The sequence below is a fragment of the Acinetobacter lwoffii genome, from assembly GCF_024129355.1.
GTDB classification, from domain to species: domain Bacteria; phylum Pseudomonadota; class Gammaproteobacteria; order Pseudomonadales; family Moraxellaceae; genus Acinetobacter; species Acinetobacter lwoffii_I.
The window spans coordinates 57,672-141,258 of the sequence record NZ_JAMXXP010000005.1 but is presented as its reverse complement, the minus strand read 5'-3'; the positions used below and the strand labels follow the sequence as shown (position 1 = coordinate 141,258).

General features: G+C 38.7%; 62 protein-coding genes, 1 tRNA gene and 2 pseudogenes (1 of these 65 running past the window's edge). 45 read left to right on the top strand and 20 right to left on the bottom strand.

The genetic code is table 11. The features are described from left to right. Window positions 1–465: 465 nt before the first annotated feature. The 5 genes from NI468_RS04990 to NI468_RS04970 form a co-directional block, all read right to left on the bottom strand. Window positions 466–630 (bottom strand): hypothetical protein, encoded by a 165-nt coding sequence (locus tag NI468_RS04990; protein WP_247144156.1) that lies wholly within the window; start codon window positions 628–630, stop codon window positions 466–468. Window positions 631–709: 79 nt separating this feature from the next. After that, window positions 710–1,243: a gamma carbonic anhydrase family protein gene (locus NI468_RS04985; protein ID WP_253100375.1), complete on the bottom strand. Its 534-nt coding sequence runs from the start codon at window positions 1,241–1,243 to the stop codon at window positions 710–712. Window positions 1,244–1,354: 111 nt separating this feature from the next. Continuing rightward, window positions 1,355–2,503: a D-alanyl-D-alanine carboxypeptidase PBP5/6 gene (gene dacC / locus NI468_RS04980; RefSeq protein ID WP_004279731.1), complete on the bottom strand. Its 1,149-nt coding sequence runs from the start codon at window positions 2,501–2,503 to the stop codon at window positions 1,355–1,357. Window positions 2,504–2,631: 128 nt separating this feature from the next. Further along, window positions 2,632–3,012: an MCR_0457 family protein gene (locus NI468_RS04975; RefSeq protein ID WP_005104587.1), complete on the bottom strand. Its 381-nt coding sequence runs from the start codon at window positions 3,010–3,012 to the stop codon at window positions 2,632–2,634. 161 nt (window positions 3,013–3,173) lie between these two features. Next, on the bottom strand, window positions 3,174–3,545 hold the full coding sequence (locus tag NI468_RS04970; RefSeq protein WP_004279733.1) for an MCR_0457 family protein: 372 nt from the start codon (window positions 3,543–3,545) through the stop codon (window positions 3,174–3,176). A 111-nt stretch (window positions 3,546–3,656) separates the two neighbouring features. Here NI468_RS04970 and surE point away from each other — a divergent pair, with 111 nt between their 5' ends. The 3 genes from surE to NI468_RS04955 all read left to right on the top strand — a co-directional run bounded on the left by surE (window position 3,657) and on the right by NI468_RS04955 (window position 6,391). After that, window positions 3,657–4,445, top strand: coding sequence for a 5'/3'-nucleotidase SurE (surE, locus tag NI468_RS04965; protein ID WP_004279734.1), 789 nt, complete (start codon window positions 3,657–3,659; stop codon window positions 4,443–4,445). A 94-nt stretch (window positions 4,446–4,539) separates the two neighbouring features. Continuing rightward, complete coding sequence (locus tag NI468_RS04960) at window positions 4,540–5,370, top strand: peptidoglycan DD-metalloendopeptidase family protein (RefSeq protein WP_253100371.1); 831 nt, start codon at window positions 4,540–4,542, stop codon at window positions 5,368–5,370. 91 nt (window positions 5,371–5,461) lie between these two features. Further along, on the top strand, window positions 5,462–6,391 hold the full coding sequence (locus tag NI468_RS04955; protein WP_044112899.1) for a LysR family transcriptional regulator: 930 nt from the start codon (window positions 5,462–5,464) through the stop codon (window positions 6,389–6,391). A 59-nt stretch (window positions 6,392–6,450) separates the two neighbouring features. On the opposite strand, the gene NI468_RS04950 is transcribed toward NI468_RS04955, so the two are convergent. Beyond that, window positions 6,451–7,662, bottom strand: coding sequence for an aspartate aminotransferase family protein (locus tag NI468_RS04950; RefSeq protein WP_005104581.1), 1,212 nt, complete (start codon window positions 7,660–7,662; stop codon window positions 6,451–6,453). Window positions 7,663–7,822: 160 nt separating this feature from the next. Between NI468_RS04950 and grxD the strand changes: the two genes are divergently transcribed. Then, a complete protein-coding gene (gene grxD / locus NI468_RS04945) occupies window positions 7,823–8,164 on the top strand; it encodes a Grx4 family monothiol glutaredoxin (protein WP_004279738.1) in 342 nt (113 codons plus the stop codon). Between the two features lie 88 nt (window positions 8,165–8,252). On the opposite strand, the gene NI468_RS04940 is transcribed toward grxD, so the two are convergent. Then, window positions 8,253–10,880, bottom strand: coding sequence for a Lon protease family protein (locus NI468_RS04940; protein ID WP_418655172.1), 2,628 nt, complete (start codon window positions 10,878–10,880; stop codon window positions 8,253–8,255). A gap of 197 nt (window positions 10,881–11,077) precedes the next feature. On the opposite strand from NI468_RS04940, the gene NI468_RS04935 reads away from it, so the two are divergent. The 4 genes from NI468_RS04935 (at window position 11,078) to rpmE (ending at window position 15,194) form a co-directional block, all read left to right on the top strand. Next, on the top strand, window positions 11,078–13,246 hold the full coding sequence (locus NI468_RS04935; RefSeq protein ID WP_253100368.1) for an AmpG family muropeptide MFS transporter: 2,169 nt from the start codon (window positions 11,078–11,080) through the stop codon (window positions 13,244–13,246). A gap of 1 nt (window position 13,247) precedes the next feature. Next, on the top strand, window positions 13,248–13,649 hold the full coding sequence (gene gloA / locus NI468_RS04930; protein ID WP_004279741.1) for a lactoylglutathione lyase: 402 nt from the start codon (window positions 13,248–13,250) through the stop codon (window positions 13,647–13,649). A gap of 144 nt (window positions 13,650–13,793) precedes the next feature. Continuing rightward, entirely contained in the window at window positions 13,794–14,774 is a 981-nt protein-coding gene (locus tag NI468_RS04925) for a bile acid:sodium symporter family protein (protein WP_005107352.1), read from the top strand. Between the two features lie 195 nt (window positions 14,775–14,969). Next, on the top strand, window positions 14,970–15,194 hold the full coding sequence (gene rpmE / locus NI468_RS04920) for a 50S ribosomal protein L31 (protein ID WP_004279743.1): 225 nt from the start codon (window positions 14,970–14,972) through the stop codon (window positions 15,192–15,194). 100 nt (window positions 15,195–15,294) lie between these two features. Here the strand turns inward: rpmE and NI468_RS04915 are convergent, their stop codons facing one another. The 3 genes from NI468_RS04915 to epmB are packed head-to-tail and all read right to left on the bottom strand — an operon-like array spanning window position 15,295 to window position 20,219. Further along, on the bottom strand, window positions 15,295–17,460 hold the full coding sequence (locus tag NI468_RS04915; RefSeq protein ID WP_222112003.1) for an EAL domain-containing protein: 2,166 nt from the start codon (window positions 17,458–17,460) through the stop codon (window positions 15,295–15,297). Next, complete coding sequence (locus NI468_RS04910; RefSeq protein WP_253100365.1) at window positions 17,442–19,187, bottom strand: GTPase; 1,746 nt, start codon at window positions 19,185–19,187, stop codon at window positions 17,442–17,444. Before NI468_RS04910 ends, NI468_RS04915 begins: the two co-directional genes overlap by 19 nt. 9 nt (window positions 19,188–19,196) lie before the next feature. Continuing rightward, window positions 19,197–20,219 carry an EF-P beta-lysylation protein EpmB gene (epmB, locus tag NI468_RS04905; protein ID WP_253100362.1) on the bottom strand — a complete coding sequence of 341 codons (1,023 nt, stop codon included), beginning with the start codon at window positions 20,217–20,219 and terminating at the stop codon, window positions 19,197–19,199. A 382-nt stretch (window positions 20,220–20,601) separates the two neighbouring features. Between epmB and efp the strand changes: the two genes are divergently transcribed. From efp to NI468_RS04860, 9 genes are all read left to right on the top strand, one after another. Then, window positions 20,602–21,171: an elongation factor P gene (gene efp / locus NI468_RS04900; RefSeq protein ID WP_004279747.1), complete on the top strand. Its 570-nt coding sequence runs from the start codon at window positions 20,602–20,604 to the stop codon at window positions 21,169–21,171. A gap of 171 nt (window positions 21,172–21,342) precedes the next feature. Further along, window positions 21,343–23,442 carry a carbon starvation CstA family protein gene (locus NI468_RS04895; protein ID WP_004279748.1) on the top strand — a complete coding sequence of 700 codons (2,100 nt, stop codon included), beginning with the start codon at window positions 21,343–21,345 and terminating at the stop codon, window positions 23,440–23,442. 7 nt (window positions 23,443–23,449) lie between these two features. Beyond that, window positions 23,450–23,755 carry a YbdD/YjiX family protein gene (locus NI468_RS04890; protein ID WP_253100381.1) on the top strand — a complete coding sequence of 102 codons (306 nt, stop codon included), beginning with the start codon at window positions 23,450–23,452 and terminating at the stop codon, window positions 23,753–23,755. Between the two features lie 434 nt (window positions 23,756–24,189). Next, window positions 24,190–25,152 carry an AAA family ATPase gene (locus tag NI468_RS04885; RefSeq protein ID WP_418655171.1) on the top strand — a complete coding sequence of 321 codons (963 nt, stop codon included), beginning with the start codon at window positions 24,190–24,192 and terminating at the stop codon, window positions 25,150–25,152. A gap of 12 nt (window positions 25,153–25,164) precedes the next feature. Then, the gene (locus NI468_RS04880; protein ID WP_253100355.1) at window positions 25,165–26,070 is read left to right on the top strand and encodes a DUF58 domain-containing protein; all 906 of its coding nucleotides are present in this window, start codon (window positions 25,165–25,167) and stop codon (window positions 26,068–26,070) included. Between the two features lie 13 nt (window positions 26,071–26,083). After that, window positions 26,084–28,078, top strand: a complete 1,995-nt coding sequence (locus NI468_RS04875; RefSeq protein ID WP_253100352.1) for a transglutaminase TgpA family protein — start codon at window positions 26,084–26,086, stop codon at window positions 28,076–28,078. A 47-nt stretch (window positions 28,079–28,125) separates the two neighbouring features. After that, a tRNA-Val gene (locus tag NI468_RS04870) sits at window positions 28,126–28,202 on the top strand. Between the two features lie 181 nt (window positions 28,203–28,383). Continuing rightward, window positions 28,384–29,583 carry a tyrosine-type recombinase/integrase gene (locus NI468_RS04865; protein WP_253100349.1) on the top strand — a complete coding sequence of 400 codons (1,200 nt, stop codon included), beginning with the start codon at window positions 28,384–28,386 and terminating at the stop codon, window positions 29,581–29,583. Window positions 29,584–29,685: 102 nt separating this feature from the next. After that, entirely contained in the window at window positions 29,686–30,939 is a 1,254-nt protein-coding gene (locus NI468_RS04860; RefSeq protein ID WP_253100346.1) for a tyrosine-type recombinase/integrase, read from the top strand. Between the two features lie 32 nt (window positions 30,940–30,971). Here the strand turns inward: NI468_RS04860 and NI468_RS04855 are convergent, their stop codons facing one another. Then, the gene (locus tag NI468_RS04855) at window positions 30,972–31,196 is read right to left on the bottom strand and encodes a hypothetical protein (RefSeq protein WP_253100343.1); all 225 of its coding nucleotides are present in this window, start codon (window positions 31,194–31,196) and stop codon (window positions 30,972–30,974) included. 91 nt (window positions 31,197–31,287) lie between these two features. Next, the gene (locus NI468_RS04850; RefSeq protein WP_253100340.1) at window positions 31,288–34,392 is read right to left on the bottom strand and encodes a tyrosine-type recombinase/integrase; all 3,105 of its coding nucleotides are present in this window, start codon (window positions 34,390–34,392) and stop codon (window positions 31,288–31,290) included. A 390-nt stretch (window positions 34,393–34,782) separates the two neighbouring features. Here NI468_RS04850 and NI468_RS04845 point away from each other — a divergent pair, with 390 nt between their 5' ends. Both NI468_RS04845 and NI468_RS04840 read left to right on the top strand, forming a co-directional pair. Beyond that, window positions 34,783–35,766: a tetratricopeptide repeat protein gene (locus NI468_RS04845; protein WP_253100337.1), complete on the top strand. Its 984-nt coding sequence runs from the start codon at window positions 34,783–34,785 to the stop codon at window positions 35,764–35,766. An 83-nt stretch (window positions 35,767–35,849) separates the two neighbouring features. Further along, complete coding sequence (locus NI468_RS04840; RefSeq protein WP_180000524.1) at window positions 35,850–36,359, top strand: hypothetical protein; 510 nt, start codon at window positions 35,850–35,852, stop codon at window positions 36,357–36,359. A gap of 249 nt (window positions 36,360–36,608) precedes the next feature. Here the strand turns inward: NI468_RS04840 and NI468_RS04835 are convergent, their stop codons facing one another. The 5 genes and pseudogenes from NI468_RS04835 to NI468_RS04815 form a co-directional block, all read right to left on the bottom strand. Beyond that, complete coding sequence (locus tag NI468_RS04835; RefSeq protein ID WP_253100334.1) at window positions 36,609–38,819, bottom strand: hypothetical protein; 2,211 nt, start codon at window positions 38,817–38,819, stop codon at window positions 36,609–36,611. After that, window positions 38,812–39,366, bottom strand: coding sequence for a hypothetical protein (locus NI468_RS04830; protein WP_253100331.1), 555 nt, complete (start codon window positions 39,364–39,366; stop codon window positions 38,812–38,814). The genes NI468_RS04835 and NI468_RS04830 overlap by 8 nt, the downstream gene beginning before the upstream one ends. A gap of 222 nt (window positions 39,367–39,588) precedes the next feature. Next, window positions 39,589–39,816 (bottom strand): annotated as a pseudogene (locus NI468_RS04825) (transposase); the annotation flags it as partial. A gap of 62 nt (window positions 39,817–39,878) precedes the next feature. Continuing rightward, window positions 39,879–41,017: pseudogene (locus NI468_RS04820) on the bottom strand (IS3 family transposase). A gap of 294 nt (window positions 41,018–41,311) precedes the next feature. After that, window positions 41,312–41,608, bottom strand: a complete 297-nt coding sequence (locus NI468_RS04815; RefSeq protein WP_253100328.1) for a DUF4258 domain-containing protein — start codon at window positions 41,606–41,608, stop codon at window positions 41,312–41,314. A gap of 250 nt (window positions 41,609–41,858) precedes the next feature. Here NI468_RS04815 and NI468_RS04810 point away from each other — a divergent pair, with 250 nt between their 5' ends. Together NI468_RS04810 and csm6 are read left to right on the top strand one after the other, a co-directional pair. Then, a complete protein-coding gene (locus tag NI468_RS04810) occupies window positions 41,859–42,410 on the top strand; it encodes a hypothetical protein (protein WP_253100325.1) in 552 nt (183 codons plus the stop codon). An 11-nt stretch (window positions 42,411–42,421) separates the two neighbouring features. Then, window positions 42,422–43,558 (top strand): CRISPR-associated ring nuclease Csm6, encoded by a 1,137-nt coding sequence (gene csm6 / locus NI468_RS04805; protein ID WP_253100322.1) that lies wholly within the window; start codon window positions 42,422–42,424, stop codon window positions 43,556–43,558. Window positions 43,559–43,608: 50 nt separating this feature from the next. Here the strand turns inward: csm6 and NI468_RS04800 are convergent, their stop codons facing one another. Together NI468_RS04800 and NI468_RS04795 are read right to left on the bottom strand one after the other, a co-directional pair. Next, window positions 43,609–44,910 (bottom strand): coiled-coil domain-containing protein, encoded by a 1,302-nt coding sequence (locus NI468_RS04800; protein ID WP_253100319.1) that lies wholly within the window; start codon window positions 44,908–44,910, stop codon window positions 43,609–43,611. Between the two features lie 90 nt (window positions 44,911–45,000). Next, window positions 45,001–45,546, bottom strand: coding sequence for a thermonuclease family protein (locus NI468_RS04795; RefSeq protein WP_253100317.1), 546 nt, complete (start codon window positions 45,544–45,546; stop codon window positions 45,001–45,003). Window positions 45,547–45,784: 238 nt separating this feature from the next. Between NI468_RS04795 and NI468_RS04790 the strand changes: the two genes are divergently transcribed. From NI468_RS04790 to NI468_RS04675, 24 genes are all read left to right on the top strand, one after another. After that, window positions 45,785–46,594, top strand: coding sequence for a hypothetical protein (locus NI468_RS04790; RefSeq protein WP_253100315.1), 810 nt, complete (start codon window positions 45,785–45,787; stop codon window positions 46,592–46,594). Continuing rightward, complete coding sequence (locus NI468_RS04785) at window positions 46,587–47,348, top strand: alpha-ketoglutarate-dependent dioxygenase AlkB family protein (RefSeq protein WP_253100314.1); 762 nt, start codon at window positions 46,587–46,589, stop codon at window positions 47,346–47,348. The genes NI468_RS04790 and NI468_RS04785 overlap by 8 nt, the downstream gene beginning before the upstream one ends. A gap of 137 nt (window positions 47,349–47,485) precedes the next feature. Further along, a complete protein-coding gene (locus NI468_RS04780) occupies window positions 47,486–48,166 on the top strand; it encodes a vWA domain-containing protein (RefSeq protein WP_253100312.1) in 681 nt (226 codons plus the stop codon). A gap of 29 nt (window positions 48,167–48,195) precedes the next feature. Beyond that, a complete protein-coding gene (locus tag NI468_RS04775; RefSeq protein WP_253100310.1) occupies window positions 48,196–48,870 on the top strand; it encodes a PP2C family serine/threonine-protein phosphatase in 675 nt (224 codons plus the stop codon). A 2-nt stretch (window positions 48,871–48,872) separates the two neighbouring features. Beyond that, the gene (locus NI468_RS04770) at window positions 48,873–50,285 is read left to right on the top strand and encodes a protein kinase domain-containing protein (protein WP_253100308.1); all 1,413 of its coding nucleotides are present in this window, start codon (window positions 48,873–48,875) and stop codon (window positions 50,283–50,285) included. Window positions 50,286–50,289: 4 nt separating this feature from the next. Next, on the top strand, window positions 50,290–53,628 hold the full coding sequence (locus NI468_RS04765) for a DEAD/DEAH box helicase (RefSeq protein ID WP_253100307.1): 3,339 nt from the start codon (window positions 50,290–50,292) through the stop codon (window positions 53,626–53,628). Next, window positions 53,612–55,129, top strand: a complete 1,518-nt coding sequence (locus NI468_RS04760) for a hypothetical protein (protein ID WP_253100306.1) — start codon at window positions 53,612–53,614, stop codon at window positions 55,127–55,129. Before NI468_RS04765 ends, NI468_RS04760 begins: the two co-directional genes overlap by 17 nt. Window positions 55,130–55,136: 7 nt before the next feature. Then, window positions 55,137–57,629 (top strand): AAA family ATPase, encoded by a 2,493-nt coding sequence (locus tag NI468_RS04755; RefSeq protein WP_253100305.1) that lies wholly within the window; start codon window positions 55,137–55,139, stop codon window positions 57,627–57,629. Continuing rightward, the gene (locus NI468_RS04750; protein WP_253100303.1) at window positions 57,626–59,464 is read left to right on the top strand and encodes a hypothetical protein; all 1,839 of its coding nucleotides are present in this window, start codon (window positions 57,626–57,628) and stop codon (window positions 59,462–59,464) included. The genes NI468_RS04755 and NI468_RS04750 overlap by 4 nt, the downstream gene beginning before the upstream one ends. Before the next feature lie 132 nt (window positions 59,465–59,596). Next, window positions 59,597–62,938 carry a type I restriction endonuclease subunit R gene (locus NI468_RS04745; RefSeq protein ID WP_253100301.1) on the top strand — a complete coding sequence of 1,114 codons (3,342 nt, stop codon included), beginning with the start codon at window positions 59,597–59,599 and terminating at the stop codon, window positions 62,936–62,938. Window positions 62,939–62,993: 55 nt separating this feature from the next. Continuing rightward, window positions 62,994–64,577: a type I restriction-modification system subunit M gene (locus NI468_RS04740; RefSeq protein WP_253100300.1), complete on the top strand. Its 1,584-nt coding sequence runs from the start codon at window positions 62,994–62,996 to the stop codon at window positions 64,575–64,577. Then, on the top strand, window positions 64,574–65,737 hold the full coding sequence (locus NI468_RS04735) for a restriction endonuclease subunit S (RefSeq protein ID WP_253100298.1): 1,164 nt from the start codon (window positions 64,574–64,576) through the stop codon (window positions 65,735–65,737). Before NI468_RS04740 ends, NI468_RS04735 begins: the two co-directional genes overlap by 4 nt. Window positions 65,738–65,758: 21 nt before the next feature. Beyond that, on the top strand, window positions 65,759–67,939 hold the full coding sequence (locus tag NI468_RS04730) for an AAA family ATPase (protein WP_253100296.1): 2,181 nt from the start codon (window positions 65,759–65,761) through the stop codon (window positions 67,937–67,939). Further along, window positions 67,939–68,838, top strand: a complete 900-nt coding sequence (locus NI468_RS04725) for a hypothetical protein (RefSeq protein ID WP_253100294.1) — start codon at window positions 67,939–67,941, stop codon at window positions 68,836–68,838. The genes NI468_RS04730 and NI468_RS04725 overlap by 1 nt, the downstream gene beginning before the upstream one ends. A gap of 301 nt (window positions 68,839–69,139) precedes the next feature. Continuing rightward, window positions 69,140–69,751, top strand: coding sequence for a hypothetical protein (locus NI468_RS04720; RefSeq protein WP_253100292.1), 612 nt, complete (start codon window positions 69,140–69,142; stop codon window positions 69,749–69,751). Window positions 69,752–69,771: 20 nt separating this feature from the next. After that, entirely contained in the window at window positions 69,772–71,415 is a 1,644-nt protein-coding gene (locus tag NI468_RS04715; protein WP_253100290.1) for a dynamin family protein, read from the top strand. A gap of 9 nt (window positions 71,416–71,424) precedes the next feature. After that, a complete protein-coding gene (locus NI468_RS04710; protein ID WP_253100288.1) occupies window positions 71,425–73,074 on the top strand; it encodes a dynamin family protein in 1,650 nt (549 codons plus the stop codon). 2 nt (window positions 73,075–73,076) lie between these two features. Further along, window positions 73,077–74,492: a dynamin family protein gene (locus NI468_RS04705; protein ID WP_253100285.1), complete on the top strand. Its 1,416-nt coding sequence runs from the start codon at window positions 73,077–73,079 to the stop codon at window positions 74,490–74,492. Between the two features lie 11 nt (window positions 74,493–74,503). Then, the gene (locus tag NI468_RS04700; protein ID WP_253100282.1) at window positions 74,504–76,030 is read left to right on the top strand and encodes a hypothetical protein; all 1,527 of its coding nucleotides are present in this window, start codon (window positions 74,504–74,506) and stop codon (window positions 76,028–76,030) included. A 109-nt stretch (window positions 76,031–76,139) separates the two neighbouring features. Next, window positions 76,140–78,272 carry a dynamin family protein gene (locus NI468_RS04695; protein WP_253100279.1) on the top strand — a complete coding sequence of 711 codons (2,133 nt, stop codon included), beginning with the start codon at window positions 76,140–76,142 and terminating at the stop codon, window positions 78,270–78,272. Between the two features lie 63 nt (window positions 78,273–78,335). Further along, window positions 78,336–79,556: an AAA family ATPase gene (locus tag NI468_RS04690; RefSeq protein ID WP_253100277.1), complete on the top strand. Its 1,221-nt coding sequence runs from the start codon at window positions 78,336–78,338 to the stop codon at window positions 79,554–79,556. Between the two features lie 59 nt (window positions 79,557–79,615). Next, a complete protein-coding gene (locus NI468_RS04685) occupies window positions 79,616–80,218 on the top strand; it encodes a hypothetical protein (RefSeq protein WP_253100274.1) in 603 nt (200 codons plus the stop codon). Between the two features lie 3 nt (window positions 80,219–80,221). Continuing rightward, window positions 80,222–81,655, top strand: coding sequence for a VWA domain-containing protein (locus NI468_RS04680; RefSeq protein ID WP_253100271.1), 1,434 nt, complete (start codon window positions 80,222–80,224; stop codon window positions 81,653–81,655). Between the two features lie 500 nt (window positions 81,656–82,155). Further along, window positions 82,156–83,193: a metallophosphoesterase gene (locus NI468_RS04675; protein ID WP_253100268.1), complete on the top strand. Its 1,038-nt coding sequence runs from the start codon at window positions 82,156–82,158 to the stop codon at window positions 83,191–83,193. A 66-nt stretch (window positions 83,194–83,259) separates the two neighbouring features. Here the strand turns inward: NI468_RS04675 and NI468_RS04670 are convergent, their stop codons facing one another. Beyond that, window positions 83,260–83,587, bottom strand: the 3' portion of a protein-coding gene (locus NI468_RS04670; protein ID WP_004280142.1) for an OsmC family protein. 95 nt of this gene lie beyond the right edge of the window; 328 of the gene's 423 nt are visible here — the last part of the coding sequence; its start codon lies off the right edge, out of view — the gene reads right to left on this strand; it ends in the stop codon at window positions 83,260–83,262.

The window sequence follows — 83,587 nt, the reverse complement described above, 5'->3', positions numbered from 1 at the left end:
GAAATTATCAAAGTTCTGTTGCTTTAGCCTGTATATTTTTATGGCTACCTTTATAGGGTTAATTATGAACAGTAAATGTCAACAGACCCTAATAATTTTTTAAATGTTTATATTAACTCAATTATCACAGACATAAATGCAGGAACAAATAGCCTCAACATATTACGTATTGATCCATTTGATTTTTTTAAATCCGTCATATTAAATAATATAAGCAGTAAACACTTTAGAAATATTTTTTATCATGTTCATGTCTGATAAGTAGAATTAAAATATGCCTCTCTTTAAAAATTATTCAAAAAGAAACGTTCTTGATTGTAAATAATCTGCTTCGACATCTAATTCCAAAATAGTATCGCTTGAAATAATAGTCTTACACATCACTTCACCTGCTTTTTTATACTTTAAATATTCTTCTGAATTGAGGTGGTTAAAGTCGGCATTTTCTCAATGTGTTTTGTTTGGTCATTGAGCATAACCAATATAATCACCAGTCTTTTCTTCTTTATGCAGGCGAGAGCCGAGAGAACCTAAAACCAGATAAATGCCCTCCATATGCGTTTTCCATGCCTGAATGAAAGCTTCCTTTGTCGCTGGTTTAATTTTGAAACGGTAAACCGCAATAAACATTTTAATCCTTCGAGTTATGCTTGTTTTAAAGCAAGAATTAAACCAAAGGATTAAAATAAAGAGATCTGTTTATTTTGATTTACCCAAGATAATTTCGAGAGACTTTTACATAATTCTGTGCAGAATAAGGCAAGAATGCCATTTCTTTTTCAGTGAGCGGACGTGCTTTTTTTGCCGGGCTACCAACATAGAGCCAACCACTTTCCAAAACTTTTCCAGGTGGAACTAGCGTACCTGCACCAATCATCACATCATTCGGAATGATGACATCATCCAGAATAATGCTGTTAATCCCAATTAGTACACGATTACCAATCGTACAACCATGCAATGTCACATGATGGCCAATCGTGACATCTTCACCAATGATCAAAGGCGAACCATTCGGTTTATCGGCTTTTTTATGACTGACATGCAACATGGCATGATCCTGAACATTCGAATTTTTACCAATCCGGATTGAATTAACATCACCACGAATCACGGCAAAAGGCCAGACAGAAACATTTTCAGCCAAGACCACATCGCCGACCACGATTCCCATCGGATCGATATAACACGATTTATCAATTTCTGGAGTCGTGTCTAAATAAGAACGAATGTTTTGGCTCATGGTGATCTGCTCATTAAAAGTTTAAGGATCATGTGCATAGTATAAAATAAAAAGCACCCATCTGAATGAGTGCTTTGGTCTTAGTCCGGGACTAAAACAGTTTATTTAAACTTAGAACAAGTTTGAGAAGAACTGTTTAATGTGGTCGAGCATACGTGCGAAGAAACCAGCTTCTTCAACCGCGTTTAAAGCCACCAATGGTTTTTCTGAAATTACTTTACCATCCAGAGTCGCTACGTATTTACCTACGACCTGACCAGGCTGTAAAGGTGCAGTCAGTTTAGGTTGAACCACCAGCTGGGTTTTAATCGCATTAGCCTGACCTTTTGGCATGGTCACGTTAAAGTTTTCCGCAAGACCGATCTGAACTTCATCTTCCTTACCAAACCAAACTTTGGCTTTGGCAAGTACCTGTTTGGCAGGTTGAACATTTTTGGTTTCAAAGTTTGCATAACCCCAAGCCAGCAATTCACGTGTTTGTGTCGCACGTTCCTGCATGGTTGGTGCACCAAAAATCACTGAAATCAAACGTGTAGGTCCACGTTTTGAAGAGGTGGTCAAACAATAACCAGCTTCATCAGTATGGCCAGTTTTTAAACCATCTACACTCGGGTCAGTATATAGCAGGGCATTACGGTTACCTTGCTTGATGCCATTAAAGGTAAATTCTTTTTCCGCATAAATCGGATAATATTTAGAACTGTCTTTAATGATGTGTTGTGCCAGCGTTGCCATATCTTTGGCAGTTGAATAATGACCTTCAGCCGGCATACCGGTTGAGTTCACGAAGCTGGTATTGGTCATGCCAATACGTTTAGCTTCCTGGTTCATCATATGTGCAAAGGTACCCTCGTTCCCTGCAATATGTTCAGCCATGGCTTTCGATGCATCATTCCCTGATTGAATAATAATCCCGCGAAGCATTTCAAGTGCAGTTGCCGTACCATTTAAAGGTACATACATACATGATTCCGCGCTACTGCCGCGACACCATGCTGACTCGTTCATGCGCACTTGTTCATCTTCAGTGAGTTCACCGCTCAATAGTTTTTGTTCGATGATGTAACTGGTCATCATCTTGGTCATTGAAGCAGGGGCTAATTTTTCATTTTCATTTTTTGAAGCGAGAAGTTGCCCTGTCTCGTAGTCCATTAGCACGTAGGATTTATTATTCAATTCTGGTGGTGCAGATAGGACAGTTGCTGCAAAGCTAAAACTAGGAACTAATAATAATGCAGCAAGGGCAGTTTTTTGGGTCATTTCTAGTGGGTTCCTATATCTTGATGTAAGCACGAAGAGCCTAGCATTTTAGGACAAAGCTAGGCTGACTTCTATGGGAAACCCGGTCTTATTTCAAAAGTATTGTAAGTTATCGGCAGAAAAGCAGCTTAATTGTTATAGGTGGTTAATTCATTACAAATCACCTGATTTTTTTTCTTGCCGGCTTTCTTGGCATCCGATTGTGCTTCGGCCAGAATATTGCGGAAATCGTTCTGTTTAGCCATCTGGTTTAAGCTTTCAACCGGATTACGCTGGCCCGGCATATACTCAGTCACCAGCTTGGTATAACCCTGATTAAACTGTGACTTGTCTTTGACCATGCTTGGACAGATTTCTGAAAGAACATAAATGGCTGCCAGTTCCTGTTTGGTCACTTGCTGAGTTGGGGTAACATTAATGTTTTCATCGGCTGCAAATGCAGAAGTTCCCAAAAGAGTGGCGGCAGAAATTGCGCAGAATGTTAAAGCTTGGAATATTGGATTTTTCATTGAAAACTCAAAAAATGGATTTAGAACAATAATTTGCTTAGCTTAAACTTATTTTTGAAATTGAAAAGTGGGAAAATGTAGCGAAGCTGTAGAATTATGAATAAATCTGTAAGAGAAAATAAGACGATGTTTACACCGTCTTATTTGAAAATTTAGCTGGCTTAGCCTTGGTAGTTCAGCATTTCTTCACAGACAGTTTTCTGCTCGTCTGAGCTGGTTTGCTTTGCACCCTGACGTGCTTCTTCAAGTAAAGATTTATATTCACTGTCTGCCTGTAGCTTTTGATAGCTCATGCCTTTATCTGAGTAGTCTGCAAGATAAGACTGGATCAATTGTTCAACGGTGCTGTTAAATTTTGGATTTTGACCAATGATTGCCGGGCAAACTTCAGCCATAACCTGTGCTGATGCAATATCTTCTTTTACAATGGTATTGTTTTCTTCAACAGTCAGATCGTTTGCCATGACTGAAGGGGAAATAAATGCTGCCAAGCTTAAAGTGAGAGCGCTAAATAAAGAGAATTTTTTAATCATCTTGAGCCACATATTATAAAGATGGATGTCGAGCAATAAATATATATAATTCCTGCACTAATACAATGAAATGTCCTAGTCAGTCATTTTTTAGCGTAACGAGATTTTTTAGTGAATATTTTAGTTTCAAATGATGATGGGGTGTTTGCACCCGGTATTCAGGCTTTGGCGCAAGCGCTAAAGCCTTTGGGGCGAGTGGTGATTGTGGCACCGGAAAGTGAACGCAGTGGCTTTTCTAGTGCCTTAACTTTGGACCGCCCTTTACGCCCAATCCAGATTTCTCCTGATGTCTGGGCGGTTAATGGGACGCCGGCAGATTGCGTTTACTTGGCTATGAACGGGCTATTTGATTTTGAATTTGACCTGGTGGTTAGCGGGATAAATAGCGGCGCAAATCTGGGAGATGATATCTTGTATTCCGGTACAGTCGGGGCGGCCTTTGAAGGTCGTTTAACTAAACATCCTGCGATTGCCGTATCACTGAGTGGGCCGAATGTACGTGGCTATCAGCAGCCTCAGGATTATCAGTTGGCCGCCGAATGGGTGCATGATTTTATTGCTCGTGGTTTGCCTGTTCTGCCTGAGCGACATATTTTTAATATCAATATTCCAGATGTAACTGAATTGCAGGGTGAAAAAGTGACATATCAAAGTCGCCGCCGTCAGTCTAAACCGGTGACGAGTCATATAGATCCGCGTGGTCGTCAGGTATTCTGGATTGGACTCTCAGGAGAAGCAGTCGCAGACCCTAAGCCAGGATTTAACGAAATTGATTCGGACTTCTCTGCGGTCGCCAATGGCTATGTCAGTATTACCCCGATTCAGATGGATGCTACCAATTATGAGAGTCTGCGGAATTTACAAACACAATTGGCAGAAAATGCGTCCTTAGTGTTATAACTTTGTGAAAAACTCGCGATTGCAAGTATATTGCCGTAAAACTTTGCTAATCTTAACGGAATTTTGCAACCGTATAGCATTAGAGAGGAAGATAATGTTCTTGGTGTTACCGAAATGTGTCGTAGCTTCGCCTGCAACCCTGATTAAAACCCTCGTTTTATCGACCGTTGTTATTTCTACAGGAGTAATTACCGGTTGTGCCACCAAACCCCAGGTGAATAATGCAACGCGTTATGCAACAGCTCCTGATTTCTATACGGTGCGTTCAGGAGATACATTGAGTGGGATTGCAGCACGTTATGGACTGAACTATATCAGTGTCGCAGAGATGAATGATATCAGTGCGCCGTACCGGATTTATGTCGGACAATCGATCCGCCTGAAAACCCATACTACGCGCCGTAGCACCAGCACCCAAGCAGTGACTCAGGCAGCGCCAATCCAGCGTCAAATAATTGCAGTGCCTACACCGGCACCGGTGACACCAGCAACGACAGTACAAACCACACCACGCGTCAGTACATCTGCACCTGTAACACCAGTATCTACTGCAGCAGGTCTACGTTGGGTAAAACCATCGAATGGCGCGATTCTTCAGCAATACAATTTAGCTTCTAATATCAAGGGAACCCGCTATAGTGGCAATGTCGGTGATCCGGTATTTGCAGCAGCAGACGGGCAGGTAGTGTATGCCGCTGATGGCCTGAAAGAATATGGCAATCTGGTGTTGGTAAAGCATATCAATGGCTATATCACCGCTTATGCACATAACAGTAAATTGAATGTGAAAAGTGGCCAAAATGTAACGGCTGGTCAAAAAATTGCAGAAATGGGATCGACTGGTACAAACCGTACCATGCTTGAGTTTCAGGTGCGCTTAGACGGCAAACCTATTAATCCTACTGCAGTTTTACCAAACAATTAAATAAATAATGCAAAGTGTAAATTTCGCCGTATAATACAATAAGTTGCTTTTATCAAATGATGAAGCACCTCATAAGTTTAGAGGGAAATTTATGTTAGATCAACTTCGAGCAATGGGTGTCTTTGCTTGCGTTGTGGAGAAGAACTCGTTTAGCGGTGCTGCCCGTGAATTAGGGATTACGACCAGCGCCGTCAGTCAACAAATTCGCTCGTTAGAACACGATATGGAAGTCGTACTTCTAAATCGTTCGACGAGAAAATTAAGTCTGACCGAAGCGGGACAAGCTTTTTTCCATAGCTGTCAAGAAATGTTATCTGCTGCTGAACGCGGTAAAGTCCGGATCAATGAATTACGTGATGATCTCGTGGGCGAGCTGCGTATCGTTTCTTTGCCAGAATTATGCGCGAATCATGTGATTCCTGCACTTTCTCATTGGATGGCTGCACATCGCGGCTTGGCAGTACATTTAGAAACAAACAATCATGAGGTTGATTTGTTGGATGGGCGGGTTGATATCGCCCTAAGATTTGAACAGAAAAATGATGAGCATAATCTTCAGGTTGTGCCATTGATGCAGATTGAGCAAATTCTGGTGGCGACACCGAGTTATATTAATCAAAGCACCATTATTTCGAGACCTGATGATCTTAAAAATCATGAGGTCTTACCTTTAACACATCTTAAAAACCATCAGTATTATCATTTTCAACATGTGAATACTGCAGAAAAAGCCGAGTTTGAACTGAAATCCCGTTTCAGTACCAATAACGGTTTGGTTGCAAAATCGATGTGCTTGCAGGGCAATGGGATTGCCAAGGTTTTATATCTTGATGCTAAAAAGGATTTGCTTAACGGTACTTTAGTTGAAGTTCTGCCTGAATGGAGACTGCCACCGATTACACTGTATGCGGTTATTCCGAAACGTGAACAACAACCGACAAAAATTCTTCGTTGTCTTGATACCTTGAAACAATATTTTAGCCAGATCTCTGGCGGACGTATGTTACAAAACGCATCATAGAATGCAGAATAATAAAAAAGCCGCTTTAGAGCGGCTTTTTTAATTTTTAAGCTAGGGCTTTATGCTAAATAAGCTTTGATCATTTTTACTAGACGTTCGATCAACTGGTCTGCCTGCTCCTGGGTAATATTCAGGGTAGGCAACAGACGAACGACATTGCCTGCGGTGACATTGATAATCATCTTGTATTCATCGCGTGCAATCGCAACCAGATCACCGCATTCTTTTGGTAATTCAATCCCGATCATCAGACCAAAACCACGTACGATGACATTTTGATCTGCCAGTTTGTTGCGTAGCTGGTCAACGATATAAGCACCTTTTTCAGCAGCATTCGCGACGATATTTTCTTTTTGCATAATATCGAGAATAGTATAGACCACACGCGAACCCAGTGCTGTACCGCTATAGGTAGAACCGTGATTTCCAGCAGTTAATACGCCGACACCACGACCTTGAGTCATCACTGCACCAATCGGGAAACCGTTTCCTAAGCCTTTGGCTGTGGTCAGTACATCCGGAATAATATTGGTGTGCTGGTAAGCAAAATATTTACCGGTACGGCCATTACCAGTTTGTACTTCGTCCAGCATCATCAGCCAGTTGTGCTGGTTACAGATTTGACGGATTTCTTCTAAATAGCTGAAACCTTGAGGTGCGGTATTCACACCGCCTTCACCCTGAATAGGCTCAATCAAAATCGCTACGATATCCGGATGATTGATTGCCGCTTCTTCAATTGCTTCGATATCACCAAAAGGTACACGAATAAAACCTTCAACCAGCGGGCCAAAACCTTCTTGCACTTTTTTATTGCCTGTAGCAGACAGGGTGGCCATGGTACGACCATGGAAAGACTGGTCAGCAACAATAATTTTTGGTGAAGCAATGCCTTGCATATGACCGAATTTACGTGCAATTTTGATTGCACCTTCATTGGATTCTGCACCACTGTTTGAGAAGAATACTTCTTCCATGCCTGCAACTTCAGCCAGTTTCTGTGCGGCAGCGGTTTGCCAAGGCACTTCAAACAGGTTGCTGGTATGAATCAGGGTCGCTGCCTGTTCAGCAATCGCTTCGGCAATAACTGGATGCGCGTGTCCCAAACCACATACGGCAATGCCGGTTAATGCATCTAAATACTCTGTACCATCTTCGGTATAAAGATATGCACCTCGTCCTCGGACAAAGCTGATCGGTTGACGGCCAAAAACAGGCATCAAATGAGACGGTTGATCAGTTTGTACCGGTGCGAGGGTAATATTATTCATGACTAACTCTTAACTGTTAGGTGGAAAGAAAAACTTATATAAGCAAAAACCCGCTCAGATTTAAAGGGTAATTGTAAATAAAATTGGAATTATTGCTTTAGACATACTGTTTTGCCTGGATTTGGGTATAATGCGAGACAGATGAGTTGAGGATTTATCAATGACTGAACAAGCACGCGATACCGAAGCGTTAATTCGTGACCAAATTGCAAAACACGCAGTACTTCTTTACATGAAAGGCACACCGCAATTTCCACAATGTGGTTTTTCTGCACGTGCAGTAGAAGCACTCAGTCAAATTGGTCGTCCGTTTGCTTATGTAAACATTCTGGAAAACCAGGACATTCGCGCGATGTTACCACAAATCGCCAACTGGCCGACATTTCCACAGCTTTGGATCAATGGTGAGTTGATCGGTGGTAGTGATATCATGCTCGACATGTTCCAAAAAGGTGAATTAAAGCCTTTAGTTGAACAGTACAGCCCGGCAGCTGATGCTTAATTTTGTATTAAATTAAGTTCAGATGTGAAAAAGCGCTTCATTGAGAAGCGCTTTTTTTATCTCTATTTTATCTGGAGCAAGGTCAGAGTTAATCCTCTGTCGCTGCATCCGGCTTTTCAACTGTCGAAGCATCAGCTTCAACTTCAGTTTGTGGCTCGACGATTTGCTTCTTGTCTTTTTTTTTCTTCTTCTTTTTCTTTTTCTTCGGCACTTCGACCAGTTCGGCACCATCTTCAATCGCTTGCCAATAATCCAGCTGTGCCATTACTGCGGCATAGATTGAATTTTTGCTATAGCGACCTTTTTTATCCAAGGTGCCGACAGGACGTGCCATCAGGATTTCCAGCGCCTGATCAATGGTATCAATCGCGTGAATATGGAACTGACCTTCTTCCACAGCAATGGTGACATCTTTACGCAGCATCAGATGCTGCATATTTTGACGCGGGATAATCACACCTTGTTTTCCGGTCAGACCTTGTAACTTGCAAGCATCAAAGAAACCTTCAATTTTGGCATTCACACCACCTACCGGCTGTACTTGTCCCAGCTGGTTCATGGAACCGGTAATGGCCCAGGACTGATCAATCGGTAACTGGCTGATGGCCGACAGTAAGGCAGAAAGTTCCGCAACAGTGGCACTGTCACCATCGACCTGACCATAACTTTGTTCAAAGGCCAGTGCAGCAGAGAAGTGTAAGGTCTGTTCACGACCAAAATGCGCTTTCAGGAAGGATGACATCAGTAACACGCCTTTGGCATGCAAAGAGCCACCAAGTTCCACACTGCGTTCGATATCCAGAATATCACCGCCACCTTGATACACCGAAGCAGTCAGTCGTGAAGGCAGACCAAATTCGACATCAGCATAATGAATGACGGACAGGGCATTGATTTGGCCCAGACGATGGCCGCGGGTTTCGATCAGTTGAGTACCACGAGTCAGATCTTGCCAATACAGTTCACGTAAATAGCCGAGACGATATTTACGGTGATCCAGTGCGGTGTTGATATGTTTTTCTGAAACCATCTTGTCACCGGCCTGGAAGGCATGATGATGTGCTTCACGGATCAGATCGCCCAGCGTCAGAGCATGTAATGACAATGAACTTTGATCTTCGGCTTGACGGCTGGAATCTGTGAGCAAGGCGGCTAAAGCAGAACGGTCAAAAGGCAATAATTTATCCGATTGCACATAGTCGGCAATCAGCTGCATATAAGCCTGCTCGTTGTCGTCATTACGTTGTAATGTATCGGTAAAATCAGCACGGATTTTAAAGATGCTGCCCAGCTCCGGTTCAAGCTCTAGAATTTCATAATAAATTTCAGGCTCGGCCAGCAAGATCACTTTAATGTTCAATGGAATCGATGCCGGTTCAATTGAAATACTGCCGGTCAGCGTGATCATATGCTCAAGCGAAGACAGTTTTAAATGCCCGGATTTAAGCGCACGCTTCAAACCTTGCCATGCATAAGGCTGTTCCAGCAATTGTTCCGCTTCCAGCATCAGAAAGCCGCCATTGGCTTTATGCAACGTTCCCGGACGAATCAGGGTGAAGTCCGTGGTGATCGTGCCATTTTGGGTTAGCTGTTCCACATGACCGAGTAAATTGTAATGTGTTGGAAAATCTTCAAAGATGACTGGCGCACCGCTATTCGGCTTGTGGGTAATAATCACGTTGGCCTGATAACGTGCCGGTACGCGGCTGAATAGTGCCGGGGTGAAATCATCCTCTTCCTGTTCCAGCACGATTTCGACATTATTGATAATATCTTCGGCATAATATTTTAGATAATGTTCCAAGCCTTGCACATGTTTGAACTTGGAGAGAATCTGTTCTACACGTGGCACCACCACCTGTTTGGCAATATCACGATTCAGAATCTGAACACGGTCGCGTGCATCATCTTCCAGATCACCCAGATGCAAACCCAGGCGCTCCAGTTTTTTGTCCATATAGCGCATATTGGTTGCCAATTCGGCCCGATCCTGATTGCTCAGCGCATTCAGATCTTCCTGAGTCATTTCCTGTAATTTGTCATCAATCAGATGTACGGGAACAAAGCAGTGTTCATCGTGTCGCGAGATCAGTTTCAGATCGAGTTCTGCACCTTCTTTGGTGAGTTCGATCAGCGCCTGTTGCTGTTCATCGCCAGTTTCCTGGCGAATCATTTCAATGCGGTTGTGATAGGTTTCCGCAGTAAAACGGCGTTCGAGCTGTTTCAGAATGGTTTGCCAGCTTTGATTTAGCATGGCCTGAAATTTTGGACCCTGACCGGCAGGCAGCTCCAAAGCTATTGGCTGGCGCTGGTTTTGAAAGTTGTTGACATAAACCCAATCATTGGGTGTTTCCATGGTTTTGGCATGCTGTTGCAGCAGGCGCTTCACCATAGTGCGTTTGCCCAGGCCAGCCGTACCCACGGCAAAAATATTATAGCCTGAATAAGGTAAGGCAATCCCGGCCTCGACCGAAGCCCGTGCGCGGTCTTGCCCCAAGAAATTATTCAGGGGCTTGATCCGTTTGGTCGACGCCGGAATTTTTTCTAGGTTTGGAATGTGCGTCAGTTGGGTGGATTTTAAGCGGGTATGCTCAAGGGTGTTGTGAATTTCGCTTTGTTCAAATGCCGAGATAAGTAAATCTGAGCGGATATTTTCTGGTGTTGTCGTATTGTTGCTGGCGATAGAAGAATTAATTTGATCGAGTCTCTGGGTCACTGTTGAAATCCAAAACGAAATATTACGTTGATAAGCGTTAAGGTATACAGATTTGCTTGGAAAATTCAAGCGAACATGTGGCTTTTGCCAGAAAATAAAAAACCGGAAATGTGATAAATATATAAATCTTGTTGAAAGATGCGCTATTACAGGATTGAATAGCAGCAATTGGTTTTTCCGCGGAAAATAATAAAGCAATGACAACACAAACGACGGGTTGGAAATCCGCATTTACAGCATTTTTAGATCGACGTGCCTTGATCATGCTGTTCTTGGGGTTTTCGGCCGGTGTCCCGATTCTTCTGATTTTTTCCAGTCTGTCTTTATGGTTAGGTGAGGCCGGAATCAGCAAAAGTGCAGTCACTTTTTTTAGCTGGGCAGCATTGGGCTACTCGTTTAAATTCGTCTGGGCGCCGCTCATTGACGAACTGCCAGTCCCATTTCTGACCAAGGCTCTGGGACGCCGTCGAGCCTGGTTGCTGATTGCACAGATTCTGATTGTCTGCGCCATTTCCATTATGGCTTTTTCTGATCCGGCTTTGGGCGTAACTCATTTACAGCAAATGGCGCTGGGTGCAGTCCTGTTAGGCTTTTCTGCTGCAACGCAGGATATTGTGATTGATGCTTACCGGATTGAACTGGCGGAAACCCAGATGCAGACCGTCTTGGCCGCGACCTATAATGCCGGTTATCGGATCGGGATGATCGTGGCGGGTGCTGGCGCCTTGTTTCTGGCCGCTTATTTGGGCACAGCCAAAGGCAACTATATCTACGATGCCTGGAAATGGACCTATCTGGCCATGGCCGGGGTAATGCTGGTCGGAATTGTCACCACGCTTTGCATTCGGGAACCGCAGGTTGACCGTGTGCCTAAACATTATCTGCGCAGTGATTATTTCCGTTTAGTCGCAGTGTTTTTTGTCGCAGTGATCAGCTTTGTACTGAGCTATATCTATTCAGGCAATCTGGTCGCCAGTATTACCGAACAGTTCACCATTCAAGATACTTTTGCCTTGTTCTGCTTTGAAGCCTTACGCTTTATTGGTTCTGGTGCGATTGCCTTTGCCATTGGTGCAAGCTTGGTGAAAATGGGTGCAGTCAACAAGCAGATGGCCTATGAAACCTGGGTTAATCCGGTTGCAGACTTCTTTAGGCGCTATGGCTTAAAACTGGCATTGGTGCTGTTGTTATTGATCGGTTTTTATCGGGTTTCCGATATCATCGCCGGGGTCATTTCCAACGTCTTCTATCAAGACCTGAATTTCAGTAAAGAGCAGATTGCCGAAGCGGTCAAAGTCTATGGGGTGATTTTCTCTTTAGTCGGTGGTTTCCTTGGCGGGCTCTTGGCCCAGAAGATGAACATCATGAAACTGATGTTTGTCGGTGCCGTACTGGCCTGTTCTACCAACCTGATTTTTATCGGCCTGGTCAAGTCTGGTGAAAAACTGGCAGCTGTGGAAGTTAAAGCCGGTAATCAGGTTTATCAGGCAGAGACCGATGAAGTGGGTTACTGGAAGCTAGATGTACCGAGTGCAGTGCTGGCGCAGAGCAAACAGCTACAAGTGTCAGCCGCTTATCTTAATGCAGATAATACCAATCAAGCGCCAGTGCAGGTTAATATGCCATATTTGACCGCACAACAGGACAGCACCCAGTTACAGATCCTGCCGATCACCAGTGACAATACCCTCACTGTAGCTGAACAGGACAAGACCATTGTAGTGCGCGGCCAGTATGTCGGTAAAGCACTGCAAGAGAATCAAAAGATTGTGTTGCAAATCAACGATCAGAATATTGATGCAAAACTGGAAAGCGAAGGCGTATTTACTGCCGCGATTCCTGCACAACAACTGATTCAGTCACCTGCACATATTATCAGTGCCGTCCTGATGCAAGATGGTCAAGCACTACAGCAAACCATACATGTTTATCAGGTCAATGATCACTTGGCCAGTACCCAGAATCTAGATCTCGATATTCAGCCTTTAGCGGTCGTAGATGGCAGCAGTTCAGATACAGTCGAAGTCAGTGGTAAGGTAATTAAACCTTATAGCGACAAGTGGCTTTATTTTGCTATTATTGTCGACAATCTGGCTGCTGGGCTGGCTGGTGCTGCGTTTATTGCATTCTTGTCGAGCTTGACCAGTGTGTCTTTTACCGCTGTTCAATATGCGATTTTTAGCTCACTCATGACTTTGACCCCTAAGATTTTAGGCGGATATTCGGGTACTATAGTCACCAATATCGGTTATCCGAATTTCTTCCTGATGACTACTCTAATCGGGATTCCGATCCTGATTCTGGTGGTTTGGGTCGCAAAACTGCTCGGTGAACACCAACAACAATCTGTACAGAAGGATGATTAATATGCGCATGCTGCATACCATGTTACGTGTAGGCAATTTAGAACAATCTCTCAAGTTCTATACTGAAGTACTTGGCATGACTTTGCTTCGTAAGCGTGATTACGAAGAGGGCCGTTTTACCTTGGCTTTTGTCGGTTATGGCGATGAAGAAAATCACACCGTACTGGAATTGACGCATAACTGGGATACAGACAGCTATGAACTGGGCAATGCTTATGGTCATATCGCGATTGCAGTTGATGATGCTTACAAGGCTTGCGAAGAGATTAAAGCGCGTGGCGGTAATGTGGTGCGTGAAGCCGGTCCGATGAAAGGTGGCGTGACTGTAATTGCATTTGTAGAAGATCCAGATGGCTACAAGATCGAGCTGATCCAGCAAGACAACAATGCACGTAATAACTAAGTGTGATGTAGCGAGATATATGAAATGCATTCATGTATAGATGAAAATATTACATCAATCTGAGTGCATAGCATGGGCCCGGCATCTGTTAAGATAGCCGGGCATTTTTATATCAAACAATAAAATCTGAGGGATTATAGGGATATGCTTAAGTTCTTGGCATTGGATCGGTTTACGATACTGTTGTTTGTGATGGTTTTGCTGGCCAGTGTGTTGCCAGTTTCGGGGAAGGCGGCTGAAGTCTTTGGCTGGGTGACGACAGGAGCGATCGCCATCCTGTTTTTCCTGCACGGCGCCAAACTGTCTCGTGAAGCTGTGCTGCAAGGCATTATGCACTGGAAATTGCATACTTTGGTTTTTGCGCTAACTTTTGCTTTGTTTCCAATTCTCGGACTTTTGGCCAAGCCGATTTTATTACCGATGCTCGGACAGGAACTATATTGGGGTTTCCTGTTTATGTGTTTCCTGCCATCCACTGTGCAGTCCTCGATCGCATTTACTTCGGTGGCTCATGGCAATGTCGCCGGGGCGGTATGTAGCGCCTCTTTTTCCAATTTGATCGGTATGTTTATTACCCCATTATTGGTGGCATTTTTTATTCTCGGTCAATCTGATCATGGTTTTGATCCGACTTCATCGATTATCCAGATTACACTGCTGCTCTTGGTGCCGTTTATTTTAGGACAGATTCTGCGTCCATGGATCTATCCACAAATGATGAAAATGCCAAAAATCGTCAAGGTTTTCGATCAAGGTTCGATTTTACTGGTGGTGTATGGCGCTTTTAGTAGCGCCGTAGTGGCTGGTCTGTGGAATGAAGTGAGCCTGAGTACCTTGTTGCTGCTATTGCTGGCTTGCTCGGTGTTACTCACCATTGTGATGTTATTATCACTTTATATTCCACGCTGGCTGGGCTTCAGCCGCGCTGACCAGAAAACGGCATTCTTTTGTGGTTCTAAAAAAACCCTGGCCAGTGGAGTACCGATGGCGCAAATTTTATTTATTGGCCAGCCGCTGGGCATGATTGTCCTGCCGATCATGATTTTCCATCAGATTCAGTTGATGGTCTGCGGGATTATTGCCAATCTGTGGGCCAAAGAGGCTGGATCAGAAGCTGAAGAATAATTCGCATATTGAATTCGTTTCACGTATAATGACGCCCACTTGTTGTGCTTAGCTCTGACGGTATCCGTCTCGGTGGGCCAAAAGAATGGTCTGTTGTGGTGTTGATCTGCATGAACGATGTTCCTGCTTCCTCATTTGAGAGTGATCAATAGCGATGACAGCTAAACCTTCTTGAATCTAATGGAGTAATCGACGATGCGCGCCGATATTCACCCAAAATATGAAACTTTAGTTGCTACTTGTTCATGTGGTAACGTAATCGAAACTCGTTCAGCTCTTGGTAAAGAAACTCTTTATCTAGACGTATGTTCAGCTTGCCACCCATTCTACACTGGTAAGCAAAAGAACGTTGATACTGGCGGTCGTATCGACAAGTTCAAACAACGTTTTGCTGGTATGTCACGTTCTGTTAAACGTTAATACCCAAAATGAAAAAACGGGCTTTAAGCCCGTTTTTTTTGTGCCTGCAATTTAAAAAATTATCATTCGATTTCCTAAATGCGCAGGCTTGTACAAGATCTTAGTGATCTTGTACATCAATCAAATGATCGAGTTTTTTCTGGAAATAATTCCCCTGAATAAAGCGGGCATCCACGTTCCAGGCATTCGCGAAAAGTGTCATATCATTTAATTCACGAATCAGGATATTGAGTGGCTTAATTTCGTTGTAACTGGTGATTTTTTCCTGTAACTGCTCAATCTCGGTGTCTTTATTAAGCATATTGGTTAAGCTCGAATGTAAGCTAACACCATCCAGTTCCAGTTCGCGCAGTAAATTTGGACTGTACATTGATTGACCAAAATCACGAAGTGCAATCAGCGCACCATGTTCATACAGCACTCGTAGATATTTTTGTGCATCTTGCTGATTCAGTAAAATATCTTCTTCTGAGAATTGCAAGATTAGCGGGTGCTTCACTTTGCTGCGAATAATCGTAATCAGCTTGGAAATAAATTCCGGGAAGGTGCGGTCTTTAAATAGCACGGCACGGTTCAAATTGACAATTAAGCTTGCATCAGGATACTGGGTAATAAAGTTGTGTAGCTGTTTACTGGCCTCAACCAGAATCCAGCGATCCAGTTTAATGGACAGTTCATCATCTTCATGAAGTTCTAAAAGGCTAGAGATATCCTGCCATTTATTCTCAAAAATAAAGCCACTGGTCACTTCATAGGTATATAAACGCGTATCTTCTTTATCATAGAGTTGCTGATACTTTAAATGGATCTCGCCACGTTCTAGACATTCACTTAAGGCTTTCAAAATAGAAGGTGTAGCGTTAGGAATAGAGGTGACTGCTGGACTGACAGCTGCAACTGTTGAGCTGGTAACTGGTGTTTCAGCAACACTGAAGTCTATACTCGGCATATCTAAAGAGCTTGGACTGCTCAGTGAGGCTGGAATGTCGAGTTTAAATTCAGGTACAGCTTCTGCTTGAGGTAAAGATGTCGAGAATGCTTGTCCAATCAGCGTATTACAATGCATTTCATCTTGCAAACCCTGTTCAAGCGTGACATAGCCTAAGCGCAAATTTAGAGGGAATGACTTTTGTCCCACTGTAATGAGTTGCGGTTTGCTTAAGGCATTTAAACTGATCAGTTTGGATTCAAGAATTGCTTTAGAGTCTGCCTGGAACAGACCGACAACGACATCATATTCCAGTTTAAACAGGGGAATATGGGTCTGTTCCTTGAGGAATTCTTTGACTGCATCAAAGTACCCATTAAAAGTGGTCCAGTCAGACTGTAGAACTTCCGGATCATATGCACTTAAAGAGAAAGTGACCAAGGCATTCACTGGTGCAGACTGCTTGTTCAGTTCACGTTTAAGTGACTGAAAAACGCTTGGTTTTCCAGGAGTCTTCTCAGAAGAAACTGTTTTAGATTGGGTATCAATGCTAATTTGCACTGCATCTTCTTCAGCAGTTGAAGGCAAGAATTCCAATTTTAATGGGTTAGATGCGGACACATGCGGATTCAGAGACTGAATCTCGACTCGACCTAAATCAAATTGACCCTGAGAAATCTTTTTGAAACGGGTTTTAAAATCATTCAAATCTGAAGGCTGGAGCAGATCCAGAAGCGGTAGGCCAATAATCTCATCTTCATTTTGCAAGCCAAACAGTTTCAGGTAGTCCGCATTGGCCTGAATATGAATCCCTTCCTGAATGGTGGCAACAGCACGGTTGCTGTCGTCTACTAAAGATTGTGCCTGAATTTGTGCTGTTTCCAGCTCAGTCATTAAATGTTGCTGAGACTGTGACAAACGGCTAAATGACAATGCTCGGACCAGTCCCACATAAAAGCGTTCCAGGTAGTCAAAATTGAGAATGTCATATACCCCTTTACGGATATATTGCGCATATTGTTCAGCCTGGTAATCATCCGGTTTAAGCAAAATCATCGGCAGATTAGGTTGCTGCGAAAGGCGCACCAAACTTAAGGCCTGTTCATATTTCAGGTCGTAGGCACGTCCAAAAATAATCAGATCCCAGTTGAAATTTAATTGTTTTTCAAAAGATTGCAGATCATCCAGCAGGACAGCATCCACCTGATAATCATTACTGGTCAGCAGATCACGGATTTGGTTATATCTAATTTGATTATCATCAATAATCAGTAAACGTGTTTCAGTACGTTTTAACTTTTTAGACAATAATGGATTTCTCACTTCAATGCTTCCCATAAATCATGATTTCTGCTTTCATTCATGTGCTGATCGATAAAGTTTTCGATCATCTCTTCTTCCTGATCATTCAATAATTCATAATCAAAACGGATGAAACTCTGCGTAATCAGTTGTGCTTTGGTCAGATAGATTTTGAGTTCTTCCTGACCGAGACGTAAATGAATGGTTTGTTTTTCCCTAAACATCTGTGAACCAGAGACAATCAGGCTGGTCGAGACCTGATCCAGTTGCGTCATTTTCACCAACAGGGCAGGCTGATAGTTGACATGATGACGTTCGGTACGGGTATAAGCTGCACAAGGAAAGAGCTCTTGTGCCAAAATTTCCAGCCCGATTTCTAGGCTCTTATCCGTTGACTGCTTGATCCAGCGAATCACACCGCCACGCCACTGGCTCTGGGTTTTTTCCTGAACCAGAATAAATTCACCAGTTTTTAAATTGGCAGGTGTAATACCAGTCCATTTAATCCGGTAACCATTGACACTAATATCCAGAACTTCAGCGCTATGAATCTGTTTCGTTTCGCGATCGAGCGCCTTGATACTGCTAAAGGCACTTGGAATCGTATTTTCCATCGAGCTGACAAAACTGCTTTCGCTCTGGAAATTATAATTGGCATCGAGTTCCAGGGTTTCATTGAAGTTTTTACCTTTAGACAGGTAAAAATGCGCCACGCTCAAGCCAAAGCAGATATTGATCTGTGCTGAATATTCATAACGTTCATGACGACGCTCGACATTGTTCGAGAGCAGATTGTAGATATGAAAATGCAGTGCAGGGGTCAGGAACAGCTTTTCATTCCGCGACAGATACTGCGCATTTTTGCTTTGAGTACCCGTTAAATGATCCATCAGGTTCTGGGTGGAAATATAGAAGCTCGGCTGAAACTGTGGCTCTTGATGGGTATTAAAGATCGGTGGATGATCTTTGCTGGCATCGACCACATAACGGGACAGCGTGGTTTCCTTCGGCAAGATCTGCACCAGTTTGGCCCAGTCAAAACTGCATAGATACAGGCCCTGAATTTCTGCAGGCCGGATCTGATGAGTATTGAAGATATCCAGTAAAATCAGCTGTGCATAGGCATGTGCAATATTTTGGATTTCATGCTGGGTGCCTAATACCTGATTGATATTACTTTGATAGAAATTGTTGTCTATGGCACATTCAAGCAGTTGATGGGCAGCCAGCCATTGTCCCAGACCTGGCGTGCTATACAGCATATGCTGTTGATATAACAGAAGGGTGAGTTGTTGCAGGGCATAATAAATCGACACCATTCGGGCAGTTTGAATGCTTTTCTTTTTGCCCAGAGAGAATAGCGAAAACTTCTGATGCGTCAGCTGATGATTACAGCGTTTGACGATATCAATATAAATTTTGGCAAAATGACTGCGCAGCAGCATGGCCAGTTCAATGATCTGGTCATTCCGGTCGGAAGTGATCAGGCCCTGATTGACGAAATGCTTTTCCAGACTGGTTAGGACATTTTCAAGGGTGGGATGCAAGACCTGAATCAGGTCAAAGCGCAGGGTTTCTGTACATTTCAGCTCAGAAACTTCCAATAAGGCATTAAACAGGGATTTGGATGAATTCCCCAGCTGTAGAATCGAAATCCCCGCAACCCATTCCTGCAAAGCCTTGGCAGTGGTTGGGCAAAAGCTCAACTGCTCTCGTTTAAGTTCCGTCGGTGTCTGAAAAATGTCTGAAGTATGCGTGCTCATCTTTATTATTTAACTCAAAAATGTTGAAACCCCAAAAAGCGGTGTCTTATTCTTCTCGCCCGCTATTTCTCGAACCAGTTTAGGAACCAAATACCCCGGAAGGTTCGCTAAAACTTCTGTATAAATCTCATTAATATGGTCAGGCACCAAATCAAAATGATGCGCACCTTTTACTTTATCAAGTACATGTAAATAATAAGGCATGACCCCGGCATCAAACAAGCGATAGCTTAAATCCACTAAAACCTGAGCAGAATCATTCACCCCGTTTAATAAGACCGCCTGATTCAGAACGGTGATCTGCTGTTGAACCAGTTGGTTTAAACGCTTGCAAGTGAAGTCATCCAGCTCCGATGCATGGTTTGAGTGTACCACCAGAATAATACGTAGCCTACTGTTTTTTAACATGCTAAGTAGCTCTTCGTCGACTCGGTTGGGGATCACAATAGGAACTCGTGAATGTATTCTTAAGAATTTGAGATGTGGTACTGATTCTAATCGTTCAATCCAGGTTTTTAATTTCCGGTTCGATAAGGTTAGTGGATCACCGCCACTCAGAATCACTTCATTAATATCAGGCTGGCTTTCCAGATATTGCTTGATATTTATCCAGTCTTCATTTTTAGGCAGATTTTCCTGATAGGGGAAATGCCGGCGGAAACAATAACGGCAATGTACAGCACAGGCACCAGTCAGTGTCAGCAAGAAACGGGATTTATATTTGTGCAGTACGCCGGGTTGCTGATTGGCCTGTTCTTCGCCCAAGGGGTCGGTAACAAATCCTAGATGTTCTTCCAGTTCCAGATGATGGGGCAGCACTTGTAAAAGCAATGGGTCTAAAGGGTTTCCGGTCTGCATTTTGCCCACAAAAGCACGTGGTACGCGCAGTTTAAACTGTTCAGAAGCTAAAATGGCGCCTGAGAGAAGCTGTTCAGGTGCGAGTTGTAGCACTTCAAGCAGTTCGCGTGGATCAGTGATCAGGTCGCTGAGCTGTGATTGCCAGTTTTGTTCTTGATATAAATAGTTCGTCATGCCGGAAGATTAACAATAATAAGTGAGAGGACAAAGCCTGATGGGCACAGTTTAACAGTTTGTGCGGAAGCGCAATAATCCACTGCGCTATAAAATAAAGAGTGATTAAGCTATGCTGATCTTCGTGCTCGCCTGATGGTATTTTAACGTTGAGCAAGACATGAATAAACAAAGGATTTTCATGTCTGATTGTAACTTAAACAGCCTGAGTGGGTGAAAGCGGATTTTTTCATTGCGGCAAAGTGTATTGCTCATTTAGAATACGCAACATCAAATGAATGTGCATGTGGCAACTCAATGTTCGTGTCAGACTTGCTAAATGACATCGCAACAGCCCATAGCATCAATAGATTAAAGTTAGTAAGTTTGGAGTGCGCCAGTCATGGCCTATTATTCTACGAATGATTTCAAGTCAGGCCTTAAGGTTATGCTTGATGGCAACCCATGTTCAATCATGGAAAACGAATACGTAAAACCAGGTAAAGGCCAAGCTTTTAACCGCGTAAAATTACGTAACCTTAAATCAGGTAAAGTTCTGGAAAAAACTTTCAAATCAGGCGAGAACCTAGAAGCGGCTGATATCGTTGAAGTAGAAATGGAATACTTGTACAACGATGGCGAAATGTGGAACTTCATGGATCCTGTTACCTTTGAACAGATCGCAGCTGATAAAACAGCAATGAGCGATGCTGCAAAATGGTTAAAAGACGATTCAAATGAAAAATGTACCATCATGTTGTTCAATGGCGTGCCTTTAAACGTGACTCCACCGAACTTCGTCGTACTTAAAATCGTTGAAACTGATCCAGGTGTTCGTGGTGATACTTCTGGCGGTGGCGGTAAGCCAGCGAAACTTGAAACAGGTGCTGTAGTACGTGTTCCATTATTCGTACAGCAAGAAGAAAGCGTTCGTGTAGATACCCGTACTGGTGACTATTTAGAACGTGCATAATGGTTTGAAAATAGACTATTATCGAGAGGGATGATTTAAATCATCCCTTTTTTTATGCCAAAGTCTTAGAGGAAAAGCAAAAGAACAGGCGTAAAGTCGCAAGGGAAAACAGCAGTACCTCGAACAACAACAATCACGCTGATTTGTATGCATCACAATATGAGGGATTGAATGGAAACTTTACAAAAGAAGTCGACGCTGACTTCGAAAATGATTTGGCTTTTGGTAGCCATTGTGGGTGCAGTCTCTTTTGGAGTTCTAGCACTGAGTCGGGGTGAGCATGTCAATGCAGTCTGGCTGGTACTTGCCGCCGCCTGTGTCTATAGCATTGCTTACCGTTTCTACAGTTTGTTTATCGCCACCAAAGTATTTGAGCTGAATGAACGCCGTTTAACGCCTGCGCATCGTCTGGCCGATGGTCTGGACTATGTGCCGACCAACAAAAGCGTTCTGTTTGGCCATCACTTTGCAGCGATTGCCGGTGCAGGTCCTTTAGTCGGTCCGATCTTGGCAGCACAAATGGGCTATTTACCCGGTACGATCTGGCTGTTAGTCGGTGTGGTGCTTGCCGGTGCGGTACAAGACTTCCTGGTGCTGTTTATTTCCACCCGTCGTGACGGTCGTTCACTGGGGGAAATGGCAAAACAGGAACTGGGTACTTTTGCCGGTATTATCGTGATGCTCGGTGCCTTGGGCGTGATGATCATCATTCTGGCGGTATTGGCACTGGTGGTGGTGAAGGCCCTGACCAACAGTCCATGGGGTGTATTCAGTATTGCAGCCACCATTCCGATTGCGATCTTTATGGGCATCTATATGCGTTTTATCCGTCCGGGTAAAATTGCTGAGGTCTCGATTATCGGTTTTGTGTTGATGATGCTGGGCATTATCTACGGTGAAAACATCGCACAACATCCATATTGGGGTCCGTTCTTTACGCTTTCTGGCACTGAGCTGACTTGGGCACTGATCATTTATGGTTTCATTGCATCGGTACTGCCAGTCTGGCTATTGCTTGCTCCACGTGATTATCTGTCGACCTTCCTGAAAATTGGCGTGATTGCAGGTTTGGCCGTGGGTATCCTGTTTGCCATGCCTGAAATGAAACTGCCAGCGATTACCAAATTCATTGATGGGACTGGTCCTGTATTCGCAGGTTCTATGTTCCCATTCCTGTTCATTACTATTGCGTGTGGTGCGATTTCCGGTTTCCATGCCTTGGTTTCTTCAGGGACGACACCGAAACTGGTCAACAACGAACGCGATATCCGTATGATCGGTTATGGCGGTATGTTGATGGAATCTTTTGTAGCGATCATGGCTTTGATCTGTGCTGCAATTCTGGATCCAGGAATTTATTTTGCGATTAACTCACCAGCAGCCTTGCTCGGTACTACCGCAGAAAGCGCAGCAGAAGCAGTGCGAACCCTTGGTTTTGTGGTAACCCCTGAAGCCTTGAATTTACTGGCACAGGAAGTGGGTGAGAACTCGATTCTGTCGCGTACTGGTGGTGCGCCAACTTTTGCAATTGGTATGGCGCATATCATCACCGAAATTTTCAACAGTCGTGAAATGATGGCGTTCTGGTATCACTTTGCGATTTTGTTTGAAGCACTATTCATCCTGACTGCTGTTGATGCTGGTACGCGTGCCTGTCGTTTCATGGTGCAGGATACTGTCGGTATTGTGATTCCAGCAGTAAAACAATCACATAATTTCTTCGGAAACCTGTTGGGTACTGCGGTTGCAGTGGCAGGCTGGGGCTTCTTCGTCTATCAGGGCGTAGTCGATCCACTCGGCGGGATTAACAGTTTATGGCCGCTGTTTGGTATTGGTAACCAGATTTTGGCTGCGATGGCGCTCATTCTTGGTACTGTCATTCTGTTCAAGATGAAAAAACAGAAATATGTCTGGGTGACAATTATCCCGACAGTGTTCCTGTTCATTACTTCCATGACAGCAGGCTGGCAGAAGATTTTCCACGAAAATCCAAAGATTGGTTTCCTTGCGCAGGCTGATCGTTTCAACACGGCGATTGCCAATAATGAAATCCTGGCACCAGCGAAAACTGTGGCAGAAATGCAGACGGTAGCGATGTCGAACCAGATTAATGCTGCGCTCTGTGCTTTCTTTATGATTGTAGCCTTTGTCATGTTGTTTGCTGCAATTCGCGTGATTCGTCGTGCATTGGCAAATCCTGAGCCATCTGTACATGAAGCAGAAGCGATTTATCGCGATCCTGAAGAGATTCAGCCAGCGAAAGGTCATTAAGGGGAATATTATGAATCTGAAGTTTGCCAAAAGCGGGAAAACGATGATTTATAAGATCATCAAGATGACCGTAATGTCACAAAAGGATTTAATACTGAATCCGAAAAACTGGTCGCGGATTGCGACCTTGTGGCAACGTTTGCAGCAAAGTTTCCGTCTAATGGTCGGTGTACCTGATTACCAGACCTATGTGGAGCATATGCGCAAGCATCATCCCGATCTGGAAGCCATGGACCCGAAAACATTTTATCGTCACTGTGTGGATTCCCGGTATCCATCTACGGGCGGTGATATGAAGAAGTGTCCGTGTTAATTGTTAAGTCATAATAAGCGCCTTTCGGGGCGCTTTTTTATTGTTTAAAACTGCTAGGGAAATAGACGATTCGGTTAAATCTGATGTCATTGATTGAGCTAACCGAGAAAATTTTTATAAAAACCCAGTAAATCACTTAAGTCTCTATACCTTTTAAGTATGATTCTTTTCAAATAGAGGAATGAGCATATGTCGATATTTTGAAATTGGAGCGAAAAGAAAAATGATCGCTATTTGTGCTGATCATTTTATTTGTTGTCTGCGCTTCTTACTTCTTTTCAACCTGATCATTTTGACTCTTCTATTATTTGAATCCTCGTCATTTTCTAATAACTATTTTTCACTTAGTTACACAGACAGATAATTGATCTTTTGGGAAAATTTAAATTTCAGTGTATGTTAATCTTAGGCCATGTTTTATTAAGGAATTTATTGTGATCTGGGGCATGAAACAAAAGGAAAATAACGACATTGCACACATCGATACAGTGCTTGAACAAAAGATTGCAAGTTATGCACCCAAGATCCAGCGTTTTTTTGAAGAAGTTAATGCCATTGTGTTGGACAAACAGGCCCAGACCAAACTGGCACTTTGTTGTCTGATTGCAGGCGGACATGTCTTATTTGAGGATTTACCCGGGTTGGGTAAAACCACATTAGCCAGCAGTCTGGCACATCTAGCAGGATTGAAGTTCCAGCGCATCCAATTTACCAATGACATGCTGGCCAGTGATGTCATCGGCATTAATATGTTTAACCAGAAAGAACATCAGTTCGAGTTTAAACAAGGCCCAATTTTTACCCAGATTTTACTGGCAGATGAAATCAACCGTTGTAGTCCCAAAACCCAGAGCGCCTTACTCGAGGCCATGGAAGAGGGCTATGCCACCATTGATGGGGTGCGTTATGCCTTACCGAAACCTTTCTGGGTGATTGCCACACAAAACCCACTGTTTCAAAGTGGAACCTATGCTTTGCCGGAATCCCAACTGGACCGTTTCCTGATGCGTTTGTCTTTAGGTTATCCATCGCGCCATGCAGAAAAACTGTTATTACAGCAGGAATCTCGTTTTGCCCTGATTGCCAGTCTGGCACATATTTTTACTGAAGATGAAATTCTGGATCTGCAAAATCTGACTCATCAGATATTTATCAGTGAAGCGATTCAGGAATATTTGCTTGATCTGGCAGAAGAAACCCGTAAAAGCCGTCATGGACTTTCTACGCGTGGCCTTCTGGCCTTGAAGCGCGCAGCACAAGCGTATGCTTTGATTCAGCAACGTGCTTTTGTCACACCAGATGATGTGCAGGCTGTATTTGTCGCGGTGACTTCGCATCGTCTGGGGTTAAGTGAAGCTGAAACGTTTAATGTGATGCAACAGGTTGCGGTCAGCTAAAGGAGTCCTCTCTTGGATAAAACCTGGCAAAAATGGCTGGCCAAGCGCTTTCAATTCTCACAGCAGAAACAGCTCTCGCAGAAAGATGTCTTGGTATTTATTTATCAGCAGGGCTATCTGTATCTGGTGTTGATCTTCATCACCTTTGTGGCCGGGGTGAACTATGCCAATAACCTGATTTTAGGTTTCTGCTTTTTAATCAGTGCGGTGCTGTGTATCAGTTTTTATCTGACTTTTAAGCAATTGCATGACCTGAAAATTGAATTGATCGCAGATGATGTGGGGCAGGTCGGTCATAGCGTGAATCTGCATCTTTATTTTCAACAGCAGCAGCTTCGCCCCCGTTATTTGTATATCAAAGCAGGAAATCAGCTAGCGAAAGTTTATCTGAATGCAGCAAAGCAGCAATTTATTCTGCCATTTTATGCAGAGCAACGTGGCAAGTTTGATTATCCGGTGATTCAGATTTATTCGGTTTATCCCTTTGGGTTAGTTCGAGCCTGGAGCTATCTTTATCATCAGCATTCGGCCTGGGTCGCGCCTAAAGCTGAAGTTTTTAGCACAGAAAATAAATATCACTTTAACCGTTTTGAACCGGATATGGATGAGTTTCGTGAATTGCGCAATTACCAGTCAGGCGATTCCTTGCAGGCGGTGTCCTGGAAGCAGTTTGCGCGTGGACAAGGCTTGTATGTCAAAGTCTTTGAGCAATATCAGGACGAACACAGTATCGAGATTCATTATGCACATATGCCGAGTCAGTCACATGAAGAAAAACTTGAATTTGTGATGGGTCTGGTCGAGCAATGCGAGCAGCAGCAATGTGCGTATAGTCTGCATTTGCCACAGGCCGAATTGCCTCAGGGCGCAGGTGAAGAACAACTGCGGAAAGCCAAACAATTGTTGGCGCAGGCCTAAGGCGGGTAAATTCATGATCAATGCAAAAATCCGTACCTCGATTGTGCTGACTTTGGGCCTGATTCTCATCGCCCAGATGGCATTTATTCCGGTTCTACTCAGTATTATTTTTGCGATTAGTATTGTATGTATCTGGATTTTCCTGAAACGTCAGCAGCCATTTCCCAAAACGGGCACTTTTCTACTGACGGCGTTGGCACTCGGCAGTATTTATTTGAGCCATCATAGTTTTATTGGTGTTGAGGCTGGGGTAGCAGTTTTATCTACTTTTTTATTTGCTAAATCACTGGAAAGTAAAAATAAACGTGACCTGATTATTCTGTTTAATTTTGCCCTGTTTGTTGCTGCCAGCTCATTCCTATATAGCCAATCTTTTGGGATGGCGATTGTGATCGTGCTGTGTTTAATCAGCTGTCTGATTGGTTTGTACCGGATTCAGACTAGCGATTTTGAGCAGGAGCAGATCACTCAGCGCGCAGCATTGCAACAGGATGCCAAACATGTGGGCAAGTTTATCTTGTACGCTGTTCCATTTTTTATCTTGCTGTTTATTTTCTTTCCGCGCTTGCCACCACTTTGGCATATTCCCATTCCTGAAAATAAGGGTGTGACCGGCATTGGCGATAGTATGTCACCTGGGGATATTGCTGAATTATCCCAATCCAGTGCCCTTGCTTTCCGGATTATTGGTGATATCAGCAAGCTTCCGCCACGCTCAGAACTCTATTGGCGAGCCTTGGTGCTAGATGAATATGATGGGCAACGCTGGACCAGCAGTTTCGTCAATCAGCAGCCTTTAATGCGACAACCGATGGATACTTCACCCGTACCTACAGGCTGGAACTACCAATATCTGGCTGCGGATCCTTCGGTGTTCTGGATCATGGGGTTGGAAAAATCGATACCTGTGGAACGCCGTTATTATAACCGTCAGGATTGGAGCATTGTGCCGAGACGGCTCACGCAACGTGTTGAACCGATTTCGTTACAATGGATCGGAACGGGATATGACCCTCAGGCTTTGCCAACGCAATATATCGAGCGAACGAATACTCAGGTGCAGCGCCGACTTGACCCGCGAGCGCAACAATTAGCACAACGTCTCTATACGCAAAGTGCGGAAGATCCTCGGCGTTATGTACAGAAAGTCTTGAACTGGTATCAGCAGAATAATTTTGTTTATACCTTAAAGCCGGGCCAATTAGGACAAAACCGGATTGATGAGTTCCTGTTTAATTCCCGGCAAGGCTTTTGTGAACACTATGCCTCGAGTTTCGTGATGTTGATGCGTTATGTCGGGATTCCTGCACGGGTGGTCACCGGCTATCAGGGGGGGGAGTTGGCACCAGATCGCATGAGCTGGGAAGTCCGGCAGCTCGATGCGCATGCCTGGACAGAGGTCTGGATTGATCAGAAATGGCAGCGCTTTGATCCAACCGCTATGATTGCTCCACAGCGCATAGATGATGGCATGCAAAATCTGCTTTCGCAGGATGCATGGGGATCGGCAAATCAGTCGACCTGGAACTCGCAACATAATCTATGGATCACCAAACTACGTGTTTGGAGCGATTATGCCAGCTACCAATGGCAAAGTAAGGTGGTGGGTTATAATGCAGAATCACAACAGAGCTGGTTATCAAAATTAGGACTCGGTTCAGTTTATTCGAGTGTCATAATTTTACTGGGCAGTATTGCACTATTGATTTTGGCCTATGTGTTCAGAATTTATCTGAAAGCCCGACAGGCTCAATCTCCATTTGATCGTGCGATTCAACAACTGAATCAATCTTTAGCTGACGATCTCAAAAAACAGCCCGCTGAAACTTTTCATCACTGGATGCAGCGTTTATCCCAACAGACTCAGGTTGAAAACCAGACAGCATTTATTCAAGCTATCCAAATCTTTGAAAAAAATCTGTACTCGGGAATCTCAACAACTGAGCAAGAAGTGAAAAAATTCAAGGATTTGCTTAAAACTTGCGCGGACGTTTTAAAAACTAAATGAAAAGGCTTGTTTTCGGTCGGAAAAATTTATAATATGCCAAGCATTCTAGGTGTATAGCTCAGTTGGTTAGAGCGCTACGTTGACATCGTAGAGGTCAGCAGTTCGAGTCTGCTTATACCTACCAAGATTATTTTTTATACAGCTTTCTATAGGGTTGTATAGAGCAGAAAACCTTCTAAATTCAACGATTTAGGAGGTTTTTTTGTTTTTGGTAGTTTGGTATGTTTCTCCAAAACTGACGCTAGCTTGTATCACTACGTGTATCACTGTCTAATAATCTAACTCGGTGATACACGGTAATAGATATGTTCCGCAAAGATATAAAGAAACGACCACTCAGCGAGAAAGTTCTCGCTACTTTAATACCTGAGGACAGAGACTACCGTGAACTCGACGGCGCGGGTTTATATTTTCTAGTGAAGAGGTCTGGTGTAAAAAACTGGCAATTTCGCTATAAAAATGCTGAAGGGAAATGGGCATGGATCGGCGTTGGCGCATACCCTAAAGTCAGTGCAAAACTCGCTCGTCAAAAAGCACAGGAATATAATGTAGCTTTGTCAAAAGGCGAAGAATTAAAACCAAAGAAAATATTGCTGAATGAGAAAAGAGAACTAGAGAGTTTGTATTTTCAGAATCTCATGCGGGATTGGCTAGATACAAAGTCAACGAAATGGGGAGAAGCAACATATACGAAAGCAGAGAAATCGATCTATAAACATATCATCCCAAGCTTTGGAAAGCGTAGTTATACCGATATTAGTGCGAAAGAGTGGTTTGATTTCTTTCAGGGCTTACAGCGTAATTTAGGCATTCATACACAAATTGAGAAACTGGTGTCCTATGTTCGAGGCTGTTATGACTGGGCAAAATTTCAAGGAAAAATTAGTTCTAACCCGCTGGAAGGTATCACTAAGCATTTAGATACATATCAATCAGGAAATATGAATTTTATTAGTATTGAAGATCTTCCAGTTTTATTGCAAAGAATCCGCGACAATAAAAAACGTGCTATTGGAATTGGTTTAGAGTTAATGATTCTGCTTTTTCCACGCCCTGGTGAATTAAGGTGTGCTAAGTGGGAACAGTTCGATCTTAAGAACGCATTGTGGAGCAAACCCGCTGCAACGACTAAAACTCGTCTGGAGCATCAAGTACCTTTGCCTGCTCAAGCGATCACACTTCTAAAAGAACTCAAGGAGATTCAGCCCGAATCTGAGTTTTTGTTTCCAAGCCGCCTATCAGTACACAAAACTATTAGTGATATGACCTTTAACTTAGCTTTAAACCGTCTAGGTTATGAAGGAAAGCAGAATCCCCATGGGTTCCGACATTTGGCAAGTACCACGATGAATGATCGATTCAGTGATAAGGAACAGGTCATTGAAGTTTGTCTGGCTCATAAGAAAAAGGGCGTGAAGGGTGTCTATGATAAATCACAGCATTTAGATGAGCGCCGTGTGCTAATGCAGTGGTGGGCAGACTATTTGAACCAGTTAAGGGCCTAATGAAAAAAATTTAGCATTTTTTTCTTCGTTTTATATGTTTGGAGATGACATTTTTTTTCTTGTGATATTTCTCGGGGTAATTTAAAGCACGTGAGTAATCACATGAAAAGGCAAAACTTTAACAAAATAAGAAATATAAATGACAAAGTACTAATGTCTCTTGAATCTGAGGCTAAAGATTATCGGGTGACTGTTGAGGAGCGACTTTACTTTTTAGTTAAAAGCAACGGAAACAAATATTGGCAAGTCAGATATAAGAACATAAAAGGAAAATGGAGTTTAAAAAGTATTGGAACATTTCCCATGGTTAATCTTAGCCAAGCGATTGAAAAACTAGAAAATTTTCTATCAAATCTTAAAAAATCCGATGCTTCCAATAAGAAAGATGTTAAAGACAAAAAATATATGCTTATTTCGCTGATGGAAAATTGGCTTCCAAACAAGAAAAGGCTATGGACTGAAAAGACGTATGATAAAGCGACCAAATCGATTCAGAAGCATATTTATTCAACATTTGGTCAACGTGATTTTAGAGATATTACGAGTAAAGAATGGTGTGAATATTTCCAATCCTTGGTAAATGAATTAAAAATTCCGACACAAATGCGTAAACTTTTTTCTTATGTTTCTGAAGCTTATGATTGGGCTTCAATATATTGTGATTACAATGAAAATCCTGTTAAAAATATTAAACGCTTTTTAGGTAAGCATAAAAATGAAAGTTACAAGCACATCAAATTGAGCGAAGTTAAGGTCTTTTTAGATGATATACGTGCTTATCCAATTAAAAATATTAGTATTGGCTTGGAATTGATGTTGCTACAGTTTCCACGTCATGGAGAACTTAGACAAGCAAAATGGGAGGAGTTTGATTTAGAAAAAAGGATTTGGATTAAGCCAGCTTCAAAGATGAAAAATCGTAAAGAGCATCGAGTATATTTATCAAAACAAGCAATAGAGTTATTACAAAAGTTAAAAGAAGTTCAAAAGCCGTCACCATATTTATTCCCATCACGTGATGGAATCGATCGTTATATGAGTGATGGCCCTTTCACTGAAGCATTAAAAAAAATGGGGTATAAAGGTCGAATGACTGTGCATGGTGTGAGATATCTTGCGAGTACAGCACTCAATGAAGCATTTAGTGGAAAATCACAGGTCATCGAAGCAGCTTTATCCCATCGTAAACTAGGAGTGAAGGGAAGGTATGATAAAGCGATACACTTTGAAGAATCGGCTGAGCTTATTCAGTGGTGGGCTGATTATGTCAATAATCCTAATAAATACCAAAGAACTAAAAAACCTAAGAAATTGAAAAAGTATAGAAAACAAATTTCTTTCGTATCTCATATATAAATAAAAAAGCCTCTGTTTACAGAGGCTTTTCATTAATTAAATAAGTATTCAGGTAAACACGCTCTAAACGTACGGTTTACCTCTTCAAAATCAATATTCGGGTCTTTCTCTAATAATTTTTCTAACCATAAATAGATCGCTCTATGATTACTATGCGTACCATCATCACCAAGGTGAATCCCAATATTATAATCATTAGGGATTTGATGTATATGAAGAAGCATGCTTAAAAACTTCAGAATTAACATATGGTACATATTGGGCACCTTTTTTGTTATTGGGTAACTATGTTTGTAGTCTATAGAAAATGCTGTTTCAAGCTATATATGTAACTGAAGTTTAAAGAGATTATAGTACATTAAGCACTTTGGGATTAAATATGATTAATATAATAATGATGTACTTAAGAAAACTGAGTGATTTATTGGTTTTTTGAGATTTTAAATATATACGGAAAGATTTTTTAAATTTTCCGGGTGTTTTATTGCATGGATTTATTTTATTTAACCACTGAAAGTTTTCTAAATACTGTACGCTGACTGTATTTGGTAGATCACATGCCCAATATTGAGCCGGAAAGAGTGGGTAAAATACCTCTAAAAAGGCTTCGAGTTTATCAATGTCCTTAAGAAAAAATATTAATCCTGATTCAGTCCTATTATTTTTCTGAATAAATATTTTTAACGCATAGAGGAGCCTCGGATCATCTTTGGAATAATCTGAAAGTCGTTTACAAAAATCATATATAAGCGACTTTTCTTCAGCTGTTTCTAAGCAAGGTAAAACACGCAGGCCTTTGTGAGGATCACGTATGAAGCGTGGTTTCCCTTTTTGATTCTGAATTGTCTGTAATTTACAGAGATTGGCTTTGCATTGTTGTATGAACGGGACAGGCAGGTTGAGCTTCTTGGCAATGTAGTCAAGATCATGAAAACGTTCACAATGACGAATAACTTGCACAGCCATTTGGATTGAGATACTCGATTGTGCAGTCCCCGGGTAATAGTGCTCGTGACACAGATCATTTGTTTGCTGATTTGCCATCGTGGCTGCTTTTTGGCGATGTCGTACCGTGTTATTTTTTCTCAAAGCTTGCGTGGTTAATTTTAGCCTAAGTTGTGCGCTGAGCTGACTTAAATGGATGTCTTTGGATGTGGCTTGCAGCACGAGATCAGGGCAGATGGTTTTGATGGTGCTATATGGGATGGGTGGATCATATTGAGCGAGACGATAACCCGCCATCATAAAAGTTAAATGCAGATAACTTTTAAAGGTCTCTTTCGGGGTGATATGCCCCAGCACATGCGCGAGGACGTACCAAATATCTTGCGCTGTACTGGAACGTAAGAGATGACCACAAATACGCAAGCAATCTGCTTCGGTGTAATCAGTAAACACCTTGACCATGTTATAGGGCATGGTTAAGACCAAGGCGAGATGATTGGCTGCAGTATGGCGCAGCGTGTGAAAAGAATAGTCCCCATGTGGCAAGACGGTCTTGATCAGATGGGAGAAGACCTGACTGACGACATGGGCAGGGATACGTTCGGAGCGATTCCATAAGCTAAAGAGAAAGTCATCTTTAGCTGCACTGATGCGTTTGGATGAGCAATAGCTGCTAAATGCAGCATGTTCATTGGGCATGAGTAGGATGTGGAGTGGAAGATTACGTTCAGCACTCTCTGTTTTTAGAGTGTGCTCATGTTGCTTGCTACGGTAAGGCCTGATCCAAATTGAGGTACAGGCAGGTCCTTCAATATCTTTGACCCGAAGTCCTAAAATCTCATTGATGCGCATGCCGGTACGAAAGGCCAAGATAAAAATGAGCTTGAGCATCTCGGCATCATGCGGATTGAGTTGACTACTCATGGCATAGCGAGGCAGCAGATCAAGTACAGCGTAAAGGCTGTGAGAAGAGAGAATTCTAGTACGTGGATGAGCGGCTGCCTGTAGATCCATGTACACAGGAAAATCATCTGCTTGAAATAACATTTTTTGAAAATAATGAAATCTTTTTAAAATTGCGAGTTTTTGATCTGAAGACTTTTGTTCCTCTGCCAAGATTTTGCTGTATACATCCTCCAGATGAATGTTGAAATCAGGGTCTTCAGTATAAGGATAACTGTGAAATAACCACGCTTCTGCAAATTTGGCATAGTAACTATAGACCGAGCTTTTCTTTAAGTGCTGTTGATAGCTGAGATATTTCAGCCAGGCTGCAGTGTCTAGACCGAACAATCCACTCAACTGTTGAACTTGCGCGGTATTCGGTTGCAACAGACTGATCAGCCATAAGCAAATGCGTTTCGCAGGCTCAAGGAATTGTAAGTGCTGGTGTTGGATATCGTCGATGAGTGCGGTCAGCGCATCTTTATTGAAACGTAGAGTTTTCAGCAAATGTTTATGCAGTTGCTTGAGACTTGCTATGGACTCTTGATTGAGGGGAGTCGGTGTTGAAGCAGATATCACAGAACCATTTGTGCTGATCGTTTCAGGGAATCGAGCAAGCGCCAGTTTATCCAGTGCTACATGTTGAGATGACTGTACTGGATTCAGATATTGTTGAAAAGATTCAAAACTCAAGCCACAGGTGTTTGTCTTTTCTTCCAGACAGCAACTTAAAGCAGGATCTAATCCGACTGAATCAAGCTGCATCCAATGGCAACTGGCACAGGCCAATAATTTGGCGATGTCCGCAGCTCGCCCTGTAAATCCCATCCTGACCAAAATTAAACTCAAATATGCTGTGACGTTCATGGTCACAGGTGGCGCTTGTTGTAAAAACCGTGTAAGCCATAGTTGCGTGATGCGATCCAAGACCAAGGTGCGAGATTTGCGAAGTGGTGTATCAGGCTGGTAAATGTCGCCATAGTGTGGGGAAAGTGGCTCAAGAAAGAGCACCTGTAAATCTAGAGCAGGGAGGTGGTGAATCGTGGGACCTTGCCTCAAATGCGCCAATATGTCATCTAAGCTATTTGGTGCGGACACACCCGCAAAGAGAATGCTTGAGATCAGGACATTACCAATAATTTCATCTTCTGAGAATTGGCGAGCTGTATGCCAATAACGCCAGAGTTTGTGTTGCACAAGATGTGCATGTTTACTGCGTTGTAACCAGTCTCGATCATATTCCAGATGATCACGCTCAATCGTCACCAACTGTTTAGACGGGAGATCCAGTTCGAGCGCATAGCTATGGTTGAACAACGTGATCTGCTTTCTATAGCAGTGATACAGCATTTTTTTATAACGCACAGATTTAGCTTCATCTTCGATCAATGCTTCAAGTTTTTGCAACATGGTATGCTGTTGTTGAGATTGATAGGCTTCATAGAGTGCATCTAAGGGCAGATGTCGTAGGATAAAATGTTGCGCTTGACGCATCTCTTTTTCACGTGCTTTTTTACGTTCAGCATTGCGACGTTCACTGGCAACAGGAGCGATTTTTGGCATGGTGTTTTATTATTATAAGGGCTAGTCTTTATGATATATCTGATGAGGTGGCTATGACCGTTTGATCAAAAACTTGGGAATAAAGTGGCGGGTTTTTGTTGGAAAATATATCGTTTTATAGGTAGATGATACTGATAATAATAGCTATTTTTGAATTAAGTTTTTGATAAAAAATAAGTTGTGTTACGAAGAATCTGTTTGGTTTCAAGTTGGATTGTATTTTTTTGAGGTATCTCGACGAGCAGTGTTGTAATCAAGCTAGTTAGATAGTTATTCTCTATATGTTGATAAAAAAATAAGAATAAAAAAGGTGTACTAATGAGAAAAATAATACTAGCTATGATGATAGGGAATAGTTTATTTAGCACATCGAACATTCAAGCAAAAACGATGAATGAGCAGATCATTCCTGCGATTGCGGGAGTACAAAGTAAAGCGTTGTTATTAGGCTTTGCGAAAAATCAATATGATTTAGGAATGGCATATTACGATGGTCAAAAAATACCAAGAAATACATCTAAAGCCATCGAATGGTTAAACCTTGCTAGTGAAAAAAATTATGCTCCTGCTAAAGTGGTTTTAGCGAAGATGCTCTTAAGTGGTGATGGTGTAAACCCTAATCCAGTATTAGCGACCCGATTACTTCAGCAGGCTGCTTCGAATGGCAATCAGCAAGCTAAACAAATGTTAGAGCAGACATCAAATACACCATCTGCCTCACAAATAGCACAACAGTATTCAGCTATTGATCAAGCGCTATTATGTCAGGGTTGGTATACTAAAAATATGACACAACCTTCATTTTTAGAGCAAATGGCTAGAGATGAAATAGAGGGGAAAGCCCATAAAAATATAGAAATAGGACTGAAACAAACTTATCAGATACAAGATACTTATCGATATTATCCAGAATATAAAGATGCATACGCTGATACCCCTTACGTTCAGATCTTTTTACCGCGCAACGCAAAGAATGCTTTGTTTAAAAAATTGGAATTCACAAATCATTATGGCTATGGCTTCAATTTTGAAGGGGTTATTCAATCCAACGCGGATATTGCACAACTGAAAAATTTGATCGAGAACCGTGACAAAATTCAATTACGTCAATTTGATGCAGAGCAGTTTAATCGTGATTTAAAAGCTATTAGTTCTCTTCAATTACGTCAAAATTATGATGCTTCTTCGAAAATAACAGAGAAATTATTTACTCAATTTAAGAACTCATATCTTGTACATGATGATAACTTGCAATCACTTTACTTTGCTTCAAAGCCTCGAGGGAGTGATGATTACGGTGGGTTTGCAGAGTACATTTATTTGACCAAATCAAAAAATGGCGAAATCAAAGTGATATGTGGTGTTGGTCAATAAAACATATGATTCTATGCTGTGATGTTACATTGCTAGAGATCAGCTCTTTTATAACAAAAATATTAACTCTTAAGGATACCATGATGAAAACAATATTAATTTTGGCACTGACGTTGGTTTCTACCGCTGTAAATGCTCAATATGTTGCAACCAATGATCTAAAAAAAGATTTCCCTGCTGAGTCATATAAAACGACTAAACCTATTTTGGTTGATTTTGAAGTTACCTACAGTAATGATTTCGAGCCTGATGAAAACACTGAATTTTTTCCTGAGCCAGATCAAAATGGTTTGTATGCTGATACAATCATTCGTCTAAAGACTTTACCCTCCAAAACATTCCCTAAAAACACATTGGTTGTTCATGATGATTTGTTCAGAATTCTAAAAATCAGTGAAAAGGACATTGTGCAAAAATTTAAAGCTATTTCCAAAAAACAATTCTATATGTGTACGGTTACAGGAAAAATGAATGCGCAATTAGAAGTGCATTATGATGGACGTGATGATGTTAGATTTAGGGATTCTGTGAATGCTGAAGTCAGATCAGGGACATTGGTGGGTAAACCGAAAACAACTTGCCAAAAGGGATAAGTCAATTACTGCTAATAAGATGAACATCATTAGGGGGTTCATCTTTTTACAGTCATTTTTGAAATGTAGTAGGGATATTTAAAAAAATGATTCATTTTTGATTACATCACAAAGTTTTCCTAAGTACATGGTTGTATAAAAAATATACGTTTCACGTGAAACTTAAACTTTGTAAGTACAGCGCAAAATGGTGTGAATGGAATAGATATTTTTTAGTAGACTGTACACAAGAAAACCTTCTGATTTAATTCAAATTCGCTCCAAATTTTCATTCATCCCATCAATTTGAAAAAATGCCTGCATCTCATCTAAGCTTTTTTCCAGTGTTTTATAGCTATTCAGTGCAAGACTCGAATACTCATTGCCTATTTCCTGTTGATGCTTTTCATGACCAAATAGCGCCAGAATCAACGTTTCATCGACTCGATCGGTGAGAAAAGCACGCGTGGTATGCCTGAGCCAATTGGCCTGTTCAAGCTGCATGCCTTCAGTAAACTGCGCAACCAGTGCTGGGCTAAGCGCTTGCCATTGCTGTTCTATGAATACCCCAAGTAACGGTTTCCGACTTTCTAAGATATCTCCAATATGCAGTGCTGCATCGTCGATTTCTAATGCTAAGCCCGCCCTATGATTGTTTAAGTCGTTGAGATAATACTTCAATTGCTGTTGTAGAAAACTGCATAGGGGGAGTAGGCGTCCATCCTCATGCCGCCCATGAATTTCTTTATCAGATACCCACAGCCAACCCTGATCTAAATCAAAATCCTTGAGTAAGCCTGGAAACTCTTTCACAGGCCGTGCTCCTGTGAACAGTAATAGAATATGCCATAGCCAAATATTGTAATGGTTATAATAAGCAACTAAATCAAATTGCTTATTGGCTTGAATAACTTGCGTATACAAGTACGCAAAGATACTACGTACAGTGGGCGGTGCTGGTGCTTTGAGGCTACCCATATAGAGTGTTTGATCTTCGATGTGCATCATCTTGGCAAGATCGGCAGATAAGCACTGTACCGTATTCAAATACTCACGTTGTAAGCGATACACTGGATAAGAACAATATGAAATCGAACTTGAGCGATTGGCATCGATACCAGTGAGTATATCTGCAAGTTGGGCATTGCCCGTCATGTGATAAATCGTGGCGTGTAATAAAGTCGTGAGCTTCTTACTGGTCAGCGATGGAATATGCAGTTCCTCACGACACTGTTGTAGAGCCTGACGGATCTGTTCTTGTTCAAGAATGGGTTTGGTTTTCAATCCATCAATCAGCACATTGGCAAGGGGTAAATCAAAATGGGTGATTTGATTTTGCAAAGCCTGCTTATGCGCAAAATGCACTGGATCAAACAAAGTGAATTTTGAGCGCAGCACATAATGACCATTGATCTGAATTAAACGCTGGCGTTGATTTAACCGCGAGATTTTACCGTGCTGAAGCTTGAGCCATTCCTCTGTGGCATTCCCCGTTAAAAAACTCAGCAAGATAATCAAATAGGCTTTGTCTTTTGATTGCGCTGTACTGTATTTCTGCCAGCAATGCGTGATTAATAAACGAATTGAGTCAAGATCAGGATAATGATTACTGCTGCTAAATCGGTGTTGTAGCCGAACAATATGCTGCTGCATCAACCGGACCGATTGCTGCTGGACCGGTCTGGAGCTTTTGCACAGTGGTGAGACCTCAGCAGTATCTATCTGAAAGGTTTGTACCTGCTGATGATCAGTTAACTGTTCATACTGCAAGGAGCGGATTTGTTCCGAGGTGGGCAATTCCTGAATGACGAATAACCCGTCTGATTCATTCAGGGCATATTGTTCAAGGCGTCGCTGGCTTGAGTTGTGGTGTCCTGATTTTTTCGGGGCCAGATTGAGGACATAGCTATAGGCCCTTCGGATATCCTGAATGAGATTAAACTGGAATGTATCCAGAGTACTAGACTGTTCCAGTTCACATAGCTGCTGGAAAAAAGCCTCAAGTGAAGTAGATGTTTGCGGAAGTTGCTCCCATACCCATAAATAGAGTTTGTCATATTTAAACAGTTTCCCGTTTTGCTCTGCCTTATGTAGGGCCTGAGAGGCCAGACGGAAGCGGTTGACTAATGTGGTGATGGTGGCTTGATGTTCAGCAGCCGCAGAAGGATTGATGCGGATTAAAATGCAGCATGCAGCGAGTATATTTACGCCCCACTGATAGACCTGAGTTTCTGGACTGAACTGTTTCAAGTAATACAGATAGCTACTGATTGGCTGTCTGACTACATGCGGCTTTTGATCCGGGAAAATAATCTCTGCTAGTTCTAAGGCAGAAACAGCATCTGGGCCCGGCAAGAGTGACTGAAGTCCTTCAAGCGATGGTGTCTGGCCCAATAGATAACAGCCAAAATCATGAAAAGCTGGGGAGGTGTCTTCAAGCGCTAAGAGTTTAGTCATAGTGGATGAAGGATAATCATGCATGCTCTGTCCTCCAGAACATTGAAGGATTAATATACGGATAATTTAAGGCTTCACATTTAGCTTTCAGTACAGAAAGTTTGAGCCGATAGGCATCATCGATTTGCTGCTGGCGATAGTTGAGCTGATTGCGTGAACAGCCCAGGATCTTTGCCAACAGTTCCATGGACAGGGTGGTACGGGGCTTGTCGTATATACGACAGTTCATATCATAAATATGGGTTCTGCTCAGATGCCGGTTAAACAGCATCAGCAACCGGTTGGGATAGATCTGATCGATATTGATTTTGGATTGATGTAATAAAGACACAAATGCTTGCGTTAGTTTTAGGTGCATTTCTTCGGATGCAAGTTTGTGAGATTGGCTGAGAATTTTTTTCACCAAATTTTCGAAAGATTGGATGACTGGATGCTCGGGAAAGAGAGAAGTCATGGCAGGGCGGACTTCATGTAGGCAAAGCTGGATTCCTTTGATCAATATGGCGACATCAGCAGGATCTTTGTGAGCTAAATGTGCCCGTTTCTTTAAAGGAGGGATTTTTGTTTTCATCGTTGTTTTATGATTTATATACTATCCCTCTATGATAAAAGTAAAAGCAGTGCTCTGACTGTTTGATCAAAAACTTGGGAATAAAGTGATGGGTTTTTGTTGAAAAATGGGCGAGTGGTAGCGGTAGTAACAGCAGTTAAAGAAGAATAAATTTCTATAAAAATTTGATAAATAAGAAGTTAATTTGGAGTGAATCTTTGAGGTTTGGGAGTGTTTGGGATTTTCTTCAGTTACTCTTTGCAGTTCTTTTCTGAGCTTTGCTAGCTCTGCAGTTGGATCTGCTGATTGAGTAACTTTGGGTTGTCGAGGATCATAGCGTTTAATCCAGGCATATAAACTATGTGTAGTTGTACCTAAACGCGCAGCAACCTCGGCCACACTATAACCTTTCTCGGTAACTTGCTTTACTGCTTCAATTTTGAATTCTTCAGGATATCGTTTACTGCTCATAAGCACCTCGTTAATTAGCCATTTTATTGGACTGCTCCCAGTATCCTAGACACGAGACGGCCTCATTTTGAAGCTGCCTCAAAGGCTTCTGGACTCATCCCATCGAGATGCGAATGACGCCTGATTCGATTGTAAAACATCTCGATATAATCAAATACATCTGCACGCGCCATTTCTCGTGTTTTATAGATCCTCTTTTTAATTCTTTCCTTCTTTAAGCTGCTAAAAAAGGATTCAGCAACAGCATTGTCCCAACAGTTTCCACGACGACTCATACTCGGAACTAAATTATGCTTCTGACAGAATTTCTGCCAGTCTCCGCTACTGTATTGTGAGCCTTGGTCTGAGTGTATGATCACAGGTTCATTGGGTCTGCGTCGCCATACCGCCATTAAAAGGGCATCCAAAACGATATCCTTGGCAAGCGTAGGTTTCATTGACCAACCGATGACTTTCCTTGAATATAAATCGAGAACCACAGCCAGATATAACCAGCCTTGCCAAGTGCGGATGTAGGTAATATCAGTCACCCACGAGGTATCAGGTGTGTTTACAACAAATTCTCGATTTAAATGGTTAGGTGGCACAATCTGAGGACGACCACGACCATAGCTTTTATGCTTCTTATATCCTCGAACAGCGGCAATGCCATTGTTCTTCATGATCTACAGCACACGATTCGGTCCACAGCTTTCACCTAGCTCTTTAAGATCCAGCGTGATGCGACGATAACCATAGATACCATAACTGGCATCATAAGAAGAACGGATCAGTTGTAATAACCGTTTGTCTTCAATTGTTCTGCCTGATTCGGGTTCATGTAGCCAGGCATAATAGCCAGCACGAGCAATCTTAAGAACCCGACACATCGTCTTAATCTTAAATTGATGGCTGTACTCAAGGATAAACTGATACTTTACTCGGGCAGGCTTGCAAAGTACCTTGCGGCCTTTTTTAAGATATCCCGCTCTTCTTCAGTTTGCTTAAGCTGACTTTTAAGACGAAGGATCTCTTTCTTTGCTTCGAGTAGTTCATGTTCATCAGGGTTGTTGCGTAAAGGCTGTACGGCCTTTAGCCATTTATAAATGCTGTGCTGTGATACACCTAAACGTTCTGCCACATCAGTGACAGAATATCCACGTTCAGTAATCAATTTAACAGCTTCTTCTTTAAATTCTGAGGTGTATCGTTGTCCACTCATAATGTTCTCTCCTATGCAAAAAGAATAGACGAAATTTGTCTAGGAGAGTGGTGGCAGTCCATATCTAACTAAAAGGTGTCTACAAAATCGGTGGCTATTCAAATATTATTTTTCAATCTATGAAATCTCTATGGTTTCTAGTCTTGTTGTATTTCTTGTCTATATAAACTGAATAAGCGGTTTAAATGTGAAAATACTTGATGGGCAATATTAAAGTTAAATAAATAGAGTTTTTTTGAAATATGGGTATGAGTAAAAGAAGCTCTTCTGTGGAAGAGCTTCTTTTTTTTTAAATTAACGGTGTTTAATCAAGCTAAAATCTTTATTCCGAAATAATGTAATCACACAACCATTTACTGCTGTGACAAGATGCATTCCATTCATCTCTTTCAGTCCTGGGCAAACATTCTTGTATTTAGAAATTTCTTTCTTGCCAATGCTGTAATATATTGCCCCATTTTGATAGTTCTTACGACCAAATTTTAATAGATTAGCAATATGTTTAGTCTTCATGCCACGCTGGGATGCTCGTTGAGCAGCATGGCTAGTTAAACCAAGAAAGAATTGCTCTGGGTTCATGAAGATGGTCATTACTTTCATCCTTTGTTTGTATTTTGTTCTAGTAAATATAGTAAAATCATAAGAAAGGTAATTCATTTCGCAAGCTTACACAGAGGCAAGTGATCTTTCCTTATATAAAAATAAAATCAAAAAAATATTTGTATCGAAAAGAAATCATTCTTTGGAAGCTTACACTTTTACATACCTCGTAGGTATCTTCGCTAAAATCCTTGAAGATTACTTTTTGTTCGTACAGATATAACAACAAAAGGCCACTTTTATGTATATTGCATTTGAAGGCACTAATGAGTTGCTTAAAAGAAAATTATTCACTCAGTGCTTGGAATTTTATAAAAATAGAAATGAATCTGTTGATGTGTTTCATCCTTTAGCCCCAATGCCATCTTACGTTTGGTGGGAGCAAGTTTTTCTTAAATTTTCAAATAATAAAGTTTTTACATCAGACTTGTTGGTCTCCCGAGCAAAATATCATTTAAAACATATAAAATTTAATAGTGGTGTAATTATTGGAATAGGTAGTATTTTCACAAACTTAATCGAAAACTGGCCTAGTAAAGACTATTTAGCAAAAGCACATATTAGAAATTTATTAACAGAACTGCATCCCGTACCAGTTCCTAACAAAGTTATTTATATAGGAAATAGTATAGATGTTAATGAGAAACATCAGAAATATATGCATATCTTTAAAAATATCCAGAAATATGAGTTTGAAAATCTGAAGATATATTATCTTGAAGAAAACGTTATAGAATCAAACCCTGTTAAAGGCTGTGATCAATTGTTCGAAATATTACTGAGTACAAAGTAAGGAAAAGGCACATGCAAAAGAATATTTTATTTTTAGTTACAGGAATGACACCACAAATCATCACGGAAACCCTGTATGCATTGGCTGCTGATCCTGAAAATAGTGACAGATGGATTCCAACTGAAATACATGTGTTGACTACGGCGAAAGGAAGAATCCAAATTCGATCTCGTTTGTTTAATGATGGTATTTTTGAGCAATTTCTTAAAGATTATCAATTATCAAACATCAGATTTGATGATTCCACTGTCCATGTCATCAGTTATCAAGGAAAAGAGTTAGAGGATCTTAAGACTTTAGATGATAATGAGTTGGCTGCTAATGAAACATGTCGTTTGATTAAGTTATTTACTGAAGATGATAATTCTAAGTTACATGTGTCTATCGCAGGTGGTCGTAAAACGATGGGGTTTTATGCAGGCTACGCACTTTCGTTGTATGGTAGAGCTCAAGATAGTATGTCACATGTTCTAGTATCAGAAGAGTTCGAATTTGCAGATGGCTTTTACTATCCAACGCCATATGAGCATTATGTTGGCAAAAATATGTCACAAGAACGATTAAATGCACAGCAGGCTAAAGTCTTTTTGGCGAACATCCCTTTTGTACGCTTAAGAAATGCATTGCCAGAAACCCATCCGCTTAAAATGGACACCTACCAATTTTCAGATGTCGTAGAACAAATTAACCAATCTCATCAAAATCTTTCATTAGAGATTGATGTCACGTATCAATATATTAGGGTTAATGGTGGAGAACAGGTTGATATTCCGGCTAGAGAAATGGCCATGCTAATGTGGTTTGCTGACAATAAACTTAAAGGCCAAGCTGGTATTAAAGCACCAACAGGTAAGGCAAAGGGGAATAATTCTGCTGCAGAGATTCAAATTGTAGAAGAGCTAACTGACGAATATTTAAAACATTATGATGAGCTTAAAGGCGGTGATACTTCTATAGTTGTGAATAAAGAGTTTTTTGAGTCAACAAAGTCTAAGCTAAAAAAACATCTAGAAAAAAAATTAGGTGTAGAGTTGGCAGCTAGAATCGTACCAAAGCAAAATGGCAGAAGTATGCCTTTTTATCTCCCGATTGAGAGAGAGGACATTACTATAAAAGATAATTTTAAGGATCGCATTATATTTTTCTAATGTTAAAAAGGCAGCTGTAAGCAGCTGCCTTTTTAATCATTAACGTTAGTTTAATAAAGATCCTGTTTTTGTAATCTATTGATGGCTTGTTCAAGGATTTTAATATTACTTTTTAAATCATGGATAATATGTTGATAATCACTTTCATCATCAACATTAGATGTATGCATAACGCTATTACGGAATTTACGGACTAGGTGTAAGTCATCACGCAAGCTTTGATTAATGATTGCCTGATTATATAGGTCATCAATCATTGATGAAGCAGATACTGCTTTTCCTTTAGAGTTATTTCGTTGTTGTTGAAGTTCTCTAGAGCATAAACGTTGAAGTTGTTTTTCGAAATAAGTCCAATATCGCACAAATTCCCCAACTAAAGTAAAACCGTGCTTAATTTCATATTCCTCAATACGATTTTGTAATTCCTGTTGAGCATGATCCTTTTGACCAAGTACTGCTAAAAGTTTAGATTTTTCATTTTCATTATTTAGAAGTTCATTTTCAAGTTCTTGTTTTTCAGCTAATAAAGCATCGATTTCTTTACGATCAACCGAATTTTCAATTTTTACATTAAGATTTTGGATACTTGAGTTAAGTAAAAACGCCTCGTGATCTTTTTCTTCCAAGTCTGCATTCAATTTTTGAACAGATTTTTCTAGTTCAAATTTTTCCTGATTTAAACGCTGTTGCTGTTTAATTAACTTGATATTTATTTTTTCAATTTGATATCTGCGCCAGCCACCGTACAGAGCAACACCTAAAAGAATAAAAACGAAAGGTAGAGAAGGATAGAAACGTTCCCATGCTACTTTTTGAGCGAACTCATACCAAGACATTCCTTCAATTACAGGTCCATTACCTGTAACTCTGCTTGTAAAATCTTGGATATAGTTCCAAGATGAAAAGGTCATGGTGTTTAAAGAGTTTAACCAAAGATTTGAGTAGCCAGTAAGTTTTGAAATTTCCAATCTTGGCCGAAGAGTTTTAAATTCTGAAAAGGTATGGGTTACTGTTACTGGTGTGCGATGATCATAAATTGACTCATCTTTTTTCTCTAGAATCAGCTTATTATTGCGGTCATGTAAAGAAATTGTGCCCCGGTTACTATAAGTGTTTAACGCATTAAAAAATTGATCGAAACAAAGTTGTTCTGATTTGTTCTTGAGGCATTCTTTATTCATTGCTTCGAATACGAATATTACATCACGATAATGATATTTTCTGGACTCTTCTAATTGTTTGTAATATTTGTTTTGATTCAAAAATGTTGAAATAAACAGAGTAAATAGTACAAAAAGAAAAATTTTTAGATAAAGAAATTTATCAGAGTTAATATGTTTGATCTTCACCATGAATTGCCCTACAATTTATAAATTATTAATATATCTAACTATTCTAATAATTATATGTAGGAAAAATAAAGTGAAATTTGATTAATTTCTTTATTTGCTACAATCGATAATTCTCTTGCGTCGCCAATCCCATGGCGGTGTTGGGCATTCAGATTTCCATAAACCTACTTTTTTTGTTCGTGCACTTGATTCAGCTTTCGAATAGTTCATACGATCTATCGAAGGCTGATCATTTTCAAAATACTTATAATGCCATGCGTAACCATTTTGAATTTGGACTAAATTACAATCTTGCTTTTCTGCTATAACTTTAGCAAGCAAACGGTCGTATTTATCAATAGTACTCCAATTAATTATCAGAGGTTTTCCTGCTAAACATTGTTCTAAACTTTTATGGCTCTCTTTCCCCATAGGTTGATCATTCTCTGGGGCATCAATCCCAGTCAAACGAATACGTATCACTTTCCCTTCTGGGTTCACACCTGAAATGGTATCTCCATCTAAGACCTGATAATGATGAATAACCATTTTATTGTTGTATCCCCAAGGTAATAGCTGTTCATCAGCTGTCTGACAGGATGAAAGAAAGAACAAGGAACTGCAAAATAGCCAGGAATTTAGAATTGTTTTGAACATTTAATTACCAATGATGGGCTAATTGTTTGTGTGTTTTTAAGCTTACTTCGTAAGCTTACATAAGTATAAGGAGATATCTGTTTAAAAATCATCCGTGATGAGCAAAAAACTGTGATTTTTTAAACTATTTTCATTTTATTAACTTCTAATTAATCGCAAGCTTCCAATATCAAATTTTATTTTATAAATATAAATATGATTTACCCATGACAACGAATATATAAATTAAGGGTAAGTTATGAATAATTTAGTAATCCATGCAGTCCACCATGATCTAGTAATCAATGCAATTCAGAAAAAAACCTTAAATACATCTAATTTAAACTTCAGAACCTTACGCAATTTTGCGGGTATTGATAGTAATAAGCGTGACGAGCTAGACCGAGGCCGCTTAACGATTCATCGTCAAGATTTATTGAATCAATATCTTTACTCATATGGATTAATGGTTCAACGTCAATGGGAGCAGACCTTGCCTAAGACAGTGGAGATGTTGAGTGATAATAAAGATGAAAATGTCCATATATTTGATTACGGTTGTGGACAGGGCTTAGCAACCTTACTTCTATTGGAAAACATCACTGGCTTAGAAGGCATTGTTGATGATGTAACATTAATTGAACCTTCCAAAATTGCGCTTCAACGTGCGAGCCACATTATTGGGTGTGCCTTACCTCAAACGCAAGTTCACTCGATTAACAAAGAACTCGATGATTTAGAAACTGAAGAGCTCAGCATCAATCCTGAAAAGATGAATATACATTTATTTTCAAATGTACTAGATATAGATAGCTTTGATCAATTTGAAGTCTTTAATAAGATTTTAAAAGACGGTGGTACGCATTATGTGATTGCTATCAGTAGTGATCGTAATTTCAAAGGTGGTTCTCCACGAATTAAAGCGCTTTATAATGCTATTCATACCTATCAACCAGATGAGAATGAAGAGTTTAAATTGAGTCATGCTCACTTGGGGCGTTTTACTGATAGTCACAACATGAATCATATCTATTTCTTCATTAAAATTGAGAATAATTATTATGCTTGATTTATTTGAAAGCTCGATTGAAGCATCACCAAATCAATTGCCATTTGTTTTGCCGGATGTTAATGGATTTTCTAGTCAATGGGATGAGTCACGCCAAGGCTTTATCATTCAGATTCCGAATGGTGTGCTCTTTTACGCATCTCAGTTTTTTGCTCAGAAAATCAGTGATCGATCGGTAGAATATTTTTTAGAAAATGATACTTATGAGACGCAGCAGGTTGATTGGAGCAAAATTCAACCCGATGATCTTAAACAGGTAAAATTTAAAAATATTTTATGGAAGCAGGATTTTATTAATCTTTATGGTAAAAAAATTCCGTTACCAAGATTAACCAGTTGGTATGGAGATGAGGGTAAAGCCTATAAGTATTCAGGCATTCTGTCACAGCCGAATCCGTGGAATAGAGGTTTACTGTATATCAAAGAACAAATCGAAAAGGTCGCCGGTACACAATTTAATAGTGTCTTAATGAATTGGTATCGTAGTGGTGAAGACTATTTAAATTGGCATACAGATGATGAACCAGAGTTAGGTAAAAATCCGACGATTGCATCTGTGAACTTTGGTGAAACCCGTGATTTTCAAGTACGTCATAAAGACGACCACCAGCTTAAATTTACTGTGCCATTACAACATGGCAGTTTGCTGATCATGTCCGGTGAAATGCAACACTTTTGGGAACATGCGGTACCGAAACGGAAGAAAGTACAGCATTCTAGATTTAATCTTACTTTTAGAATGATTCGGGATTAAATAATCTTCTTCGTATATTAGACTAAATGGTCAATTAAATTCATAAATATTATGTGATTAAGATCATATAATATTGTTATAAATAATAAATAAGTTCTTGTAAAACGAATATTAAATTATTCAGAGGGGGAGAAAGAATGGCAATGCAACAATTTGCGGTGGCAACAGCACGACCTTTACCAGTTATTATTTTGGCTGATGTCAGCGGAAGTATGACACAAGATAATAATATTGGAGCACTTAATGCTGCTTTAAAAGATTTTCTTAATACATTATCTCAAGAAAGTCGTTTAAATGCTGAAATCCAAGTCTCTATTATCACTTTTGGCGGTTTAAAAGCTGAAGTACATGTCCCTTTGACTCCTGCATGGCAAATTAATCAAACAAATGATTTAGTTGCTTCAGGTGGAACCCCAATGGGAGGGGCATTTGAGTTGGCTGTAGAGATGATTGAGAATAAAGATATTATTCCTAGTCGTGCATATAAACCAACAATTGTTCTTATTTCTGATGGTATTCCTACAGACAATTGGGAAGCTTCTTTTGATAAATTGAAAAATTCTGATAGAGCACAGAAAGCATCACGTATGGCTATGGCTATAGGAACAGGTGCTGATAAAAATATGTTAAAAGCATTTGTAAATGATTTAGAAGCATCAGAAGTATTTGAAGCACACAATGCAAAAGAAATACATCGTTTCTTTAGAGCGGTCAGCATGAGCGTTAGTAGTCGTTCACAAAGTAACACCCCTAATCAACTTCCAACGGTGGATTTTTCAAAATTACCTGATGATGAATTAGATCTAAGTGATTTTTAATCGTGTATTTATCACTATGTTCAGTTTCAGTGATTGGTCCACGCAATTTACGCGAAAAAAACTCTAATCAAGATGCTGTGATGCACCGGTTTTGGAACAAGAATTGGTGTATTGCAGTGTGTGATGGAATGGGATCTAAGCCCTTATCCCACATTGGATCAACCTTAGCTTGTCAATCAGTATGTAATGTTTTAAAGCATTGCGATTTTTCTTTAGCTGAAAAAGACGTAGCAAAGAAAATATATTTACATTGGTTAAAACTTTTGAAAGAAAAAAACATCTTACCAACTGATGCAGCGACAACTTGTCTCTTTGCATGGGGTAGTGGAGAGGGTGAGGTAAGACTATTTCAGTTGGGCGATGGTGCTATTTATTATCAAACAGAAAGTTTTGGTCGCGTTAGTTTGAAATCCGATGATTTATTTAGCAATCAGACCAATGCATTGGGCTATTCAAAAAAATGGGATGATTGGGCTTATAAAAAAATTTATTTAACCAGCCAAAAACACGGCATCGTGTTACTTACAGACGGGATAAGTGATGATTTGTTCAATGAACAGTTATTTACATCGACGTTGATCCAAAAAGCGACATTGCAAAGTGTAAGGCGAATAAAAAAGTATATACAACACGAGCTGCACCATTGGCCTACACCCCAACACAGTGATGATAAAAGTATTGGCATAGTTTTTTGGAAAAAATAAAGATGACGAATGAAAAGCAAAAAAGAATCGTAAATGACCTCCAGGGAGGTACTTATGAACTTCTAGGAATGATTGGAGAAGGTGGCCAAGGTACAGTTTTAAAAACAGACCAAGTTAACTTAGTAGTAAAAATTACAAATGTACTGCCAGAAGTTCAATTAAGAGAAGTACGTAAGCAATTTCAAAATGTTATGCGTTTACCACTTCGAGATTTAAAAATTGCTTTGCCACTAAGTTTATTAACATTAAAGAATCGTGCTGGTTACGTGATGGAGCTTATGGATGGCTTAGAACCGCTTTCTGCACAAATAGAACGTATATACACCTTAGAAGGGCAGCTTGATCTTATTAAGTATAGAGATACAGGTAGCTTCGCACGTCGCTTACTGATTTTAAAAGAACTTGCTGAAACCTTAGCTAAGTTGCATGGCAAAGGTTTGGCGTTTGGGGATTTATCACCTAATAATATTTTTGTATCAACTTCAATTGAGCATCATCAAGTGTGGCTAATCGATGCAGATAATATTCATTATGCGGAGCAATCTCATCAGCATCATTTCTATACCAAAGGTTATGCAGCCCCCGAACTGATTCGCAATGAAACGGGAACAAATGTACAAACAGATGCATGGTCATTTGCTGTCATCGCACTTCAGTTATTAACACATACTCATCCATTCAATCATGGAATTGCTGTTGAGGATGAAGATCCAGATATTGCTGAGGAAAAAGCTGCACGGGGAGAATTTCCTTGGGTTTTTGATGTTAAAGATGCTTCAAATGAAATAGCAGTACAAGGTTTTCCAGTATTTGAAATGCTAAATAAACGTTTATTTAGCCTATTTCAGCGTTGCTTTGGATCAAGTCGTTTAGCAGAAAAGTTAAATGAACGCCCTACGATGGTAGAGTGGCATTACGAGTTAAATAGAACTCTCTCTTTACTTCTAACATGTCAGCAAGAAGATTGTCGTAGTAGTTTTATAGTCAATCAGCGTGTGACTTGCCCATTTTGTAATACCTTTCACGAAAAAAATGAATATATACGCTTAAGATACTGGGGCTATGATCAAGATGCTTTAATGGCTGAACAGCCTTGGTTCGCTAGTTCTGAACAAATGTTTTTAAGTTTAGGGCAAGAGAAAGCAATTTATCATGATCCTCATAGCTATTTTGATAATGAAATGCTTAAACCTTGGTTTAGGATTGCCTTAACGGAAGATGGATTAAAAATTACGCCTGAAACAGATGATCATGTCATATTGCAAAATGTGGATGGAACAAAATCTTATACTTTACATAAGACGCAGATATTAAAAAATCATCAAAAAGGCAATAAAGATCTTCTGATCACGCATTCTTCTTTACAAATGAATAGTGAAAAAATGCATTCATTCTTTTGGCGTTTCACTTGGTAGTGTTATGAAATTACATGAGTTTAAACTTGCTCAGCTACAAGTGATTCAAGCTGAGTGTTTGGAAAAATTAGATATTTCTGAAAATCATCAAGTTCACCTGTTTTTAGAAGATGAACAGTGTTATTTAGAATTTGAAAATCACATTAATCCTATAGAATTGAACTCAACCAATTCTATTACAGCATCATCGGCAAAAGAATTAATTAAACAAAGTGGGTTGTGGTTTTTTACTAAAAAACAAGATACAACGCTATTTTTATCTGGTTTCATACCAGATGCACATACTTTTTTAGATCTAGATATTGCCATTGATGAAGCAATTACCCATGTACTCGCAGATGATGGGAAAATTGCGCAAAATGATGTTCAGTTTGCAATAGATTGGCTTAAAGAAGAGTTTTTAGTTGCTCTTGATGACTCCAAATTTATGGCGTTCTCCATTTTTTATACCAATCAAAATGAGCGTCAAATTTTATTAATCGGTCAAAATCATCAATTAGAAATTAATGAAATCCAAGGTTATTGGCAAGTAGATAAGATTAGTAAAAAACGACCTAGAGGCAATTATCGTTTAGTAGTTTTACAGGGTGAATTACAATTCAAAGATCGTTCAATCGCAAAAAGAATGGATAATTTGGCTCATGAAATTGCATTAAAAGAACATACAGCTCAACATGGGGACTATATTGAAGTTTGGAAGCAATATAGTAATGCTCAATGGGAAGACGCGGTACGTCGTGGCAATCAAGTTAATTACTTGAAATATTGTTCTTATGAAGAGGCACATAAAACTGGTTATTGGTATATTTATGTTGATGATCGTGAAAAATTATTAGATTTTGAAAAAAAATGGGATCGCTTAGATCGAAAAAAAGATGAGCAAGTACAATTAAGTTTGAATATTGCTGATTGGTTAGATAATCAATTGGATGTAAAAGAAACAGGCTTGGAAATTGAAAAAAAAGCTTGGTGCGCTGAAATCATCCATATTGAGCCACAGAATAACCGCATTTTGTTGAAATTCGCAGAAAAAAGAGATAGACGTCCACCGTTAGATCAGGATACTAAGCAAGGCTTTCTATACTTATCTATATTTGCGGTCAAAATTCAGCGTCAGCGACAACAAGAAGCGCTTAATTTAATTATCAGTCGCCGTAATCCTATGCCAAGCTTACATGGTCTCTTACAAGGGATAGAAGTTGAACAACCAGCTAGAAATTGGCGAAAAGAAAAATGGAAGAGCCCTAAAACCAAAGCGCTTTTTAAAGGTGGACGTCCGACCATTAAACAAAAAGAAGCCATAGAGTTAACCTTAAATAGCTCTGATTTGACAATTATCATTGGTCCACCTGGAACTGGTAAAACTCAGGTGATCACTGCATTACAGCAACGTATTAGTGAGTTATCTCATGAATCGATTCAACGTAGTATTTTACTCACGAGTTATCAGCATGATGCCGTTGATAATGTCGTAGATCGCAGTAATGTGATGGGGATCGCGGGCTTGCGAGTAGGTGGGAAAATTAGAAATGATGACGATGATCCTACTGGAGTAGATACAATTGAAAAATGGGCTACACCAATTCAGAAAGAGCTAAATCAGTTAATTCGGAACAATGACTTCATAAGTTTATACCGTAATCTAGAAGAACATTTACTTAAACTGCGTTTTGGTTCTACAGAGCAAAAACAAAAAAGTATCTTTGAAATACAAAATATCTTAGATCAACTTGCTGATAAATATAAAATTTATCTATCTCATGATTTAAAGCAATGGTGGGAGGAGTTTAAACAACCAAAACAATCATTGTCTATTGCAACAAAAATGATAGAGCTTTATCCGCTCATTTATTCATTGCGTACAAAAAATTCTAGTTTTATTGATGATGGTGTTCAACGCTGTCGCTTATTACTAGCATCCTTAAAGCTATTACAACAGCAAGATCAGAAACAAACAATTTTGTTAGCTGAAGAACAAAAGGTTTTAGAACAATTTATACATTCAAATATGAATGAGGAAATTGATTTTAGCCCATTAATAAAATTAAAAAATACACTTATTGATCGATGTTTGCCTGATTTTAGACCAACACATTTACAACGTTTATTAGATGAAAGCGACTGTCTAAAACTAGATTACATACTCAAAGACATTAATGATCAGGCTAAAAAGTTAAAAACCTTGGCACATTTGATGATTTTGGATAAATATCGTTATCGCTTAATGACCTCTACAGGTGATATTAAGGAAACGATAGCTCATTATACCGCTGTTCTTGCAGCAACTTGTCAGCAAGCTGCTGGTAATGCGATGCAAGATTTAAAAGCTATTGATAAGAACATTGTTTTTGAAAATGTGATTGTCGATGAGGCGGCAAGAGCAACGCCTTTAGACTTAATGATTCCGATGGCAATGGCTAAACGACGTTTAATTTTAGTAGGGGATCATCGCCAATTACCACATATGTTGGATGATAAAATTGAAAAAGAATTATCACAACAAGAAGACTGGAAAACGGTACAAAGTGAAATGCTAGAGCAGAGCTTGTTTCAGCGCTTAGTTGAAAATATGCAACGTTTAGAAGAAGAAAAACAACAACCTCAGCGGGTGATCATGCTAGATACCCAATTCCGTATGCATCCTATTCTAGGCGATTTTATTAGTAAAAACTTTTACGAAAATCATAAATTACCGCCGATTAAGTCTGGCAGACCAGAGACAGATTTTGTCCATGCAATTAGTGGCTATGAAGATCTCGTTTGTGGCTTCAAATGCATTCAGGATCAAAAGCAACAACGCTTAGGCACCAGTTGGCATCGGTCAACTGAAGCAGAATGGATTGCTCAAGAAGCAAAAAGAATTTTGGATGAAAAACCTGAATTAAGTGTCGGTGTAATTAGCTTTTATAGTGGACAGATTCAATCTATTTTTAAAGCAATGGAAGATCCTCAAGTCAGATTGACAGTTGGAAATAAAATTGCTGAAAACTATCGAATCATTTCGACTGGTAAAAATATAGGAGACGAACGCTTACGGATTGGAACGGTAGATGCCTTCCAAGGGAAAGAGTTTGATGTCGTTTTTGTTTCATTGGTACGTACTTTACCAAAAGATTTTAATGTCGAAGGTTTAGATGATCGTGAGAAAGATGAAGCACTGACACGTGCATACGGATTTTTGCGCGTAGATAACCGCTTAAACGTTGCGCTCAGTCGTCAACGTTCTTTATTAATTGTTACAGGGGACAAGGAACTCGTTGCACATCCAGCAACTCAGGAAGCAGTGCCTGCATTACCTGCCTTTTTAAAATTATGTGGAGGTCAGCATGGCAAAGTTTTCTAATCAATTTTTATCTTATTATGATGCTTTTCCAAAAGGTAATGCCGAAAAAAATATGGTTTTTTTGCCAATCTGGATTTGGAGAATTTGGGCACCTGTTGCCGGCAAAACAACGGATATTAATGTCTTTCAAAAGACTCTTTTAGAATTTTTGCATATTGGTCGGCAGGATCGTCAAGAGCTAGCAAATTGGATTGGTGTAGACGTAGAACTTGTTAACCTTATTATAGATACAGAATTAGAACCTCGTGGCTTGATTCAGCTTGATGCAAAAGATCAAAAAATTACGCTGACTTCTAAGGGCGTGCAGACATTAGATGATGAAATTGAGCGTACTGAAGATTTACAAGCCTACTATTTGGTACAGGATGCAATTACAGGGGAATTGTGGCATCGCTTAATTCCCAATGAGCTTGCATTGTTAGATGTACAAGAGAACAACTCAAATATTTATATCCAAGGAAGCCGAGATTCAGGTAAATCCATTAATGTTTTTCTAGTTGAGCCTAGAGAAATCAAGGAACCCCAAGCGCCGACACCTTATAAAATTAATCAAACGATTAAAAATCATAATATGGCTTTGCGGGGAACTTTAATACGTGATGATGATCCTAAAGGCAGATATTTAGATGGACAGAATCTTAAAAACTTCGAGTTTTACCCTCAAAAACCTGAAGCATTTTTCATTTTATCGCATTTAGATGAAAGTTTAGATTCCTCGCATGTTTGCAAGCTTGAAGATCCATGTCACGTATCTAAATATGATGAATGGATACAAAGTTTGCATTTCGATTTAGCAACTAAACATCAGGGTTTTGCTAAAAAAATTAAAAAATATTTAAAACAGGATATCGATAGTGAAGAGACAATAGAGGAGTTTGAAACTCGCTTATTGGAAGAAATCTCTTTTGAGCTGTCTGTGGATTTCCCATTTTCTGAACGTATTGAAAATCTAACCCAACATTTAAAAAGACTTTTAACGCGAAAGAAAAAATTGGAACAAACGGGTAATTACTACGATATCGATGACTTATTAAGCCAATGCCAAAAGGCGTTAGAAGCCTGTTTTAAACACATGCTATGTTTTTGGAAGCATAAACATGCAAACACAACACCTCTAAAGTTAACTTATGATCAATTGAAGACCATTTTAATATTACAAGTAGGGGAGCTTTTTCCTGGAGAAAGTTTGGAGAAGCTAAAAAAAGTTAATTCTGCACAGGTATATAGTGCGAATGGATATTCAGCAGGAAAATTTCCTGAAGTGAGAGTCTCTCTAAAACCTCTTATTTTTTCAAATCTATTATGTATATCAGAGTATCCACAACATCCCTTAATACGTCGTGATCTTTATCAAACTGATTTAGCAAAACTCATAGAAATTTGTGAGCGAAGAAATGAGGGTAACCATGATTCAGGCGAAGAAGTCGATATAACAACAGCATTAAATCTATCTGAATTTACTTTAGATTGGATTTCATTTTATACAGCAATTGAGGCGTAATATTTAAATGGCAAAAGCATCAAAAAAAGCGAATCGTTTTCAAAATAACGGCATACCATCGAGTCAAGTTGAGACGAAAGAAAAAGTTACTATTTCGCCTTTATTTCAGCAAATCACAGGTGTAATTGTTGATAAAGAAAAAGAGGATCTCTTGTTACGTGATGAAGTATTACGTCAGGAAGTGAATAATGCATTGCAAAAATTAGAATCCGCTCTAGAAGAATCACGCCTAATAAAAATCGATTATGAGGAAAAAGTAAAACTGCTTGCAGATGAAGATGAACGATTAATGACACAAGAAAATCGTTTACAAAAGCAAGAACAAGAACTCAAAATTTTAGAGCAAGATATCAATCTTAAAAAAGCTGAATTGATAGAAGAAAATAAAAAAGTTGCTTTAGATAAATTAAATCTAAAATCTGGTCAATTGAAATTACAACAACAATTAGTTGAGTTAGCTGAGGTTAAAGCTAATGCTGAGTTAGGTTTTGCGATTGAAAAACAAAAAGCGTTAGAAGAGAAGCGTGAGGAATTAGATCGACTTCAAGCTGAAGCATTAGATAAATTATCGGTCAATGCACAGCGCTTAGCAGAAAAAGAAAAAATGTTACTTGAATGCGAAGAGAATCTTCGTATAAAAGAAGCTGAAGCACTTGCTGGTTTTGTGAATCAGAGACGAGAAATAATTGAACAACAACAAAGTGAAATTGAAACCTTAAAAAATGAATGGCTTCAAGAGAAAGAGCAACAAAAACAAGAATTAGGACAAGTACAGCATCAGCTGGTTGTTAAACAGATTGAAATTGAACAAGAGCAACAAAAACTGCAAAATGATCAAGATCAGTTTGATGCGACTATTGAAGCTTTAAAAAATAGTATCCAGCGCGAATTTAGTGTGCAGGTCACCAAATTAAAGTCATCTAATGAAAGTTTAGAGCACAGTCATAATCAGGCCTTAGATGAAATTGATACTTTAACCGAAAAATTACAACAATATGCCGATTTAGAAAGACAGCTTGAAGGTTTAGGTGTACTTGAAATTCAAGAAGAATTGACTGCTTTACGAGAAAAAAATCGTGAATTAAGAATCAAGTTAAGTGAGCGTACAGAAGAAGGCTTAGAAGAAGAAAACGAACGACTAGAAGAGTTGTGTGATGATCTTGAATCACAAGTTTTTGATTTACGTCAAAAAAATAATGAATTGGAAGGTGAGCTGAATAACTCACGTTTAAGTGTCATGGCTAAACATCATTTACAACAAGAAAAACGAGTTCTAGAAGAACATAAGCGAGTTCTAGATACGAGTATTAGTCAGTTGCGAACACAGATTGATGATTTAGTAGAGAAACAGCAAGGCGAATTACCTTTTAAAAGCCTTAGTGAAATGGATCAGATTTTCCGAAGTGAAGCGAGAGGACTGCAAGTTGTACCAGAGCTTCAACGATTTGTATCAATCATGCAGTCAAATATTGCTAAACAAAAGTTTTACTACAGCCTAAAAGACATTCGTTTATTTATTGCTGGTTTAGCGATGAGTAAGCTTCATTTGCTCCAAGGTATATCAGGAACAGGTAAAACCAGCTTGGCCCGTGCATTTGCGAAAGCGATTAACAATGCAATGGGGGAAGATCAAGAAAAATTATACTGTGAGATTGTCCGAGTACAAGCAGGATGGCGTGACCGTGAAGATTTATTAGGTCACTTTAATGCATTTGAAAAACGTTTTTATACCAAGGAGGCTTTGCAAGCATTATACCGTGCTCAACAGCCAAAATTTAAAGATACTTTACAGATCATTCTGTTAGATGAGATGAATTTATCTCAGCCTGAACAGTATTTTGCTGATTTCTTATCGTTGATGGAAACCCCAGATCGTGCAGAAATTAATTTGTTAGATAGTGCGAATGACAAAGCACCAGAACTCTTTGTCAATAAACGCGCTATTAAAATTCCACAAAATGTATGGTTTATTGGCACAGCCAATCATGATGAAACGACAAAAGAATTTGCAGATAAAACTTACGATCGTGCTCATGTCATGGAAGTTAAACGTAGTGAAGAAGAAATTGATATCACGAATGCCAACACAGAACAGTATTCATTTACCTCATTAATTAAAAGTTTCGAACAGGCTCAAAACAAGCATAAAGCTGTGGTGAAAAATATCTTTGTACAATTACAAAATAGTTTGCTTGAAGATGCTTTGAAGGTGGTCAATGTAAGTTGGGGAAATCGTTTAGAACGCCAAGCATATAGCTTTATTCCTGTATATATCGAGATGGGTGGCTCAGTGTCAGAAGCACTTGATCACCTATTTGCAACTAAACTGTTCCGTAAAGGGAAGGTCACCGGTCGATATGATACTCGAGCAGAGAAAATTGAAGACATTATCTCGTGTTTACAAGAAGTTTGGTCAGATCTAGGGTTTACGGGCGAAAAGCCTATGATGAGCTTAGAGTTACTGAATCAAGATGTTGAGCGTTTAAAAGGTAATCTATGAAACTTATAGATCGACTTACGCAACAATCTTTACAAGCAGAGGAACTATTGCATCTTGATGCAATAGTTCCTGAACGGTATGTTCTAGAGCAGGATGTGCAAATTCAATCTGTGATTTTACCAAAATTCAGTTTCTTATTCGCTGATGGTGGTACAGTTCGATTGAATTCAAATAAAACGCTACATACGTATATACCTGATATCACACTGACCATTACTGAATCGATCAAATATATTAGTGAACTTGTTGAAACATGCTGCATTAATGAGTCTTTTCAGAACTTACCAAATCCGCTTGTACCAAACAGTGTTTTTGATTCTGAAACTCAATTAAAGCCTTTAGAAAAAATGCTCCAAGATGTGATTGAAAAAGGTCACTTGCATCATATTGCTTACAATCCTCGTATGGACATGCGTTATGACGAAGAGCTTGTTGATGTCAGCCGTGCGAAAAAAATCTCAAATAATGCACATCGTTATTTGGCAGGGCATTCAGAAACTTGGCAACAACGTAGCCTGGTAGGGATTCGGCCGAAAAAAGTGTTGGCCAAAGTGAGTGATGATGAACTGCTGATTTATGAAAATAAGGTATTTGCGCAGTTACTCGATAAATTAAGATTTTATGTGGCTTCACGTTTAAATGATTTGGTCGAGCAACAAGTTAACCTTCAAGCAGCTTTAAGCTTAGGGGATGCTTCAGATACCTATTATAAACTGAGTCATGAGTTGTGTGAGCTTTGGGCAGAAAATCTGACAGCAGATGAAACTGAAAATATTTTGTCTCAACTCGAAGAAACGATTCTTTATAATCAGCAGCTACTATCAACGATTAAAAAACTTCAATCTTCAGGGTTATATGTACAGATTCCACCACCGCATCGTAAAGTGGCTGATCAACTGCATAAAACCAATATCTTGAATTATGATCAACATTATCGGCACTTAAATCGTTTATGGTCAATGCTGTATGAACAAAAAAATAAAACACCAAGTTTTAAGGAAAAAAAAGAAAGCTATTGGAAATTTCAGCATGATTATGTTGAAAAGTACAGCTTACTCATTATTCTAAAAGCGTTCTCTAGCTTAGATTTTCAGATTCATAAAATGCGAGATCAAAGTTCTACCTATTCACTTCAAAGAGGCGGTTTAGATTTTACTTTGAAATTGGATGAAGAGCTGAAAATTTGGAAAATGAGTTCACAAAGAGATGTCTTAAACATTGTCCCAATAGCCAATAATATTGATGAACGTAGCTTAGAAGAATTAGTGCATGATTCAAATCTCGTCATTTTTGCATTAGGTACTGAAGAAGCATCTAATCAATTCAATCGATTAGTTTGGGTGAATCCGTTTAATTTTGAAGCTGTAGAAAAATTGATCGTTATTGTGTTGGAGTGGATGCATAAACCGATATTGCAATCTTATTCAAAAGCTTTGCCACTTGGTAGAGTTCCTCAGTCTGTTAGAAATGAACTTAGTTTACACGCTTATATTGTGCATCAAGATGATCAAATACAATTGATCAATATGCTCAGTTCACAGCAGTTAAGTACTTTAGAATCCGTATGTATATCAGCAAATACGGCGAATATTTATCAAGTGATTCGAAAGCAACATGATGATTACCTCAATATTACGAATTGCCCGATTTGCTTATCTAAGGCAAATTTTGAACCACGATCATCAAATCAAACTTTTATTGCTGAATGTACAAATCCGGAATGTGAGGTGAATTACAAACTGGTCAGTGATGCCAATCAAAATAAAGAGTTTTATTTACAGGCTCCTGGAGAATGGAGAGATGGTGGAAGATGGAAATTAACTTTCAAAGTGTAATGGTGTTAGAAGTATATGCACGTAAAATCAAGTTTTGACTTGGTAGAAAGTGGTTTACCTATCTATATATCCGTAGATTCATGTTATTTTTAACATAATGATTTTATAAATAAATTAAAAATGAGGGCTGTAATGCAATCTCAGAATTTTGAGTTTTTAAGAGAAAAATTCCCACTTTTAGCAGACTTAGGTGCACTTGCTGAAGCAGTGATTTACACAGATCCGGGGAGTGCCACGACACGTTTGCGATCTTTTGCAGAAGAAGTAGTTAAGTCTATTTATGAGTTTGAATCACTGCCTCGCATTGCTAAAGCGAACTTTGCAGATTTGTTGTTTGCATCTGATTTTCAAAATAGTATTACGCCATCGCTCTTGTATAAATTGGATTACTTAAGACAACAAGGTAATTTGACAGCGCATGGTGCCTTGGGTAACCAAAAAACTGCTTTTGCCTGTTTAGGTACAGCCTTTGGCATTGGGCAGTATCTGATGGTGAACTATAAGAAAGTATCTCTTGAATCTTTACCAGAATTTAAAAATATCGAAAAGATCTCTGCGACTGAAAAAGAACTAAATTTACAATATGAAGAGAATCAAAAGTTAAGGGAAGAACTAGATCGAGAGCGGTTAAAGAATCTGAAAGCAGAAACGATCACGACTGAACTCGCTCAACAAAAGCGTGCACGAAGCACGGATGTTGCTCAGAGTTTAGAGTGGAATGAAGAAAAAACCCGTAAATTTATTATCGACAATATGGTTTTAACTGCGGGTTGGGATATTACGGATACCGCACAGGTTCAACTTGAATTCCCTGTTACGATGAAAGATGGTAAACAAGGTTATGTTGACTATGTGTTTTTCGATTTAGAAGGCCAGCCGATTGCTGTTCTCGAAGCAAAGAAAACCAGTGTCAGTGTGCATCAAGGTCGTGAGCAAGCACGTCATTATGCTGATGCTTTAGTGGAAATGGGCTATAAACGTCCCGTGATTTTTTATAGCAATGGTTACGAAACTTATATTTGGGACGATGCACGTTATAACAGTTACCGCCAAATTTATGGTTTTTATAGCCGTGATAGTTTGGCAAATTTACGTTTCAAACATCAATTTGCCAACAAAGAGTTAGAGAGAAATAACCCTGATTTATCGATTGTTGAACGCTCGTATCAGATTGAAGCGATTAAAACATTAAGTCGTAAATTTCAGGATCAAGGTCGTAAGGCTTTAATTATTCAAGCCACAGGTACGGGTAAAACCCGTGTCGCGATTGCATTAGCAGAGTTGCTGATTCGAGAACATTGGGCACAGCGTATTTTATTTTTATGCGACCGACGAGAATTGCGTAAGCAAGCTGATGATGCTTTTAAAGACTTCTTGGGGAGCGAACCACGTTGTGTAATTGGCGATACCAATAAAGTACCAACAGATTCACGTATTTATATTGCCACATATCCGGGAATGATGAATCGCTTTGCACAGTTTGATGTAGGGTTCTTTGATTTGATCATTGCCGATGAAAGCCATCGCAGTATCTATAATCGTTATAAAGATTTGTTTGATTACTTCGATGCCTTACAAGTAGGTTTAACTGCGACACCTGTGAAATTTATCAGTCGAAATACCTTCCAAATGTTTGACTGTGCCAATACACAACCGACATTTGAGTTTGGATTAGACAAAGCGATTGAAAATGATCCTGCTTACTTAGTGCCTTTCAAAGTCAAAGATGTCACTACCGAGTTCTTACGTGAAGGGATTCATTACAATCAACTGTCTGAAGAGCAAAAACAACAGCTCGAAGATGACCTTGGGGTGGAGATTGCTCAACAAACCACGATCAAGGGAAGTCAGATTGGTAAGAAGATTTTTAGTGAATCAACAGATACGCTTATTTTAGAAAACTTGATGGAAAATGGCATCAAAGATGCCAATGGCAGTTTGATTGGTAAAACCATTATCTTTGCACAACGTCAGGATCATGCTGAGCATTTAGAAAAACTATTTTGTAAGCTTTATCCGCAGCATGGCGCGCGTGTATGTAAGGTGATTCACAATAAGATTCATCAAGTCGATCGACTCATCACGGAGTTCAAAGAACCAAATAATGATTTCCGTATCGCAATATCTGTAGATATGTTGGATACAGGAATTGATGTGCCTCAAGTGGTGAATTTGGTCTTTGCTAAACCTATCATGTCATGGGTGAAGTTCTGGCAGATGATTGGTCGTGGTACACGACTTTGTCCAAATCTATTTGGTGAGGGTAAAGATAAGAAAGAGTTTTATATTTTCGATCATTACAGCAACTTTAAATATTTTGAAGAAGAATATGAAGAGCCGATCGATGTGAAGTCGATTTCTTTATTACAAGCGATGTTCCTTGCACGTTTAGATTTTGCTAAAGCGGCTTTAACTCATAGCAATATTGACGGTTTTGAGATTTCAACCAACTTACTCATGGCGGATATTAATGATTTGCCAAATGACAGCATTACCGTCAAGAAAAACTTACGTGTCGTGCATCAATTACAACAAACCCAGTTGGTCAAAGAATTTAGTGCAGCGACACAGCATATTCTATTGGATCAAATTGCGCCGTTGATGGATGCACGTGTATTGAAAGAGAAAGAAGCGATTGCTTTCGATAAGCTAATTGCACTTACACAAGAAGCGTTGATCCGTAAATCGAGTGCTTATGAAACCTGTAAGGCTCAAGTGCTTGCGGAAGTCTCGTCTCTTGCAGTTAATATTCAGGCGGTGCGACAAAAAGCAGAATTGATTAAAGCAGTACAAACACAATTGTATTGGTCTGAAATTACAGTCAGTCAGCTTGAGCACTTACGCCTAGAGTTAAGACTACTCATGCAGTTTAAACAAGCTGGAAATACCATAGGGGGGATGTGGGCAACACCAACCACAACAACCTCAGATGGTGAAGTGCAAACTGTCGAAAAACAGGTGAAACTCAGCAATAACGAAGCAATGCTTTACCGTAAGAAACTTAAAGAAATTTTAGATCAAATGATTGAAAGCAATACGGTATTACAGAAAATCCGTCAGCAACAACCTGTTGAGGAAGGTGAGTTACAGATGTTGACCTCGACAGTCTTATCTGCGCATCCAAATATTGAAATTGATGTACTGAATAAGTTTTATGGGCGTACAGCGGCTGAATTACATCTGACCATACAAGACATTGTCGGATTAGATCCTTTAGCTGTTGAAAAACACTTTAGAGAATTCTTGCACAAGCATCCGCAACTCACAGCTCAACAAGTGCGGTTTTTAATTTTATTGCAAGATCAAATCGCTAAAAATGGCGGGATCCTGATTGATAAATTATATGAGGCGCCATTTACAGGGGTTCATCCACTAAGTCTTGATGGTCTGTTTACACCAGATGATGTGACAGATTTGATTCATGTGATGAAGCCTTTTGTTAAAAAACAACCACCTGAGCAACGCATTGCTTAATTAAACTGCCTTGATCAATTAAACTGATAAAAACTCTGCTGTTATTGGAAATACTATGCTGACTGGATCTATTCGCAACGATATCGATAAACTTTGGGAAAAATTTTGGACCGGAGGCATTACCAATCCATTAACAGTAATTGAGCAGATCAGTTATTTGATGTTTGCTCGTATGCTCGACATGCATGAAGACATTGCAGACAACAAGGCAGCAAAAGGTATAACGGTAACGGGGCGTTTGTTCCCACAAACGCCAGAAGGTCAGATGCTCCGTTGGAAAAATTTTAAAAACTTGAGTGGTTCAGAGTTACATCAGCATCTCAAAAGCAAAGTTTTTCCATTTTTTGCAGAGTTAGGTTCAAAAGCATCTGAGCAAAATGCGCTAGGTGTCAGCAGTATCGGTGACTACATGCAGGATGCCGATTTAGAAATTAAAAATGAATCGGTATTGGTCTCTGCGGTGAACATGGTCGATGCCTTGCCATTAATTCAAAGTGATGTGAAAGGGGATATTTACGAATATCTACTCAGTAAACTCACTACAGCAGGGATTAACGGTCAATTCCGTACACCACGCCATATCATTGATGCCATGATTGAGATCGCAGATGTTCAACCGACGGAAAACGTGTGTGACCCTGCTTGTGGTACAGCCGGATTTTTAGCACGTACCCGTGAATATTTAAACCGTCAGCATTCAAGTGAATTTGGTGTTGTTGTCGATGAAGATGGCAATAAAAACTATCTTGGTGATTTGCTCACGCCATATATGGATCATATTAACCATGATATGTTCTGGGGCTTCGATTTTGACAGCACAATGCTTCGTGTTTCGAGTATGAACATGGCATTACATGGCGTGACTAATGCCAATATTTTGTACCAAGACAGCTTAAATAAGTCGATTAAAGCCAATTACCCACAACAAGAAGAAAACTTCTTTGATGTGATTTTGGCAAATCCACCATTTAAAGGCAGTTTGGATGAATCCAACATCAATCCACCTTTATTGAAAATGGTGAAAACCAAGAAAACTGAATTGTTATTTGTGGCACATATTTTACGTGCCTTAAAACTTGGTGGCCGTGCGGCGGTGATTGTGCCAGATGGTGTTTTATTTGGTTCTTCAACGGCGCACCAACAACTGCGTAAAACCTTAATTGAAAATAACCAGCTTGAAGGCATCATTAGCTTACCAAGTGGTGTGTTTAAGCCTTATGCAGGGGTAAGTACTGCTATTCTGCTATTCACTAAAGGTGGCTCAACTGAACGTGTGTGGTTCTACGATGTTCAAGCGGATGGTTATTCTTTAGATGATAAGCGTACGCCATTAAAAGGTGAGGGGGCAAACGACTTACCTGATGTGATTGCGCAGTGGAAAGCGTATCGTAAGCTTGTGTTGGCGAATGCCACAGCAGAGGAAATTACAGCGCAATTTGGCGATAAATCGAAAAAAGCCTTTGTGGTCGATGCTCAAGAGATTATTTCAAATAAGTTTGATTTTTCGATTAACCGCTATAAAGAAGTCGTCTATGAAACGGTTGAGTATGCTGACCCGAAAGTAATTTTGGCTGAACTCAAACAGTTAGAAAATGAAATTCTTCAAGGGATGAATGAGCTTGAGGAGTTACTTAAATGACCTATGATGTGATTGAGATTGGCAATTTAATGCTGAGAAAAGGTGGCTCAGTAAATCCCCTTAAATTTCAAGATGAAACTTTTGAGTTATATAGTATTCCCTCATACGATAAACAAGAAACTGAGATTATCAAAGGAAAGGATATAGGCTCCACCAAACAAATTGTACAGTGCAATGATGTAATGATATCGAAGATTGTTCCACATATACGTAGAGCGTGGGTGGTTAATGAGTCAAAAGGATATCGACAAATTGCATCTGGTGAATGGATTGTATTTCGTAGCGAGAAAATTTATCCGAATTATTTAAGACATTTATTGATATCAGATTTCTTTAATAAAAAATTTATGGAAACTGTCTCAGGAGTGGGTGGATCTTTATTGAGAGCTAGGCCTGCTTTTGTTGGTAAGATTCTAATACCATTACCACCATTAGAAGAACAACGCCGAATTGCTTCAATTCTGGATAAAGCCGATGCCATTCGCCAAAAACGTCAGCAAGCCATTGCAAAGTTGGATGAGCTATTGCAAGCCACGTTTATTGATATGTTTGGTGATGAATCTAATGACTACAAAGGGATTGATAAAGTTAATCTCCTTGACAAAGTTGATTTCTTAACAGGTTTTGCTTTTAAAAGTAATGATTTTAAGTCTTCTGGAATTAAGCTCTGTCGAGGTATTAACGTTTTAACTGGATATCTTGATTGGAACTCAACTGCTTATTGGGATTCATCTGAGCACGATAAATTTAAGAAATTTGAGTTAAAAAAGGATGACATTGTGATCGCAATGGATCGTCCATGGATTTCATCTGGTTTTAAAATTTCTATGATTGGCGAAGAAGACAAAGATATTTTGTTAGTTCAGCGTGTAGCAAGATTAAGGTCTAAAGAATCTAGTTACTCAAACTTTATATATCATTTACTTGATAGCCATAATTTCAAAAATCATTGTAATGTGACGGAAACAACGATTCCGCATATTTCACCCACAGATTTCAAAACTTTTTTAATTCCTGATGCATCACAATCGCAAATTTTAAAGTTTGATAAATTTGCTAAGGCTGTAAGAGCTCAAAAGCAAGCGATGAGAATTTCTTTAGAAAAGAGTAATGATTTTTTTAATTCATTACAGCAAAAAGCATTTAATGGAACACTGTAAAAATATTTAAACGGTAGAGCAATGAAAATAACCAAAATCTCGCTAACAAACTTTCGTGCATTTAAGCAGACTCAAACCATTGAGTTTGCACCTGTGACCTTACTTTTTGGTCCAAACAGTGTGGGAAAAAGTACCGTACTCAAAGCATTGTTCTATGTACAGCAAATCCTGTCTAAAGGACAGTGCAACCCAATGTACTTGGATGCTTTGAACAAAAAGTACATTGGTGGCTTTGAAAACCTGGTGCATAAGCGAGATCTGGATACCAACATTACTCTTAAGATTGAATATGAGAAGGGTGATGCGATTGGGAGTAGCTACGTTCACTTAGCTGACATTTTGGGGGATGTAATTGATCTGCAAATGGGTAGCCCAATTATTGATGCGAATAAGGTTGCAATTGAATTTGAAATCAGCTGGTCAAAATTTGAAATAACAGCCTATATCAAAACCTATAAAATCTGGTTCGATGAGAGTCTGATCGCGGAAGTCAGCAGTACATCAGGTTCTAAACAAGCCTTTATTACGGCTTTAAATTATGCTCATAAGTTACTGCAACCACTTAATCAAGCTGAATGGATTGAAGCCGTAAAAGAAGCAGGAGGAGAGATACATCCATTTTTAGAGGGTGTTAATGCTGAACAGTACTATAAAAAAATTGAAGACAGCATGCATAAAGAGCCAGATATTGATTTTGATGAGATAGATTTTGATGAGTCGGAATTATTGTATTCAACATCTGACTCTGCTTTCCTGAGCCAATTTCATGAGATTCTAAATGAAGATGCTGATGATTCTCTGTCAGATAACATGTTTATGTTAGACAGTGGCTTTGTCGGTATCCATCAGCCTATTGGGATTGATGTTTTACAAGGTGCTTTACCTAAGCTAGGTCAAAAACTCAAGACATCATTGGATTTAGATGATTCTAAATTAACCGAAGTTGTTAATGAAATTTTGTCAGATGTCGTCGTAGCACCATTAGATAATTTACTTTCAATATTGAATCAGAGTCTTTGTATTGGCCCAATCCGAAAAATCATTGATGCGAACTATCAGCCTTTACCGTATGTAGAACAGTCAGATTGGTATGATGGCAGTGCTGCATGGAGTAATCTTCTGAAGACTGATTTCGCTGACCTTAGACGAATTAATAGTTGGATGGTGGATGAGGATAAACTTAATTTAGGTTATGGCATTAATATTAAGGTTGAAAGTATCTTTAGTCAGTTTAAAAATGTAGATAACTTTAGTAATGTTCGTGAAATGTTTAAAGAACTAACTAACAGTATTGATACAAATGAGACTGATGTAAATTTAGTTTTCGATATGATGACTAAAATTTTAAAAGGTAATGCGAAAGCAAAAAATCAATTGAATCAGATGATAAAGTTGGTAAAACATGATACGAATACTCTTAATGAGAATTTGAAAACGATTCATTCTAACGGACCTGAGTTTATTGACGCATTTTTAAAATTATTAAAACTGGTAAAAGACTATGTAAATATAGGTCATGTATCTTTGACAGCACGAAAAGCGGTTCTAATGGATTTATTATCGCGTACTGAATGGATGATGAGAGAAGAGATTTACAAGGAAGAATTATCAACTTTAAAGAAACTTAAAAAATATTTAGAAGCTCATTTAGAGTATCCAGATCGAGATTTGGAAGGACATGAATTTGAAGCCAAATCTTTAATGTTAGATCTTGGCTTAATAAAATCTGAAAGTAGAAGAATAGATAATCTAAGCTATACGATTTGGGATTATAAAAATGATATATCAGTTCTTCCAAATGAAATTGGTACTGGCGTATCTCAGTTAATGCCTCTAATCGTTGCTGCTATTAATCAAAAGGGTGGTTTAGTGGCATGTGAACAGCCAGAGCTTCATTTGCATCCACGAGTACAGGTTGCCATTGGTGATTTGTTAATTCAAAACACTGAACATGTAAATTACCTGATTGAAACGCATAGTGAACATTTGATCTTGCGTCTGCTTAAACGTATTCGTCAAAATACCGATAATGAATTACCTGAGGGTTTCAAGGCATTTACTAAGGAAGAAATTGCAATTAACTATCTAGAACCTTCCAAAGAAGGAGTAAAAGTTAAAAAAATCCGTATAGATGATGATGGTGAATTTAAAGATCGTTGGCCACAAGGCTTCTTTAGTGAGCGAAAAGACGAGCTGATGTGATGATTAAAGAATTTGCATTAGATCCTACTCTATTACTGCATTGGGCAAAAAGTGCTCGTGATTATCATGAGTTCCTTAGAGAGTATGGACGCGGAACTCCACGCCTTATCAGTTCATTTCCAAAAAAGAAATTCTCTAAGCTAAGGTCATATTTGATTGAAAAATCTGATTGTCTAGAAAATGAAACTGCAAAGTTACGTTATGTTGAAATGGTACAGGCATTAGCTGAAGGATTAGTTTGTAGAAGTAGTGAAGTATCTTCAACTAGTGATTGGTATGATCTGGTGCAGGTAGAAAACCAATTGAATCCATTTGATACTATTTTATCGTCCAAAAAAATTAATATCGACTCTGCAATAAGTCTAGAAGACATGTATGATTCCACACTCTGGAATCTACCTTCTCAGTTAAATATCAAGAGAACGCAAGAAGAATTCTTAAATAATTTAGATAGCTTTGTAAAAACAACAACGGAACATTTAGTATTTATCGATGCCTTTTGTTATCAAAACAGGGCAATTGATATTATTGCTAAATTAGTTAATAAACTTGAACAAAGGAAGTCAAAAGAGCTTATACCCAAAGTTCTGGTATTTTATAGATCGAATCAAAACTCCAGAAATGTACATTTCGTTAAAGAAAAGATTCTGGAAAAAATTAACCCTGAGCTTGAAATCGATTTAAAAGTGAGTGAACTTCAGCCATTAGCTGGGCAAGATGCATTTCATAATCGTTATCTTTTAAATGATTGTGGAGGAGTTCTATTGCCTTATGGTTTTGATTTGTCTGATGAAGATTGTGAAACCGATGAAGCTATTATACTGTCGAGAGAAAACTATAATAAAAGATGGGAACAATTTGTAGAAAATCTGAGTTTTAACTTGGTGAATCAGGCTTAGTTTAGTAAATGAGATAATAGTTATTGAATGAAAGCTCATTATCTAGAAAATCTTACTTTAGGGGTATTTCCACAAAACTTTATATGTTTTCTAAATTCCTTATAAAGAAAATAGGATAGGGGGCCACACTTTACTGTCCGCTCCCTTATATTATAGATGTAGAAATAACTACAAAAGAGGCTTTTTATATAATTATTCATTAATTAGATAGTCAAACTGTGACGCACTCGATCAAAGTATGAATTAAAAAATCAAATAAAAAATATATACTTAAAATATAAATTTAAGTTCTGAGATCAGAATGAGTCAAGAGTCATCAAAGGTCATCACTCGTCAATGGATGATTATTCAGTTTTTATTAAATAGTAAATATGTGAGTACAACTGAGATCGAAAAACATCTACTCAGTAAAGGTATAGTGACGACTCAGCGAACTATTCAAAGGGATTTAAATTTATTGGAAACATTATTTCCTTTGGAGTGTCGCCGTGATTGTATGCCTTATAGTTGGCGATGGAAAAAAGTAGAACAGTCGGTCAAGGGGTTGAGCTTGTCGCAGGCCTTAATCTTAAGGCTTGTAGACGATCAGTTGAGTGATATTTTACCTGAGCATACACAGCAAGAATTATTACCATTATTCCAAAAAGCACGATTGATTACATCAAATGCTGTTTATGAAGAGGATGAAGCAAGCCTTCTTGATATTTTGACTAAAGATCGAAAGCGAACAGTTGGATTAGTGCAGTCTTCGATTACTCAGGAATTGGCTTTAGGGGTTACTCATAAAGTCACAAAAATTTATAAAGATATTTTTAATACTGAAGATCGTGAAATCAAGAAGTACTTAAAAACATTAAGTACATTACTTGAATCACATGAAATGCCAGAATTGGCAAATGCTTTAAAAAATTAATTTTACGAGAGTTAAAAAAGATGTTTAAAACACAGCAAAATATACAAGCACATATTCCAGAACTTGAAACGTTACTTCAAAAATATGATTTATCTGTTGAGCCACTTATTCAGCTAAAATCAAATGTTGAAAATTTTAAAGTTCGTGTTCCTTTGATTGGGGCATTTAGTGCTGGTAAATCATCTTTGATCAATGCTTTGATTCAGAGGAAATTACTTTGTGTAGAAATCGACCCTGCTAGTAATTTGGCGACTGAAATTAGTTTTTCAGAAGATGAAACCATTAAAGGCTTTAAAGCGAATAACTTTGTTAAAAATTTGACAGCACAAGAATTAAAAGACCAAGAGTTCTTAGATCTGATGCCTGATGGGCATATTGAAGTACAGCTCAACCAAGCATTTTTGCAATCTCTTCCTCATTTATGTTTAGCAGATTTACCGGGCTTAGACTCAAAATCCGATGCCCATATGCAAGCAATCCATCATTATTTAGGGCGTAGTCTGGCATATGTAATTACCGTAAGTAGTGAAGAAGGAACATTAAAAGACAGTATTAAAAAGTTTCTAAAAGAATTAGCACTGCATAAAGCACCTGTTGTAGTGATTATTACCAAAAATGATAAAAAAACACATGAAGAAATAGTCGCGATTAAATCGCAAATTAGTGAACAAGTACGATCATTATTACCTGAAGGTAATTATCTAGATGTTGTATCTGTGTCTTCCAAAAAGAAAGATATAGCTGAAGCCGTTGAAGCATTTCAAAAATTAGAAAACTTGAGTGAAATGCGATTTAAAGAGACGGTTGTACCCCAATTCAATCGAATCATTGATGATATTACATCACATTTAAACATTCTCTTGAACCAAGAAGATTTAGATGCAGATGAATTGAAAGAAAAACGACAACAACTGATTGATGAGACAGAAAGTTTTAAGCAGAAACTTTCTATTGAATATCAAAAGATGAAAGAGCAGGTTCCTTCAGTTTTAAATAATGTGGTCGATCATATTCGAAATCGCCTGTTAGGTGAGACGGATCAATACGCAACGGCTTTAATAGGGCAGAATAATATTGAGAGTGATTTAAGTTACAGTGTAAGAATGGCTTTAACTGAAGGTATGGATCGCTACTTCAAACCTCTGGTTGATAAATATGTCCATCGTATAGAAACAGATTTACCTAGTCTTATCGTTAACCAAAATTTTCATTTTGAACAAGAAAAAACTGGCAGTGCCGTGTTTGATCTTGGTTTGACTGGAATCACAGGAATTTTAGCCTTTGTATTAAAGAGGTTCCCGTTAGCAGCTATGATCTTGCCTATGGTTACATCTATATTTAAAGCATTTATGTCAGACCATAATCGTGACCAACAAAGAGCAGAACAGAAAGAAGCTGCACGTGATCACGTTCGAGGAAAAATTATTCCGCAAGTGGTTGAGCAAGTGCAAATCAATTTAGGTGCTATTTTGCAAGAGCAGCTTCATACCGTTAATCAGCAGGTAGAAGATCAAATCAATAATAAAGTCACACAAGCTCAACACTCAATTTCTATGTTAGAAGAACAACTTAAGCAAAATGCTGAAGAAAGAGCGGTGCTACATGCAGCATATCAAAGTGATTTAACAATCATTCAAAATATGCAGAAACAATTAGAATCTTAAGGAATAGACATGAATAAGCATGTAGAAATCACTCAAATGTATGAAGATTTGAAGCAATATTTTAATAATAACCTAGAGCTTTTGAAAAAAGGGAGTGTTTTAGCTCATGACCAAATAGGTTTAGATTTTATCCATGAAATGGAGAATTTTTATAAGTTTTGTATGTTACCTGAACTTGCAGATAAGGTGATTGTTGGCGTTGGTGGTGCATTTAGTGCAGGAAAATCTAGTTTCTTAAATGGTATCTTAGGTCGCAAAGTTTTGAGCGTAGCGATTGATCCAACGACATCTATTCCAACTTATTTGATACATGGTGAGCAACAAAAAATTGAGGCTGTGCTTAAAAACTCGCAGCAATTAAATTTGAGTTTGGAACAATTCAAACACTTAACGCACCATGCTGAACAAGAGTTACATGAATTAGCAGCAAATATTGATTTAATTTTGTTAACTCAACCTGAGCAGAGATGGCCAAATTTAGCGTTTTTAGATACCCCTGGCTACAGTAATCATGAAAATATTGAGCAAGGCCTGTGTGATGCACATATTGCTAAAGTTCAACTTAATGATGCACAGTGTTTAATTTGGTTGGTCTCAGCCGATCAAGGTGTTATTTCTCAAAGTGATATCGATTTTTTAACAACAATTCGCTCAGATATTCCTAAATTAATTGTGATAAGTCGGGCTGATAAGAAATCACCTGAGGATTTAACAGAAATTAAAAAACTTACTCAATATACTTTAGCTCAGCATCAGATCGAGGTAGTTGATGTATTGGTACTTTCTGCAAGGCAACCTGAAAAATTTGATCGCCAGTTATTGGATGGTTATCTCACTCAATGGAGCTTAAATAGCCAAGAATCTCGTATTATCGAAAACTTTAGTGCGTATTTCGATGCAATGAAGAAACATCTTGCAAATAAGGAGGGAGAAGTAGAGATAGAGCGATTTCAAAGAAAATTATTTGAAAAAATTTATCAATTGGCGGTTTATGCAAATATCGATATTGAAACGCAATGGCAAAACTATTTAGCTGTACAAGCCAAAATTGAGCAAGAAAGGCAAGATAAGTTAATCGCATATCAGGCTGAACTGGAACGTGAAGCGTTAAAAATAGAAGAAGAGAAGCGTCTGCAACGAGCTAAGCATGAACATGAAAGGGAAATGCTAAAAGCCCAAGACTTGATGGCCAAAGCAGAGCAACTTAAACAGCAAGTACAAAAAACCGAGCGCCGTAGTTTGGAGCATATTTTAGAAGATGCTCAGGATGATATTAGTCGGCCGAGTGCTGGTATTTATGTCATTGATGATATTTACAGTATCCGTAAAAAAACGGAAAAAGCCATTAAGTCTTATGCTTATGAAGGCGATGGTGAGTATGGGAAATATAATGATGATCCTCTCGTACTTGTTGACACGACAACCTTATTTAAAAATGCAGAGAATGGTCTGTATCTGACATATTCAGAGTTGTACTGTAAAGACATGCTATCAAAACGCTTTGTTATTCGTTTAAGTGACATTCGAAGTATTCGTTTCGATCAGAATGATTCTAAGCTCAATATCAATGGTACGGAAGTATTGTATGTGCCTCAGGATAATTTAAAAGCACCTATGGTGAATCTAGTCAACGCATTGAAAAATTATATTGAGCAGTAAGCATGACATTACAAAATTACAATTTCGATTTAGCTCAAAGATATCAATTGTTGGCTCAAGCATCTTATACAAAGACAAGTGATGCAGAGCATGTGCAATGGGTGTCAGAGTTAAAAAACTTGATTGAACGAGATCTGGTGCAATTGGCATTAGAGGGCTGTCCACCGAACTTCCCTGAAATCTTAAAAATGTTCCAACTTGAATTGGATCGTTTTGAAGCATTTTGTGCTTTTCCCTATTTAGCACAGAAGAATATAGTCGGCATTGGTGGTGCATTTAGTGCAGGAAAGTCTAGTTTCCTTAATACATTGCTAGGGCGTAAAAAGTTGGTCGTACAGGTTGATCCGACAACATCTGTCCCAACTTATTTAATATTAGGCGATCAAGATAAAAGTACAGCAATAAATATTTTCAATAGAGAAATTCATTTAAAAGAAGAAGATTTTCTTTCGTTTACGCATGAGGAATATGAGCAGTTTGGAAGTGAGGTATCAGGGCTTCTCAAATCTTTGGTTATTCAGGATACTTCATTTAAATGGGGGGATTTAGCATTATTAGATACGCCTGGATATAGTAATACCAATGCAGCATTTAATTCCGAAAGGACAGATACAAAAGTAGCATTTAGTCAATTAAATACTGCACATTTTATTATTTGGGTGGTTTCTGCAGCTAATGGAACAATCAGTGATGAAGATCTAAATTTTCTAGGTGAACTTAATCCCTCAATACCAAAATTGATTGTTCTTAGCCGAGCAGATTTAAAGACAAAAGAGGATTTATACTCAATTAAAAGTTTAATTTTAGATCTTACGCAAAAACGAGGAATTGAAATTATCGATGTGGTCTTCAGTTCTGCTCGTAAAAAAAGGGAATATCCTTTGGAGCGGGTTGAGTATCTGTTATTTGAGTGGAATAAAGTAAAACGTCCAATATTGTTTGCTCAAAACTTTAAAAAACTGTTTCTACAATATGAGCGTTTCTTAGATGAACAAATACGTATTGCACAGATGCAAATAAATAGAATTAATCGAATAGAAATGCTCTCTGATCTTCCTGAAATACTCAATGATGTTGATTCACTTAAAATTATGATTCAGGAAAAATTCAAACAAATTTTATCGTCAAAGGAAACTTTAAGTGCTTTGCAAAAATATTTTTTTGATCAACTTAACCGTGTTGGTCAAAAAGTTGGTATACCTTTATTAGAGCCAGATGAGCTTGAATTAATTGAAGTCAGACAAGTGGATTTAGTACCTATACTAAAAGAAATTTTAGCTGAGAAGGATATTGACCTTGCTCTATGGCAGTCAAAGTGGGAATTACTTTCTATTGATATGTCTATCCCAAATGTTAAGAAAATATTACGTCAAACACCAAAGAATACAAAACCAATTTGGTCTAATTTAATGGCTTAAGGAAATATGAAATGAACTTGAATACGTATTTGCAACAGTTGGACTTAGCCAAATTAGATTTACAACCATTGAATGATCACTTCATTGCAAAGCAATTAAACGAGCAAGAAAAAGAACTTTATCTAACAATGATTAGCTCGTTTATACTTTTGGATGAGCTAACAGAATCTAGAACACGCTTATTTCAACTATATTTACATGCCTGTAAGACAGAACATCAACAAGGTAAGATTTTCAATCTGGCACAAAATATCTCTAAAGACCAAATTAAAGAGTTCATACAGTTATGTTCTGCTAAAGATTTAGTTAAATCCTTTATGATTGATGCTTTTATTTTTTTGAGGTTAGATACACCACTTAATGATCAAAAAAATATTTTACTGAATGAATGGATCGGTTTATTTCAATTAAAAGAAAATGATTTGATTCAGATCCTTTATGTAGTTTGCCAAGTATTAGGAATTCAACATAGCTATGAAATTCAGTCTACATTTAACTTAAACTATGCCAATTTATGGAAGGAATATTTACTCCAAGAGCTTACAAAAGATAAGCTAAAACAAGGGATTTTACAAGGATTCTGGATTGTAAGGAAGAATATTGATATTAATTTTAATTGTCAGATTAGTAATGCAAATTTATATTTTGAAAATGATTCGGTATTAAAATTTAATGAAGGTATTAAAGTTGAATTCATGCAATCAAGATTTGAAAATCCAATATTTAGTTTTTATAAAGTAGATCACTTAAAAATCCAGGGATGTAAAATTTCTGGTCAATATGATACTGAGAAAAAATTAACGACATTAAAAATTAATCAATTTGAAGATGAAAACTCATATTGTGAAATAAAGAACACTTATTTTGAAACAAAAGATGCTCAATCTATATCTATAATAAACCACTATGATTATAATTTTTATGGAAATAGAGCGAAAGATAAAAAAATAAGATTTCAAAATGTAAGCTTTGAAAATTGTGGTAATGAAAAAATAATTGGTGGTGCTTTATTCTTTAAAAATATTAACTTTAATATTAAAGATACTAAAATATTTAATTGTAAAGCATTAGTTTCGGGCGGAATTTACACTTCTGATTTATATCAAAATTCTTTGGAAAATGTTCATTTTAAAGATTGTTTATCTAGTCTTTACCAAGATTCGAAATCTTTAAAGAAATTAAATGAAGTCGGTTTTAATGGTAGTGGTATTTTAATTGAAAATAGAGAAAGTTATGGATCGGGCGAATTTATACGGCTAATGAAGGGCTGTACATTTGAGAAATCAAACTTATTTATAGCATGTTATTCTTCTGGTAGAACATTTGAAAGATGTAATTTTATTGATAGCATTTTGGGGCTTAAAGATTATTATGATCAAGATCATGAAACGAAGCCATGTGAATTTATATTTAGAAATAAAGAAATCGAGAGTGGATTTAAATACTTACCTAACTTTAAATTTGATCCATTACACCTTAGTACACTAGAGTCGCAGTTAGCTGATTTAAACAGTGAAAATATGCAGTTCGGTAACTAGTTAATTACTACGTCAATCTATGACCTAGTCACCTTTTGTCTAGGTCTTTTTTTCATTAAATTAAGCTAAAATTTCTTTATAAATACTTGATATTAAAAAAGAGCAGGGTATGTCAATTCATCAGCATTTAGAACAGCTTTCTAGCTTGTGTCAGAGCTTACAGATCTGGGGAAAAAGATTTGATAACAATGAAATTTCAAATATTTTTCGTTTAAAAGAGACCTTACAACAAGATATCCAACGCTTTGAACAAGAGCAACAGACTTTAAATATTGCGATTATGGGGCAAGTAAAGGCTGGTAAAAGCAGTTTTTTAAATGCACTATTATTTGATGGTAAGCCAGTTTTACCAACAGCTGCTACGCCTAAAACAGCCAATCTCACTCGTATCAGCTATGGTGCTACGCCTTCTTTAGAAATTGAATACTATTCGAAAGAAGAGTGGGCTGATTTAGAACAACTGGCACAAGAAAACTATGAATCTGAGTCTGTCAAAGTAGCCAAAGAATTGGTTGAAATGGTTGAAAAAGCCGGGCTTGATGTGAGTGTCGCTTTAGAACAACAGCATCAGCGCATTGAAACAACTTCACTCGATGAATTAATGCATATATTGAATAAGTACGCAGGTAATGATGGTCAATACACAGCATTAGTAAAAATGACTCGTCTGTATTTGCCAAATGAAGAGTTGAAAGGTTTCGATGTTATCGATACCCCAGGAATGAATGACCCTGTCATTAGCCGAACGCAAAAGACCAAAGAAGAAATGGCACGTTGTGATGTCGTATTCTTTTTATCACGAGCAAGTCAGTTCTTAGATCAGTCAGATATTGATTTATTGACTGAACAATTACCTCAGGGTGGTGTTGAACGCCTTTACTTAATTGCAGGGCAATATGACTCAGCGATTCTAGATGATGGTTTTAATCAAGATAGCTTGTTAGATTGTGAAAACAATTTGCAACGGCGTTTAAATAAACGCGCAGTAAAAGAATTAGGTGAGTTAGCCGAGAAAAAGCGAAAAGCAGGTCATGAACATTTAGCAAATTTGCTAGAGAACCTTGTTAATCCAATTGTTTCCAGTACCTTTGCTCATGGGTTTGCGACATGGGATCCATCGACATGGGATGCTTCAATGAAACATGTATATCAGGAACTGAAAGAAACAGCAGATAATGATTGGGACGGATATCAACTTACACAGCAGGATTGGCAACGTATTGCTAACTTTGATGCTTTGAAAGAAAAGTACCAAATAGCACGTATTGAAAAAAATCAGATTTTGGAATCGAAGAAACAAAGTTTGTTACCTAAAGCGCAAGAAAAGCTTGATGAAACCTTAACTGATCTAAGAGAAACTGTTGAAGGTCGTATCATCCGTTTAAATACTCAAGATATTTCTCAACTGACTGAATCAGAGAAGCAGTTAGAACAACGTATACGAGTGATTTCAGCTAAGTTAGAGCAACATATTAGTACTGAACTAACATCAATTCAAAAAGCGAGTAATAGCATTTCTCAGGAATTGCAAAAATCAATTCAGCAATATACTCAACTCACCACACGTACTGGTTCTGAAACACATGAAGAGGCTTATGAAGTCAGTACATCAAAATGGTATAACCCATTTAGTTGGGGTAGTTCAGAAACTCGCTATCGTACATACACAACAAATTATGAATATTTATCTGCATCAGATGCGGTAGAGCAAATTGCACAGTACGCTAGAAATTGTAAGGTTGATATCCAATATCACTTCAATGATTTAATTCGTCCTAGCCAATTAAAGCTAAATTTACGCCGAGCTTTGGTCAATGAATTAAATACAGCTCAAGCAGATTTTGATGCAAACCAATTTAAAAATGTGTTGGATGCAGTCATTCGTCAGTTAGATTTACCTGAGTTAAAGCTAGAAATTGGCGATCCGACGCGCAAAATTAGCCAAAACTTTAGCGGTCAAATCAGATCCAGTAATGATATGCAGAAATTGAAGCAAGCCTTACATCAATCTTTGCAGGAAGTTTTTAAATTATTGAATGAACAATTTAAAGCATCAACAAAACAAATTGAGCTCAATTTGATTGATACACAAAATCAACTTGCTCACAAAATGACGCAAGGCTTAGAAAAAGAACTTGAACAAATAAAGCAAGACTTCGCAGAAAAGCAAAAAGCTGTGCAGGAATATGAAGCATTAAAAGCGCTAATCACTGATGAAGCTTTAACAAAAAAGATTGCCTAATTTGACTAGGGAGAGCCGTTATATGCTCTTCCTGTTTTTACTGTATGTTGGACACTATATTGAATGAATACATCTGAATTATTTAAAAAAATTAAGCGCATTCAAAGTCAACTAACACAGGGTTTAGTTGAACGAGAACAGACGATTAAGTTGACTTTACTTGCTGCTTTGGCAGGTGAGCATATTTTATTAATCGGCCCACCTGGTACAGGGAAAAGTTTAGTTTCACGTAGATTACATCTCGTTTTTCAAGAAACTCCCTATTTTGAACGGCTCTTGACTAAATTTTCTGTACCTGAAGAACTGTTTGGTCCTCTGTCGATTCAAGCTTTAGAAAAAGACCAATATACACGTCTAACTCAAGGCTATTTACCTCAAGCATCCATCGCATTTTTAGACGAAATTTTTAAAGCCAATAGTGCCATTTTGAATGCATTGTTAACGTTGTTAAATGAACGTGAGTTTGATAATGGTGTGCTCAGACAAAAGGTACCTTTGATTTCAGTTATTGGTGCAAGTAATGAATTACCTGAAGATGGTAATCTCAGTGCCCTATATGACCGTTTCCTATTTCGACAATATGTTGAACCTGTCAGTAAGTCGGGGTTTAGGCAGTTATTGACGGTGAAAGCGAGTGAGGAAGCGTTATCTGTTGAGCAACTGTCGTATGACGAACTCAAATATATTCAAGAGCATGCTAAAAAGGTGGAGTTATCTGCTGAAGCATTACAGTTTTTAATAGAACTACGAAAATGGTGTGCTGAAAACCAGATTCAGGTATCAGATCGTCGTTGGCGTAAAATTGTTGGAATGTTACAAGTCTCAGCATATACCAATGGGCAAAGTCAGGTCACAATTTGGGATTGTTGGTTGGTTCAACATTGTATTTGGGAAAAGCCTGAACAGATTGAATTGGTCGCAGGCATGTATGAACAATATTGTGGTAAATCAGTTGTAAACCTACAAAATTTACTTACGGTTGTTGATGTATTAGAGAAAGAAATTTCAAATATTCCTGCTACTAAAACAGCAATGTATCAGAACAAATCTACAGATATCTGTATTCCTGAAAGTATCGTAAAAGGTGTGATAAATCGTTGGCTAGTGAAAGAAAATGAGTTTTGTTCAAAAGACAAACCTATATGTGAAGTACGAATAGGATTACAAACTACAGGTTTTCATACTCGATTAATCAAAGCTCCATTTGATGGGATTCTAGTTAAGAAAAGTAAATTGGAAGCTCAGATAGTAAAAGGTAATGATGTTATCGGAAGTTTTCAGTAATAGAAAATTAGTAAATTTATTGAATTTAATTGGTTAATTAAAAGATCTGGAATATTAATATGGTCAAAAGTTTTTGGGATTCAGTAGGAAAAACTAGTTTTATTTCATCAGTAGTTAATAGTTCTAGTTTAGATGATACTGTTTGGATGAAATTTAGTGGTAAAACAGAAAGCTTAGCAAAAAAATTGGCTGCATATTATAAAACAGATAATCATATAGAGCATGTCTTACAACAGCTTCAAGATTTTATTAATGCAATGAATAAAAATCTGAAACCGAGTGATGACGAAATCTTTAATGCAATAGTCCATGCATATATTACAAAAAATAGCCAGTATCCTGAAAGATTTGATACATATATTGCAAAGCAATATTTTAATCAGGCAGATCAAAAGAAAGAGGATTTGAATGGAAAAAGTTCAGAATGGTTTAACCAAAAAATCAGTGAAGTTGATAAACATTTGGAGCGTATTAGTCTAGTCAAACTTCAACTCACAAAAAATCTAAAGGAACTCGAAAGTCAAGGCGAAGGACATTTATGGATTGATCATGAATTTATTGATCCTGCTTTAGATACCTTAAAAGGTAGCCTTGCTCAGGTGCAAGACATTAAAAATCGTATGTTGGTTTTAAAAGCGACGTATCAAGACCATCAGGGTTAATCTATGATAAATACTGTTGCTGCTGATTATTTAGAAGATCAATATGCCTTTTTGGATGATTGTCCTTCTGAGCTTTTAGAAGAAGTGATTTGTTCAACTGTGGGCACGCTTGAACAGCGTAGCGAAACTATGAAGCGATGGTATAAATACTTCATGATGGGGGAAATTCCTCCAAATCCTGAGTGGTTACCAAAGCATATTGCTGATGTTGTTCAACAGCAAATTGAGCAGTCAGGCATCGCACCTTTTTTAAAAGATCAGCACGAGTTAACGATTGAATTTTTAAAACATGTCATCTTGCAATGGCAAGTCATTCAATCAGAATATCAAGAAAAACTGCAACAATGGTTGCAGGATAAAATGGCGAATGCAAAACAAAGCAATGAGCTTTTTGATCCATCAACATTAGAGCAAAACTTTGATTTTGATTACTCAGGCGATTTTGTTATTCATCAACAATGGAATGAACGAATAGAGGCATGGAAGCAGCTAAACAGTGTATTTGGTGATTTAAGCCAAATGCTTGGTCGTGACGTAGATATCACTAAAGGTATTCTTAAACATCAAAATTGGAAACATATTGAAAGACTCCAAGAACTTTTACAGCGTATCTCTGAATTTAAAGAGATTGTAAACGCTTTAGGACGACTGCAAGAAAGTTTAGATAATGAAGATGAGCTAGAAAGTTTTTTTGAAAGCATTTCTCGTGCTGTAGAAGAGATTCAAGAGAAAATCGTTGATTATATTCCTGAAGAAATGTCTGGCATTGAGCGTAGTGGTAGCATTAATCGTATGTTACCTCAGGAAGCCTTATTTTTAGGTCATCCAAAACTGAAAATGTTATGGCATGCCAAAAGATATGAACAAGCATTGTTAAGCTATCGAGTTCAAGGTATCGAGATTGACAAAACTTGGGCGGATATCAGTGAACAAGTGGAAGTGCAAAAACCAAGACCTCGGTTTGATCGTGGACCTATTCTAGTGGTTATTGATACATCGGGATCCATGAGTGGAACGCCTGAAATTATTGCAAAAGCATTAACTTTACAGGCTGCTAAAATTGCACATGCAGAAAAAAGACCTTGTTATTTATATGCCTTTGGTGGGCAGGGGCAAAGACTCGAACATGATTTAAAGTTCACACAAGATGGTATTGAAAAATTACTCGAGTTTTTGGGCTATTCTTTTGGTGGTGGTAACGATATTGAAACCATTGAATACGCTGTGAAACGGCTTGAGCAAGAACAATGGAGAAAAGCCGATGTGATGATCGTGAGTGATGGAGAATGGTCAGTATCCTCTCATATTGAAGAAGTTGTGAAATCATCTACTGTGAAAGGAACACGATTTCATGGGGTGCAAGTTGGTGGTTATGGCCGAGGCCTAAAGCAGTTATGTGCAAACGTACACGATTTTAAAAATTGGAGTATGATCTGAGAAAAGAAGGGGGAAAATAGCCTTATTTTTTACAAAAAATTACAATGAAATTCCTCTTTTATTTTGTATCACTACATGTATCACCATATTTTTTTAATTAAAAAAATCTATAAAAATCATTATATTAAAAGTGTGTTCGGTAGAGGATATACCTACCAAGATTCTAAAAGCTCATTCTAAGAATGGGCTTTTTTTATTACGCTATTGAAATGTAATTTTTTTTATTTCATAAGTATTTCAGCCTCCACTGAACTAAATATCAAATATAAAAATATCAGATCAAGCTCTTAAATATTCAAGCAGCATAGTCGGCATTTGCCAATACTTTTAAGAACAAGATAAGCGTCTTCATAAAAATTAAGCTCATGATTTCACTTAAACTTACAATACTGAACATTGATTTATTTAAATGATGATTCATTCTGTATTCAGATCTTCATAAATTTAAAGGATACTTATTAGGGATATATTCTGTTTTAGACTTAATTCAGGATGCATAAATGAAGTACTCATTTATACAGCAGGCTTTCACTGGTCCCGTGGATATCGTAGGGGATATTCATGGTGAGATTGCCGCGCTGGAACAACTGATCCAGGTATTAGGTTATGACCGGAATGGTCATCATCCAGAACAGCGCAAACTAATTTTTGTCGGTGATCTATGTGACCGGGGGCAAGACAGTATTGCGGTGATCAAACGCGTCAAACAGCTGGTAGATGAAGGCTATGCACAATGTGTGATGGGTAATCATGAATTGAACCTGTTGACCGATACTTTGCGGGAAGGCAATGGCTGGTTTTTTGGTTCACCGCATCAGGATGATCTGAAACCTTTTGATTCGATCCAAGCCTCAGTCAAAGATCGACAATGGATTCTGGGTTTTTTAAATAGCTTACCGTTGGCCTTGGAGTCGGAGCAGCTGCGTGTTGTGCATGCCTGTTGGCATCAAGGATCAATTGATCAATTACGCAATTCTGGTTTTACTTCACTTGGTGAAGCCTATGCTAATTTTGCTCAGCATACAGCGCTGGATCTGCAAGCCTTAGGTATTAATGAATTAATACAGAATGAACAGCAACAATACCAACACCAGTTCAAAGACCCAGCTGTAACTTTACCTTTATTGCAACATCTCGCAGAAAAAGAGCTACGTGAGCAAATGCACAATCCGATTCGGGTCATTACTTCTGGTGCGGAAAAAATCGCCTTAGAACCGATTTATGCCCGTGGAAGGTGGCGGATGATCGACCGCGTGCCATGGTGGGACAGCTATACCGACCAAATTCCAGTCATTACTGGACATTATTGGCGGAACTTTAAATCTACTGAAGAAAAAACCGGTTTACTCAAATCGATCGATGCACTGCAATGGTATGGACAGCAACAAAACGTATTTTGTGTGGATTATTCAGTGGGTAAACGCTATCTCGATCGTCAACAGGGTGTCGCGTTCAGACATCGACTCGGCGCCTTAAGATTTCCAGAAAATATCTTGAGCTTTGAAGATGGCAATCAGTATTCAGTTCAGCGGTTCTGAGAAAAGGCAATTTTCTGATACAAAAAAAGCAGCTTTTCCAGCCGCTTTTTTTACAGAATCTAGATTTTATTCTGCTTCGATTATTTCATAATCATGGGTGATTTCAACACCGCCATCAGACAGCATTTTGCTGGCAGAGCAATATTTTTCAGCAGAAAGTTCTACGGCTTTTGCGACCTGTTTCTCTTTAATCGCTTTGCCGGTCACTACAAAATGCAAGTGAATTTTCGTGAATACTGCCGGAATTGTATCTGCACGTTCAGCCTTTAATTCGCAGCGTACATCGGTAATATCCTGACGAGCCTTCTTTAAAATGGTAACAATATCAAAAGACGCACAACCGCCCAGACCCGTTAAAAGCAGTTCCATAGGACGGGGACCACGGTTTTCACCA

Bases quoted from the DNA above. Each gene is read 5' to 3' on its own strand.
- NI468_RS04955 (WP_044112899.1), top strand. From the start codon at position 5,462: ATGTTAGATCAACTTCGAGCAATGGGTGTCTTTGCTTGCGTTGTGGAG.
- csm6 (WP_253100322.1), top strand. From the start codon at position 42,422: ATGCAAAAGAATATTTTATTTTTAGTTACAGGAATGACACCACAAATC.
- NI468_RS04910 (WP_253100365.1), bottom strand. From the start codon at position 19,187: ATGAGCACGCATACTTCAGACATTTTTCAGACACCGACGGAACTTAAA.
- efp (WP_004279747.1), top strand. From the start codon at position 20,602: ATGGCCTATTATTCTACGAATGATTTCAAGTCAGGCCTTAAGGTTATG.
- epmB (WP_253100362.1), bottom strand. From the start codon at position 20,219: ATGACGAACTATTTATATCAAGAACAAAACTGGCAATCACAGCTCAGC.
- NI468_RS04830 (WP_253100331.1), bottom strand. From the start codon at position 39,366: ATGAAAACAAAAATCCCTCCTTTAAAGAAACGGGCACATTTAGCTCAC.
- NI468_RS04695 (WP_253100279.1), top strand. From the start codon at position 76,140: ATGTCAATTCATCAGCATTTAGAACAGCTTTCTAGCTTGTGTCAGAGC.
- NI468_RS04675 (WP_253100268.1), top strand. From the start codon at position 82,156: ATGAAGTACTCATTTATACAGCAGGCTTTCACTGGTCCCGTGGATATC.
- NI468_RS04810 (WP_253100325.1), top strand. From the start codon at position 41,859: ATGTATATTGCATTTGAAGGCACTAATGAGTTGCTTAAAAGAAAATTA.
- NI468_RS04740 (WP_253100300.1), top strand. From the start codon at position 62,994: ATGCTGACTGGATCTATTCGCAACGATATCGATAAACTTTGGGAAAAA.
- NI468_RS04730 (WP_253100296.1), top strand. From the start codon at position 65,759: ATGAAAATAACCAAAATCTCGCTAACAAACTTTCGTGCATTTAAGCAG.
- NI468_RS04725 (WP_253100294.1), top strand. From the start codon at position 67,939: ATGATTAAAGAATTTGCATTAGATCCTACTCTATTACTGCATTGGGCA.
- NI468_RS04715 (WP_253100290.1), top strand. From the start codon at position 69,772: ATGTTTAAAACACAGCAAAATATACAAGCACATATTCCAGAACTTGAA.
- NI468_RS04970 (WP_004279733.1), bottom strand. From the start codon at position 3,545: ATGATTAAAAAATTCTCTTTATTTAGCGCTCTCACTTTAAGCTTGGCA.
- NI468_RS04750 (WP_253100303.1), top strand. From the start codon at position 57,626: ATGAAACTTATAGATCGACTTACGCAACAATCTTTACAAGCAGAGGAA.
- NI468_RS04790 (WP_253100315.1), top strand. From the start codon at position 45,785: ATGAATAATTTAGTAATCCATGCAGTCCACCATGATCTAGTAATCAAT.
- NI468_RS04735 (WP_253100298.1), top strand. From the start codon at position 64,574: ATGACCTATGATGTGATTGAGATTGGCAATTTAATGCTGAGAAAAGGT.
- NI468_RS04680 (WP_253100271.1), top strand. From the start codon at position 80,222: ATGATAAATACTGTTGCTGCTGATTATTTAGAAGATCAATATGCCTTT.
- NI468_RS04755 (WP_253100305.1), top strand. From the start codon at position 55,137: ATGGCAAAAGCATCAAAAAAAGCGAATCGTTTTCAAAATAACGGCATA.
- NI468_RS04855 (WP_253100343.1), bottom strand. From the start codon at position 31,196: ATGTACCATATGTTAATTCTGAAGTTTTTAAGCATGCTTCTTCATATA.
- gloA (WP_004279741.1), top strand. From the start codon at position 13,248: ATGCGCATGCTGCATACCATGTTACGTGTAGGCAATTTAGAACAATCT.
- NI468_RS04700 (WP_253100282.1), top strand. From the start codon at position 74,504: ATGAACTTGAATACGTATTTGCAACAGTTGGACTTAGCCAAATTAGAT.
- NI468_RS04795 (WP_253100317.1), bottom strand. From the start codon at position 45,546: ATGTTCAAAACAATTCTAAATTCCTGGCTATTTTGCAGTTCCTTGTTC.
- NI468_RS04915 (WP_222112003.1), bottom strand. From the start codon at position 17,460: ATGGGAAGCATTGAAGTGAGAAATCCATTATTGTCTAAAAAGTTAAAA.
- NI468_RS04840 (WP_180000524.1), top strand. From the start codon at position 35,850: ATGAAAACAATATTAATTTTGGCACTGACGTTGGTTTCTACCGCTGTA.
- NI468_RS04895 (WP_004279748.1), top strand. From the start codon at position 21,343: ATGGAAACTTTACAAAAGAAGTCGACGCTGACTTCGAAAATGATTTGG.
- NI468_RS04975 (WP_005104587.1), bottom strand. From the start codon at position 3,012: ATGAAAAATCCAATATTCCAAGCTTTAACATTCTGCGCAATTTCTGCC.
- NI468_RS04845 (WP_253100337.1), top strand. From the start codon at position 34,783: ATGAATGAGCAGATCATTCCTGCGATTGCGGGAGTACAAAGTAAAGCG.
- NI468_RS04760 (WP_253100306.1), top strand. From the start codon at position 53,612: ATGGCAAAGTTTTCTAATCAATTTTTATCTTATTATGATGCTTTTCCA.
- NI468_RS04935 (WP_253100368.1), top strand. From the start codon at position 11,078: ATGACAACACAAACGACGGGTTGGAAATCCGCATTTACAGCATTTTTA.
- NI468_RS04865 (WP_253100349.1), top strand. From the start codon at position 28,384: ATGTTCCGCAAAGATATAAAGAAACGACCACTCAGCGAGAAAGTTCTC.
- NI468_RS04720 (WP_253100292.1), top strand. From the start codon at position 69,140: ATGAGTCAAGAGTCATCAAAGGTCATCACTCGTCAATGGATGATTATT.
- rpmE (WP_004279743.1), top strand. From the start codon at position 14,970: ATGCGCGCCGATATTCACCCAAAATATGAAACTTTAGTTGCTACTTGT.
- NI468_RS04815 (WP_253100328.1), bottom strand. From the start codon at position 41,608: ATGACCATCTTCATGAACCCAGAGCAATTCTTTCTTGGTTTAACTAGC.
- NI468_RS04875 (WP_253100352.1), top strand. From the start codon at position 26,084: ATGATCAATGCAAAAATCCGTACCTCGATTGTGCTGACTTTGGGCCTG.
- NI468_RS04925 (WP_005107352.1), top strand. From the start codon at position 13,794: ATGCTTAAGTTCTTGGCATTGGATCGGTTTACGATACTGTTGTTTGTG.
- NI468_RS04685 (WP_253100274.1), top strand. From the start codon at position 79,616: ATGGTCAAAAGTTTTTGGGATTCAGTAGGAAAAACTAGTTTTATTTCA.
- dacC (WP_004279731.1), bottom strand. From the start codon at position 2,503: ATGACCCAAAAAACTGCCCTTGCTGCATTATTATTAGTTCCTAGTTTT.
- NI468_RS04860 (WP_253100346.1), top strand. From the start codon at position 29,686: ATGAAAAGGCAAAACTTTAACAAAATAAGAAATATAAATGACAAAGTA.
- NI468_RS04990 (WP_247144156.1), bottom strand. From the start codon at position 630: ATGTTTATTGCGGTTTACCGTTTCAAAATTAAACCAGCGACAAAGGAA.
- NI468_RS04705 (WP_253100285.1), top strand. From the start codon at position 73,077: ATGACATTACAAAATTACAATTTCGATTTAGCTCAAAGATATCAATTG.
- NI468_RS04765 (WP_253100307.1), top strand. From the start codon at position 50,290: ATGAAATTACATGAGTTTAAACTTGCTCAGCTACAAGTGATTCAAGCT.
- NI468_RS04710 (WP_253100288.1), top strand. From the start codon at position 71,425: ATGAATAAGCATGTAGAAATCACTCAAATGTATGAAGATTTGAAGCAA.
- NI468_RS04985 (WP_253100375.1), bottom strand. From the start codon at position 1,243: ATGAGCCAAAACATTCGTTCTTATTTAGACACGACTCCAGAAATTGAT.
- NI468_RS04950 (WP_005104581.1), bottom strand. From the start codon at position 7,662: ATGAATAATATTACCCTCGCACCGGTACAAACTGATCAACCGTCTCAT.
- NI468_RS04850 (WP_253100340.1), bottom strand. From the start codon at position 34,392: ATGCCAAAAATCGCTCCTGTTGCCAGTGAACGTCGCAATGCTGAACGT.
- NI468_RS04960 (WP_253100371.1), top strand. From the start codon at position 4,540: ATGTTCTTGGTGTTACCGAAATGTGTCGTAGCTTCGCCTGCAACCCTG.
- NI468_RS04800 (WP_253100319.1), bottom strand. From the start codon at position 44,910: ATGGTGAAGATCAAACATATTAACTCTGATAAATTTCTTTATCTAAAA.
- grxD (WP_004279738.1), top strand. From the start codon at position 7,823: ATGACTGAACAAGCACGCGATACCGAAGCGTTAATTCGTGACCAAATT.
- NI468_RS04690 (WP_253100277.1), top strand. From the start codon at position 78,336: ATGAATACATCTGAATTATTTAAAAAAATTAAGCGCATTCAAAGTCAA.
- NI468_RS04785 (WP_253100314.1), top strand. From the start codon at position 46,587: ATGCTTGATTTATTTGAAAGCTCGATTGAAGCATCACCAAATCAATTG.
- NI468_RS04780 (WP_253100312.1), top strand. From the start codon at position 47,486: ATGGCAATGCAACAATTTGCGGTGGCAACAGCACGACCTTTACCAGTT.
- NI468_RS04835 (WP_253100334.1), bottom strand. From the start codon at position 38,819: ATGCATGATTATCCTTCATCCACTATGACTAAACTCTTAGCGCTTGAA.
- NI468_RS04770 (WP_253100308.1), top strand. From the start codon at position 48,873: ATGACGAATGAAAAGCAAAAAAGAATCGTAAATGACCTCCAGGGAGGT.
- NI468_RS04745 (WP_253100301.1), top strand. From the start codon at position 59,597: ATGCAATCTCAGAATTTTGAGTTTTTAAGAGAAAAATTCCCACTTTTA.